117 protein-coding genes and 6 tRNA genes (2 of these 123 running past the window's edge) are annotated in these 110097 nt (G+C 59.4%); 99 read left to right on the plus strand and 24 right to left on the minus strand.

Going from position 1 to position 110097, the window contains the following annotated elements; genetic code table 11:
- Positions 1–578, minus strand: the start of a protein-coding gene (locus tag LHAB_RS05680) for a DUF3108 domain-containing protein (protein WP_228763359.1). It extends 664 nt beyond the left edge of the window; the window shows 578 of its 1242 coding nt (coding positions 1–578); its start codon is at positions 576–578; its stop codon lies off the left edge, out of view.
- 14 nt (positions 579–592) lie between these two features.
- On the minus strand, positions 593–1423 hold the full coding sequence (locus LHAB_RS05685) for an IclR family transcriptional regulator (RefSeq protein WP_090044511.1): 831 nt from the start codon (positions 1421–1423) through the stop codon (positions 593–595).
- Positions 1424–1526: 103 nt separating this feature from the next.
- Here LHAB_RS05685 and LHAB_RS05690 point away from each other — a divergent pair, with 103 nt between their 5' ends.
- A complete protein-coding gene (locus LHAB_RS05690; protein ID WP_090044514.1) occupies positions 1527–2537 on the plus strand; it encodes a fumarylacetoacetate hydrolase family protein in 1011 nt (336 codons plus the stop codon).
- Between the two features lie 111 nt (positions 2538–2648).
- On the opposite strand, the gene gatB is transcribed toward LHAB_RS05690, so the two are convergent.
- The 3 genes from gatB to gatC are packed head-to-tail and all read right to left on the minus strand — an operon-like array spanning position 2649 to position 5873.
- A complete protein-coding gene (gene gatB / locus LHAB_RS05695) occupies positions 2649–4109 on the minus strand; it encodes an Asp-tRNA(Asn)/Glu-tRNA(Gln) amidotransferase subunit GatB (protein WP_090044516.1) in 1461 nt (486 codons plus the stop codon).
- A complete protein-coding gene (gene gatA, locus LHAB_RS05700; RefSeq protein WP_090044519.1) occupies positions 4110–5570 on the minus strand; it encodes an Asp-tRNA(Asn)/Glu-tRNA(Gln) amidotransferase subunit GatA in 1461 nt (486 codons plus the stop codon).
- 3 nt (positions 5571–5573) lie between these two features.
- On the minus strand, positions 5574–5873 hold the full coding sequence (gene gatC, locus LHAB_RS05705) for an Asp-tRNA(Asn)/Glu-tRNA(Gln) amidotransferase subunit GatC (protein ID WP_090044521.1): 300 nt from the start codon (positions 5871–5873) through the stop codon (positions 5574–5576).
- A gap of 211 nt (positions 5874–6084) precedes the next feature.
- Here gatC and LHAB_RS05710 point away from each other — a divergent pair, with 211 nt between their 5' ends.
- The 4 genes from LHAB_RS05710 (at position 6085) to mrdA (ending at position 10645) form a co-directional block, all read left to right on the plus strand.
- Positions 6085–7128, plus strand: a complete 1044-nt coding sequence (locus tag LHAB_RS05710; RefSeq protein WP_090044524.1) for a rod shape-determining protein — start codon at positions 6085–6087, stop codon at positions 7126–7128.
- A 72-nt stretch (positions 7129–7200) separates the two neighbouring features.
- Complete coding sequence (gene mreC / locus LHAB_RS05715; RefSeq protein ID WP_090044526.1) at positions 7201–8142, plus strand: rod shape-determining protein MreC; 942 nt, start codon at positions 7201–7203, stop codon at positions 8140–8142.
- Positions 8139–8660, plus strand: coding sequence for a rod shape-determining protein MreD (gene mreD, locus LHAB_RS05720; protein ID WP_090044528.1), 522 nt, complete (start codon positions 8139–8141; stop codon positions 8658–8660). Before mreC ends, mreD begins: the two co-directional genes overlap by 4 nt.
- A 2-nt stretch (positions 8661–8662) precedes the next feature.
- Positions 8663–10645, plus strand: coding sequence for a penicillin-binding protein 2 (mrdA, locus tag LHAB_RS05725; protein ID WP_090044531.1), 1983 nt, complete (start codon positions 8663–8665; stop codon positions 10643–10645).
- Positions 10646–10797: 152 nt separating this feature from the next.
- Here the strand turns inward: mrdA and LHAB_RS05730 are convergent, their stop codons facing one another.
- The 4 genes from LHAB_RS05730 to LHAB_RS05745 form a co-directional block, all read right to left on the minus strand.
- Entirely contained in the window at positions 10798–11211 is a 414-nt protein-coding gene (locus LHAB_RS05730; protein ID WP_194943108.1) for a VOC family protein, read from the minus strand.
- An 88-nt stretch (positions 11212–11299) separates the two neighbouring features.
- Positions 11300–11674, minus strand: a complete 375-nt coding sequence (locus LHAB_RS05735; RefSeq protein ID WP_090044537.1) for a hypothetical protein — start codon at positions 11672–11674, stop codon at positions 11300–11302.
- Positions 11675–11694: 20 nt separating this feature from the next.
- The gene (locus LHAB_RS05740) at positions 11695–12066 is read right to left on the minus strand and encodes a TraR/DksA family transcriptional regulator (protein WP_194943109.1); all 372 of its coding nucleotides are present in this window, start codon (positions 12064–12066) and stop codon (positions 11695–11697) included.
- 115 nt (positions 12067–12181) lie between these two features.
- Complete coding sequence (locus LHAB_RS05745) at positions 12182–12832, minus strand: glutathione S-transferase (RefSeq protein WP_090044543.1); 651 nt, start codon at positions 12830–12832, stop codon at positions 12182–12184.
- 130 nt (positions 12833–12962) lie between these two features.
- On the opposite strand from LHAB_RS05745, the gene LHAB_RS05750 reads away from it, so the two are divergent.
- From LHAB_RS05750 to LHAB_RS05810, 13 genes are all read left to right on the plus strand, one after another.
- Positions 12963–13385 (plus strand): BLUF domain-containing protein, encoded by a 423-nt coding sequence (locus LHAB_RS05750; protein WP_090044546.1) that lies wholly within the window; start codon positions 12963–12965, stop codon positions 13383–13385.
- 63 nt (positions 13386–13448) lie between these two features.
- On the plus strand, positions 13449–13814 hold the full coding sequence (locus tag LHAB_RS05755) for a DUF2946 family protein (RefSeq protein WP_228763360.1): 366 nt from the start codon (positions 13449–13451) through the stop codon (positions 13812–13814).
- Positions 13815–13946: 132 nt separating this feature from the next.
- On the plus strand, positions 13947–14420 hold the full coding sequence (locus LHAB_RS05760; RefSeq protein ID WP_090044548.1) for a copper chaperone PCu(A)C: 474 nt from the start codon (positions 13947–13949) through the stop codon (positions 14418–14420).
- 26 nt (positions 14421–14446) lie between these two features.
- Positions 14447–14845: a DUF2946 family protein gene (locus LHAB_RS05765; RefSeq protein WP_090044550.1), complete on the plus strand. Its 399-nt coding sequence runs from the start codon at positions 14447–14449 to the stop codon at positions 14843–14845.
- Positions 14846–15090: 245 nt separating this feature from the next.
- Positions 15091–15528, plus strand: a complete 438-nt coding sequence (locus LHAB_RS05770) for a cyclic nucleotide-binding domain-containing protein (protein ID WP_090044553.1) — start codon at positions 15091–15093, stop codon at positions 15526–15528.
- 9 nt (positions 15529–15537) lie between these two features.
- Positions 15538–16083, plus strand: a complete 546-nt coding sequence (locus tag LHAB_RS05775; RefSeq protein WP_090044555.1) for a copper chaperone PCu(A)C — start codon at positions 15538–15540, stop codon at positions 16081–16083.
- A 20-nt stretch (positions 16084–16103) separates the two neighbouring features.
- Positions 16104–16988: an MbnP family copper-binding protein gene (locus LHAB_RS05780; RefSeq protein WP_090044558.1), complete on the plus strand. Its 885-nt coding sequence runs from the start codon at positions 16104–16106 to the stop codon at positions 16986–16988.
- A gap of 21 nt (positions 16989–17009) precedes the next feature.
- Positions 17010–18158, plus strand: a complete 1149-nt coding sequence (locus tag LHAB_RS05785) for a methanobactin export MATE transporter MbnM (RefSeq protein WP_090044560.1) — start codon at positions 17010–17012, stop codon at positions 18156–18158.
- Between the two features lie 9 nt (positions 18159–18167).
- Positions 18168–18533 carry a DUF2946 family protein gene (locus LHAB_RS05790; RefSeq protein ID WP_194943110.1) on the plus strand — a complete coding sequence of 122 codons (366 nt, stop codon included), beginning with the start codon at positions 18168–18170 and terminating at the stop codon, positions 18531–18533.
- Between the two features lie 256 nt (positions 18534–18789).
- The gene (locus LHAB_RS05795; RefSeq protein WP_090044566.1) at positions 18790–20943 is read left to right on the plus strand and encodes a TonB-dependent siderophore receptor; all 2154 of its coding nucleotides are present in this window, start codon (positions 18790–18792) and stop codon (positions 20941–20943) included.
- 8 nt (positions 20944–20951) lie between these two features.
- Complete coding sequence (locus tag LHAB_RS05800; RefSeq protein WP_228763361.1) at positions 20952–21797, plus strand: DJ-1/PfpI family protein; 846 nt, start codon at positions 20952–20954, stop codon at positions 21795–21797.
- Between the two features lie 115 nt (positions 21798–21912).
- Entirely contained in the window at positions 21913–22635 is a 723-nt protein-coding gene (locus LHAB_RS05805) for a PhaM family polyhydroxyalkanoate granule multifunctional regulatory protein (protein WP_090044569.1), read from the plus strand.
- Positions 22632–23879 carry an FIST signal transduction protein gene (locus LHAB_RS05810; protein ID WP_090044571.1) on the plus strand — a complete coding sequence of 416 codons (1248 nt, stop codon included), beginning with the start codon at positions 22632–22634 and terminating at the stop codon, positions 23877–23879. Before LHAB_RS05805 ends, LHAB_RS05810 begins: the two co-directional genes overlap by 4 nt.
- On the opposite strand, the gene tgt is transcribed toward LHAB_RS05810, so the two are convergent.
- Both tgt and LHAB_RS05820 read right to left on the minus strand, forming a co-directional pair.
- On the minus strand, positions 23880–25052 hold the full coding sequence (gene tgt, locus LHAB_RS05815; RefSeq protein WP_090044573.1) for a tRNA guanosine(34) transglycosylase Tgt: 1173 nt from the start codon (positions 25050–25052) through the stop codon (positions 23880–23882). It lies immediately after the preceding gene.
- A gap of 21 nt (positions 25053–25073) precedes the next feature.
- A complete protein-coding gene (locus LHAB_RS05820; RefSeq protein WP_090044575.1) occupies positions 25074–25988 on the minus strand; it encodes a LysR family transcriptional regulator in 915 nt (304 codons plus the stop codon).
- Positions 25989–26099: 111 nt separating this feature from the next.
- On the opposite strand from LHAB_RS05820, the gene LHAB_RS05825 reads away from it, so the two are divergent.
- Genes LHAB_RS05825 through LHAB_RS05835 form a run of 3 tightly spaced genes read left to right on the plus strand, consistent with a single transcriptional unit; the run spans position 26100 to position 28152 of the window.
- Complete coding sequence (locus tag LHAB_RS05825) at positions 26100–27365, plus strand: aromatic ring-hydroxylating dioxygenase subunit alpha (protein ID WP_090044577.1); 1266 nt, start codon at positions 26100–26102, stop codon at positions 27363–27365.
- Between the two features lie 2 nt (positions 27366–27367).
- Positions 27368–27841, plus strand: coding sequence for an aromatic-ring-hydroxylating dioxygenase subunit beta (locus LHAB_RS05830; RefSeq protein ID WP_090044579.1), 474 nt, complete (start codon positions 27368–27370; stop codon positions 27839–27841).
- Positions 27838–28152, plus strand: a complete 315-nt coding sequence (locus LHAB_RS05835) for a non-heme iron oxygenase ferredoxin subunit (protein WP_090044582.1) — start codon at positions 27838–27840, stop codon at positions 28150–28152. Before LHAB_RS05830 ends, LHAB_RS05835 begins: the two co-directional genes overlap by 4 nt.
- Here LHAB_RS05835 and LHAB_RS05840 read toward each other — a convergent pair.
- Genes LHAB_RS05840 through queA form a run of 3 tightly spaced genes read right to left on the minus strand, consistent with a single transcriptional unit; the run spans position 28149 to position 29832 of the window.
- Entirely contained in the window at positions 28149–28451 is a 303-nt protein-coding gene (locus LHAB_RS05840; RefSeq protein WP_090044584.1) for a type II toxin-antitoxin system RelE family toxin, read from the minus strand. The two genes, LHAB_RS05835 and LHAB_RS05840, sit on opposite strands and share 4 nt — an antisense overlap.
- A gap of 3 nt (positions 28452–28454) precedes the next feature.
- Complete coding sequence (locus LHAB_RS05845) at positions 28455–28706, minus strand: type II toxin-antitoxin system Phd/YefM family antitoxin (protein WP_090044586.1); 252 nt, start codon at positions 28704–28706, stop codon at positions 28455–28457.
- 37 nt (positions 28707–28743) lie between these two features.
- Complete coding sequence (gene queA / locus LHAB_RS05850) at positions 28744–29832, minus strand: tRNA preQ1(34) S-adenosylmethionine ribosyltransferase-isomerase QueA (protein WP_090044588.1); 1089 nt, start codon at positions 29830–29832, stop codon at positions 28744–28746.
- A 110-nt stretch (positions 29833–29942) separates the two neighbouring features.
- On the opposite strand from queA, the gene recG reads away from it, so the two are divergent.
- The 3 genes from recG (at position 29943) to ubiA (ending at position 33961) form a co-directional block, all read left to right on the plus strand.
- A complete protein-coding gene (gene recG / locus LHAB_RS05855) occupies positions 29943–32012 on the plus strand; it encodes an ATP-dependent DNA helicase RecG (protein WP_090044591.1) in 2070 nt (689 codons plus the stop codon).
- Between the two features lie 16 nt (positions 32013–32028).
- On the plus strand, positions 32029–32991 hold the full coding sequence (locus LHAB_RS05860) for a LysR substrate-binding domain-containing protein (protein ID WP_090044594.1): 963 nt from the start codon (positions 32029–32031) through the stop codon (positions 32989–32991).
- Positions 32992–33109: 118 nt separating this feature from the next.
- On the plus strand, positions 33110–33961 hold the full coding sequence (gene ubiA, locus LHAB_RS05865; RefSeq protein ID WP_090044597.1) for a 4-hydroxybenzoate octaprenyltransferase: 852 nt from the start codon (positions 33110–33112) through the stop codon (positions 33959–33961).
- Positions 33962–34013: 52 nt separating this feature from the next.
- On the opposite strand, the gene proC is transcribed toward ubiA, so the two are convergent.
- Positions 34014–34838: a pyrroline-5-carboxylate reductase gene (gene proC, locus LHAB_RS05870; protein ID WP_090044599.1), complete on the minus strand. Its 825-nt coding sequence runs from the start codon at positions 34836–34838 to the stop codon at positions 34014–34016.
- 88 nt (positions 34839–34926) lie between these two features.
- On the opposite strand from proC, the gene glpK reads away from it, so the two are divergent.
- From glpK to LHAB_RS05970, 20 genes are all read left to right on the plus strand, one after another.
- The gene (glpK, locus tag LHAB_RS05875) at positions 34927–36429 is read left to right on the plus strand and encodes a glycerol kinase GlpK (protein WP_090044600.1); all 1503 of its coding nucleotides are present in this window, start codon (positions 34927–34929) and stop codon (positions 36427–36429) included.
- Entirely contained in the window at positions 36353–38050 is a 1698-nt protein-coding gene (locus LHAB_RS05880) for a glycerol-3-phosphate dehydrogenase/oxidase (RefSeq protein ID WP_090044602.1), read from the plus strand. Before glpK ends, LHAB_RS05880 begins: the two co-directional genes overlap by 77 nt.
- Positions 38051–38327: 277 nt before the next feature.
- Positions 38328–38696 (plus strand): 50S ribosomal protein L14, encoded by a 369-nt coding sequence (rplN, locus tag LHAB_RS05885; protein ID WP_019427444.1) that lies wholly within the window; start codon positions 38328–38330, stop codon positions 38694–38696.
- Positions 38697–38705: 9 nt separating this feature from the next.
- The gene (gene rplX / locus LHAB_RS05890; RefSeq protein ID WP_062407194.1) at positions 38706–39026 is read left to right on the plus strand and encodes a 50S ribosomal protein L24; all 321 of its coding nucleotides are present in this window, start codon (positions 38706–38708) and stop codon (positions 39024–39026) included.
- Between the two features lie 2 nt (positions 39027–39028).
- A complete protein-coding gene (rplE, locus tag LHAB_RS05895) occupies positions 39029–39568 on the plus strand; it encodes a 50S ribosomal protein L5 (RefSeq protein WP_062408250.1) in 540 nt (179 codons plus the stop codon).
- An 8-nt stretch (positions 39569–39576) separates the two neighbouring features.
- Positions 39577–39882 (plus strand): 30S ribosomal protein S14, encoded by a 306-nt coding sequence (gene rpsN / locus LHAB_RS05900; RefSeq protein WP_090044604.1) that lies wholly within the window; start codon positions 39577–39579, stop codon positions 39880–39882.
- Between the two features lie 18 nt (positions 39883–39900).
- A complete protein-coding gene (gene rpsH, locus LHAB_RS05905) occupies positions 39901–40296 on the plus strand; it encodes a 30S ribosomal protein S8 (protein WP_090044606.1) in 396 nt (131 codons plus the stop codon).
- A 13-nt stretch (positions 40297–40309) separates the two neighbouring features.
- Positions 40310–40843, plus strand: a complete 534-nt coding sequence (gene rplF, locus LHAB_RS05910) for a 50S ribosomal protein L6 (RefSeq protein ID WP_090044608.1) — start codon at positions 40310–40312, stop codon at positions 40841–40843.
- 11 nt (positions 40844–40854) lie between these two features.
- Positions 40855–41220 (plus strand): 50S ribosomal protein L18, encoded by a 366-nt coding sequence (gene rplR / locus LHAB_RS05915; protein ID WP_062407202.1) that lies wholly within the window; start codon positions 40855–40857, stop codon positions 41218–41220.
- Positions 41221–41237: 17 nt separating this feature from the next.
- Entirely contained in the window at positions 41238–41756 is a 519-nt protein-coding gene (gene rpsE / locus LHAB_RS05920; protein WP_090044609.1) for a 30S ribosomal protein S5, read from the plus strand.
- Between the two features lie 14 nt (positions 41757–41770).
- Positions 41771–41953 carry a 50S ribosomal protein L30 gene (rpmD, locus tag LHAB_RS05925; protein WP_089951917.1) on the plus strand — a complete coding sequence of 61 codons (183 nt, stop codon included), beginning with the start codon at positions 41771–41773 and terminating at the stop codon, positions 41951–41953.
- Between the two features lie 10 nt (positions 41954–41963).
- On the plus strand, positions 41964–42395 hold the full coding sequence (gene rplO / locus LHAB_RS05930; protein ID WP_090047720.1) for a 50S ribosomal protein L15: 432 nt from the start codon (positions 41964–41966) through the stop codon (positions 42393–42395).
- Positions 42396–42417: 22 nt separating this feature from the next.
- Positions 42418–43737 (plus strand): preprotein translocase subunit SecY, encoded by a 1320-nt coding sequence (gene secY / locus LHAB_RS05935; protein WP_090044613.1) that lies wholly within the window; start codon positions 42418–42420, stop codon positions 43735–43737.
- Positions 43738–43840: 103 nt separating this feature from the next.
- The gene (gene rpmJ / locus LHAB_RS05940) at positions 43841–43954 is read left to right on the plus strand and encodes a 50S ribosomal protein L36 (protein ID WP_011481465.1); all 114 of its coding nucleotides are present in this window, start codon (positions 43841–43843) and stop codon (positions 43952–43954) included.
- 24 nt (positions 43955–43978) lie between these two features.
- Complete coding sequence (rpsM, locus tag LHAB_RS05945; RefSeq protein ID WP_019429278.1) at positions 43979–44344, plus strand: 30S ribosomal protein S13; 366 nt, start codon at positions 43979–43981, stop codon at positions 44342–44344.
- Positions 44345–44363: 19 nt separating this feature from the next.
- Complete coding sequence (rpsK, locus tag LHAB_RS05950; RefSeq protein ID WP_019429279.1) at positions 44364–44768, plus strand: 30S ribosomal protein S11; 405 nt, start codon at positions 44364–44366, stop codon at positions 44766–44768.
- Between the two features lie 85 nt (positions 44769–44853).
- Entirely contained in the window at positions 44854–45477 is a 624-nt protein-coding gene (gene rpsD / locus LHAB_RS05955; RefSeq protein WP_090044615.1) for a 30S ribosomal protein S4, read from the plus strand.
- Positions 45478–45581: 104 nt separating this feature from the next.
- On the plus strand, positions 45582–46574 hold the full coding sequence (gene rpoA, locus LHAB_RS05960; RefSeq protein WP_090044618.1) for a DNA-directed RNA polymerase subunit alpha: 993 nt from the start codon (positions 45582–45584) through the stop codon (positions 46572–46574).
- Positions 46575–46654: 80 nt separating this feature from the next.
- The gene (gene rplQ, locus LHAB_RS05965) at positions 46655–47041 is read left to right on the plus strand and encodes a 50S ribosomal protein L17 (RefSeq protein WP_090044620.1); all 387 of its coding nucleotides are present in this window, start codon (positions 46655–46657) and stop codon (positions 47039–47041) included.
- Positions 47042–47059: 18 nt separating this feature from the next.
- Positions 47060–47136: transfer RNA gene (locus LHAB_RS05970), tRNA-Met, on the plus strand.
- A 98-nt stretch (positions 47137–47234) separates the two neighbouring features.
- Here LHAB_RS05970 and LHAB_RS05975 read toward each other — a convergent pair.
- Genes LHAB_RS05975 through apaG form a run of 4 tightly spaced genes read right to left on the minus strand, consistent with a single transcriptional unit; the run spans position 47235 to position 49656 of the window.
- Entirely contained in the window at positions 47235–47726 is a 492-nt protein-coding gene (locus LHAB_RS05975) for a CinA family protein (protein ID WP_194943111.1), read from the minus strand.
- Positions 47726–48265 carry a phosphatidylglycerophosphatase A family protein gene (locus LHAB_RS05980; protein WP_090044622.1) on the minus strand — a complete coding sequence of 180 codons (540 nt, stop codon included), beginning with the start codon at positions 48263–48265 and terminating at the stop codon, positions 47726–47728. The genes LHAB_RS05975 and LHAB_RS05980 overlap by 1 nt, the downstream gene beginning before the upstream one ends.
- A gap of 2 nt (positions 48266–48267) precedes the next feature.
- On the minus strand, positions 48268–49227 hold the full coding sequence (gene thiL / locus LHAB_RS05985; protein ID WP_090044624.1) for a thiamine-phosphate kinase: 960 nt from the start codon (positions 49225–49227) through the stop codon (positions 48268–48270).
- Between the two features lie 36 nt (positions 49228–49263).
- Positions 49264–49656 carry a Co2+/Mg2+ efflux protein ApaG gene (gene apaG / locus LHAB_RS05990; protein WP_090044627.1) on the minus strand — a complete coding sequence of 131 codons (393 nt, stop codon included), beginning with the start codon at positions 49654–49656 and terminating at the stop codon, positions 49264–49266.
- Between the two features lie 29 nt (positions 49657–49685).
- Here apaG and rpe point away from each other — a divergent pair, with 29 nt between their 5' ends.
- The 28 genes from rpe (at position 49686) to LHAB_RS06135 (ending at position 78466) form a co-directional block, all read left to right on the plus strand.
- On the plus strand, positions 49686–50366 hold the full coding sequence (gene rpe / locus LHAB_RS05995) for a ribulose-phosphate 3-epimerase (RefSeq protein ID WP_090044629.1): 681 nt from the start codon (positions 49686–49688) through the stop codon (positions 50364–50366).
- A gap of 16 nt (positions 50367–50382) precedes the next feature.
- Positions 50383–51105: a phosphoglycolate phosphatase gene (gene gph, locus LHAB_RS06000; RefSeq protein WP_090044631.1), complete on the plus strand. Its 723-nt coding sequence runs from the start codon at positions 50383–50385 to the stop codon at positions 51103–51105.
- A gap of 283 nt (positions 51106–51388) precedes the next feature.
- Complete coding sequence (gene trpE / locus LHAB_RS06005) at positions 51389–52888, plus strand: anthranilate synthase component I (RefSeq protein WP_090044634.1); 1500 nt, start codon at positions 51389–51391, stop codon at positions 52886–52888.
- 2 nt (positions 52889–52890) lie between these two features.
- A complete protein-coding gene (locus LHAB_RS06010; protein WP_194943112.1) occupies positions 52891–53472 on the plus strand; it encodes an anthranilate synthase component II in 582 nt (193 codons plus the stop codon).
- Positions 53469–54536, plus strand: coding sequence for a low-specificity L-threonine aldolase (ltaE, locus tag LHAB_RS06015; RefSeq protein WP_090044639.1), 1068 nt, complete (start codon positions 53469–53471; stop codon positions 54534–54536). Before LHAB_RS06010 ends, ltaE begins: the two co-directional genes overlap by 4 nt.
- A 4-nt stretch (positions 54537–54540) precedes the next feature.
- Positions 54541–54696: a hypothetical protein gene (locus LHAB_RS14640; protein WP_194943113.1), complete on the plus strand. Its 156-nt coding sequence runs from the start codon at positions 54541–54543 to the stop codon at positions 54694–54696.
- A 39-nt stretch (positions 54697–54735) separates the two neighbouring features.
- Entirely contained in the window at positions 54736–55764 is a 1029-nt protein-coding gene (gene trpD, locus LHAB_RS06020; protein WP_090044642.1) for an anthranilate phosphoribosyltransferase, read from the plus strand.
- Between the two features lie 136 nt (positions 55765–55900).
- Positions 55901–56689 carry an indole-3-glycerol phosphate synthase TrpC gene (gene trpC, locus LHAB_RS06025; protein ID WP_090044644.1) on the plus strand — a complete coding sequence of 263 codons (789 nt, stop codon included), beginning with the start codon at positions 55901–55903 and terminating at the stop codon, positions 56687–56689.
- Positions 56689–57450 (plus strand): uracil-DNA glycosylase, encoded by a 762-nt coding sequence (locus LHAB_RS06030; protein ID WP_228763363.1) that lies wholly within the window; start codon positions 56689–56691, stop codon positions 57448–57450. Before trpC ends, LHAB_RS06030 begins: the two co-directional genes overlap by 1 nt.
- 62 nt (positions 57451–57512) lie before the next feature.
- Positions 57513–57598 (plus strand) — tRNA-Tyr (locus LHAB_RS06035).
- An 87-nt stretch (positions 57599–57685) separates the two neighbouring features.
- Positions 57686–57759: transfer RNA gene (locus tag LHAB_RS06040), tRNA-Gly, on the plus strand.
- Between the two features lie 30 nt (positions 57760–57789).
- Positions 57790–57864 (plus strand) — tRNA-Thr (locus LHAB_RS06045).
- A gap of 73 nt (positions 57865–57937) precedes the next feature.
- Positions 57938–59128: an elongation factor Tu gene (gene tuf / locus LHAB_RS06050; RefSeq protein ID WP_053172486.1), complete on the plus strand. Its 1191-nt coding sequence runs from the start codon at positions 57938–57940 to the stop codon at positions 59126–59128.
- 12 nt (positions 59129–59140) lie between these two features.
- Positions 59141–59216: transfer RNA gene (locus LHAB_RS06055), tRNA-Trp, on the plus strand.
- A gap of 98 nt (positions 59217–59314) precedes the next feature.
- Positions 59315–59698 (plus strand): preprotein translocase subunit SecE, encoded by a 384-nt coding sequence (gene secE, locus LHAB_RS06060; RefSeq protein WP_090044647.1) that lies wholly within the window; start codon positions 59315–59317, stop codon positions 59696–59698.
- A complete protein-coding gene (gene nusG / locus LHAB_RS06065) occupies positions 59698–60279 on the plus strand; it encodes a transcription termination/antitermination protein NusG (protein ID WP_090044649.1) in 582 nt (193 codons plus the stop codon). The genes secE and nusG overlap by 1 nt, the downstream gene beginning before the upstream one ends.
- Positions 60280–60403: 124 nt before the next feature.
- Positions 60404–60835: a 50S ribosomal protein L11 gene (rplK, locus tag LHAB_RS06070; RefSeq protein WP_062407242.1), complete on the plus strand. Its 432-nt coding sequence runs from the start codon at positions 60404–60406 to the stop codon at positions 60833–60835.
- Positions 60836–61531, plus strand: a complete 696-nt coding sequence (rplA, locus tag LHAB_RS06075; RefSeq protein ID WP_090044651.1) for a 50S ribosomal protein L1 — start codon at positions 60836–60838, stop codon at positions 61529–61531.
- Between the two features lie 255 nt (positions 61532–61786).
- Complete coding sequence (rplJ, locus tag LHAB_RS06085; protein WP_090044657.1) at positions 61787–62293, plus strand: 50S ribosomal protein L10; 507 nt, start codon at positions 61787–61789, stop codon at positions 62291–62293.
- Between the two features lie 40 nt (positions 62294–62333).
- Positions 62334–62711 (plus strand): 50S ribosomal protein L7/L12, encoded by a 378-nt coding sequence (gene rplL / locus LHAB_RS06090; protein ID WP_090044659.1) that lies wholly within the window; start codon positions 62334–62336, stop codon positions 62709–62711.
- 301 nt (positions 62712–63012) lie between these two features.
- The gene (gene rpoB / locus LHAB_RS06100; RefSeq protein WP_090044664.1) at positions 63013–67137 is read left to right on the plus strand and encodes a DNA-directed RNA polymerase subunit beta; all 4125 of its coding nucleotides are present in this window, start codon (positions 63013–63015) and stop codon (positions 67135–67137) included.
- A 23-nt stretch (positions 67138–67160) separates the two neighbouring features.
- Positions 67161–71375: a DNA-directed RNA polymerase subunit beta' gene (gene rpoC, locus LHAB_RS06105; RefSeq protein WP_090044667.1), complete on the plus strand. Its 4215-nt coding sequence runs from the start codon at positions 67161–67163 to the stop codon at positions 71373–71375.
- Positions 71376–71478: 103 nt separating this feature from the next.
- Complete coding sequence (locus tag LHAB_RS06110; protein ID WP_090044670.1) at positions 71479–72021, plus strand: LemA family protein; 543 nt, start codon at positions 71479–71481, stop codon at positions 72019–72021.
- Positions 72022–72040: 19 nt separating this feature from the next.
- Complete coding sequence (gene rsmB, locus LHAB_RS06115) at positions 72041–73396, plus strand: 16S rRNA (cytosine(967)-C(5))-methyltransferase RsmB (RefSeq protein ID WP_090044672.1); 1356 nt, start codon at positions 72041–72043, stop codon at positions 73394–73396.
- Between the two features lie 46 nt (positions 73397–73442).
- Positions 73443–73991, plus strand: coding sequence for a DUF4390 domain-containing protein (locus LHAB_RS06120; protein ID WP_228763364.1), 549 nt, complete (start codon positions 73443–73445; stop codon positions 73989–73991).
- 1 nt (position 73992) lies between these two features.
- Complete coding sequence (locus LHAB_RS06125) at positions 73993–76290, plus strand: sensor histidine kinase (RefSeq protein WP_090044677.1); 2298 nt, start codon at positions 73993–73995, stop codon at positions 76288–76290.
- A gap of 20 nt (positions 76291–76310) precedes the next feature.
- A complete protein-coding gene (locus LHAB_RS06130) occupies positions 76311–76970 on the plus strand; it encodes a response regulator (protein ID WP_090044679.1) in 660 nt (219 codons plus the stop codon).
- A gap of 374 nt (positions 76971–77344) precedes the next feature.
- Positions 77345–78466, plus strand: a complete 1122-nt coding sequence (locus LHAB_RS06135; protein WP_090044682.1) for a dienelactone hydrolase family protein — start codon at positions 77345–77347, stop codon at positions 78464–78466.
- A 69-nt stretch (positions 78467–78535) separates the two neighbouring features.
- On the opposite strand, the gene LHAB_RS06140 is transcribed toward LHAB_RS06135, so the two are convergent.
- Complete coding sequence (locus LHAB_RS06140) at positions 78536–79399, minus strand: dienelactone hydrolase family protein (protein ID WP_194943114.1); 864 nt, start codon at positions 79397–79399, stop codon at positions 78536–78538.
- A 522-nt stretch (positions 79400–79921) separates the two neighbouring features.
- On the opposite strand from LHAB_RS06140, the gene LHAB_RS06150 reads away from it, so the two are divergent.
- A tRNA-Phe gene (locus LHAB_RS06150) sits at positions 79922–79997 on the plus strand.
- Between the two features lie 174 nt (positions 79998–80171).
- Here the strand turns inward: LHAB_RS06150 and LHAB_RS06155 are convergent.
- The gene (locus LHAB_RS06155) at positions 80172–81095 is read right to left on the minus strand and encodes an MBL fold metallo-hydrolase (protein WP_090044689.1); all 924 of its coding nucleotides are present in this window, start codon (positions 81093–81095) and stop codon (positions 80172–80174) included.
- A gap of 19 nt (positions 81096–81114) precedes the next feature.
- On the minus strand, positions 81115–82800 hold the full coding sequence (locus LHAB_RS06160) for an AMP-binding protein (RefSeq protein WP_090044691.1): 1686 nt from the start codon (positions 82798–82800) through the stop codon (positions 81115–81117).
- A gap of 171 nt (positions 82801–82971) precedes the next feature.
- Between LHAB_RS06160 and LHAB_RS06165 the strand changes: the two genes are divergently transcribed.
- From LHAB_RS06165 to LHAB_RS06200, 8 genes are all read left to right on the plus strand, one after another.
- A complete protein-coding gene (locus tag LHAB_RS06165) occupies positions 82972–83712 on the plus strand; it encodes a GNAT family N-acetyltransferase (protein ID WP_228763365.1) in 741 nt (246 codons plus the stop codon).
- Between the two features lie 72 nt (positions 83713–83784).
- On the plus strand, positions 83785–84678 hold the full coding sequence (locus tag LHAB_RS06170; protein ID WP_090044693.1) for an HlyC/CorC family transporter: 894 nt from the start codon (positions 83785–83787) through the stop codon (positions 84676–84678).
- Positions 84675–86228, plus strand: a complete 1554-nt coding sequence (gene lnt / locus LHAB_RS06175) for an apolipoprotein N-acyltransferase (protein ID WP_090044695.1) — start codon at positions 84675–84677, stop codon at positions 86226–86228. Before LHAB_RS06170 ends, lnt begins: the two co-directional genes overlap by 4 nt.
- A gap of 71 nt (positions 86229–86299) precedes the next feature.
- Positions 86300–87205, plus strand: a complete 906-nt coding sequence (glyQ, locus tag LHAB_RS06180) for a glycine--tRNA ligase subunit alpha (protein WP_089952531.1) — start codon at positions 86300–86302, stop codon at positions 87203–87205.
- An 11-nt stretch (positions 87206–87216) separates the two neighbouring features.
- A complete protein-coding gene (gene glyS / locus LHAB_RS06185; protein ID WP_090047726.1) occupies positions 87217–89349 on the plus strand; it encodes a glycine--tRNA ligase subunit beta in 2133 nt (710 codons plus the stop codon).
- Positions 89350–89385: 36 nt separating this feature from the next.
- Positions 89386–89982: a D-glycero-beta-D-manno-heptose 1,7-bisphosphate 7-phosphatase gene (gmhB, locus tag LHAB_RS06190; protein WP_090044697.1), complete on the plus strand. Its 597-nt coding sequence runs from the start codon at positions 89386–89388 to the stop codon at positions 89980–89982.
- Positions 89979–90740: a lysophospholipid acyltransferase family protein gene (locus tag LHAB_RS06195; protein ID WP_090044699.1), complete on the plus strand. Its 762-nt coding sequence runs from the start codon at positions 89979–89981 to the stop codon at positions 90738–90740. The genes gmhB and LHAB_RS06195 overlap by 4 nt, the downstream gene beginning before the upstream one ends.
- Before the next feature lie 17 nt (positions 90741–90757).
- A complete protein-coding gene (locus tag LHAB_RS06200; RefSeq protein ID WP_090044701.1) occupies positions 90758–91699 on the plus strand; it encodes a M48 family metallopeptidase in 942 nt (313 codons plus the stop codon).
- 25 nt (positions 91700–91724) lie between these two features.
- On the opposite strand, the gene LHAB_RS06205 is transcribed toward LHAB_RS06200, so the two are convergent.
- Positions 91725–92846: an MBL fold metallo-hydrolase gene (locus LHAB_RS06205; RefSeq protein ID WP_090044705.1), complete on the minus strand. Its 1122-nt coding sequence runs from the start codon at positions 92844–92846 to the stop codon at positions 91725–91727.
- Between the two features lie 128 nt (positions 92847–92974).
- Here LHAB_RS06205 and LHAB_RS06210 point away from each other — a divergent pair, with 128 nt between their 5' ends.
- The 12 genes from LHAB_RS06210 to LHAB_RS06265 all read left to right on the plus strand — a co-directional run bounded on the left by LHAB_RS06210 (position 92975) and on the right by LHAB_RS06265 (position 103522).
- Positions 92975–93379: a MerR family transcriptional regulator gene (locus LHAB_RS06210; protein WP_090044707.1), complete on the plus strand. Its 405-nt coding sequence runs from the start codon at positions 92975–92977 to the stop codon at positions 93377–93379.
- Positions 93380–93569: 190 nt separating this feature from the next.
- Positions 93570–93947 carry a PaaI family thioesterase gene (locus LHAB_RS06215; protein ID WP_369814127.1) on the plus strand — a complete coding sequence of 126 codons (378 nt, stop codon included), beginning with the start codon at positions 93570–93572 and terminating at the stop codon, positions 93945–93947.
- A 68-nt stretch (positions 93948–94015) separates the two neighbouring features.
- The gene (locus LHAB_RS06220) at positions 94016–95197 is read left to right on the plus strand and encodes an isovaleryl-CoA dehydrogenase (RefSeq protein ID WP_090044708.1); all 1182 of its coding nucleotides are present in this window, start codon (positions 94016–94018) and stop codon (positions 95195–95197) included.
- 48 nt (positions 95198–95245) lie between these two features.
- On the plus strand, positions 95246–95902 hold the full coding sequence (gene can / locus LHAB_RS06225) for a carbonate dehydratase (protein WP_090044710.1): 657 nt from the start codon (positions 95246–95248) through the stop codon (positions 95900–95902).
- A 100-nt stretch (positions 95903–96002) separates the two neighbouring features.
- A complete protein-coding gene (locus LHAB_RS06230) occupies positions 96003–97184 on the plus strand; it encodes an acetyl-CoA C-acyltransferase (RefSeq protein WP_090044712.1) in 1182 nt (393 codons plus the stop codon).
- Positions 97185–97250: 66 nt separating this feature from the next.
- On the plus strand, positions 97251–97928 hold the full coding sequence (locus LHAB_RS06235; protein ID WP_090044715.1) for an SDR family oxidoreductase: 678 nt from the start codon (positions 97251–97253) through the stop codon (positions 97926–97928).
- Between the two features lie 20 nt (positions 97929–97948).
- A complete protein-coding gene (locus LHAB_RS06240) occupies positions 97949–99076 on the plus strand; it encodes an acyl-CoA dehydrogenase family protein (RefSeq protein WP_090044717.1) in 1128 nt (375 codons plus the stop codon).
- Between the two features lie 49 nt (positions 99077–99125).
- Positions 99126–100517 carry a Trk system potassium transporter TrkA gene (gene trkA, locus LHAB_RS06245; RefSeq protein ID WP_090044720.1) on the plus strand — a complete coding sequence of 464 codons (1392 nt, stop codon included), beginning with the start codon at positions 99126–99128 and terminating at the stop codon, positions 100515–100517.
- Positions 100517–101980, plus strand: coding sequence for a TrkH family potassium uptake protein (locus LHAB_RS06250; RefSeq protein ID WP_090044723.1), 1464 nt, complete (start codon positions 100517–100519; stop codon positions 101978–101980). The genes trkA and LHAB_RS06250 overlap by 1 nt, the downstream gene beginning before the upstream one ends.
- Positions 101981–102016: 36 nt before the next feature.
- Positions 102017–102448 (plus strand): rhodanese-like domain-containing protein, encoded by a 432-nt coding sequence (locus tag LHAB_RS06255; protein ID WP_090044725.1) that lies wholly within the window; start codon positions 102017–102019, stop codon positions 102446–102448.
- Positions 102448–102837: a YchJ family protein gene (locus LHAB_RS06260; protein ID WP_090044727.1), complete on the plus strand. Its 390-nt coding sequence runs from the start codon at positions 102448–102450 to the stop codon at positions 102835–102837. Before LHAB_RS06255 ends, LHAB_RS06260 begins: the two co-directional genes overlap by 1 nt.
- Before the next feature lie 37 nt (positions 102838–102874).
- Positions 102875–103522 carry an HAD family hydrolase gene (locus tag LHAB_RS06265; RefSeq protein WP_090047730.1) on the plus strand — a complete coding sequence of 216 codons (648 nt, stop codon included), beginning with the start codon at positions 102875–102877 and terminating at the stop codon, positions 103520–103522.
- Between the two features lie 21 nt (positions 103523–103543).
- Here the strand turns inward: LHAB_RS06265 and LHAB_RS06270 are convergent, their stop codons facing one another.
- Entirely contained in the window at positions 103544–104587 is a 1044-nt protein-coding gene (locus tag LHAB_RS06270; RefSeq protein WP_090044729.1) for an AraC family transcriptional regulator, read from the minus strand.
- Positions 104588–104719: 132 nt separating this feature from the next.
- Here LHAB_RS06270 and LHAB_RS06275 point away from each other — a divergent pair, with 132 nt between their 5' ends.
- The 6 genes in view from LHAB_RS06275 to LHAB_RS06300 are tightly spaced (at most 44 nt apart) and all read left to right on the plus strand, a layout consistent with a single transcriptional unit that may run on beyond the window.
- Positions 104720–106327, plus strand: a complete 1608-nt coding sequence (locus LHAB_RS06275; RefSeq protein WP_090044731.1) for a carboxyl transferase domain-containing protein — start codon at positions 104720–104722, stop codon at positions 106325–106327.
- Between the two features lie 44 nt (positions 106328–106371).
- Positions 106372–106698 (plus strand): type II toxin-antitoxin system VapB family antitoxin, encoded by a 327-nt coding sequence (locus LHAB_RS06280; protein ID WP_090044733.1) that lies wholly within the window; start codon positions 106372–106374, stop codon positions 106696–106698.
- Positions 106695–107096 (plus strand): type II toxin-antitoxin system VapC family toxin, encoded by a 402-nt coding sequence (locus tag LHAB_RS06285; protein ID WP_090044736.1) that lies wholly within the window; start codon positions 106695–106697, stop codon positions 107094–107096. Before LHAB_RS06280 ends, LHAB_RS06285 begins: the two co-directional genes overlap by 4 nt.
- Entirely contained in the window at positions 107084–107629 is a 546-nt protein-coding gene (locus LHAB_RS06290; RefSeq protein ID WP_090044738.1) for a DinB family protein, read from the plus strand. Before LHAB_RS06285 ends, LHAB_RS06290 begins: the two co-directional genes overlap by 13 nt.
- A complete protein-coding gene (locus LHAB_RS06295; protein WP_090044740.1) occupies positions 107626–108408 on the plus strand; it encodes an enoyl-CoA hydratase/isomerase family protein in 783 nt (260 codons plus the stop codon). Before LHAB_RS06290 ends, LHAB_RS06295 begins: the two co-directional genes overlap by 4 nt.
- A 10-nt stretch (positions 108409–108418) precedes the next feature.
- Positions 108419–110097, plus strand: partial view of an acetyl-CoA carboxylase biotin carboxylase subunit gene (locus LHAB_RS06300; protein WP_090044742.1) — the 5' portion only. It continues 334 nt past the right edge of the window; the window shows 1679 of its 2013 coding nt (coding positions 1–1679); its start codon is at positions 108419–108421; the stop codon falls past the right edge of the window.

Consider the following 110097-nt stretch of genomic DNA (forward strand, 5'->3'; position numbering starts at 1 on the left):
AAAACCGGGGGTGGCAGTGCGCCCAGCGGTATGGGCGGTAAAGCGGTGCTGGCTGTGTCGGCGGGGACTGCTGCAGATGCTGAGGATGCTTCGGGGACCAAAGGGCTGGCTGGCGCAGGACTGGCGCCGATTTCTTGTGCTTTTTCTGAAGCTGACAACGCGTCAGAGGCTGATGGCGTGGGCTCAGGTGTTGTTTGAGGTGTGGGCGCAGAGGTGGGCTCGGCCATGGCGCTGTCGTTGGCCATGGCCACATCGACGGGTGGGGCGGGCGGCGTTGCTGGTGTCGGGTCTGGTGCCGGTGCGGCTTTGGGCTCGGTCGCCACCCGGGTGCGAGCTTGGGGGGCAGCGGCTTGCACAGGCGAGAGTGTTGGCGCGGGTGTGGGCGGCACCCACCGGGTTTGCATGGGGGCGACGCGGATCGGTTCTGCCGTTTGCAGCCGCCACTCCAGCGTGCCGCTCAGGCCCAAGACCAAAGCCATGTGCACGGCCAGCACGGCAGCCACCAGCGACAGCGGTGGACGGCGCGATGGCTGCGCTGTCCCGATTGAGCTGGCTTTGGCGCTGGAATGTGCAGGCACCCGAGCCCTCCTGTTCAGCGGCTGCGCCAGCCCAGATCGGCCGACAGTTGCTGCGCGAATTGGCGCAAGCTTTGCGCAATTGGCCCGTCCCATGCGGTGTCGAGTGTGGCCGACGATCCCAGCGCCACCACGCCCAGCACCAAGTGCCCATCGGCGTCAAAGACCGGTGCACAAAACCCGGAAATGCCGGGCAGCAGCACGTTGACCACGCGGCCCAAGCCTTGTTGGCGGGTTTCTTTCACCATGGCCTGCAGTTGCGCCGGTGTGCTGGGCAAGTCACTGCGACCCAATTTGCGGGCCAATGCCAGCTCTTCTTCGATCATGGGCCCCGCTTTTTCGGCTGCGCCGCCATGGCTGTTGAAGGCGGTAAAGCAACGCCCCGTGGCCGATGACAGCAGGGGCATCACATCGCCCAAGCGCAAGCTGACCGGCATGGCCAAAGGTGTCTCTTGCCAGTGCACCAGGGTGGGCCCCCGGTTGCCCCAGACGGCCAGGGCCATGGTGTGGCCGGTGATCTCGATCAATGCGGGCAAGCGTTCGCGCGCCATCTTGACGGCGTCCAGCCGTGACAAGGTGGCCAGTCCCAAGCGCAAGGTGGCTGGGCCCAGCTCGTAGCGTGTGCTGGTGCTGTCTTGCACCACCAAACCCAGGCGCTGGAAACTGACCAGATATCGGTGGGCTTTGGCGGCGCTCATGTGGGCCGCAGCCGCCAGGTCACGCAACATCAACGGTCCGGGGGCTTGAGCCAACACATCCAGCAGCGCAAAACCCACCTCCACCGATTGGATACCGGCGCGTTCCTTGTCGCTGTCTTTGGATGGGATGGCCGTGCTCTCTGGGTTCATGTCGCCTAAAATCCGGTTTCGTTTAGTTAAATGGGTTTAACAATGCGTAACTTCTCGGTGGTGCACACTGTAGCCCATTGCGAACCGAACGGACTGATTCAAGATGAAACTGGCGACCTACAAAGACGGCTCACGCGACGGACAACTGGTGGTGGTCTCGCGCGACCTGAGCACCGCCCATTATGCGACCGGCATCGCCAGCAAAATGCAACAGCTGCTGGACGACTGGAACTTTCTGTCTCCCCAGTTGGAAGACCTGTACACCACCCTGAACCAGGGCAAAGCCCGCCACGCGTTTCCGTTTGACCCGGCGCAATGCATGGCGCCACTGCCCCGCGCCTACCAGTGGGCCGATGGTTCGGCCTACCTGAACCACGTGGAGCTCGTGCGTGCGGCGCGCAACTCCGAAGTGCCCAGCAGCTTTTACACCGACCCGCTGATGTACCAAGGCGGCAGCGATGATTTTCTGGGCCCCTGTGACCCGGTGGTGTGCGCCAGCGAAGCCTTTGGCATCGACTTCGAGGCTGAAATCGCCGTCATCACCGGCGACGTGCCCATGCAAACCAGCGCCGAAGATGCCATCGAAGGCGTGCGCCTCATCATGCTCGCCAACGACGTGAGCTTGCGCAACCTGATCCCGAACGAATTGGCCAAAGGGTTTGGATTCTTCCAGAGCAAACCCGCCACCGCCTTCAGCCCCGTGGCCATCACGCCCGACGAGTTGGGCGACGCCTGGCATGGCGGCCGCGTGCACCTGACGCTGCAATCCACTTGGAACGGCCGCAAAGTCGGCATGTGCGAAGCGGGGCCCGAAATGACCTTCCACTTTGGTCAGCTGATCGCCCACATCTGCAAGACGCGCAATGTGCGCGCCGGCTCCATCGTGGGCAGCGGCACCGTGAGCAACAAGAGCGTGGAAGTGAATGGCCAACCCGCGTGGCCCAAGGGTTACAGCTGCATCGCTGAAAAACGCGCGATTGAAACCATCCTGGATGGCCAACCCAGCACCGAATTCATGAAATACGGCGACACCATCCGCATCGAGATGAAGGGCTTGACTGGCGAGAGTGTGTTCGGGGCGATCGAGCAAGAAGTGGTGCCGCTCGAGCGCTGAAACCAGCACGGCCCGCATCCTTCGGGATCGGCGCTCACCGACACGCAGCGTGGAGCGACCGATCCGAGATGGGCGGTCCTGGGCCCGCGCCATCGTCCAAAGTGATGTGGCTTAGCCGCCCAGCTTCTTCATCAGCAGTGCGTTCACTTGCCCCGGATTGGCTTTGCCCTTGCTGGCCTTCATGATGGGGCCGACCAAACCGTTCAAGGCTTTGGCGTTGCCGGCCTTGAACTCTTCCACGTTTTTGGGGTTAGCGGCCAGCACCTCATCGATGATTTTTTCCAACTCGCTGCTGTCGTTCATCTGCTTGAGGCCTTTGGCTTCGATGAGGGCGTCAACATCGCCTTCTTGATTCCACAGGCCATCAAACACCTGACGCGCCGCGTTGTTGCTGATGGTGTTGTCGCTGATGCGGCCAATCAAAGCAGCCAGTTGTGCGGCGCTCACCGGTGCTTGCTCGATGGCCATGTCGCTGGCATTGAGCCGGCGTGAGACCTCGCCCATGATCCAGTTGCTGGCCAGTTTGGCCTGGCCGCAGGCTTTGGCCACAGCTTCAAAGTAAGCGGCGATCGCCTTGCTTTGCGTCAGTTGCGTGGCGTCGTATTCGGGCAGCGCGTAGTCACGCACAAAACGCTCGGCCATCACGCGGGGCAGCTCGGCCATCTCGCCTTTCACGCGCGCGACCCAGTCACGGCCGATCACCAGGGGCGGCAGATCCGGGTCGGGGAAATAGCGGTAGTCGGCGGCGTCTTCCTTGGTGCGCATGGCGCGGGTTTCGCCCGTGTCGGGGTTGAAAAGCACGGTGGCTTGCTGGATGGCATGGCCGTCTTCGATCTGGTCGATCTGCCAACGCACTTCGTAGTCGATGGCCTGCTGCATGAACTTGAAGCTGTTCAGGTTCTTGATTTCGCGGCGCGTGCCCAGGGGGGCCCCAGGTTTGCGCACCGACACGTTGGCGTCGCATCGGAACGAGCCTTCTTGCATGTTGCCGTCGCAAATGCCGATCCAGGTGACGATCTTGTGCAGCTCCTTGGCGTAGGCCACCGCTTCTTCGCTGCTGCGCATGTCGGGCTGGGTCACGATTTCCAAGAGCGGTGTGCCAGCGCGGTTGAGGTCGATGCCACTTTGGCCAATGAAATCCTCGTGCAGCGATTTGCCCGCGTCTTCTTCGAGGTGGGCGCGCTCCAGGCGCACGGTTTTGCGCACCGTCTCTTTGCCTTCTTCCAGGAAGAACGACACCTCGCCGCCTTGCACCACCGGGATCTCGAACTGGCTGATTTGGTAGCCCTTGGGCAGGTCGGGGTAGAAGTAGTTTTTGCGCGCAAAGACGCTGCGCTCGGCAATGTGCGCGTTGATGGCCAGGCCAAACTCAATGGCGCGTTCGACCGCGCCGATGTTCATCACCGGCAGTGTGCCGGGCAGGGCCATGTCCACCGCGCAGGCTTGCGTGTTGGGCTCGGCACCAAAGGCCACCGAGGCGCGGCTGAAAATTTTGCTTTGGGTCGAGAGTTGGGCGTGGGTTTCGAAGCCGATGACGACTTCGTAGCCTTGGACGAGTTTAGGTGCAGTCATTTAAACGCCCTCCGGCTTGCGAAGGTGGAAATCGGTGGCTTGTTGCAGGCGGTGTGCAGCGTTCAGCAGCTGGGCTTCTTTGAAGTAGTTGCCGATCAGTTGCAGGCCCACGGGCATGCCGCCCGCGCCAAAGCCGGCGGGCACGCTCATGCCGGGCAGGCCTGCCAGCGAAGCGGGCAGGGTGAAGATGTCGGCCAGGTAGTCGGCCACCGGGTCGTTGGCGTTCTCGCCAAACTTCCAAGCCACCGATGGGGCCACGGGGCCGGCGATCACATCGCATTCTTTGAACGCGTTTTGGAAGTCGTCGGCGATCATGCGCCGGATTTTTTGCGCCTGCAGGTAGTAGGCGTCGTAGTACCCGTGCGAGAGCACGTAGGCGCCGGTCATGATGCGGCGTTTGACCTCGTTGCCAAAGCCTTCGGCGCGGGACTTTTTGTACATGTCCACCAGGTCCACATAGTCGTTGGCGCGGTGACCGAACTTCACGCCATCGAAGCGGCTGAGGTTGGAGCTGGCCTCGGCGGGGGCAATGATGTAGTACACCGGAATCGACAACTCGGTGCGCGGCAGGCTGATGGGCACGAGTTTTGCGCCCAGCTTTTCGTATTCGCGCAAAGCGCCATCCACCGCAGCGCGCACATCGGCGTGCAGCCCTTCGCCAAAGAATTCTTTCGGAATGCCAATGCGCAGGCCTTCGAGCGAGTTGTTCAAGGAGGCGGTGAAATTTTCGGCAGCCACGTCCAGCGAGGTGGAATCGCGGTCGAGGTCCGGGCCGCACATGGCGCTGAGCAGCAAGGCGCAGTCTTCGGCGCTGCGGGCCATGGGACCGGCCTGGTCCAAGCTGGAGGCGTAGGCGATCATGCCGTAGCGAGAGGCGCGGCCATAGGTGGGCTTGATGCCAGTGATGCCGCAAAAGCTGGCAGGCTGGCGGATCGAGCCACCGGTGTCGGTGCCGGTCGCAGCGGGCGCCAGGCCGGCGGCCACGGCGGCGGCGCTGCCACCCGATGAGCCGCCGGGCACGCGGGCCGTGTCCCAGGGGTTTTGCACCGGGCCGAAGGCTGAGTTTTCGTTGGCCGAGCCCATGGCGAACTCGTCGCAGTTGAGCTTGCCCAATGTGACCATGCCTGCGGAGCGAAGGCGCTGTACGACGGTGGCGTCAAACGGCGAGCGGTAGCCGCTCAGGATTTTGGAGCCCGCTGTGGTGGCGAAATCCCGCGTCACGAACACGTCTTTGTGCGCCACCGGAACGCCTTCTAAGGGGCCTGCCGTGCCGCCAGCAATTTTGGCGTCGGATGCGCGGGCTTGGGCCAGCGTCACTTCGCTGTCGATGTCCAGAAAGGCGTTGTGCGGGTTGCCGCCCATGCGGGCCAAAAAGCGCGTGGCCACTTCGACGGCGCTGACTTCTTGGGTCTGTAACAGGGATGCCAACGCTTTCACGCTGAGGTTGTGCAGGTCACTCATGGCTTACTCGATGACTTTGGGGACCAAGAACAGCCCGCGCTCGACGGCAGGGGCGCTTTGCTGGTTCAGTTCGCGCTGGTTGGGCTCGCTGGCCACGTCGGGGCGCAGGCGCAGCGTGATGTCCTGGATGGCTGCAACGGGGTGGGCCATGGGGGTGATGCCGGTGGTGTCCACCGCCTGCATTGCTTTGACCATGCCGAAGAAGCCATTGATCTGTGTGAGCATGCGCTCGCTTTCGTCGGGCTTGAGCTCCAGCCGGGCCAGGTTGGCGATGCGGGCAATATCCTGCGGGGTCAGGGACATGGTTTGAAAAGAGTTGTAAAGGACGTTTTTTCCGGTCCAAACGGGGTTGCTGCGCACCTGTTTTACCGGGGGATCGGGTATTATCCTGCGTTTGGTACCGACCTCTGCGCATCCACTGCGCTCGCCTGGACGGCACCCCTGATTTGACAGCCGCGCTTACCCCAGATCTGCCACCCAGGCGCTTGGTGTATGGCGCGTCAAAGGACTTCGAATGTTTTCTTCTTTTCGCCGTTATTTTTCCAGTGACCTGGCCATTGACCTGGGCACCGCCAACACCCTGATTTTTGTGCGTGACAAGGGCATCGTGCTGGACGAGCCCTCGGTGGTGGCCATTCGCCACGAAGGTGGCCCCCAAGGCAAAAAGACCTTGCAGGCTGTGGGCCACGAGGCCAAGGCCATGCTGGGCAAGGTGCCCGGCAACATCGAAGCCATTCGCCCCATGAAGGACGGTGTGATCGCCGACTTCACCGTGACCGAGCAGATGCTCAAACAGTTCATCCGCATGGTGCACCCCCGCAGCACGTTCCGCCCCAGCCCCCGCATCATCATTTGCGTGCCTTGCGGCTCCACCCAGGTGGAGCGCCGCGCCATCCGCGAATCGGCCCTGGGTGCAGGCGCTTCGGAGGTGTACCTGATCGAAGAACCCATGGCCGCCGCCATTGGCGCGGGCTTGCCCGTGTCGGCCGCTTCGGGCTCCATGGTGGTGGACATCGGCGGCGGCACCACCGAGGTCGGCGTGATCTCGCTGGGCGGCATGGTTTACAAGGGCAGTGTGCGCGTGGGCGGCGACAAATTCGACGAAGCCATCATCAGCTACATCCGCCGCAACTACGGCATGCTGATCGGTGAGCCCACCGCCGAAGCCATCAAAAAGACCATCGGCTCGGCCTTTCCGGGCAGCGAAGTCAAAGAGATGGAAGTCAAGGGCCGCAACCTGTCTGAAGGCGTGCCGCGCAGCTTCACCATCAGTTCCAACGAAATCCTCGAAGCCCTGACCGATCCGCTCAACCAGATCGTGTCGGCTGTCAAAACCGCTCTTGAGCACACCCCGCCTGAGTTGGGGGCCGACATCGCCGAACGCGGCATGATGTTGACCGGTGGCGGCGCTTTGCTGCGCGACCTGGACCGTTTGCTGGCCGAAGAAACCGGCTTGCCGGTGCTGGTGGCCGAAGACCCGCTGACCTGCGTGGCCCGTGGTTGTGGCATGGCGCTTGAGCGCATGGACCAGTTGGGCAGCATCTTCACCAGCGAATAAGGCTTGTTTCGGGCAGTCAGCCATCGCTCAACGACCCCGCCTTTTCCCAACTGAATCCGGCGCAACACTTTCATGGCTCTGGATACCTTTGAACGCAGTGCTCCGCCGATCTTTCGGCAGGGCTTGTCTGCGACTTCCAAACTGGTGCTGCTGTCCTTGCTGTCCATTTTGTTGATGGCCTCGGACCACCGTTTTCAGATCTCGCAACCCCTGCGATCGGGCGTTGCCGTTCTGCTGGCCCCTTTGCAATGGCTCTCTCTTCAACCCGGGCGTGCACTGAGCGGTTTGGGTCAATACTTTGGCGATTTGGAAGCCGCGCAGGATGCTGCCCAAACCTTCCAGACCCGCACCATTGCCCAAGCCAAGCGCCTGCAGCAAGTCGAACAGCTGACCCAGGAAAACACCCAGTTGCGTGAGCTGCTGGATTTGCGCGAGCAAATGGCAGGACCGTCGAAGGCCGTCGAGGTGCTCTACGACTCGGCAGACCCTTACACCGACCGCATCGTGGTGGACCGAGGGCAAGTCGCGGGCATCGTGCAAGGCTCGGCGGTCATTGATGTGGGTGGCGTGGTGGGGCAAGTCACGCGTGTGTACCCCTTGGTCAGCGAGGTGACACTGCTGACCGACCGAGGCCAAAGCATTCCGGTCATGAACGCGCGCACCGGCAGTCGCCATGTGGCCGTGGGCAATCCGGCTATACCGGGTGGTGCATTGGAGCTGAAGTTCGTCCCTTCAGGAACAGATGTCAAGCCCGGTGATTTGCTCACCACCAGTGGCATTGATGGTGTGTACCCCCCGGGTTTGCATGTGGGACAAGTCAGCCAGATTGACCGCCGTGTGGACTCTTCATTTGCGCGCGTGCATGCCACCCCGTCAGCCCAACCGCGAGGGCGCCATTTGTTGGTGTTGATGCCGGTGAAAGACTGGCCCACTGTGCCCACGGCAGCGCCAGAGCCCAAGCGCAGCGGCAAAGGCCGACCCGCTGCCGCTGCCCCATCAGGAGGCAAACCATGATCATGCCCGCAGGGCGCCCCTTGCTCTTGCCCGCCAACCCCCGTTTCATCGCCTTCACGGTGGTGGTGGGCTTGCTGTTGAACATGCTGTTGGGACTGGTTGGCTGGCGTTGGCTGCCCGATGTGCTGGCCATTGTGGTGGTGTTTTGGAATGTTTACCAGCCGCGGCGTGTGGGGGTGGTGTTGGCGTTTGTACTGGGTTTGGCCCTCGATGTGCACGAGTCGGCTTTGCTGGGGCAAAACGCCTTGTCCTATGTCGTGCTCAGCAGTTTGGCGCTGGCGGTTCAGCGTCGGCTGTTGTGGTTTCCATTGCGCGAACAAACTCTGCAGATCGTGCCCTTGTTTTTGGTGGCGGCCTTGTTCGAGTGGGCCACCCGCCTGATCGTTCACGATGTCTGGCCGCACTGGAGCCAGCTGCTGGCGCCATTTCTTCAGGCCGCCTTGTGGCCCTTGGTGGGGGCCTTGTTGCTCGCGCCACAGCGGCGTGCGTTTGACCCTGACAACATCCGTCCTCTTTGACCATGTCACTGCGGCTGCCCTCCCTTACCGAGTTGCGCGACAGCCAGGCCGACCTGCAACGGTTTCGCGCTCGGGTGGCGGTGGTGCAGGTGGTGGTGTTGGTGTGCTTTTTGTTGCTGGTTGCCCGACTGTCTTATTTGCAGATCGTGCGGCACGAGGATTTGCACGAGCAAGCCGAAAGCAACCGCACGGCCGTCATCCCGACGGTGCCGCCACGCGGCACCATCCTGGACCGCAATGGCGTTGTGCTGGCCAGCAACTACTCGGCCTACACCCTGGAAATCACGCCCTCGCGGGTGTCCGACTTGGACGCCACGATCGACGCTTTGTCGGAGGTGGTCGAGATTCAGGGCAAGGATCGCCGCAGGTTCAAACGCTTGCGCGAGGACTCGCGCAGTTTTGACTCTTTGCCCATCCGCACCCGATTGAGTGACGAAGAGGTGGCGCGTTTCAGCGCTCAGAGCTACCGCTTTCCGGGTGTGGACATCAAGGCCCGCCTTTTTCGACAATACCCTTACGGCGAATTGGCCAGCCACGTGGTGGGCTACATCGGCCGCATCAACGCCAAAGAAAAAGAGCGCATCGAAGAAGACGACGATGCGGGCAATTACCGGGGCACCGAGTACATCGGCAAACTGGGTGTGGAGCAGCGCTACGAGCGTGAGTTGCATGGCATCACCGGGGTGAACCGGGTGGAGACTTCGGCCGGAGGCCGCGCCACCCGCAGCCTGTCCAGCCGCTTGGCCACACCGGGGCAAAACGTGGTGTTGTCGATCGACATTCAGTTGCAAAAAATGGTGGAGGACTTGTTCGGTGATCGGCGCGGTGCATTGGTCGCGCTGGATCCCAACTCGGGCGAGGTGCTGGCCTTTGTCAGCAAGCCCACCTTCGACCCCAATTTATTTGTCGACGGCATTGACGTCGAAAACTGGCAAAAGCTCAACGAGTCGATCGACAAACCCTTGCTCAACCGGGCCTTGCGAGGCACCTACCCGCCAGGCTCGACCTACAAACCCTTCATGGCCATGGCTGCTTTGTCCACGGGCAAGCGCAGCGCCAACACCATCATCAACGATGCAGGTTCATGGACCTATGGAGGCCACACCTTCCGCAGCCATGGCGACAGCGGCCTCGGGCCTGTGGACATGGTGCGCTCCATCGTGCTGTCCAGCAATGTGTATTACTACTCGCTGGCCAACGAAATGGGGGTGGACGCGATCCACGACTTCATGAGGCCGCTGGGCTTTGGCCAACTCACCGGCATTGATTTGCCGGGCGAAGTGCGTGGCATCTTGCCCAGCACCGAATGGAAGCGCAACTATTACAAAAAGCCCGAGCAAAAGAAATGGTACGGCGGTGAAACCATCTCCTTGGGCATTGGCCAGGGTTACAACACCTTCACCATGTTGCAGTTGGCTTCCGCTACGGCCACTCTGGCCAATGGTGGGGTGCAGTTCAAACCCCGAGTGGTCACGGCCACCCAAGATGCATTGACCCACGCACAATCTCAAGTCAATGCCGCCGAGCCTGTTGACTTGGGTTTCAAGCCCGAGCACATGGAGGTCATTCGCAACGGCTTGGTGGGTGTGGTCACCTCTGGCACTTCGGCCCGTGTGTTTGCCGGGGTCGGTTACACCAGCGCTGGCAAAACCGGCACAGCCCAGGCCGTGACCATCGGCCAAAAAGAAAAATACAACGCTGCCAATTTGTCCGAATACCAGCGCGACCATGCCCTGTACATGGCCTATGCGCCAGCCGAAAAGCCCCAAATTGCGGTCGCTGTGGTGGTCGAAAATGCCGGCTTTGGCGCAGCCTCAGCCGCCCCCATTGCCCGACGCGTGTTTGATTACTGGCTGCTCGGGCAATACCCCAGCGAAGACGACATGGCCGCCACCCAAAAAGGCCAAACTGCGAGCCCGATTGGCAAACCGCGCACCAAGCAAGACGTGCCCTTGGAAGGCCGAAAGCTCAATTCAGTCAACTGAGTTCACGCAGCAGGGTGTCGGTGTGGCCAGCTTTGCGCAAGAGATTGGCCAGGACAAGTCCGACAGGCTCATGGTCTTCAAGAACGACGGGCCCACCAACATGAAAGTCAGCAGCAAGAGGGTGGCCGAAGCCAAGGTGCGCTCCGTGCCCTTCAGCTCGCGTACACCGTGCTCAGGTCGGCAAAGCCTTTGACTTCAATCGGATTGCCAAACGGGTCCATGAAGAACATGGTCCATTGCTCGCCCGCTTGGCCTGCAAAGCGCAGATGCGGTGCAACCACAAACTGGGTATTGGCCGCTTGCAGTCTGTCGGCCAGCGCTTGCCAATCGTTTTTTTGCAAAACCAAACCAAAGTGCGGCATGGGTACCAGGTGCTCGCCGACATGGCCCGTCAGGGTGGTTTTGAAGGGTTCGCCCAGATGCAAAGAAATTTGGTGCGAGAAAAAGTCAAAATCCACCCAAGTGTCGGTGGAGCGGCCCTCTTGGCAGCCGAGAACACCGCCATAAAAGCGGCGCGCCTCGTCCAAGTCGGTGACATGAAAAGCAAAATGAAAAAGGCTGTGCATGCCCGAAAGCATATCAGCCCGTCAGGCGCAGGGACAGCCGGAAGAACCCGAATGCATCCACCCGCCTGGACTGAGCGCCAGCAAGCGCTCAGGTCTGCGAGGGGTCTGCCGCCATCGCGTCAAATTTTTTGAAGTACTGCTTGGCCATGGCCACCAGTTGCGCGTCAGAGGGGTGATCGCTGGCGATGCTGTCGACAACAGCCGCTGCAATGCTTTTTTGGTGGCGGGTGCACCAATCTCGGAATTCATTGCGCGCCAAGCCTGGTCCCGTCAACAGCACTTCCCGTGCGCCCGCCAGCGCTTTGGCCACCTCGGCATAAAAGGCCGCGGTGTCACCGGCTTTGCCTTGGTGTTTGTGGTGGCTGCGCGCTGGGATGCGCTGGGCTTCAACGTGCTCACGGTCAAACATGACCACATGGGCTTCTTGGTGGTCCATCCAGACGACCGCATGAAAAGTGCTCATCAAAATCCTTGGTGAAAAAATCAACGGCGCTGCTCGGCCTCAGTCTGGCAATCGATGCAACGTTTGGCGGTCGGGTAAGCGTTCAGGCGTTCAGTCGGGATGGTCACGCCGCAGTCGGTGCAATGGCCATAGGTGCCCACATCCATGCGCTCCAGTGCGGCTGCGATGTCTCCCAACTCTGCCGTTTCGTGTTCGTTCATGGCGAACTCGTCGTTGCGCTCGGAAATGGCCTGGGCCCGGTCGTCAAAACTGCGCACATCGTGCTCCGCCGCCATGTCTGCGCGTGAGACCACGCCACCGCGCTCTTGGGCGATGCGCTGCAACAGTTGCGTGCGCTCACGCAAGAGGCGCTCGCGGTGGGCGGAGAGGGAAGGGGTGTGGGATGAAGTCATGGCTTCATCCTAGGCGCCTGGGTGGACGCGGTATTGATGTGGGTCAACCCCCGCTGCCGCGTGGCGACTGCCACGGGCCGGGGTGGATGCGCATCAAGTGCTCAAACGAACAGACTCAGCTTTTGGCTTTCATGCGCGCCATCATCAAATCCATATTGGCTTTGCGGTCGGCGTTGACTTTTTGCATGTGGGGGCGCTCGCCCATCATCTTGAGGTAGTCACGCACCGGCAATTCGGCCAAAAAGTCTTTGCCGTAAATCAGCTTGGTGGCGCCAGACACCAAGGGAAGGTGCGTCACGGCGGCGCAGTCAGCCAGCGTCAGGCTGTCGCCCGCCACAAAGGGCGAAAACTTGGCCAGCTTGGCAAAGGCGGCGACGTTCTTTTCGAGCTGCGCGCCCACTTTTTCTTTCACCGAGTCGCTCACCTTGCCGCCAAAAAAGGCTTCGGGGTACAAATTGCGCGCGACCAGCTCCAGGTGCAGGTCCAGAAACAGCGCCAACTCACGCACCTTGGCGGCGGCAAATGGATCGGCAGGGATCAAGGGGTTTTGAGGATACTTTTGTTCGATGTATTCGAGCATCACGGCCGACTCGCACATCGCGCCATCGGGTGTCTTGAGGTAAGGCACTTTACCCAAGGGGCTGGCGGCAGCGTCGGTGGCACCGACCCAGGCCAGTTCTTCTTCAAATGGCACGCCCTTTTCGAGCAGGGCGAACTTGACTTTGTTGTGGTAGTTGCTGGCTGCAAAGCCGCAGAGTGTGAGCATGGGGGTCTCCAATTAAGTAGGTAAAACACAGATTAGCCTATGGCGCTGAACTGACGAGTCACCAATATGCCTGTAAGGTCCGTATCAAGACGCCCCTCCAAAATCTTGCTACTCTTTATTCGGAGCCCGTATGTTGGAGCGACTTGTATACCGCTCACAAGCCACCCACAAACTTGGTAGCCTGCATTTGTTCAATTTGCTGGTGCAGTGCCGCAAACGAAACCTGAGCCTGGGCATCACGGGGCATTTGCTCTACACCGAGGAAATCTTTGTTCAGTGCATCGAAGGCCCCTCTGGCTCGATCGATGCTTTGTGGAAAAGCCTCCAACGCGATGAGCGGCATCACGGTTTAGAACTGTTGGCGCGAGGCCCCATCACCCATCGGCAGTTTGCAGATTGGGCCATGGCCTTTTCGTCCTATGCGCACTACGATAAATACGACATTCCCGGTTTTTTCCCGGTGGATGCCCAAGGCATGTCCAGTGCGGCTGACCGATGCGGACAGTGGGCAACCGACCAATTTTCAGATGAAAAAGCCGAAACAACCATCTGAAGAGACGGGTGCATTGACAGTTTGTGTCCATAGGCCTCAACCTTCGATGCGATAATTATCGTTATGTTCAATCTGCAATCCCTGCGCAACGCCCACCGCCTCACCCGCCTCGTGCTGGTCTGGTTTGCGTTGTTTGTGGGGGTGGCCGTGGCTTCGCCGCTGGTCAACCCAGAGGGTGTGCAACTGGTGTGCACCACCGCGGGCAGCGTCAAGTTGCTCCAGCTCGATGCCGATGGTGAGGAAGCGCAAGGCAGCCACCACGGCTTGCACTGCCCCCTGTGTTTGCCGGTGGCCGCACCCCCGGTGGTCTCGGTTTCAGCGCCAGTCTATGTCGGGCTGTCTCATGCGCTGCGTCCTATAGAGCAGGGCCGGCTGGCTTCGCTCATCGGCCTGCCTTGGCAGGCCCGCGCTCCACCCACTTTTTCTTGATCACGGCAGCTGTTTGACGGCCAAGTGCGGCGTGCCCGCATGAGCCGCCCGCACTGTCCGCGATCCGATGGGCTGTCGTTCAAGCGGCGCCATACCCTTTCCCCTTGTGTCTTTTTTAAACTGGAGTTCGCCATGAAACGCGTTGTTGTCTCTTTTGCCGTCCTGATGTCGGCCTTGTTCAGCCAGGCCCAAGCCCAAGTCACTGTCAAAGACGCCTGGGTGCGTGCCACCGTGGCGCAGCAAAAAGCCACAGGTGCTTTCATGCAACTGCAGTCCAGCCAAGACGCCAAGTTGATCTCGGCCCAGTCGCCGGTGGCGGGTGTGGTGGAGGTGCACGAAATGGCCATGGATGGCGGCGTCATGAAAATGCGTGCCGTGCCCAGCCTGGCCTTGCCTGCCGGCAAAGCGGTGGACCTCAAGCCTGGCGGTTACCACGTCATGCTGATGGACCTGAAGGGCCAGGTCAAAGACGGTGACACCGTGCCCGTGACCCTGGTGGTTGAAGGCAAAGACGGCAAGCGCCAGAACATCGAAATCAAGGCCTCTGCACGCATGGCCGCCGCACCCGCCATGAAGCAGGGCGACGGCCACATGCACAAGCATTGATTCCTTGACTTTTTTCTGATCCATCCATGACCTGGACTTCAGCCCAACTGCGCAGGCTCAGCCTGTGGCTGCTGTGCGCGATGCTGCTGGCGGCTTTGGCCCCCACGGTCTCGCGTGCGCGGGCCTGGAGCCAGGGCAGCGCCGTGCCTTGGATGGTGGTGTGCACCAGTGACGGCAGACTACAGACAGTATTCAACCAGCAGGGCAATACACAGAGCGACGAAGGTTCTGTGCCAGACGCGTCCATGCTCGACCATTGCGCCTTGTGCGTGTTGGCCAGCGACCGCATGGCGCCGCCGCCCAACCCTGTGTCGTGGCAGGCAATGCCACAAGCGCCGCCCTTGTTGGCGCAATTGGATCCACGCATTCCTCAAGCAGTCCTGCACTGGACGGTCCACTCCCGCGCCCCACCTGTCCACGCCTGATTTCAGCCGTGGCAGGCCGGGCACATGCCCGACTGCTGTTTGCCAGATGTCCGCTTCTCATCGCGGGCACTGGCCAATTCAGTGCGGAGCATCGTGTGAAATTTTTGAATCCAATCCCAGTGGGTGAGCCCATCGAAGTTAAGCGCGGTCAATGCTTGTTGACCGCAGGTGGCGTAGGCCCAGTATGGCGGGTGACTGAGGGTGTCTTTAAATTAGAGCGCCAAGGCCAAGACGGTCCAATTCTGGTGCAGCTGGCCCAAGCCGGTGACCTGATCGGCGTGGAGGCCTTGTGTGCCGAGCCTTATGCCTTCACGTCCGTGGCCTTGGTGAATGCCCAAGCGGTACCCCACCCGGTGAGCCAAGATCTGGACCGCTACACCACCATGACGCAGGGCTTCATGCAGCAGCAACGCCAAACCTGCGACATGCACCGTTTGCGCACCGGCCCCATCGTGCAGCGCCTGGCCTATTTGTTGACGGTGTTGGGCAAGCAGGCCGATGGCCGTGTGTTGACCGTGCAGCGCAAAGAACTGCCCACACTCAAGGAAATGGCCCGCGTGGTCGACTCCACCTTCGAGACGGTGTGCCGCGAACTCAACACTTTGCTGCCCGAACGCAAGCAGCCTCGCCTGCGCGTGCCCAGTGTGTGGGCGGTGGGCCAGCCCTTTGCCATGGTGGCCTGAAAGCAAGACATGCAACAGGTGATTTTTAAACGCTGGCAAAGCGCCCCAAAAACTGGCTTCGGCTTGAACTTTACGGCAGGCGGTTTGTTCCTGGGGCTGGTCGTCCTGGCGCTGTTGGGTATGGGCTCTGCGCACGCGCACGACTTTCGCCAAGGCGATGTGGTCATGGACCACCCCTACGCCACGCCCACCTTGGCAGGCACCACCACCGGCGCGGTGTATTTCAAGTCGATCCGCAACAAAGGCAAAACGCCTGACCGCCTGCTGTCGGCCCGCACCGCTGTGGCTGCGCGGGTCGAAATCCACCACATGCAGATGGACGGCAACGTCATGCGCATGCGCCAAGTGCCCACTTTGGAGTTGCCCGCGCAAACCGAAGTGTCCTTGCGGCACGGCGGCGCAGGCACGCACCACCTGATGCTGCTGGACATGGCCAAACCCCTCAAAGACGGTGACCGCTTCGATCTGGAGCTGGTCTTTGAAAAAGCAGGCACCCGGCGTGTGAACGTCTGGGTGCAAACACCGCGAGCAGGTGCACCTGCGCACAAGCATTGATTTTTGAACTGGAGAACACGATGAAAAATCTTTTCACCCTGACGGCATTGGCCTTGACCGTGAGCGCCTGCAGCACCCTGCCCAGCCCACCCACTTCCCAAGCAGTTGAGCTGAAGTTTGCCGCCCAAATCAACGGCCAGCCCTTTGCCTGCGGCCAGCGCTACGAAGGCGTGGGCAGCACGCGTTCGACCATCACGCCCAGCGACTTTCGCATGTACGTGAGCGAGGTCAAGCTGGTGCGCCAAGACGGCAGCACCGTACCCGTGCAACTTGCGCAAGACGGCGTGTGGCAACAGCAATCGGTGGCGCTGCTGGACTTTGAAAACGGCGCAGGCCCTTGCCGCAATGGCACTGAAGCCACCAACACCAGCGTGCGTGGTCAAGTGCCTGCGGGTGAGTACACCGGGGTGGAACTCACCGTGGGCGTGCCCTTTGCACAAAACCACCAAGACCCCACGGTCGCCCCCGCGCCGCTCAACTCCACAGCCATGTTCTGGAACTGGCAAGGCGGCTACAAGTTCATCAAGTTCGACACCGCCAGCAGCGGCATCAGCACAGACAAACCCGCAGCAGCCAACGCCATGGGCCCGGTCACGCGCTACTCGGTGCATCTGGGCAGCACGGCATGCGCGGGCGAGAGCAAAACCCAAGCCCCCAGCGCTTGCCAAAACCCCAACCGCATGACGGTGCGTTTCGATGGCTTTGACCTTCGCAAAAACACCGTGGTGGCCGACATGGGCGCGGTGCTGGCACAGGCCAATGTGGACGTCAACGCCAAAGGCACATCGCCCGGCTGCATGAGCTTCCCCAAAGACGGCGACTGCTCACCTGTGATGCAGGCGCTGGGCCTGGCCTATGACGGCGTGGCCGCTGCAGGCCCTCAACGACTTTTGTCCAAGCGCTGATCTGCACCCCAGAGCTCGGCCATGAACCCTTTGCGCAAAACCCTGAGCACCTGCCTGCTGGCCTTGGCCGGCTGGGCTGTGCTCACGGGCAGCTCCACAGACGTTTTTCATTGGGACTTGCCTGCCTGGGTGCCACGCCCTGTGGTGCCCGCAGACAATCCGATGAGTGCGGCCAAGGTCGAGCTGGGGCGGCACCTGTTTTACGACCAACGCCTGTCGGCTGACAACAGCATGTCGTGCGCCACCTGCCACCACCAGGACAAAGCCTTCACCGATGGTCTGGCCGTGGCCAAAGGCGTGACCGGGCAAGCGGGTCAACGCAGTGCCATGGCGCTGGCCAATGTGGCCTATCTGCCTGTGCTGACTTGGGCCAACCCCAACCTCACGGCTTTGGAGGTGCAGGCGCTCATTCCGCTGTTTGGCGAGCACCCGGTCGAGATGGGCATGGCAGGACGAGAGAAAGAACTGTTTGAACGCCTGCAAGCCGATGCGCGTTACCGCGACTTGTTTGCCAAAGCCTTTCCGGTCGAAGCCGCAAAAGGCAGCGAAGCTTTGTATTCGCTGGGCACACTGACCAAAGCCTTGGCCAGTTTTCAGCGCAGCCTGCTCTCGTTTGACAGCCCGTATGACCGCTACAAATACGGCGGCCAGCCCACGGCCATATCCCCAGCGGCCAAGCGCGGAGAAAGCCTGTTCTTTGGCGAAAAGATGGAGTGCTACCACTGCCACGGCAGCTTCACCTTCACCGACAACATCCGCCACAGCAAGCTGCCATTGGCTGAGCGCGGCTTTCACAACACAGGCTTGCACAACCTGGATGGCCGGGGTGCTTACCCCGCAGACAACCCGGGCATCAGCGAGTTCACGGGCGACGCCGATGACATGGGTAAGTTCCGCACGCCCAGCCTGCGCAACATTGCGCTGACCGCGCCCTACATGCACGACGGCTCCATCGCCACGCTCGACCAAGTCATCCGTGCCCACTACGCGCAGGCTGGCCGCGCAGGTGGTACGACCAACGGGCCCAGCCCCTTGCGCAGTTCATTGATCGGGGGCTTCGAGGTCAGCGAGCAAGAAGTCAGCGACCTGGTCGCTTTCTTGAACACCTTGACCGACCACACCTTTGTTCACAACCCTCGCCACGCCAATCCCTGGCCTGCCAGTCGCTGAGGCATGGACATGCACCGTTCACACCCCTTCTTTCACTCGCTGAGCCGCCTCGTGTTGGTTTGGTATGTGCTGTTTGTGGGTGTGTCGGTTTTGGCCGCCACGCTGCAGCCAAAGACCATGGAGGTCGTGTGTTCCGCCATGGGCATCATGAAGGTGGTGGTGCAAGGCGAGGGTGAAGCCCCACCGCTGACCAGCAACATGGACTGCCCGCTGTGCGCCCACGCCACCCCCGCATTGCCACCGCCCACGGTGGCGGCTTTGGTCCATGTGCACGATGCACGCGCTTTCATCGTGCAGGCCTTGCCCGAGGCGCTGCTGTTGGCCCGCACTGCTCCGCCACTGCCTTCTCGCGGACCTCCGAACTCCTCTCTTTGATCTCCAAGCGGGCATAGCGCATTAGCTGCTGCCCCTTTTTGGTTGGCGACCTGCTTCTTGCAGGAACTCGCCTGCGATCTTTGAAGGAAAAACTGTGATTAATTATTTCTCTCCTCGCGGAGCAAAGCGCGGCATCGTTTTGGCTGGAGCTACGGCTTTGCTATGGGCCTGCTGGGCCATCGGCTACATACAAGGCTTTTCTGGGGGCAGTGCCCCTGAGGTCATTTGGATATTGAATTAATTTAGAAAGAATCAAATGAAAAAACTTAACTTAACCCCAATTGCGGCTGTTACCGTAGGATTCTTATCGGTTGGTGCACATGCGCAGGCAACTAAAACAGATGCAACTTTGCCTGCGATCACGGTCACAGCTGATCGCGTTGATGGATATGTTGTGCCGACCTCGAGCACGGCAACCAAGACGGACACCCCCATTGAGAACATCCCCCAGACGGTTGTCGTTGTGCCGAGGCAGGTGATTGAAGATCAGGGTGCAACAAAGCTCTCGGACGTCACCACCAACGTCAGCAATGTCCAGCATTTCGACCAGCGGGACTTTTCAACCGTCACAAGTTTCAAGATTCGTGGTTTCAATGCGGCGGTGGTGGTGGACGGCGTGGCAAGCCCTGGCTACTTCAGCAACCTTGAGCCCGTCTACAACATGGAGCAGGTGGATGTGGTGAAGGGTCCGGGTGGTGCTCTTTATGCCACGTCACAATCCACTGGTGCCGATAGTGTTGGCGGGATGATTGGCATCACTACCAAAGCACCTGGTCCAGATGCCATACGTCAAGTGGGTTTCAGGGTGGGGTCATACAACGACAGGGCGTACTTCGCTGACCTGAATCAGCCCATCAATGAAACGTTGGGGGTGCGCCTCGTCGTTCAAAAGCAATCGGCAGACAGCGAGACTGATCGTGTCAGTTCTCAGCAAACCTTCATTGCCCCCAGTTTGGCTCTCAATATTGACCGCGATCGCAAGTTTGTGCTCCGACTCAAGCACGTTGAGAACGATTGGCATGACTCGGTTGGTTTACCCACCCAGACTGCAGCCCGCAATGGAAACTTGACTGCAGAGGGCATTCCAAAGAGCACGATGAACGCTGACTCGATCAACGCGCATTACACCCAGCGCTTGAATGACACTTGGAAGTTTGACTTTGTGGTTGCAGAAACGCGCGCCAAGTTTGATCAACGGGCGATGTTTTATCTATCACCAAATTCCGCTGCTCCAAATGCCGCACCGGGAGGCGAGGCCGCGCGGCTTTGGCAGGACATGAAGACAACGGTAATTTCACCAACGTTGACTTCAAAATTTGATACGAGCTCGGCGAAACATACTCTGCTACTTGGGGCAGAGGAGGTCAAGACTCGCGATTATGGATTTGTTGCTATTGACCCATTTGGCGCACTCTTCTGCATGGGTGGCGTTGCGTGCACCTATTCCGTTTACTCTGCGCCGTATGCTGCATGGGTTGAGCCAACATCTCCAACCAACCCGTATAACAAAGTCTCAAGCACGACACATGCTCTTTACGTCCAAGATCAAATCGAAATAGGTCGCTGGCATTTTCAAGCGGGGCTCAGGTATGCACGCATGAAGATCAGTGACTACTACGCCGGTTTTCCTACCGACCCTGCTGGACTCACTGCGGGTCACGACGACAAGGATACGTTCTCAAAATTGTTGCCGCGTGTAGGGGCTGTGTTTGACATCACTGATAACGCTTCCATGTTTGCAGGTTACGGTGAGGGAATGAAGGTCCCTTTGGGGGGGCTTTACGACCCCAGTGCGAAGCGAAAACCTGAAGAATCAAACCAAACAGAAATCGGTTTTCGGTTAAAAGATTGGTACGGTCTAACTGCAACCTTGGCATGGTTCGATCTTACGAGACGCAACGTCCCGACATCCGGCCCTGCCCCGAATTACTACATCTACCAAGTAGGCGAACAGAACTCAAAGGGCATTGACCTGAACTTGGCTTGGAAAGCAAGCAAAAGCCTGACGGTCCTTGCTGGCTTGAGCGACCAGAAAGCCATCACCGTAGAGAACCAATACAGCGCAGCAAGTGTTGGGAAGACTCTACAAAACGTGCCTGCCCAAACCGCCAGATTAGCCATGCGCTACGACATTCGTGAGGGGGAGCTTGCCGGTTTGGGTTTTGGACTCGGTTTGCGCCATCACTCAAAGTTGGCTGCCGATTCCAGCAACACCAACTTCACGCCGGCAGTTACCGTTTATGACTCGCAAGTCTCCTACCGTATGAAGGGTGTGAGTTTGAATTTGGCAATCAATAACTTACTGGATAAAAAGTATGTGGTTCCAAGCAGTCAATCATCGAGTGCTGGGCCCCTGTACTTTCCAGCACTACGTCGGACAGCAATGCTGACTGCCACAATGGACTTTTAAGGACGACCATGGACCGACGAACATTTAATCTTGTAGCGCTGTTGGCTGGCATGTTTCGCGTGACATCAGCAGCAAAGGCAAGCAGTAGCGGCGAACATGATCATGCAACTGGATTCTTCATGCAGAAGTATCCCGACCTTGTAGGTGGGGATGAGGTCACCATCGGCATGGTCGTTTATCCGGGCATGTTCTTATTAGATCTCGTCGGTCCACTCGCGGTATTTGAGTCTTTGCTGAATCGCAAAATTCACTTGCTTTGGAAGGACACCCAGCCCGTTGGCGGGACATCAGGCGCCAGCACCGTGCTCATACCTGTTACGCCAACCATGACATTCGCAGACTGCCCTAAGGCTCTGGACCTTTTGTTTGTTCCAGGTGGCGTTAATGGAACCCTCCAAATGATGGAAGACCCGGTTGTACTGCAGTTCCTGGCAGATCAAGCGCCAAGATCGAAGTACGTAGCGAGTGTGTGCACTGGATCGTTGATTTTGGGAGCTGCCGGGTTATTGAAAGGCTACCGAGCAACTTCCCATTGGATGACGATCGATGCATTGAGAGAACTGGGGGCAACGCCTGTTAAGAAGCGTGTCGTTGTTGACCGCAATCGGATCACGGGTGGTGGCGTCACTGCGGGCATGGATTTTGGTTTGGCGCTGGTTGCACTGCTGCGAAACCGTACCTACGCAGAAGCGGTACAACTCTATCTTGAGTACGACCCGAAGCCTCCGTTCAATGCAGGTTCCCCAGATACCGCCCCCAAACGGGTCAAGGAGTTTCTGGATGACATGCTTGGGCAGGTCAGTTCAACTTCAATTGATGCAGCAAAACGAGCGAGGGGTAAGTGGAAGGATTAGTTTGAGCCTTCGATACCGCCAAAAAAGAGGGTAAAGCATCAGGGTGGAAGGCTGGTTAGCTGGAACTGAAAGCGTCTTCAGGTAAGCTTTGCAGACCACTTTCCAAGGAACTGCCATGAGCGAACCTTCTGCCTTCGGCTTTGGCCAATTCGTGCCAGGCTTTGACTTTTTGCAAAACCTGTCTAAAACCGCCTCGCCAGCTCAGCCTGCGGCGGCGGCTGGCATGCCCGGTATGGCCAGCTGGGTGGCACCCACGCTCAGCATCGAAGACATCGACAAACGCATTCAAGAGTTGAAGTCGGTGCTTTTTTGGCTCGAGCAAAACACCACGGCGCTCAAGGCCACCATCCAAGCGATGGAGGTGCAAAAAATGACCTTGTCCACGCTGCAGAGCATGAATGTCAGCATGACCGATCTGGCCAAGGCCTTCACGGCCAAAGCGCCTGCACCCGTGCCTGAGCCGCCAGCTGCTGCATCCCAACCTGTGACGCCACCGGCCGCGCCTGAGCCAAAACCCGTTCAACCAGAGGATGCGGCCAATAAAGCGCCTGAAGAACCTGCGAATGGGCCCGCTTCGGCCAAGCCTGCGGTGGACCCGATGCAGTGGTGGGGGGCCTTGACCCAGCAGTTTCAAAACATTGCCACCGCGGCCGTCAAAGACGTGGCCGCCGAAGCCATGAAGACGGGCATGACAGCCAAAGGGGCCAGCACGTCAGCCCCTGGTAAAAAACCAAGCCCTGCCAAAAAGGCCGTGGCCAAGAAGTCAGCCGCTGCCAAAACCAAACCGCTTGCCAAATCTGCGCCGCGCAAGCCAGCCGCCAAGCGCAAAGCGCCATGAAGTTGTTTCCGAGTGGGCACGCCACCCACCCGCAGTGGCGCATGGCCGCTGGCCTGGTGCTGGCGCAGTTGCGTGCCCAGATGGGTTTGCCCGATTACGCCAGCCAACCCCGTTTGGGCTTGCTCTACATCACCGACCATTACGCGCCCGAGGCGCAAGCGCTGCTCGACCACCTGCGCCAGGCCTTGCCCGAGGTGACTGACTGGGCGGGTACGGTGGGCATTGGCGTGGCGGTGAACAACGCCGAGTACTTCGACGAACCCGCCATGGCGCTCATGCTGTGCGACCTCACGCCCGAGCAATACCGCGTGTTTTCGGGGGTCTCGCCGCTGCCATCGGGCTGGGCCGATGCGGCCTTGGTGCACGCCGACCCCAACACACCCGACCTGGCCGAGCTGATCAAAGAGATGGCCGAGCGCACGCAGCAAGGCTATTTGTTTGGCGGTTTGAGCGCCACCCGCACGCGCAGCGTGCAGTTTGCGGTGCGGGCCGAAGATGCGGGTGGCTCAGAGGTGCACGGCGGTGTCCTCCAAGGTGGCTTGAGTGGCGTGGCCTTTTCACCCGATGTGGCGCTTTTGTCGCGCGTGACGCAAGGCTGCCAGCCTGTGGCCCCCGAACGCGAGATCACCGAATCCGAGGACCATGTGGTGCTCCAGTTGGCGGGAGAGCCTGCGCTGGACGTCATGTTGGCCGATTTGGACATCAGCCTGAAGGACCCCCAAAAAGCCATTGCCGTGGTGCGCTCCACGCTGGTCGGCCTGAGTGCGCCCGGGCAATCTGGCGTGGGCCGTGCAGGCAATCTGGGCCACGACGTTCGGGTGCGCCACATCATCGGCCTGGACCCTGGGCGCCAAGGCGTGGCGATTGCCGAGCACTTGGAGCCGGGCATGCGTTTGACGTTTTGCCGTCGCGATGTGCAAGCGGCCCGCGCCGACTTGGTGCGCGTGTGCGCTGAAATTCGCGAAGCGCTGGAGCCTGAGATGCTGTCCATCGAGGCCATCAACGCCATGAGCGATGACCCGGTGCCCACGGTGCCCCAAGCGCGCCAGCGCATGGCGGGCGCTGTGTATGTGAGCTGCACTGGGCGTGGTGGCCCGCACTTTGGCGGCCCCAACGCCGAGATGCAGATCATTCGGCATGCTTTGGGCGATGTGCCGCTGGTGGGTTTTTTTGCCGCCGGCGAGATTGCGCGCAAGCAGCTCTATGGTTACACCGGGGTGTTGACGGTGTTCACCACCGATTGATCACACACCGCGTGCCCGATCCGTCTTGAACTGGGCCCGGAAGGCGCTGAACTGACCCGCGTCCAGCGATTCGCGCACTTCGCGCATCAGGTTCAGGTAGTAGTGCAGGTTGTGGATGGTGGTCAGCATGGGGCCGAGCATTTCGCCGCAGCGGTCCAGGTGGTGCATGTAAGCACGGCTGAAACCGTCTCGGCCACCGTTGTCCCACGACACGCCAGATGTTCCCGCGCAGGCATGGCAAGTGCAGCTGGTGTCCAGCGGTTGCGGGTCGTTTTTGTGGCGGGCGTTGCGCAGTTTCAGGTCGCCAAAGCGGGTGAACACCGTGCCGTTGCGGGCGTTGCGGGTGGGCATCACGCAGTCGAACATGTCCACGCCGTCGGCCACGCCTTGCACCAGGTCTTCGGGCGTGCCGACGCCCATCAGATAGCGTGGTTTGTGGGCGGGCAGGCGGTGCGGCGTGTGCGCCATGATTTGCAGCATCAGGTCTTTGGGCTCGCCCACGCTCACGCCGCCAATCGCGTAACCCGGAAAGTCCATCTCCACCAATGCGTCCAGCGATTCCTGCCGCAGGTTTTCAAACATGCCGCCTTGCACAATGCCAAACAGCGCGTTGGGGTTTTCCAAGCGTGCAAACTCATCCTTGCTGCGCACGGCCCAGCGGCGGCTCATCTCCATGGACTTGCGGGCCTCAAGCTCGGTGGTCAGGTGCCCCTTGGTCTCGTAAGGCGTGCACTCGTCGAGTTGCATCACGATGTCGGAGTTCAGAATGGTCTGGATCTGCATGCTCACCTCGGGCGACATGAACAGTTTGTCGCCGTTCACGGGAGAAGCAAAGGTCACGCCTTCTTCGGTGATCTTGCGCATGTCGCCCAGCGACCAGACCTGAAACCCGCCTGAATCGGTCAGGATGGGTTTGTCCCATTTTTCAAACGGGTGCAGGCCGCCAAAGCCCTTCATGATGTCCAGCCCCGGGCGCATCCACAGGTGGAAGGTGTTGCCCAAAATGATCTGCGCGCCCATTTCGTGCAGGCTGCGCGGCATCACGCCCTTGACGGTGCCATAGGTTCCGACCGGCATGAAGATGGGCGTTTGCACCACGCCATGGTTGAGGGTCAGTGTGCCGCGACGGGCGTGGCTGGAGGTGTCGGTTTTGAGCAGGTCGAATTGGAGCATGTCCAAGATTGTAGGAGGGGGTCAGTCGGTGCCATCGCCAAAGCAGTGCGCCACCACGCTGCGCAGCCACTGGTGCCCAGGGTCTTTGTGCAGGCGGGCGTGCCAGAACTGGTGGATCACGCTGCCGTCTAACGTCAGGGGCAGGACCCGGGTGGTCAGGGCAAACGGGCGGGTCACGCGCTGGGCAAAGCGCTCGGGCACGGTGGCGATCAGGTCAGAGTGTCCCAGCACATCGCCTAAAGCGACATAGTGCGGCACCGTGAGGCGGATGCGCCGCTGCAGGCCTTGGCGCTCCAGCGCTTCGTCCACCCGTCCATGTCCTGTCCCCGCCGCGATCACGCGCACATGGTCGGCCCCAGAAAAGTCGGCCAACGTCAATTCAGGTGCACGGGCCAGTGGGTGGCCTTCGCGCATCAGGCACACATAAGGTTGGCGAAACAGCGCTTGCTGAAAAAAGCCCGCCTGCAACTGCGGCAGCAGGCCCAGCGCCAAGTCGGTGCGACCCGTGGCCATGTCATCGCCCAAGCTGGCACCGGTCACGGCCACCACGTTCAGCGTGACGCCGGGCGAGGCCTGTGTCAAAGCGTCCATCAGCACCGGCAGAAAGTACATCTCGCCCACGTCGGTCATGGCCAGGGTGAAGCGGCGTTCGCTGGTGGCGGGGTCGAACGAGGCGCGCACTTGCAGCGCTTGCTGCAGGCCATCGAGCGCGGTGGCCACGGGCTCGGCCAGCTGCAAGGCATAGGGCGTGGGCACCATGCCGCCTTGGGTTCGCAAAAACAATTCGTCGTCCAGACTGGCCCGCAAACGGCCCAGAGCGCTGCTGACGGCGGGCTGGCTCATGCCCAGTACCGTGGCCACAGCCGAGACGCGTTTTTCGCGCAACAGGTGATGAAACACCAGCAGCAAATTCAAGTCGAGGCGGGCGAGATCCATGAAGGCAAGGCTATGATTATTTGAAATTTAAATAAAGATTATCTTTGAATTTCGATTTACGGAATTCGATGCTTTGCGCATGATCCACATCAAGAATTTCGAGGAGACCGCATGCGCGAACACCCCATCCACTGGGAAACGGAAGGCACCAGCCGCGTCCCGTTTTCCCTGTATACCGACGAGGACCTGCACAAAAAGGAGCTGGCGCGCTTCTTTTACACAAGCCATTGGAGCTATGTCGGCTTGGAAGCCGAAGTGCCCAACGCTGGCGACTTCAAGCGCACGGTGGTGGGCGAACGCTCGGTCATCATGACCCGCGCCACCGACGGGCAGATCCATGTGGTCGAGAACGTCTGTGCCCACCGGGGCATGCAGTTTTGCCGCGAGCGCCACGGCAACAAAAAAGAGTTTGTCTGCCCCTACCACCAGTGGAGCTACACCCTCCAAGGCGATTTGCAGGGCGTGCCTTTTCGGCGCGGGGTGCGCCAAGACGGCAAGGTCAATGGCGGCATGCCCGCCGACTTTGACCCCAAAGACCACGGCCTCACGGCCTTGAAAGTGGCCACGCGCGGCGGCGTGGTGTTCGCGTCGTTTGATCATGGTGTGGAGTCGCTCGAAGACTTCATGGGCCCGACCATCCTGAAATACTTTGACCGCCTGTTCAATGGCCGCAAGCTGGTGGTGCTGGGCTACAACCGCCAGCGCATTCCGGGCAACTGGAAGCTGATGCAGGAAAACATCAAAGACCCGTACCACCCCGGCCTCTTGCACACCTGGTTTGTGACCTTTGGCCTTTGGCGTGCCGACAACAAGAGCGAGCTGCGCATGGACCCGCACCACCGCCACGCCGCCATGATCTCGACCCGGGGCAGCGCGGGCCAGGCCACCGGTGCGGCGTCGCAGGTCACGCAGGTCAGCAGCTTCAAAGAGAGCATGCAGCTGCATGACGCCAGCTTTCTCGACATCGTGCCCGAAGGTTGGTGGCAAATGGAAGACCAGATGCCCACGGCGGTGATGATGACGCTGTTCCCCAGCGTGATTTTTCAGCAGCAGGTCAACAGCGTGTCCACGCGCCACATTCAGCCCGATGGGCATGGCGCGTTTGACTTTGTCTGGACGCACTTTGGTTTTGAAGACGACACGCCCGAGATGACCGAGCGCCGCCTGCGTCAGTCCAACCTGTTTGGCCCGGCCGGTTTTGTGAGCGCAGATGACGGCGAGGTGATCGAGTTCTCGCAGCAAGCCTTTGAGACCAAACCCGAGCACCGCATGTTGGTGGAGTTGGGCGGGCGCGATGTGGGTGAGACCGACCACATGGTGACCGAGACCCTGATCCGGGGCATGTACGAATACTGGCGCAAAGTGATGGAGGCCTGATCATGGTGAGCTTTGAAATCCACATGGCCTTGAGCCGCCTGTACGCCGATTACGCCCTGGCCGTGGACAGCGGTCAGTGGGATTTGTGGCCGGAATTTTTCACCGAGCAATGCGTGTACAAACTCATCCCGCGTGAAAACCATGAGCGCGGCTTTCCGCTGTGCACCCTGTCGTTCACCAGCAAAGGCATGTTGAAAGACCGGGTGTACGGCATCCAGGAGACGCTGTACCACGACCCCTATTACCAGCGGCATGTGGTGGGCGCGCCCGTGGTGCGCCGCGTGGACGGTGAGCGCATCCACTCGGAAGCCAATTACGCGGTGTTCCGCACCAAGCTCGACAAGGCCAGCACCGTGTTCAACGTGGGCCGCTACATCGACACCATCGTGCCCACCCCCGAGGGCCTGAAGTTTGCCGAACGCCTGTGCGTGTACGACAGCGAAATGATCCCCAACGCCATCATTTACCCGATATGACCATGACAAACTGGATGGACGTGGCCGCCGAGGCCGACCTGTTTGAAGGCGCCGGCATCGCCGTGACGCCCGAAGGCCAAGACATTGCCCTGTTCAGCGTTGGGGGTGAAGTCTTGGCCATCAACAACCTGTGTACCCACGGCAACGCCAAGCTGTGCGATGGCTTTGTGGAAGGCGACCACGTGGAGTGCCCTTTTCACCAGGCGATGTTCAGCCTGCGTGACGGCTCGGTGAGCTGCGGCCCCGCCACCGAAGCCGCCAAGACCTGGCCGGTCAAGGTGGAGGGTGGGCGGGTGTTTCTTCAGCTTTAAGGTTTGGATGCCAGCAGCCGGTCCAAGGTGGATTGGTACACCTTGTTGTTTTCGCGGCGGTCAACAGCCATGACCATGACGGTCAGAACATCGTCCTCAACACCGTAAACCAGTCGGACGCCTTGCTTGAGCAGTTTGATCTTGTAGTAGCCCTGTAAGTCCCCATGCAACGCGCCGCCAGGGACGTGTGGGTTTTCGAGGCGTTTTTTCAGCAGTTTGCGCAAAGGCTCTTTGACGGAGCCATCCAGTGCCTGCCATTCTGCCAAAGCCTCAGGCAAGAATTTCAAAGCGTAAGTCACCGCTTAAACCGTGTCGATGTCCACCGAAATGGCTTGCGCCTTTTGCTCCAAGCGAGACCTGACCAGATTTTCCAGATCACGGTCTGCCATTTGATCCAGCATGGCCTCGAACAATGCAGGCTCGACCATGTAGAACGCGGCCTTGTTGTGGCTGAGCACGGCCACGGGGCGTCGGTTGGCAGAACGCAAAACCGAGGCCGGATTGCGTTTGAATTCAGACATGCTCACCGTCTGCTGGGTCATCAAGGTTTCCATAGCGAAACTCCAATGCGCGCTAAATAAAGAGCTAATTTTAGCGCCGAATCAGCAACATCGCATCCCCGTAGCTGAAAAACCGGTACTTCTGCGCCATCGCGTGGCGGTACAAGCCCATGATGTGTTCGTAACCCGCAAAGGCGCTGACCAGCATCATCAGCGTGCTTTTGGGCAGGTGGAAGTTGGTGATCAGGCGGTCCACCACTTGGAAGTCAAACCCCGGCGTGATGAAAATTTGCGTGTCGCCGCTGGCCTGGCCGAACTTGGCCCAAGACTCCAGCGTGCGCACCGTGGTCGTGCCCACCGCCACCACTTGGCCGCCGCGTGCCTTGCAGGCCGCAATGGCTTGCTGCGTGGCTGCGGGCACCTCGTACCACTCGCTGTGCATGGTGTGATCGGCGATGTTCTCGGTTTTGACGGGTTGGAAAGTGCCCGCGCCCACGTGCAAGGTGACGCTGGCGCGTTGCACGCCTTTGGCCGCCAAAGCGGCCAACAAGGCCTCGTCAAAGTGCAGCGCAGCCGTCGGGGCGGCCACCGCGCCCGGTGCCCGCGCAAACACGGTCTGGTAACGCCTCGCGTCTTCTTCGGTGTCGGCGTGTTCCGCAGTGCCCGTTGGGCGCTCAATGTAGGGGGGCAGTGGCACCACGCCGTGCTTTTCCATCAAAGCGTGTGGCTCGTCGCTCAGCTGCAGGTGAAACAGCTGGCCGTTTTCATCGGGCCAGCGGCCGAGCAGCACGGCATCAAAACCACCATGGCGTGCACCGCCTGCCAAATGCATCTTGCCGCCCAACAAAGGTTTTTTGCTCACCTTCATGTGGGCCACCACCTGGTGGCCGGGCAGCACGCGCTCGATCAGCAGCTCCAGCTTGCCGCCTGAGGCCTTCTCGCCAAAGATGCGGGCCTTGACCACCTTGGTGTCGTTGAACACCAGCAGATCACCCGGGTTGAGCAAGCTGGGCAGGTCGCGAAAAATTCGGTCGGTGACCGCCCCGGGTGCGCCGTCAAGCAAGCGCGAGCCGCTGCGTTCGGCGGCAGGGTGCTGGGCAATCAGTTCGGGGGGGAGCTCAAAGTCGAAATCGCTGAGCGTGAAGGCGCGGGGGGCGCTGAGGGAGGAAGTGACAGACATGATGCAGAGCTGGACAGGCCCATACCAATAAGACAAGCCCGCGATTGTGCCCGAAGGTTCAACACGCACTTCGGCTGAGGCGCAACCGGGTCTCGCGGCACAATCGCCCCATGCCCTCCACGTCAGCCGCCCCAACTGCCAAAACGCTCAGCGCCCCCCAAAAGGCCCTGATCAAGCTCGGCCTGAAGCGCGACATTGATCTGGCGCTGCACCTGCCGCTGCGCTACGAGGACGAGACGCGCATCGTCAAATTGCGCGATGCCCGCGAGGGAGATACCGCGCAGATCGAGGCGACGGTCACGGCTTGCGAGATCACGATGCGGCCGCGCCGCCAGTTGCTGGTGACTGTGGATGATGGTTCAGACACCTGCGTGATGCGGTTTTTCAGCTTCTACCCCTCGCACCAAAAGGCGCTGGCGGTGGGCAACCGTATCCGGGCGCGGGGCGAGGTCAAGGGCGGCTTCATGGGGCTGACCATGATGCACCCCAGCTTCAAGGCGGCGGGCGGGCATTTGGCCGAGGCTTTGACGCCGGTGTATCCCACCGTGGCGGGGTTGGCGCAGGCGTATTTGCGCCGGGCGGTCATCACGGGGCTGAACCATGCCGACCTGAGCGAGACCCTGCCCCCCGGCATCGCCTGGCCGGACCCGCGTGGTGCTTGGTCGCTGCGCGATGCGCTGCAGTTTTTGCACCACCCCACCCCCGATGTGTCGCTGGCCGCTTTGGAAGACCGGAGCCACCCGGCCTGGATTCGCCTCAAATGCGAGGAGTTGCTGGCGCAACAGTTGTCGCAGCTGACCGCCAAGCGCGAGCGCGATTTGCTGCGAGCCCCAGGCCTGAAGTTCAAGACCGACGGTTTGTATGGCCAGTTGCTGGCCGCGTTGCCCTTTGGCCTGACGAATGCCCAACAGCGTGTGGGCCAAGAAATTGCCCAAGACCTGACGCGCCATGTGCCGATGCACCGCCTGCTGCAAGGCGATGTGGGGGCGGGCAAAACGGTGGTGGCCGCGCTGGCGGCCATGGTGGCTGTGGATGCCGGCTGGCAATGTGCCCTGATGGCGCCCACCGAAATTTTGGCCACCCAGCACTTTGCCAAACTGGTCGGGTGGCTGGAGCCTTTGGGCGTGAAAGTGGCCTGGTTGATTGGCAGCCAAAAGAAAAAAGAACGCGCCGCCATGCTGGCGCTGATCGAGTCGGGCGAGGCCGCCTTGGTGGTGGGCACGCATGCGGTGATTCAGGAACACGTCAAGTTCAAGAACCTGGGGCTGGCCGTGATCGATGAGCAGCACCGCTTTGGCGTGGCCCAGCGCTTGGCCCTGCGCGGCAAGATGCAAGCCCCTGGCATGGAGCCGCACATGCTGATGATGACGGCCACGCCCATTCCGCGCACGCTGGCCATGAGCTATTACGCCGATCTGGACGTCTCCGTTATCGACGAGTTGCCCCCTGGGCGCACCCCCATCGTGACCCGTGTGGTGTCAGACCACCGCCGGGGCGAAGTGGTCTCGCGCATCGGCGCACAGTTGCAGGAAGGGCGGCAGGTGTACTGGGTCTGCCCGCTGATTGAAGAAAGCGAAGCCCTGGACCTGACCAATGCCACCCAAACCCATGCCGACCTGAGCGAGGCGCTGCCGGGCGTGATGGTGGGCCTGCTGCATTCGCGCATGCCAGTGGCCGAGAAAAAGGCGGTGATGGAACTCTTCACCGCAGGCGTGATGGGCGTGCTCGTCAGCACCACGGTGATCGAAGTCGGGGTGGATGTGCCCAACGCGTCGCTGATGGTGATCGAGCATGCCGAGCGCTTTGGTCTGTCTCAGTTGCACCAACTGCGTGGCCGGGTCGGGCGCGGCGCAGCGGCGTCGGCCTGTGTGCTGCTCTATGGCACACCCGAAGGAGGCCGCCTGAGCGAGACGGCCCGAGAGCGTTTGCGGGCGATGGTCGAGACCAACGACGGTTTCGAGATCGCCCGGCGCGACCTCGAAATTCGGGGGCCGGGCGAGTTTTTAGGCGCTCGCCAGTCGGGGGCGCCCTTGCTGCGCTTTGCCGATCTGGCGACCGACACGCCGCTGCTGGAGTGGGCGCGCGCGCTGGCGCCGCAGATGCTGGACCAGCACGCGTCTTTGGCCGAGCGCCACATTCACCGCTGGCTGGGTGGGAAATCCGAGTACCTCAAGGCTTGATGTTCAAATAACGCCCATGACCCTGACCGAACTCAAATACATCGTGGCCGTGGCCCGCGAAAAGCATTTTGGCAAAGCCGCCGAAGCCTGCTTTGTGTCGCAACCCACGCTGTCGCTGGCCATCAAGAAGCTCGAGGAAGAGCTGGAGGTCAAGCTGTTTGAGCGCAGCGCCAGCGAGGTGTCGGTGACGCTTTTGGGCGAAGAGATCGTGCGCCAAGCCCAAAGCGTGCTGGAGCAAGCGGCCGAGATCAAGGAGATTGCCAAACGCGGCAAAGACCCGTTGTCGGGCACCATGCGCCTGGGCGTGATCTACACCATCGGGCCGTATTTGCTGCCCGATCTGGTGCGCCAGATCATCACCGACATCCCGCAAATGCCGCTGATGCTGCAAGAAAACTTCACCGTCCGCTTGCTGGAGATGCTGCGCACGGGCGAGATCGACTGCGCCATACTGGCCGAGCCGTTTCCCGAGTCAGGCTTGGCGGTGGCCCCTTTGTACGACGAGACCTTCATGGCGGCCCTGCCACTGAACCACCCGCTGGCCAAAGAGGCGTTCATCACCCCCGAGCAGCTGAAAAACGAGACCATGCTGCTGCTGGGCACGGGGCATTGCTTTCGCGACCATGTGCTGGAGGTGTGCCCCGAATTTGCCCGCTATGCGAGCCAGACCGACGGCATTCGCAAGACTTTTGAGGGCTCGTCGCTGGAGACCATCAAACACATGGTGGCTGCAGGGATGGGCGTGACTTTGGTGCCGCGCATGTCGGTGCCTGACCTCAAGCCCGTGCACAAGCGCTCGGGCGGGCGGCATGAATCGCCTGTGCGCTACCTGCCCATTGTCGACCCAGCAGGCGGCAAGCCGCCCACGCGCCGCGTGGTGCTGGCCTGGCGGCGCAGTTACACCCGCTACGAAGCGATTGCCGCCATGCGCAATGCCATTTATGCCTGCCCCTTGCCGGGAGTGACGCGCCTGTCCTGAGGGCGCTCTGAGTGCGTCTTTGGGCGAGAGCCGCAGCCCATTTGCGGTCTGGCTTCACCGATTGCTTGGGCCGCCGGGGTGGCCTCTCACACACCTGCCGCGCACAGATAATCGCCTTATGACCGACAAACTCAAGCTGTATCTGGATTTGATCCGATGGAATAGGCCCGCCGGCTGGCTGCTGTTGCTCTGGCCCTCATTGGCGGCCTTATGGGTGGCGGAAGGTGGATTTCCAGGCTGGCATCTGGTGGGGGTGTTCACTCTGGGCACCATCCTCATGCGCAGCGCCGGGTGTTGCATCAACGACGTGGCCGACCGCGACTTTGACAAACACGTCAAGCGCACGGCCAACCGCCCGGTGACGAGCGGGCGCATCGGCACCCGAGAGGCTTTGGCGGTGGGGGCCGTGCTGGCGCTGGGGGCGTTTGGCTTGGTGCTGACCACCAACCCGGCCACCATCGCTTGGTCATTCGCGGCGCTGGCCGTGACCTTGATCTATCCCTATGCCAAGCGGTTTGTCTCCATGCCACAGGCGGTGCTGGGTGTGGCCTTCAGCTTAGGCATCCCGATGGCGTTTGCGGCGGTGCAGGGACAAGTGCCGCTGTTGGCCTGGGGTTTGCTGTTGGGCAACCTGTTTTGGGTGCTGGCCTACGACACCGAATACGCCATGGTGGACCGCGATGACGACCTGCGCATTGGCATGAAGACCTCTGCCATCACCCTGGGCCCTTGGGATGTGCCCGCCATCATGGGTTTTTATGCGGCTTATTTGTGGATCTGGGCGTGGCTGCTGGATGCGGCGCAGCAAGGGCTTTGGTTCTGGCTGGCCTGGCTGGCCTCGGTGGGCCAGGTGGCTTGGCATTTTTTACTGATCCGCCACCGCACACGCGAAGGCTGCTTCAAAGCCTTCCGGCTGAACCATTGGCTGGGCTTCAGCGTGTTTGTGGGTGTGGTTTTGTCTTACCAGTGAGGCCCAACCACCCGCTTGGACCTGAAGGCGTCCATCCAGCGCTGCGGCCGGTTCAGGCCTTGCCGAATTCGTCGCCCAATTCACGCGCCCGCTGCTCGGCCGCTTGCATGGCTTTGACAAAAGCGGGTTTGATCCCGGCCGCATCCATTGCGGTGAGTGCTGCATAAGTGGTGCCGCCTTTGGAGGTGACGCGCTGGCGCAGCACTTCGGGCGATTCTGTTGATGCAGCCGCCAAGGAGGATGCGCCTGCAAACGTGGCCACGGCCAGTTGGTAGGCCTGCTCGGGCGACAAGCCCATGCCGGTGCCGGCCTCGGTCATGGCTTCGAGGAAATAAAAGACATAGGCCGGACCAGAACCCGACAAGGCGGTCACGGCGTCCAGCTGCGACTCTTGCTGCACCCAAATGAATTGTCCCGTGGTGGCAATGACTTGTTCCACCAGCGCCTGGTCTGCCGCGCTGACCGATGGGCAGGCAAACAAGCCGGTGATGCCCTGGCCCACCAAGGCGGGGGTGTTGGGCATGCAACGCACCACCCGATCGCTGCCGACCCAGCGGCCAATGCTGTCGGTGCGGATGCCGGCGGCCACAGACAGGTGCAGCGCGGCGCGGGTGTGCGGCATGACCGGGGCGGCCGCTTCGCTGAAGACTTGCGGCTTGACCGCCCAGACCACCAAATCCGCCTTGGCCAAATCGGGGCCAGCGGCGGGCAAAGCGCTGATGCCAAAGTCCTTGAGCAGTTTGGCGGCGGTGTCGGCAAAGGGTTCGACCACGGTGAATTGATCGGGCCTCATGCCCTGGCGGATCAGGCCGCCGATGATGGCGCTGGCCATGTTGCCGCCGCCAATGAAGGCCATGTGTTGCTGTGTTGAGGTCATGTCGGGTGTCTCAGGGGTGTCTGCAAGCTAGGGTCTATCGGGGAATTGTCGCTGTTTGTGAACCGCTGTTTGCGTTAGTCTCGGCGGCATGGACTACATCCTATCTTTGGATCAGGGCACGACCAGCTCGCGGGCGGTGGTGTTTGACCGCCGCGGGCAAGCCGTGGCCATGGCGCAGCGCGAGTTTGGCCAGTCTTTTCCTCGGCCCGGCTGGGTCGAGCATGACGCCCGGGAAATTTGGCAAACCCAGTACCGCGTGATGCAGGACGCCATGGCGCAGGCGGGCATAGGGGGCGGCCAGTTGCGTGCGGTGGGCATCACCAACCAGCGCGAAACCACGGTGTTGTGGGACCGCCGCACGGGCGAACCCGTGGCGCCCGCCATCGTCTGGCAAGACCGCCGAACTGCGGCCCAGTGCGATGCCTTGCGAGCAGCTGGGCATGCGGACGCGATTGCACGCAAAACCGGGCTGGTGCTGGATGCTTATTTTTCAGGTACCAAGCTGGCCTGGTTGCTCGACCATGTGCCCGGTGCCCGGGCCCGGGCTGAACGGGGTGAGTTGGCCTTCGGCACTGTAGACAGCTGGCTGGTTTGGCAGCTCACGGGAGGCCGTGTGCATGCCACCGATGCGAGCAACGCCTCGCGCACCCTGCTTTTGAATCTGAGCACAGGGGCTTGGGACGCGGACTTGCTGGCCTTGTTCAACATCCCCGCTTCTGTGTTGCCCCAGGTGCTGCCTTCGTGCGGCATCGTGGCCGAAACCGAGCCCCATTGGCTCGGGCGCCCGGTCCCGATTGCCGGCTGGGCCGGTGATCAGCAAGCCGCTTTGTTCGGGCAGGCCTGCTTTCAACCGGGCATGGCCAAAAACACCTATGGCACAGGCTGCTTCATGCTCATGAACACGGGTGATCGCCCTGTGGCGAGCCACCACCAGTTGCTCAGCACGGTGGCCTGGCAAGGCCCCGCTGGCGCTGAGCGTTCCTTGGCCTATGCACTGGAGGGCTCTGTTTTCATGGCCGGCGCGACGGTGCAGTGGTTGAGGGATGGTTTGCAGATCATTCAAAGTGCCCAGGAGGTGGAGGCCTTGGCGGCCAGCGTGTCGGACACAGGTGATGTGTTTCTGGTGCCGGCTTTTGCGGGGCTGGGCACCCCGGATTGGGACGGTCATGCCCGAGGCACCTTGGTGGGCATGACCCGGGGCACGGGTCGAGCCCACATCGCCCGGGCGGCTATAGAAGCCATTGCCTTGCAAACCGCCGATGTGTTTCAGGCCATGGCCAGTGACAGTGGGTTGGCCTTGACCGAGTTGCGCGTGGATGGCGGCGCTTGTCAAAACAACTTGCTGATGCAAATCCAGGCCAACGTGCTGGGTGTGCCTGTGGTGCGAAGCCGTGTGACCGAGACCACGGCCTTGGGCGCCGCCTATTTGGCAGGATTGGCCACGAATTTTTGGTCAGGCGCCGATGAAATATCGGCCCAATGGCAAGAGGCGCGCCGTTTTGAACCCGAATGGGATGCGGCGCAGCGACAACAGCACCTTGGGCGTTGGCGTGAGGCTGTCGATCGGTCCCGGGCCTGGGCAAGGGCTTGACGAGGTGTTGAGCCCCGCATTGGCGGCATCTGCCGCGCCTTTGCTGACCCGGCGAGAGGCGCTGCTGGACCGTTTGACCGCGCCCCGGGTTTGGGATTTGGTGGTCGTCGGAGGCGGTGCAACGGGTTTGGGGGTCGCTTTGCAGGCTGCACGTGAAGGCTTGAAGGTGGCATTGCTGGAAGCCCAAGACTTTGCACAAGGCACATCCTCGAGATCGACCAAGCTGGTGCATGGTGGCGTGCGCTATTTGGCCCAAGGCCATTGGCCATTGGTGAGGGAGGCGCTGCACGAAAGGCGTGGTTTGCTGGAGCGGGCGCCCCATCTGGCTCAACCACTGGCCTTTGTCATGCCCACTTACCGCCGCGGTGATCAGGCGTTTTACGGGGTGGGGCTCAAACTGTACGAATGGTTGGCTGCCTCGGCCAGCTTGGGCAAAACCCGTTTTCTGAATGCGCAGGTGACGCAGGCGTCCATACCGGGTGTTCGCTCTGAAGGTTTGCGTGGGGGGGTGGAGTATTGGGATGGCCAATTTGACGATGCTCGCCTGGCCTTGGCTTTGGCCCGTTCAGCGGCCCGCGAAGGGGCGTGCGTGGTCAACCATGTTGCTGTCGGCGGACTTCTTTATGAAAACGGTCGTGTGGCGGGTGTACAGGCGAAAGACGCCGAGCAGGGCTTGGCATTTGATTTGAAGGCGGCCTGTGTGATCAACGCCACGGGTGTCTGGGTGGATGGGCTGCGGCTGGCCGATGGGCGTCAACGCGATCAGCCAATGACCCGCTTGGTGACGCCCAGCCAAGGTGTTCACTTGGTCGTTGACGCCTCCTTTTGGCCGGGCGACAAAGCCTTGCTGGTCCCCAAAACGGCGGATGGGCGTGTGCTTTTTGCAGTGCCTTGGCTTGGCAAGGTTTTGCTGGGCACCACGGATACCGCCCGACTTGATGCGCCCAGCGAACCCCGTCCAGCCAGCGAAGAGGTCGATTGGATCTTGAAAGAGGCGGGTCGGTACTTGCGAAAGGCGCCCGGTCGACAGGATGTTTTGAGCGCGTGGGCAGGTCTTCGCCCCCTGGTGCAGGTGGACTCGCCGTCATCTTCACCGAGTGCGAAGACCCAAAAAATCAGTCGCGAACACCATGTCGAGGTGACCGGTTCCGGTTTGGTGACTGTCACGGGTGGCAAATGGACCACTTACAGCGTCATGGCGCACGACGTGTTGAAGCAGGCCCGGCGCTTGGTGGGGCTCAAGGCCCCTTTGAAGACCTTGGCAAAAGAGTACCCGTTGATAGGTGCACCAAACCAGGATGCGGGGGCGCACCCACTCACGGGGCCTGGGGGCGCGCATTTGTACGGCTCAGAGCAATGCTGGCTGGGGTCTTTGCCGGGTGCCCAAGTGGTCCTTGCTCCAGGTCTGACCGAGGCCATGGTGAGGTTTGCGGCGCGTTTTGAATATGCGCGCAGCGTGGAAGATGTCCTGGCCAGAAGGTCCCGCTGCCTGTTCCTGGATGCGGCATTGGCCAAAGCGGTCGCCCCCAAAGTGGCGTACATCCTGCGCCAAGAACTGGCCATCGACCCGAACCTGGAGGCATTTCAGGCGCTTGCCGACGCCTATGGCCGTTGCCCATGAGCCGGCCGCATCATCGGCGAGTGGCCAGCCAAGACCCACAGGGCAAAAGCGGAACTTTTGACCATCGATCAGCCGATTGGATGGATTTTTTTCAAAAGGTATTGCGCAGCCCTGGCAATTCAGGCATAATCGTGGGCTTCGCCTTGAAAAAGGCGTAGGTATCTGCCCAAACTGAAGCACAGCGAGTGGTTTGCTGTGTGAATGACGGGTCCAAGACTGATTCCTGCAGGTTGGCTTATCGGCCAATTGGCAAGGAGTACAAGTTGGGAACAAAGAAATGATCCAGACAGAATCTCGGTTGGATGTGGCCGACAACACCGGCGCCAAGTCCGTGCTGTGCATCAAGGTGCTCGGCGGGTCCAAGCGTCGCTATGCAAGTGTTGGCGACATCATCAAAGTGAGCATCAAAGAAGCCGCTCCACGTGGTCGCGTCAAAAAAGGCGAGATTTACAGTGCTGTGGTGGTTCGCACTGCCAAGGGCATCCGCCGTGGCGATGGTTCGCTCATCAAATTCGATGGCAACGCCGCTGTGTTGCTGAACGCCAAGTTGGAGCCCATCGGCACCCGCATCTTCGGCCCGGTCACGCGTGAACTGCGTACCGAGAAGTTCATGAAGATCGTGTCCCTGGCTCCTGAAGTACTGTAAGGACGCGCCATGAACAAGATTCGCACAGGCGACGAAGTCATCGTCATCACAGGTCGTGACAAGGGCAAGCGCGGCAAAGTGTCGTCGCGCGCCAGCGACTCTCACCTGCTGATTGATGGTATCAACATCGTCAAAAAACACGCCAAGCCAAACCCTATGAAGGGCACAACTGGCGGCATCATCGAAAAGGCCATGCCGATTCACCAATCCAATGTGGCGATTTTCAACGCTGCAACAGGCAAGGCTGATCGCGTGGGCATCAAGTTGCAGGCTGACGGCAAGCGCGTTCGCGTTTACAAGTCCAGCGGCGAAGAAATCAAGGTGGCATGAGCATGGCACGTTTGCAACAACTCTTCCGCGAGAAAATCGCTGCTGACCTGACAGCCAAATTTGGCTACACGTCACCCATGCAGGTGCCTCGCATCACCAAGATCACCCTGAACATGGGTGTGTCTGAGGCGGTGGCTGACAAAAAAGTCATGGACCACGCTGTGAGTGACCTGACCAAGATTGCGGGCCAAAAGCCTGTGGTCACCAAGGCCAAGAAAGCCATTGCCGGTTTCAAAATCCGTGAACAACAGCCCATCGGCTGCATGGTGACACTGCGTGGCGTTCAGATGTATGAATTCCTGGACCGTTTCGTGACCGTGGCATTGCCCCGCGTTCGTGACTTCCGTGGAATTTCTGGCCGTGCCTTTGATGGCCGCGGCAACTACAACATCGGCGTGAAAGAGCAGATCATTTTCCCTGAGATTGAGTACGACAAGGTGGATGCCTTGCGCGGTCTCAATATCAGCATCACCACAACGGCCAAGTCTGACGAAGAGTGCAAAGCTCTTTTGGCAGCTTTCCGCTTCCCCTTCAAGAACTGAGGTGTCACGTGGCTAAAGTAGCTTTGATCGAGCGCGAGCTCAAGCGTGAAAAACTGGCGGCCAAGTACGCGAAAAAATACGCGGAATTGAAAGCCATCGCCAACGATGCCAAGCGCAGCGATGAAGAGCGTGCAGCTGCCCGTCTGGGTCTGCAAAAGCTCCCGCGCAACGCCAACCCGACCCGCCAACGCAACCGCTGTGAAATCACCGGTCGCCCACGCGGTACGTTCCGTCAATTTGGTCTGGGTCGCGCCAAGATCCGTGAATTAGCCTTTGCAGGCAACATTCCGGGCGTGACCAAGGCCAGCTGGTAATCGGCAGGAGATAACAACATGAGCATGAGTGATCCTATTGCCGATCTGTTGACCCGCATCCGCAACGCACAAATGGTGTCAAAAGCCAATGTGTTGGTTCCATCTTCCAAGGTGAAGGTGGCCATCGCCCAAGTGCTGAAAGATGAAGGCTACATTGACGGCTTCCAAGTCAAAACCGAAGATGGCAAGGCCACCCTCGAAATCGCCCTGAAGTATTACGCTGGCCGCCCGGTCATCGAGCGTATCGAGCGCGTGAGCCGCCCTGGCCTGCGCGTGTACAAAGGCCGTGATGCTATTCCTCAAGTCCAAAACGGCTTGGGCGTGGCCATCGTCACCACACCCCAAGGTGTGATGACCGATCGCAAAGCGCGTGCAGTCGGTGTCGGCGGCGAAGTGCTGTGCTACGTCGCTTAAAGGGAGAAAAAGAATGTCCCGCGTAGGAAAAATGCCTGTGACCATCCCCGCTGGTGTGGATGTGTCGATCAATGCAACACAAATCAGTGTGAAGGGCGCTGGTGGTCAATTGGCCATCGCTGCCAACACACTGGTGACCGTGAACAACGAAGGAGGCAAACTGAGTTTTGCGCCTGCCAATGATTCACGTGAAGCCAACGCCATGAGCGGCACCTTGCGTCAGCTGGTGAGCAACATGGTGACTGGCGTGACCAAAGGTTTCGAAAAGAAGCTGAACCTGATCGGCGTGGGTTACAAAGCGGCGGCCTCTGGCGCCAAATTGAACCTGGCTGTGGGTTACTCACACCCCGTCAACATCGACATGCCAGCTGGCATCACGGTGGCCACTCCCAGCGCGACTGAAATCGTGATCAAGGGTGCTGACCGTCAACGTGTTGGCCAAATTGCTGCTGAGATCCGTGCTGTTCGTCCACCCGAGCCTTACAAAGGCAAGGGCATCCGTTATTCGGATGAGAAGATCACGATCAAAGAGACCAAGAAGAAATAAGGAGCTGCATCATGTTGACCAAGAAAGAGCAGCGTCTGCGTCGTGCACGCCAAACACGCATCCGCATTGCACAGCAAGGCGTGGCCCGTTTGACTGTGAGCCGCACCAACTTGCACATCTACGCCAGCGTCATTTCTGGCTGTGGAACCAAAGTGTTGGCCAGTGCCTCCACTGCCGAAGCCGAAGTGCGCACGGCATTGGGTGCAGCGGGCAAAGGCGGCAATGCCGCAGCAGCCACCGTCATCGGCAAGCGCATCGCTGAAAAAGCAAAAGCTGCTGGTGTTGAGAAGGTCGCCTTCGACCGCGCAGGTTTCGCTTACCACGGTCGTGTCAAGGCTTTGGCCGAAGCAGCCCGTGAAGCAGGTCTGCAGTTCTAAACGGATCGGAGTTACAAATGGCTAAATTTACAGCAAAACCGCAGAGCGACGGTCCTGAAGACGGTCTGCGCGAAAAGATGATCGCGGTCAACCGCGTGACCAAGGTGGTCAAGGGTGGCCGTATCCTGGGTTTCGCCGCATTGACTGTGGTCGGTGATGGCGATGGCAAAGTGGGCATGGGCAAGGGCAAATCGAAAGAAGTGCCGGCAGCTGTGCAAAAAGCGATGGAAGAAGCCCGTCGCAACCTGGCCAAAGTTCACCTCAAGAACGGCACCATTCACCACGCGGTGAACGGTCACCACGGCGCTGCACGCGTCATGATGGCGCCTGCACCCAAGGGTACCGGCATCATCGCGGGTGGTCCTATGCGTGCGGTGTTCGAAGTGGTGGGTATCACCGACATCGTGGCCAAGAGCCATGGCTCGTCCAACCCTTACAACATGGTTCGTGCCACTTTGGACGCTTTGTCCAATTGCACAACAGCATCCAACGTGGCTGCCAAGCGTGGCAAGTCGGTTGAAGAGTTGTTTGGCTGAACCGGAGATCGAACATGACGACACAATCCACCGTGAAAGTCCAACTGGTTCGCAGCCCGATTGGTACCAAAGAGTCTCACCGCGCCACCGTGCGTGGCCTGGGCTTGCGCAAGCTGAACTCTGTGAGCGAGTTGCAAGACACGCCCGCAGTGCGCGGCATGATCAACAAGATCAGCTACCTGGTCAAAGTTCTCTAAGAGGCGAATGATGGAACTCAATAGCATCAAGCCCGCAGAAGGCTCCAAGCACGCGCCACGTCGCGTGGGCCGTGGTATCGGTTCGGGTCTGGGTAAAACCGCCGGACGCGGTCACAAAGGTCAAAAATCCCGTTCGGGTGGCTACCACAAGGTGGGCTTTGAAGGCGGTCAAATGCCTTTGCAGCGCCGCTTGCCCAAGCGTGGTTTCAAATCACATTTGCTGAAGTACAACGCAGAAATCACACTGACCACCTTGTCTCGTTTGGACTTGGCAGAAGTGGACGTCTTGGCATTGAAACAAGCCGGTCTGGTTTCTCAAATGGCCAAAGTGGTCAAAGTGATCAACACAGGTGAGTTGACCAAAGCCGTCAAGTTGACCGGTATTGGCGCGACTGCTGGTGCCAAAGTGGCCATTGAGGCTGCTGGCGGCTCTGTTGCCTGAATGTTCATAAGCGAGAAACACTGTGGCAACCAGCGCTAATTCAACAGCCAAAACAGACAAGTTCGGTGACCTGCGTCGCCGGCTGCTGTTCTTGCTGCTCGCGCTGGTGGTTTACCGTGCGGGTGCTCACATTCCGGTCCCTGGCATTGACCCTGATCAGCTCAAGCAGTTGTTCAATGGCCAGCAAGGCGGCATCCTGAACCTGTTCAACATGTTCTCGGGTGGCGCTTTGTCGCGGTTTACCGTGTTTGCGCTGGGGATCATGCCTTACATCTCTGCGTCCATTGTGATGCAGCTGTTGACTTATGTATTGCCTACCTTCGAGCAATTGAAGAAAGAAGGCGAAGCGGGACGTCGAAAAATCACCCAATACACCCGTTTTGGTGCCTTGGGTTTGGCGATCTTTCAGTCTTTCGGAATTGCTGTAGCACTTGAGGCTTCTGCCGGTTTGGTGATCAACCCAGGCATGGGTTTCCGGATGACGGCTGTTGTGAGTTTGACTGCAGGCGCCATGTTCTTGATGTGGTTGGGTGAGCAGATCACCGAACGCGGTTTGGGCAACGGTATCTCGATCCTCATCTTTGCTGGCATTGCCGCTGGATTGCCCAGTGCATTGGGTGGCTTGTTTGAATTGGTGCGCACAGGGGCCATGAACCCATTGGTCTCGATGATGATCATTGTGGTGGTCGCGCTGGTCACTTACTTTGTGGTCTTCGTTGAACGCGGTCAGCGCAAAATTTTGGTCAATTACGCACGCCGTCAGGTAGGCAACAAAGTGTATGGCGGGCAGTCATCCCACTTGCCACTCAAACTGAACATGGCGGGTGTGATTCCTCCAATTTTTGCTTCGTCGATCATTCTGCTCCCAGCGACCTTGATGGGCTGGTTCACCTCCGGCTCTTCCGAAAGTGTCGTCGTTCGCTTCTTTAAAGATGTGGCGAGTGCTTTGGCACCAGGACAGCCCGTGTATGTGATGTTCTACGCCGCTGCGATCATTTTCTTCTGTTTCTTTTACACAGCGTTGGTGTTCAACAGCCGTGAAACAGCTGACAACTTGAAGAAAAGCGGGGCTTTCATCCCTGGCATTCGCCCTGGTGATCAGACTGCCAAGTACATCGACAAGATTTTGCTGCGTTTGACTGCAGTGGGTGCGGCTTACATCACGTTTGTGTGTTTGCTGCCAGAGTTTTTGATTCTGAAATACAATGTTCCGTTTTACTTTGGCGGTACCTCTTTGCTGATCATCGTGGTCGTGACCATGGATTTCATGGCACAAGTACAAAACTACTTGATGTCTCAACAATACGATTCGCTTTTGAAAAAGGCGAGTTTCAAGTCCTGAGTGGCTTGGTTCGGGTTTGGTAAAGAACCCTGCGTTTTACGCAGGGACACAATTTTCACCTGGTCTGCGAAGTCTGGGTATCGATGAGTTTTAGGAGAGAACCATGAGAGTTTCGGCTTCGGTGAAAAAAATTTGCCGCAACTGCAAGATCATTCGCCGTAAAGGCGTTGTTCGTGTGATCTGCACAGATCCACGTCACAAGCAGCGTCAAGGCTGATTGAATTAGTTTTAGAGGACGAAAATGGCACGTATCGCTGGCATCAACATTCCGCCGCACAAACATGCTGAAATTGGCTTGACAGCCATCTTCGGTATTGGTCGCACCCGCGCTCGACAAATTTGCGAAGCCTCTGGCATCGCTTATTCCAAAAAGATCAAAGATCTGACGGACGCTGATCTCGAAAAAATTCGCGATCAAATCGCAGTTTTCACCATCGAAGGTGATCTGCGTCGCGAAACAACCATGAACATCAAGCGTTTGATGGACATCGGTTGCTACCGCGGTTTCCGTCATCGTCGTGGCTTGCCCATGCGCGGTCAGCGTACACGCACCAATGCACGCACTCGCAAGGGTCCGCGCAAAGGCGCAGCGGCTCTGAAGAAATAAGCAGGACTGAGAGACCACCATGGCTAAAGCACAATCCAACAGCGCATCGCAACGTGTTCGCAAAAAAGTCCGCAAGAACATTGCGGACGGCATTGCACACGTGCACGCGTCTTTCAACAACACCATCATCACGATCACCGACCGTCAGGGTAATGCCTTGTCGTGGGCTTCTTCGGGTGGCCAAGGTTTCAAGGGTTCACGCAAGTCGACACCTTTTGCAGCCCAAGTCGCTTCTGAGGTCGCAGGTCGTGCTGCGCAAGAACAAGGCATCAAAAACTTGGACGTCGAAATCAAGGGTCCTGGCCCTGGTCGCGAGTCTTCGGTTCGTGCCCTGGGTGCATTGGGTATCCGCATCACTTCGATCGCCGACGTGACACCGGTGCCGCACAACGGTTGCCGCCCTCAGAAGCGTCGTCGTATCTAATCTCAAACCAAGCCCACCGCCAGGCCATGCTTGCATCGCCTGGCTCCCGCATTTCTGATGCGGCAGTTGCATAAAGGAAAATCAAGTGGCACGCTACCTCGGCCCCAAGGCCAAACTCTCCCGCCGTGAAGGCACTGACTTGTTCCTCAAGAGCGCCCGTCGCTCGATTGCGGACAAGTCTAAATTTGATTCGAAGCCTGGCCAACACGGCCGCACTTCTGGTCAGCGCACATCAGATTACGGTCTGCAATTGCGCGAAAAGCAAAAAGTCAAGCGCATGTACGGTGTGCTGGAGAAGCAGTTCCGCCGTTATTTCGCAGAAGCCGATCGCCGCAAGGGCAACACAGGTTCCAACTTGTTGGGATTGTTGGAGTGCCGTCTCGACAACGTCGTCTACCGCATGGGCTTTGGCTCCACACGTGCTGAAGCACGTCAGATGGTGTCACACAAGGCCATCACGGTGAATGGTCAGTCAGTGAACATCCCTTCATACTTGGTCAAGGCCGGTGATGTGATCGCTGTTCGCGAAAAATCCAAGAAGCAAAACCGTGTGGTTGAAGCTTTGCAACTGGCTTTGCAAGTGGGCATGCCTGCTTGGGTTGAAGTCAATGCCGACAAGGCAGAAGGCACCTTCAAAAAGGTTCCTGATCGTGATGAATTCGCTGCAGACATCAACGAATCGCTGATCGTCGAACTGTACTCGCGTTAATTCTGAGTCGTTTCAATCGTTCCCGGGTGGCCTTGACAGGCTGCACCGGGTGCTTCATCAGCCTTACCGGTGTAACGGACCGGGGGTATTGAGAGGAAGTCTGAATGCAAACCAATCTGTTGAAACCCAAAGCCATCCAAGTCGAGCAATTGGCTGCCAACCGTGCAAAAGTCACGCTGGAGCCTTTCGAGCGCGGCTATGGCCACACGCTTGGCAACGCGCTGCGTCGCGTTTTGTTGTCCTCTATGGTGGGTTACTCCGCCACTGAAGTCACCATCGCTGGCGTGGTGCACGAATATTCTTCCATTGATGGTGTCCAAGAGGATGTGGTCAACATTTTGTTGAACCTCAAGGGCGTGGTGTTCAAACTCCACAACCGCGATGAAGTGACGCTGAGCTTGCGCAAGGATGGCGAAGGCGCCGTGACTGCCGCAGATATCCAGACGCCCCATGACGTGGAAATCATCAATCCTGAGCACGTGATCGCCAATTTGTCGCACGGCGGCAAACTGGACATGCAGATCAAGGTTGAAAAAGGTCGTGGTTACGTGCCAGGCACCATGCGTCGTTTTGCTGACGAGCCCACAAAGGCCTTGGGCCGTATTGTTCTGGATGCGTCATTTTCGCCCGTCAAGCGCGTGAGCTACACCGTCGAAAGCGCCCGTGTTGAGCAGCGTACCGATCTGGACAAACTGGTCATCGAGATTGAAACCAACGGCGCGATCACGGCAGAAGATGCAGTGCGTTCCTCGGCCAAGATCTTGGTCGAGCAATTGGCTGTTTTCGCGCAACTTGAAGGCAGCGAATTGTCTGCGTTCAATGAGCCAGCGCAGCGCGGTGGCGCAGGCAGCTTCGATCCGATTTTGTTGCGTCCCGTGGACGAGCTCGAACTCACCGTTCGTTCGGCCAACTGCCTCAAAGCAGAAAACATTTACTACATTGGCGATTTGATCCAACGTACCGAGAATGAATTGCTCAAGACCCCTAACCTGGGTCGCAAGTCACTCAACGAAATCAAAGAAGTCCTGGCTTCCCGCGGTCTGACTTTGGGCATGAAGCTCGAAGCCTGGCCTCCAGCAGGTCTGGAAAAGCGTTAATTCAAAGTTCCCGGAAATTCCGGGGTGTGCACGGGCAGTACCTGATACGGCTGCCTGTTTAATAAAGAAAGGTAAGCACCATGCGTCACGGACACGGCCTCCGCAAATTGAACCGCACCAGCGAGCACCGCCTCGCCATGCTGCGCAACATGATGAACTCGCTCATCGAGCACGAAGTCATCAAGACCACACTCCCCAAAGCCAAAGAGCTGCGTCGCGTCATTGAGCCGATGATCACTTTGGCCAAAGAAGACAGCTTGTCCAACAAGCGTTTGGCTTTCAACCGTCTGCGCGACCGTGACAGCGTTGTCAAGTTGTTTGCCGATCTGGGCCCACGTTTTGCCAAGCGTCCTGGTGGTTACACACGCATCCTGAAAATGGGTTTCCGCGTGGGTGACAACGCGCCGATGGCCTTGGTTGAATTGGTCGATCGTGCTGAAACTCCTGCAGCGACAGCAGCAGAGTAAGGTATAATTCAAGCATACCGCGGGGTGGAGCAGTCTGGTAGCTCGTTGGGCTCATAACCCAAAGGTCGTTGGTTCAAATCCGGCCCCCGCAACCAAGTTTCAACTGAGATTGAATACCCTAAAAACCCTCTTCGGAGGGTTTTTTCGTTTCTGCTTGGGCAAGCGCCTGTACAACGCTGTGAGACAAAAACAATCAATGCCCTGATGTGGGCAAGCTGGGCAACCGATTGCTCAATCCCTCAAGCGCGTGCATGCAACTGGCCTGTCGCACCTGGTGTCGATCACCGGTAAACAGTTGGCACTCTGTAAAAACCCAGCCATCAATACACCAGCCAAACCACACGATGCCCACTGGTTTGGCAGCGCTGCCGCCATCAGGTCCTGCAATGCCCGTGACCGAAACAGACACCCGCGCGCGTGACCTGTACACCGCACCCAACGCCATGGCGCGAGCCACCGCCTCGCTCACTGCGCCGTGTGTCTCAATCATGGACGCTTCGACGCCCAATAAATCGGTTTTGGCCGCATTGGAATAGGTCACCAAACCACGATCAAACCAGCGACTAGAGCCGGGAAAATCGGTGCAGTGCGCTGCAATCAAGCCACCGGTACAGCTTTCTGCAGTCGACATCATCCAGCCCACGGCATTGAGTCTTGCTGCCAAGGTCATTGCAATCTCAGACATCAAAACCACCTCCACAAAGCCAGCACCAGCAGCGTACAAAAAGCGGCCACCAGATCGTCAAACAAAATGCCCAAGCCGCCCCGCCAGCCAAATCCCTTGAACAAACGATCGGCCCAAGCCACAGGGCCGGGTTTGACAGCATCAAAAAAACGGAACAACAAAAAAGCCGACAGTTGGCCTGCGAAACCTGCAGGCATGATCAAAAACAAGATCAACCACATGGCCACTATTTCATCCCAAACGATGGCGCCGGGATCGCTCACCCCCATGTTGCTGGCCGTCAAGGTGCATGCCCACCAACCCAACAAGAAGGAAGCCGAAATCAAGGCCGCCTGTGCGGGAAGGGACCAGCTGTTTTGAATCAACAACCAAGATGCCCATCCCCACAGGCTGCCCACCGTACCCGGGGCTTTGGGCGACAAACCAGACCCAAAGCCCAATGCAATGGCATGGGCGGGATGTTGCAACATGAATGAAGCGGTAGGTCGCACGGGGTGGCGTGGCAGCCCGACAACGGGGAGATTGGAGGGCGAGGACATCTTCACGCGAAATGATCGAACGAGGCGAAGGTGTTGGGCAAAACACCACCATCTTCGGTCAGTAACTTCAAGCGGGGTTCAGGCGTGATGCGGCCAATGCGCGTGACAGGGATCCCACAAGCTTGACTCAAGGACAGGACCTGATGGCGTTGCTTCGGCGAGCATGTGAAGACCAGCTCGTAATCATCGCCACCCGACAAAACGCAGCGATGCATCAAGTCTTGCGGACAAGACCAAGCTTCGCGGGTGAGCATCAAATTCTGGATCGCCGAGAGGTGAATATCAGCCCCCACACGACTGGCTTTGAGGACGTGTCCCAGATCACCCAAGAGGCCATCGCTGATGTCGGCCATGGCATTGGCCACACCACGCAAGGAAACACCCAACGCCGTGCGTGGCTCAGGCCGCTCCATGCGAGCACGGGCCAAATCAAAGACCGATTGCGGCAGGCTGACCGTGCCACGAAATCCCTCCAGAGCCAAACGGGCATCACCCAGGTGGCCACTCACATACAGGTCGTCACCGGCTTGCGCGCCCGAGCGCAAAATGGCCTGATGGGTAGGCACCTCGCCCATCACCGTGATGGACACATTCAAGGGGCCTTGGGTGGTGTCGCCACCGATCAATTCACAGCCGTGAGCATCCGCCAATTCGAATAATCCGTCGGAAAAGCCTGACAACCAGCCCTCGTCCACCCGGGGCAAGGACAAGGACAACAAAAAAGCCCGTGGCGTCGCACCGCAAGCTGCCAGGTCACTCAGGTTGACGGCCAAAGACTTGTGGCCCAAATCACGGGGGTTGACCGTCGAGAGGAAGTGTCGTCCTTCGACCAACATGTCGGCGGAAAAAGCCAACTGTTGTCCGGGGGTGGGCGTCCAAATGGCGCAGTCGTCACCAATGCCCACATCCGCGTGCCGGGCAGTACGCTTGAAAAACCGTTCGATCAGCTCAAATTCACCCATAAACCAGAGCTTAACCGAGACTCAAACCATGGGTTCTCAATGCAAAGTGCGACCGCCGGGCAGGCTGCTGGAGGCGTCGAGCACGAAAGTGCCAATGGGGGCATCAAATCGGTGGCCATCCTCGGCCACGAAAAAGTAGCTGCCGTGCATGGTTCCGCTGGGCGCGCGCAATCGGCAGCCGCTGGTGTATTGAAAGGATTCGCCGGGGCGAAGCAGGGGTTGTTGACCGACCACGCCCAGGCCCTTGACTTCCTCGGTGTGACCGCGCTCGTCCTGGATCACCCAATGGCGAGAAATCAACTGCACGGGCACCCGACCTGTGTTCGTGACCGTGACGGTGTAGGCGAATGCAAAGACATCCTGCAAGGGATTGCTCTGGTCTGTCACGTAATGGGGCAGCACATCAATTTGAACGGTGTATGCGGACATGGCCACATGTTAACTGCGACAATTCAGGGATGACGACGACCTACCGCATTGCCCCTTCCATCCTCTCGGCTGATTTCGCCCGCTTGGGCGAGGAAGTCACAAGCGTCATTGACGCTGGTGCCGACTGGATCCACTTTGACGTGATGGACAACCATTACGTGCCCAACTTGACCTTCGGCCCCATGGTTTGCCAGGCCCTCAAGCCCCATGCCAAAACGGCATCCGGCGTGGCCGTGCCGATTGATGTGCATTTGATGATCTCACCAGTCGATGCGTTGGCAGCATCTTTTGCCGAGGCGGGTGCTGATCTCATCAGCTTTCACCCGGACGCCAGCGCCCATGTGCACCGCAGCATTCAGGCCATCAAAAGCAAAGGGGTCAAGGCAGGTCTGGTGTTCAATCCGGCAGAACCGCTGGACGTGTTGGAATGGACCATCGACGAGATTGACCTGATCCTCATCATGAGCGTGAACCCGGGTTTTGGGGGCCAAAGCTTCATCGATTCGGCCTTGCGCAAGGTCGAGTTGGCCCGCCAGTGGATCGAGCGCAGCGGCCGTGACATTCGCTTGGAGGTGGATGGGGGCATCAAGGCCGACAACATCCGCCGCGTGGCCGATGCAGGGGCTGACACCTTCGTGGCGGGCAGTGCCATTTTTGGCAAACCCGATTACAAAGCCGTGATCGACCAGATGCGCGTGGCCTTGTCCTGAAGCGATAAACGGCACCATGCAGGCTATGAAACAGATCGAGGCGGTCATTTTTGACCTGGACGGGACCCTGGTGCACACCTTGGGTGATTTTCAGGTGGCTTTGCACCGCACCATGGCCGATCTGGACTTGCCAGCAGTGTCCGACGCGCTCATCGAGCAAACCATTGGCAAAGGCTCCGAACATCTGATCCGCACCTTGCTGGCGCATCAAATCAACCGGCCTGAAGTCAAGGGAGTGGGCCAGGCTTGCCCGGCCCTGTCGGTGGACGCCCTTTTCAGCCGCGCATGGCAGCGGTACCAGCACCACTATCTGGCGATCAATGGGCAGTTTGCCGATGTCTACCCCGGCGCTCTGGAGGCGCTCGAGAGCTTGGCCGCCCAGGGCATGCCCATGGCCTGCCTGACCAACAAGCCACTGGCCTTTGCCCAGGCCTTGCTGAAAGAGAAATCACTGGCGCACTTCTTTGGCCCCGTGTTTGGTGGGGACAGTTTCGAGCGCAAAAAGCCTGACCCCTTGCCTTTGCTGAAAACCTGTGAGGCGCTGGGCACCAACGCCGCACGCACCTTGATGGTGGGCGATTCCAGCAACGATGCCCAAGCTGCCCATGCCGCCGGCTGTCCAGTGGTGTTGGTCACGTATGGGTACAACCATGGTCAAAGGGTGCAAGACACGCCTGCCGCCGCTTGGTTGGACACGCTGGCCGACTTGCCAGAGCGGTTGAACGGCATGCACAAATGATGTGCGCAAAGCTGGCTGGCGCGCTGTCCAAACCGGCAGGCCGCCTTTGCTACACTTGACTCACCATGTTCACGATCTTCATTCACGCCAGCGCAGCCTGCCTGCCGAGCCATTCCCCTGCGGAAGGCCGGGGAGCCTGGCCCTGGCGTCGGCCAGCCTGACCCCATCGACTGTGCGGTTTGCCCGCCACCCTCGCCCGGCTTCATAGACACCATGACCGGGCACCTGGATGAATGAAATGCACCTCGACCGAGGTCGCTGAGCGCTTTGGAGGCTCTAGCCTGTGATCACCGAACTTGAATTTAAAAGCCTGGCCAGCCAAGGCTACAACCGCATTCCCCTCATGTTGGAGGCCTTTGCGGACCTGGAAACCCCCCTCTCGCTTTATCTGAAGCTGGCCCACACCAAGGACAATGGCCAATACAGCTTCTTGCTCGAATCGGTGGTGGGTGGCGAACGTTTTGGGCGTTACAGCTTCATCGGCCTGCCTGCGCGCACGCTGCTGCGCGCCAGTGGGTTTGGCGCTGAGTCCAAAACCGAAGTGGTGCGCGATGGGGTGGTGATCGAAACCGCGACGGGTAACCCACTGGATTTCATCGCGCAATACCAAACGCGTTTCAAGGTGGCTTTGCGCCCGGGCTTGCCGCGTTTTTGTGGTGGCTTGGCAGGCTATTTTGGTTATGACGCGGTGCGCTACATCGAGAAAAAACTCGAAAAATCCTGCCCCCCCGATACCTTGGGAACGCCCGATATCTTGTTGCTGCAGTGCGAGGAACTGGCTGTGATCGACAACTTGTCCGGCAAGCTCTACCTCATCGTCTATGCCGACCCGGCCACGCCCGAGGCCTATGTGGGCGCAAAAAAACGCCTGCGCGATCTGAAAGAGCAGCTCAAGTACTCGGTCAGCGCTCCGGTGGTCAAACCCACTCAGTCTTACCCGGCTGAACGTGACTTTGCCAAGCCCGATTACATCGCCGCCGTCGAAAAAGCCAAGGAGCTGATCGCTGGAGGTGATTTCATGCAGGTGCAGGTCGGCCAGCGCATCAAAAAGCGCTTCACCGAAAGTCCGCTGTCCTTGTACCGGGCGTTGCGCTCGCTCAACCCCAGCCCTTACATGTATTTCTACAACTTCGGTGACTTCCATGTGGTCGGGGCCAGCCCCGAGATTTTGGTGCGCCAAGAGCAGACCACAGAGGGGGCCAAAGTCATCATCCGGCCTTTGGCGGGTACACGGCCCCGTGGCGCGACACCTGAAAAAGACAAGGCCGCCGAGCTCGAACTGATCAACGACCCCAAGGAGCGTGCCGAGCATGTGATGCTGATCGATCTGGCGCGCAACGACATTGGCCGCATTGCCCAGACCGGATCGGTCAAGGTGACCGAGGCCTTTGTGGTCGAACGGTATAGCCACGTCATGCACATCGTGAGCAACGTCGAAGGCATTCTCAACGAAGGCATGAGCAACATGGACGTGCTCAAAGCCACCTTTCCGGCGGGCACCTTGACGGGTGCTCCCAAGGTCCACGCCATGGAGCTGATTGACCAGTTTGAACCAGTCAAGCGCGGCATTTACGGCGGCGCCTGTGGCTATATCAGTTATGCGGGTGACATGGACGTGGCCATCGCGATCCGCACCGCCGTCATCAAGGACCAGATGCTGTATGTGCAGGCTGCCGCCGGTGTGGTGGCCGATTCGGTGCCCGAGATGGAATGGCGTGAAACCGAGCACAAGGCACGTGCCTTGTTGCGGGCCAGCGAATTGGTGGAAGAAGGTTTGGAGTGACCATGGCAAAAAAAATAAAACTCCTCATGGTCGACAACTACGATTCCTTCACCTTCAATATCGTTCAGTACTTCGGCGAACTGGGTGCGGAGGTTGAAGTCTTTCGCAACGATGAAATCACGCTCGAGGGCATTGCAGCCCGCCAGCCTGATCGTCTGGTGATCTCGCCCGGCCCCTGTTCGCCTGCCGAGGCGGGCATTTCGGTGGCGGCCATCCAGCACTTTGCAGGCCAACTGCCTATATTGGGCGTATGTCTGGGGCACCAAAGCATTGGTGCTGCTTTTGGCGGCAAGATTGTTCGAGCGCAAGCGTTGATGCATGGCAAGACCAGTGTCATCACCACCACGCAAGAAGGCGTGTTTGCGGGCTTGCCCCAGCAATTCACCGTCAACCGTTACCACTCATTGGCCATTGAGCGGGCCACTTGCCCGTCCTGCCTCAAAGTCACGGCTTGGACCGATGACGGCGAAATCATGGGCGTGCGCCACACCGAGCTGGACATCGAAGGTGTTCAGTTCCACCCCGAATCCATCCTGACCGAGCATGGCCACGCCATGCTCAAAAACTTTTTGGTGCGACCATGATCGACCTGCGCAGCGACACCGTGACCCAGCCGACCGCAGCCATGCGCGAGGTCATGCTGGCTGCATCCGTCGGCGACGATGTGTTTGGCGACGACCCCACGGTCAACGCCTTGCAACAACGCATTGGGCAGATCACCGGCAAAGAAGCTGCGCTGTTCATGCCCTCGGGCACTCAAAGCAACCTGTGCGCCCTGATGGCGCACTGCGAGCGGGGTGACGAGTACATCGTCGGTCAAAACGCACACACCTACCGGTATGAAGGCGGCGGCGCGGCAGTGCTGGGCAGCATCCAGCCCCAGCCGCTGGCGCAAAACCCTTTGGGAGAAATGGCGCTGGCCGACATCGCCTCAGCCATCAAGCCCATCGATTGCCACTTTGCCCGGACCCGTCTGCTGGCGCTGGAAAACACTTGGAACGGCCACCCCATGTCGCAGGCCTATCTGGCGCAAGCCACGGGCCTGGCCCGCCAGCACGGTTTGGCCGTGCATCTGGATGGTGCCCGCTTGTTCAATGCGGCCGTGGCGCAAGCCGAGGGCGAGCCGGTCTTGGCCAGCGTGCGGCGCATTGTGGACCACTTTGACAGTGTGTCTGTGTGCTTCAGCAAGGGCTTGGGTGCGCCCGTGGGCTCGGCCTTGTGCGGCTCGCGTGAACTGATCGACAAGGCGCTGCGTTGGCGCAAGGTGTTGGGCGGTGGTATGCGCCAGTCCGGTATTTTGGCCGCTGCGGCTTTGCATGCGCTGGAGCACCATGTGGACCGCCTGGCCGATGACCATGCCCTGGCACAGCGGTTGGCCATGGGCCTGCAAGGTGTACCCGGTCTGAGCGTGCGCTCGGCGCAAACCAACATTGTGTTTGTGGAGGTGGCCGATGGGCGTGGTCCGGCGCTGCTTGATGATTTGAAGGCCCATGGTGTGTTGGCCACGGGTTTGATCGGCCTGCGCTTTGTGACGCACCTGGGGGTAGATGCTTTAGGCATCGACCACGCCATCGACTGCATCCGGCGCCTCATGCTGAAGGCCTCTGTTGATGCCAGCTCAGGTTCAGCCCGAACAGGTGTTTACTGACGCCATGCCTGAAACTCAGCAAGTCCTGATGCTCATGCTGTCCGGTGCGCGGCGCAAACTCACGCCCGGTCCGCAGGTGGCCTACGTCGGCCACCAGTTCTGGCGTGGCGTGGTGCGGCGGGGTCTGAAGCGCGCCTTGACCGATGTGCCTTTGCACTGAATTATTCAACGTATCCCTTTATCCGAGAGGAAACTCACCATGCCCATCACCCCTCAGGAAGCGCTGCAACGCACCATCGAGCACCGCGAGATATTTCATGACGAGATGCTCAAAATCATGCGCATGATCATGAATGGCGAACTCTCGCCTGTCATGACAGCGGCGCTCATCACAGGTTTGCGCGTGAAAAAGGAAACCATTGGTGAGATCACGGCCGCCGCCCAAGTGATGCGCGAGTTTTCGACCAAAGTGCATGTGGCCGACCCCACTCATCTGGTGGACATCGTGGGTACGGGGGGCGATGGGGCCCACACTTTCAATATCTCGACTTGCGCCATGTTTGTGGCCGCTGCAGCGGGGGCGAAAACCGCCAAACATGGCGGGCGCAGCGTCAGCAGCAAATCGGGCAGTGCCGATGTGGTCGAAGCCCTGGGCGGCAACATCCACCTGCCTCCTGAGCAGATAGCCCGTTCGATCGAAGAAGTGGGTATCGGCTTCATGTTTGCACCCAACCACCACCCGGCCATGAAAAACGTAGCACCGGTGCGCAAGGAGCTGGGTGTGCGCACGATTTTCAACATCCTCGGGCCCTTGACCAACCCGGCCAGCGCGCCCAACATATTGATGGGTGTGTTCCACTCTGACCTGGTGGGGATTCAGGTTCGCGCTCTGCAACGCTTGGGTGCCGAGCATGCGGTGGTGGTGTACGGGCGCGATGGCATGGACGAGATCAGCCTGGGCGCGGCCACCTTGGTGGGCGAGCTGAAAAACGGGCAGATCACAGAATACGAAATCCACCCGGAAGACTTTGGTCTGACCATGGCCAGCAACCGGGCCCTGAAAGTGGACACCCCCGAGCAGTCCATGGCCATGTTGCGTGGCGTACTGGACAATGAGCCCGGCGCGGCGCGAGACATCGTCATGATCAATGCGGGCGCTGCCTTGTATGCCGCCAACGTGGCCAGCAGCATCGCCGATGGCCTGGCGCGTGCACGTGTAGCCATTGAGTCTGGTGCGGCCAAAGCCAAGCTGGCCCAGTTTGTGGCCTTTGGTCAGAAGGCGGCTTGAGCCATGTGGTGAGGCGAGGGCGCCTGGATCGCTTTGGGCATGACGTCCTTGTTTCTGGTCGTGGCCGGGGTGATGTACAGCGCCTTTGTTCGCATTTTGAAAAGCGGTGCCGCCGAGCCCGTACAGAAAGAAAATCATGAGTGACATCTTGGACAAAATCGTTGCGGTCAAACGCGAAGAAGTGGCAGCAGCCTTGAAGCAAAAATCGCTCGCCGTGGTGCGCGCCGATGCCGAAAGTCGCGTGTTGACCCGTGACTTTGAAGGCGCGATGCGCGCCAAGATGGCTGCAGGCCAAGCGGCGGTGATCGCCGAAATCAAGAAGGCCAGCCCGTCCAAAGGTGTGTTGCGGGCTGACTTCATCCCTGCCGACATTGCCCAAAGTTACGCCGAGTACGGCGCCGCTTGCTTGTCGGTGTTGACGGACAAGCAGTTCTTCCAAGGCAGTGTGGATTACCTCAAACAAGCGCGCGCCAGTTGTGATCTGCCAGTTTTGCGCAAGGATTTCATGATCGATGTCTACCAGGTGTACGAGGCACGCGCCATGGGGGCTGACGCCATCTTGCTCATCGCGGCCTGCTTGGACGATGCCCACATGGCCGAAATGGAGGCGGTGGCCCGCAGCCTGGACATGGCCGTGCTGGTGGAGGTGCACGACAAAGCCGAACTTGAACGTGCCCTGAAGCTGAAAACCCGATTGGTGGGCATCAACAACCGCAACTTGAAAACCTTCGAGGTGTCGCTGCAGACCACCTTGGACATGTTGCCGGATGTACCGGCTGACCGCTTGCTGGTCACCGAAAGCGGCATTCAAACCCCGGAAGATGTTCGCCTCATGCGTGAGGCCCAGGTCAACGCCTTCTTGGTGGGCGAGGCTTTCATGCGCGCCAGCGAGCCGGGCGAAGCCCTGGCCAAACTCTTTGCCTGATGTCCCACATGACGGGGCAGCAAAGTCTGGGGTTTGAAGAGGGGTTGGGGTTAGCCCATCAAGGGCTGAGTTGGCCTTTGCAGCTGGATGGCCTGGACGCCCGGTGGCGCCCCGTGGTGGATGCCTTTGTGCGTTCCGAGGCGGGGCTTGCCTTGACCCGGCGCTTGAACGATGCGCTCTTGGCGGGGCACATCATGTATCCGCCAGAGCCCTTTCGAGCACTGAGCTTGACCCCTTTGAGTCAGGTGCGCGTGGTGATTTTGGGGCAAGACCCTTACCACGGACCGGGCCAGGCGGAAGGTCTGGCCTTTTCGGTGGCGCCGGGTGTGCGCTTGCCGCCCAGTTTGCGCAACATCTTCAAGGAGCTGCAGCAAAGCCTGGGTGTTTCCGTGCCCACTGACGGTTCACTGGTGCGCTGGGCAAAGCAAGGGGTCTTGCTGCTCAACACCTGTTTGACAGTCAAAGCCGGGCAAGCGGCCAGCCACGCCGGCTGGGGCTGGGAGGTTTTGAGCGATGAGTTGGTCATAACGGTTGCTCAAAGTGTTAAACCTGTGGTGTTCATGCTGTGGGGTGCGCAAGCTCAGGCCAAAAAAGCCTTGATTGAACAAACCAAGAACTCAAGCCGACATTTGGTGCTGATGGCCAACCACCCCTCACCTTTGTCGGCCCTGCGCCCCCCCATTCCCTTTGTGGGCTGCGGTCATTTCGTTCAAGCCAATGCCTTTTTGGCGCAATGCGGCGACAAACCCATCGCGTGGTGAAAATTTTGTGAGCCGTCTTGCAGGGGTTCACAAAAAGATGGCATAATCTAAGACTCGCTTCTGGAGGGGTGCCCGAGTGGCTAAAGGGGGCAGACTGTAAATCTGTTGGCTTACGCCTACACTGGTTCGAATCCAGTCTCCTCCACCAGCAAACTGGCTTTGGCCGGTATGAATTGAGCAATTGGAAATGGTTTCCAAGCATTGTCGTTGCATCCACTCGTGCGGCGCGATCAGTGCGGGAGTAGTTTAATGGTAGAACCTTAGCCTTCCAAGCTAATGACACGGGTTCGATTCCCGTTTCCCGCTCCAGTCAACCGGTTGAAATTGTCAGAAGTTTTCGCCCTTGTGGCTCAGTGGTAGAGCACTCCCTTGGTAAGGGAGAGGTCGCGGGTCCGATTCCCGCCAAGGGCACCAGTTTTGGGGCGCGCAATGCGAGTTGTGCGCCCTCTGTCTTGGTTGTTGACCACTGCTTTTCGGAGTCGAAGATATGGCAAAAGAGAAATTCGAACGGACCAAACCCCACGTCAACGTGGGCACCATCGGTCACGTTGACCACGGCAAAACCACCCTGACTGCCGCCATCACCACCGTGTTGGCTGCCAAGTTCGGCGGTGCTGCCAAAGCGTACGACCAGATCGACGCGGCGCCCGAAGAAAAAGCCCGTGGTATCACGATCAACACCGCGCACGTCGAGTACGAGACCGAAAACCGTCACTACGCGCACGTGGACTGCCCAGGCCACGCTGACTATGTGAAGAACATGATCACTGGTGCGGCCCAGATGGACGGCGCTATTTTGGTTTGCTCCGCTGCTGACGGCCCTATGCCTCAGACCCGTGAGCACATCTTGTTGGCCCGCCAGGTGGGCGTGCCTTACATCATCGTGTTCTTGAACAAGTGCGACATGGTGGACGACGCTGAGTTGTTGGAACTGGTCGAGATGGAAGTGCGCGAGTTGTTGTCCAAGTACGACTTCCCAGGCGACGACACACCGATCGTGCAAGGCTCTGCCAAGTTGGCGCTGGAAGGCGACAAGGGTCCTTTGGGCGAGCAAGCCATCATGAAGCTGGCCGAAGCGCTGGACACTTACATCCCTACGCCTGACCGCGCAGTGGACGGCGCATTCCTGATGCCCGTGGAAGACGTGTTCTCCATCTCCGGTCGCGGCACTGTGGTGACTGGCCGTATCGAGCGCGGTATCGTCAAAGTCGGCGAAGAAATCGAAATCGTGGGCATCAAAGACACGGTCAAGACCACTTGCACAGGCGTTGAGATGTTCCGCAAGCTGCTGGACCAAGGTCAAGCCGGCGACAACGTTGGTATCTTGTTGCGCGGCACCAAGCGCGAAGACGTCGAGCGCGGCCAAGTGCTGTGCAAGCCCGGCTCGATCAAGCCCCACACCCACTTCACGGGCGAGATCTATGTCTTGTCCAAAGACGAAGGTGGCCGTCACACGCCTTTCTTCAACAACTACCGTCCTCAGTTCTACTTCCGTACGACGGACGTGACAGGCGCGATCGAATTGCCAGAAGGCAAAGAGATGGTGATGCCGGGTGACAACGTGTCGATCACTGTGAAGTTGATCAACCCCATTGCGATGGAAGAGGGCTTGCGCTTCGCCATCCGCGAAGGCGGCCGAACGGTTGGTGCTGGCGTTGTTGCCAAGATCATTGCTTAAAGAGGTTCAAGTAGGGGTATAGCTCAATTGGCAGAGCGTCGGTCTCCAAAACCGAAGGTTGTAGGTTCGATTCCTACTGCCCCTGCCACCTGAAAAGGTGGATTTTCAAGCCCACTAGACCCTAGTGGGCTTCCTTGTCTGATACGAGTCCTCTTGAAAGAGGGCTCAACAAAGGTTTCAAGCCGTATGGCAACGTCCGAAGTTCAAACTGTGAGTGCTGCTGGTGACAAGATGCGTCTGGCTTTGGCGGGCGCATTGGTCATTGCTGCGTTGGTCGCCTTCTACATGTTGGCCGGCAAAGGCGGTTTGGCGCAGTGGGCGGGCCTGCTCGTAGGTTTGGCAGCCAGCATGGTGGTGTTCTTCACTTCCGAGTCGGGGCGTCAATTGGTGGCTTTTGGCCGTGACGCTGTTCGTGAAGTCAAAAAAGTGGTTTGGCCCGAACGCAAAGAAGCCTTGCAGATCACGGCTTATGTCTTTGCCTTTGTGGTGGTGATGGCCTTGTTCCTGTGGCTCACCGACAAAACTCTGGAATGGGTTTTTTACGATCTGATTCTTGGGTGGAAAAAGTAATGAACGATGCTGTAGTCAACGCGCCGATGGCGGGCTCTTCGACCAACCCAGACCTCAAGTGGTATGTGGTCCACGCCTATTCCGGCATGGAAAAGGCGGTCGAACGCAACATCATTGAGCGCATTGCGCGCTCAGGCATGGAAACCAAATTTGGCCGCATTCTTGTTCCCACCGAAGAGGTTGTGGAAGTCAAAAACGGTCAAAAGCGCACCACCGAACGTAAATTTTTTCCTGGCTATGTGCTGGTGGAAATGGTGATGGACGACGAAACTTGGCATTTGGTGAAACACACCAACAAAGTGACCGGTTTCGTGGGCGGCGCCAAAAACCGTCCGGCCCCGATTTCTGAAGCAGATGTTCAGAAAATCGTGAACCAGATGCAAGAAGGCACAGACAAGCCGCGTCACAAGGTCGAGTTCGAAGTGGGTGAATACATCCGCGTCAAGGAAGGCCCATTCACCGATTTCAACGGCACCGTCGAAGAAGTCAATTACGAGCGCAACAAAATGCGTGTTTCCGTCACGATTTTTGGTCGTGCCACACCGGTTGAGCTGGAATTCGGTCAAGTCGAAAAAACCTGAACGGATTGTTCAAATTTCTGTCAAGCGCTTCCCGACTCGGCGCTTGTCAATATCTCAGAGTCGTTAACCCCGGGGAGCAGAGGGCCTGAAGGTCCGAAGCGTTACAACCCGCAAGGAGAAAAGCATGGCGAAAAAAATCGTCGGCTTCATCAAGCTGCAAGTGCCAGCTGGTAAAGCCAATCCATCACCACCCATTGGTCCTGCACTGGGCCAGCGTGGTTTGAACATCATGGAATTCTGCAAGGCGTTCAACGCACAGACCCAAGGCGTCGAGCCGGGCCTGCCATTGCCTGTGGTCATCACAGCGTTTGCAGACAAATCCTTCACCTTCATCATCAAGACGCCGCCTGCAGCGACCTTGATCAAGAAGTCCATCAAGATCGACAAGGCTTCAACCAAGCCAGGTCTGGAAAAGGTTGGCAAGATCACCCGCGCTCAGCTGGAAGAAATCGCCAAGACCAAGATGAAAGACCTGACTGCTGCCGACCTGGACGCAGCTGTTCGCACCATCGCTGGTACTGCCCGTTCCATGGGCGTGAATGTGGAGGGCGTGTAAATGTCCAAGCTCACTAAAAAACAAAAAGCCTTGGTTGGCAAAGTTGACAGCCTGAAGCTGTACGCGCTGTCTGACGCTTTGACCATGGTCAAAGAGTGCGCGACCGCCAAGTTCGATGAGTCCATCGACGTGGCCGTTCAACTCGGCATCGATGCCAAGAAGTCGGACCAAGTGGTTCGTGGCGCTGTCGTACTGCCCAACGGCACCGGCAAAACCGCACGTGTGGCTGTGTTCGCCCAAGGCGCCAAGGCTGATGAAGCCCGCGCAGCTGGCGCAGACGTGGTGGGCATGGACGACCTGGCCGCCCGCGTGAAAGCTGGTGACATGCCCTTCGACGTGGTGATTGCGGCCCCTGACGCGATGCGCGTGGTCGGTACTTTGGGTCAGATCCTGGGCCCACGTGGCCTGATGCCCAACCCCAAAGTCGGCACCGTCACCCCTGATGTGGCCACCGCCGTGAAAAACGCCAAGGCCGGTCAGGTCCAGTTCCGTGTGGACAAAGCCGGTATCGTGCATGGCACGATCGGTCGCCGTTCATTCGACACCGACAAGTTGCAGGGCAACTTGGCTGCTTTGATCGAAGCTTTGGTGAAAGCCAAGCCCGCTACCAGCAAAGGTGTTTACCTGCGCAAAGTGGCTGTGTCTTCGACCATGGGTGTGGGCGTTCGCGTCGACACACAATCCATCTCGGCGTGATGGCAAAGATTTGAGGCGTTCATTTGAGCGCCTCAATGTGGTGGGCCGTTGATCTTGCAAAAGATCGGCGGGCCATCCAAGACCGTTGGTGCACACAGGCGTGTGCTTAATCAACAAACCGAAAAGTTCGCTTGTAGGTTTGGGCCAACGCAGATGGCGATCCCGCTGCAGATGGATGAATATCCACAACAGTTGGTCGCTGCAAATAGGCGTGTTCAAGGGGCAACCCAGACAACACATATAAAGGAGTAGACCTTGAGTCTGAATCGCAGTGAGAAAGAAGCGGTCATTTCCGAAGTGACCGACCTCGCCGCTAAAGCTCAAACGCTGGTGATGGCGGAATACCGTGGCATCACGGTCGCTGACATGACAAACCTGCGCGTCAAAGCTCGCAGCCTGGGCGTTTCGCTGAGCGTGTTGAAAAACACCCTGGCCCGCCGTGCTGTGACAGGTACGCAGTTTGAAGTTGTCGCCGACCAGATGACCGGTCCGCTGATCTATGGCTTCTCTGAAGATGCAGTCGCCGCCGCGAAAGTGGTGGCCGACTTCGCGAAAGCCAACGACAAGTTGGTCATTCGCGCAGGTGCATTTGCAGGCAAGGCCTTGGACGTCAACGGCGTGAAGCAATTGGCAAGCATCCCTTCGAAAGAAGTTTTGTTGGCTCAGTTGTGTGGCTTGCTGATGTCGCCAATGTCCCGCACCGCTGTGGTGTTGGGCGCTCTGGCGGCCAAAAAAGGCGAAGGCGAAGCTGTTGCCGCTTAAGGCCAGCATTCGTGTTTTAACCAATTGTTAGGAAATAAAAATGGCATTCGATAAAGACGCATTTTTGACCGCGCTGGACAGCATGACGGTCATGGAACTCAACGACCTGGTGAAAGCCATCGAAGAGAAGTTTGGTGTGAGCGCTGCCGCCATGGCCGCTCCTGCTGCTGGTGGTGCTGCTGCTGGTGGTGCTGCCGCTGAAGAGAAGACTGACTTCAACGTCATGCTGCTCGAAGCTGGCGCCAACAAAGTGTCCGTGATCAAGGCCGTGCGCGAAATCACCGGTCTGGGCTTGAAAGAAGCCAAAGACCTGGTCGACGGCGCACCCAAGGCTGTGAAAGAAGGCCTGCCAAAAGCTGACGCTGAAGCTGCCAAGAAGAAGCTGGAAGAAGCCGGCGCCAAGGCCGAACTCAAGTAATTCGGTTTTGTTCCAAGGCTGGAGTGCCCGTCAGGGCCTCCAGCCTTTGGTGCTTGAAGAGCACACCGAAAAGCGGCTCCTGCAGAGCTGTTATTCAGTGTTTTAGCGAAACACCGGAAAGTGGATTTGAATAAGTCTACTTTCCAGTGTTTTCTGACCCGACTGCAGAAGACCCTTGGTTCGGGTTGCGTGCAATGCGCAATCGTCCGCCAACGCTGGTAGAGGCCAGCCGCCAAGACCGTTGAACGAGTGCAAAAGCTCGGTCAACACACAGTTCTGAAAGATCAAGCCCGGAGATCTCATGGCCTATTCATACACCGAACGCAAGCGAATTCGCAAAAGTTTCGGAAGCCGCGAAAGCGTGCTCGAAGTTCCTTACCTGCTGCAAATGCAAAAAGACGCTTACACGTCCTTCTTGCAAGCTGGGGTAGTTTCATCCAAACGAACACACGAAGGCTTGCAAGCCGCATTCAAGTCGGCTTTCCCGATCGTGTCCCACAATGGTTTTGTGGAGATGAAATTCGTCGAGTACAACCTGGCCAAACCAGCGTTTGATGTGCGCGAATGTCAGACCCGAGGCTTGACGTTTTCGTCGGCCGTGCGTGCTCGCGTGCAACTCATCATTTACGACCGCGACTCCTCCACCTCGCAGAACAAAGTCGTCAAGGAAGTCAAAGAGCAAGAGGTCTACATGGGCGAAGTGCCCCTGATGACCGACAAAGGCTCCTTCATCATCAACGGCACCGAGCGCGTGATCGTGTCCCAGTTGCACCGCTCGCCTGGCGTGTTCTTTGAGCACGACAAGGGCAAGACCCACAGTTCGGGAAAATTGCTGTTTTCCGCCCGCATCATCCCTTACCGCGGTTCATGGCTTGACTTCGAGTTTGACCCGAAAGACATTTTGTATTTCCGCGTCGACCGTCGTCGCAAGATGCCCGTCTCGATTTTGCTCAAGGCCATTGGCCTGAACCCAGAGTCGATCCTGGCGAACTTCTTCGTCAACGACAACTTCCGCCTGATGGACAGCGGTGCCCAAATGGAATTTGTGGCGGAACGTCTGCGCGGCGAAGTGGCCCGTTTTGACATCACCGACAAGTCCGGCAAAGTGGTGGTCGCCAAAGACAAGCGCATCACCGTGCGTCACACCCGCGAGCTCGAGCAATCGGGCACCACGCACATCAGCGTGCCTGAAGACTATTTGCTCGGTCGCGTGGTCGCGCGCAGCATTGTCGAAGCCGATACCGGCGAAATCATCGCCAAGGCCAACGAAGAGTTGACCGAGGCCTTGCTGAAAAAGCTGCGCACATCGGGCATCCAAGACCTGCCTTGCATTTACACGAACGAATTGGACCAGGGCGCGTACATTTCGCAAACTCTGCGCATCGACGAGACCGTGGACGAGTTTGCTGCACGCGTGGCCATCTACCGCATGATGCGTCCTGGCGAGCCGCCCACAGAAGATGCTGTGCAAGCCCTGTTCCAGCGCTTGTTCTACAACCCCGACACCTACGACTTGTCGCGCGTCGGTCGCATGAAGTTCAACGCCCGCGTGGGTCGCCCTGACTCCACAGGCCCCATGGTCTTGACCAACGAAGACATCTTGGCTGTGGTCAAGATTTTGGTGGACTTGCGCAACGGCAATGGCGAAGTCGATGACATCGACCACTTGGGCAACCGCCGCGTGCGTTGCGTGGGTGAATTGGCCGAAAACCAATACCGCACCGGTCTGGCCCGCATCGAGAAAGCCGTGAAAGAGCGTTTGGGTCAAGCCGAACAAGAGCCGCTGATGCCCCATGATTTGATCAACTCCAAGCCGATCTCGGCCGCGTTGAAAGAGTTCTTCGGTGCCTCGCAGTTGTCCCAGTTCATGGACCAGACCAATCCCTTGGCCGAGATCACCCACAAGCGCCGTGTTTCGGCCCTTGGCCCGGGCGGTTTGACCCGCGAGCGTGCAGGCTTTGAAGTGCGTGACGTGCACGTGACCCACTATGGTCGTGTTTGCCCGATTGAAACGCCAGAAGGCCCGAACATCGGTTTGATCAACTCGCTGGCTTTGTACGCCCGCTTGAACGAGTACGGTTTCATCGAAACCCCTTACCGTCGTGTGGTCGATGGCAAGGTCACAATGGACATCGACTACCTGTCGGCCATCGAAGAAGGCAAGTACGTCATCGCCCAGGCCAATGCGGCCTTGGACAAAGACGGCAAGCTGACCGGTGACCTCGTGTCTGCCCGTGAAAAAGGCGAATCGATTTTGTGTGGCGCCGAGCGCATCCAGTACATGGATGTGTCGCCAGCGCAGATCGTTTCGGTGGCGGCCTCTTTGGTGCCGTTCCTCGAGCACGATGACGCCAACCGCGCTTTGATGGGTGCCAACATGTCGCGCCAGGCCGTGCCTGTGTTGCGCCCTGAAAAGCCCATGGTCGGCACCGGCATCGAGCGCGTTGCAGCGGTCGACTCCGGCACCGTGGTCACCGCCACCCGTGGCGGTATCGTGGACTACGTGGACGCGACCCGCATCGTGATCCGCGTGAACGATGCGGAAGCTTTGGCCGGTGAAGTGGGTGTGGACATCTACAACCTGATCAAGTACCAGCGTTCCAACCAGAACACCAACATCCACCAGCGTCCCATCGTCAAGCGTGGCGATAAACTGGCCAAAGGTGATGTGATTGCGGATGGCGCATCGACCGACCTGGGCGAAATCGCCATTGGTCAGAACATGCTGATCGCCTTCATGCCTTGGAACGGCTACAACTTCGAAGACTCGATCTTGATTTCTGAGCGTGTGGTGTCGGAAGACCGCTACACCTCGATCCACATCGAAGAGCTCGTGGTCATGGCCCGTGACACCAAGTTGGGCGCCGAAGAAATTTCGCGCGACATCCCCAACCTGTCCGAGCAGCAGCTGGGTCGTCTGGACGACTCCGGCATCATCTACGTGGGTGCGGAAGTACAGCCCGGCGATGTGTTGGTCGGCAAGGTCACACCCAAGGGCGAGACCACACTCACGCCTGAAGAAAAACTGCTGCGCGCCATCTTCGGCGAAAAGGCCAGCGATGTGAAAGACACCTCGCTGCGTGTGGACCAGGGCTCGCAAGGCACTGTGATCGATGTGCAGGTCTTTACCCGTGAAGGCATCGTGCGCGACAAGCGTGCCCAGCAGATCATCGATGACGAACTCAAGCGTTTCCGCTTGGATCTGAACGACCAGCTGCGCATCGTGGAAGCCGACGCGTTTGACCGTATCGAAAAGCTGTTGGTGGGCCGTGTGGCCAACGGCGGCCCACAAAAGCTGGCCAAAGGCACCAAGATCGACAAGGCCTACATGGCGTCTGTCGAGAAATTCCACTGGTTCGACATTCGCCCAGCCGAAGACGATGTGGCCATGCAACTCGAGTCGATCAAGAACTCGCTGGAGCAAACCCGTCACAGCTTCGACTTGTCGTTTGAAGAAAAGCGCAAAAAGCTCACCCAAGGCGACGAGTTGCCCGCAGGCGTGCTCAAAATGGTCAAGGTGTATTTGGCCGTCAAGCGCCGCTTGCAGCCCGGTGACAAGATGGCCGGTCGTCACGGCAACAAGGGTGTGGTGTCCAAGATCGTTCCGGTCGAAGACATGCCTTATATGGCCGACGGCACCCCTGCCGACATCGTGTTGAACCCCCTGGGTGTTCCTTCACGTATGAACGTGGGTCAGGTGCTCGAAGTTCACCTGGGCTGGGCCGGTAAAGGCATTGGCCAGCGCATTGGCAACATGCTCCAGGCCGAAACCCAGCGCTTGGAAAAGATTGCCGAATTGCGCAAGTTGTTCGAGCAGTTGTACAACAGCATGGGCCGCAAAGAAGACCTGTCGCAACTGAGCGACGACGAAATCTTGTCTATGGCTGGCAACCTCAAAGAAGGTTTCCCATTTGCAACGCCCGTGTTCGACGGTGCCGCCGAAGAAGAAATCCGGGCCATGTTGCACCTGGCATACCCCGATGACTTGGCCAAGGCCAAGGGCCTCACTGCCACGCGCACCCAAGCCAATTTGTTTGACGGCCGAACAGGCGATGCCTTTGACCGCCCGACCACGATTGGCTACATGCACTTCTTGAAACTGCACCACTTGGTGGACGACAAGATGCACGCCCGTTCGACCGGTCCTTACAGCTTGGTCACGCAGCAGCCGCTGGGTGGTAAGGCGCAGTTCGGTGGTCAGCGTTTCGGCGAGATGGAGGTTTGGGCGCTGGAAGCGTATGGCGCCTCTTACGTTCTGCAAGAGATGCTCACCGTCAAGTCGGACGACGTGCAAGGCCGTACCAAGGTGTACGAGAGCATTGTCAAAGGGGAACACTCCATCGAAGCGGGCATGCCCGAGTCGTTCAACGTGCTGGTCAAGGAAATCCGTTCGCTGGGCCTTGACATCGAGCTCGAGCGTTCTTAATTCACAGGCAAAGGATTTAAACCATGAAATCACTACTCGACCTGTTCAAGCAGTTCACGCCCGATGACCATTTCGATGCGATCCGCATCGGTCTGGCATCGCCTGAGAAGATCCGTTCGTGGTCTTTCGGCGAAGTGAAAAAGCCGGAAACCATCAACTACCGGACCTTCAAGCCCGAGCGCGATGGTCTGTTTTGTGCCAAGATTTTTGGTCCCATCAAAGACTACGAATGCCTGTGCGGCAAGTACAAACGCCTCAAGCACCGCGGCGTGATCTGCGAGAAGTGCGGCGTTGAAGTCACACAGACCAAGGTTCGTCGCGAGCGCATGGGTCACATCGATCTGGCCGCACCGTGCGCCCACATCTGGTTCTTGAAGTCATTGCCGTCGCGTTTGGGCCTGGTGCTCGACATGACACTGCGTGACATCGAGCGGGTGCTGTACTTTGAAGCGTATGTCGTGACCGATCCCGGCATGACCCCGCTCAAAAAATTCGGCATCATGTCCGAAGACGACTACGATGCCAAAGTCAAGGAATACGGCGATGAATTCGTCGCCAAGATGGGTGCCGAGGGCATCAAGGAACTGCTGCAAGGCATCGACATTGAGAGCGAAATCGAGCGTTTGCGTGGTGACTTGACCGGCTCCGAACTCAAGGTCAAGAAGAACTCCAAGCGCCTGAAAGTGCTCGAGGCCTTCAAGAAATCGGGCATCAAGCCCGAGTGGATGGTGCTCGAAGTGCTGCCTGTGTTGCCACCGGACCTGCGTCCCTTGGTGCCGCTGGACGGTGGCCGTTTCGCCACCTCCGACTTGAACGACCTCTACCGCCGCGTCATCAACCGCAACAGCCGTCTGCGCCGTTTGCTGGAGCTGAAGGCGCCTGAGATCATTGCGCGCAACGAAAAGCGCATGTTGCAAGAAGCCGTGGACAGCTTGCTGGACAACGGCCGTCGCGGCAAAGCCATGACGGGTGCCAACAAGCGTGCCCTGAAGTCTTTGGCCGACATGATCAAAGGCAAGAGCGGTCGTTTCCGTCAGAACTTGCTGGGCAAGCGCGTCGACTACTCGGGTCGTTCCGTCATCACCGTGGGCCCTACGCTCAAGCTGCACCAGTGCGGTTTGCCCAAGTTGATGGCCATTGAGTTGTTCAAGCCCTTCATCTTTGCGCGTCTCGAAGCCATGGGCATCGCGACCACCATCAAGGCCGCCAAGAAAGAAGTCGAAGCCGGCACCCCGGTGGTGTGGGACATTCTCGAAGAGGTCATCAAAGAGCACCCCGTGATGCTCAACCGTGCGCCTACTTTGCACCGTTTGGGTATCCAGGCGTTCGAGCCTTTGTTGATCGAAGGCAAAGCCATCCAACTGCACCCCCTCGTTTGCGCGGCCTTCAACGCCGACTTCGACGGTGACCAGATGGCCGTTCACGTGCCCTTGTCTGTGGAAGCCCAGATGGAAGCCCGCACCTTGATGCTGGCCTCGAACAACATCTTGTTCCCTGCCTCTGGTGAGCCGTCGATCGTGCCGTCGCAAGACGTGGTGCTGGGTTTGTACTACGCCACCCGCGACCGCATCAACGCCAAGGGCGAAGGCCTGATCTTCTCCGACATCGGAGAAGTTCAGCGCGCCCTGGATGCCAATGCTGTGGAGTTGACCGCCAAGATCAACGTGCGCATGACCGAGTGGACCAAGGACAAAGTCACAGGTGAATTCTCTTCATCGGTGTCGATGGTCGAAACCACTGTGGGTCGTGCCTTGCTGTCTGAGATCCTGCCCAAGGGCCTGCCCTTCAGCAACCTCAACAAGGCCCTGAAGAAGAAGGAAATCTCCAAGCTGATCAACACGGCTTTCCGCAAGTGCGGCTTGAAAGAGACCGTGGTGTTTGCCGACAAGCTGTTGCAAAACGGTTTCCGTCTGGCCACGCGCGCAGGCATTTCGATCGGCATCGACGACATGCTGGTGCCGCCTGAGAAGCCCGCCATCATTGAAGCGGCTGAAAAAGAAGTCAAAGACATCGAGCAGCAATACGTCTCCGGTCTCGTGACCGCTGGCGAGCGCTACAACAAGGTGGTGGACATCTGGGGCAAAGCCGGTGATGTCGTCTCCAAGGTGATGATGGACCAACTCCGCAAAGAGAAGACCATCGACCGCCATGGCAAGGAAGTCGACCAAGAATCGTTCAACTCGATTTACATGATGGCCGACTCTGGCGCGCGTGGCTCTGCAGCCCAGATTCGCCAGTTGGCCGGTATGCGTGGTTTGATGGCCAAGCCTGACGGCTCGATCATTGAGACCCCCATCACGGCGAACTTCCGTGAAGGTCTGAACGTGTTGCAGTACTTCATCTCGACACACGGTGCGCGTAAAGGTCTGGCCGATACGGCTTTGAAGACCGCCAACTCGGGTTACCTGACCCGCCGTTTGGTGGATGTGACCCAAGACTTGGTCGTGACCGAGCTCGATTGCGGCACCGCCGACGGCTCGCTCATGCGTGCCATCGTCGAAGGTGGTGAGGTGATCGAATCGCTGCGTGACCGTATCCTGGGCCGCACCGTGGCCGAAGACGTGTTGCACCCTGAAAGCCGCGCTGTGCTGGCCGAAGCGGGTGTCATGCTGGACGAAGACCTGATCGACGAACTCGAAGCCGCAGGTGTCGACGAAGTCAAGGTGCGCACCGCGCTGACCTGCGAAACACGCTTTGGTTTGTGTGCCAAGTGCTATGGCCGCGATTTGGGCCGTGGTGGTTTGGTCAACAACGGCGAAGCGGTCGGCGTGATTGCTGCCCAGTCGATTGGCGAGCCCGGCACACAGCTGACCATGCGGACGTTCCACATCGGTGGTGCGGCGTCACGCGCCGCTGTGGCCTCCAGCGTGGAAGCCAAGTCCAACGGCAGCATTGGTTTCAACGCCACCATGCGTTACGTGACCAACAGCAAAGGCGAGTTGGTGGTGATTTCCCGTTCCGGAGAGATCGTGATCGCCGAACATGGCCGTGAGCGTGAGCGCCACAAAGTGCCCTACGGTGCCATCTTGTCGGTCAAGGCCGACCAGAGCATCAAGGCCGGTGCTATTTTGGCCAACTGGGACCCGCTGACCCGCCCGATCATCACCGAGTACGCCGGCACTGTGAAGTTCGAAAACGTCGAAGAAGGCTTGACCGTGGCCAAGCAGCTTGACGAAGTAACCGGCTTGTCGACCCTGGTGGTCATTGACCCCAAGCGCCGTGGCGCTGCCAAGGTCATTCGCCCGCAGGTCAAGCTGATCGATGCGGCTGGCAAAGAAGTCAAGATCCCTGGCACCGACCACTCGGTGACCATCGGTTTCCAGATCGGCTCGCTGATTCAGGTGCGCGATGGCATGGATGTGGGCCCTGGCGAAGTGTTGGCCCGTATCCCCGTGGAAGGTCAAAAGACCCGAGACATCACCGGCGGTTTGCCCCGTGTGGCCGAACTGTTCGAAGCCCGCACGCCCAAAGACAAAGGCATGCTGGCCGAGATCACCGGTACGGTGTCGTTCGGTAAAGAGACCAAAGGCAAGGTCCGCTTGCAAATCACCGATCCTGAAGGCAAGGTCTGGGATGAACTGATCCCCAAAGAGAAGAACATCCTGGTGCACGAAGGCCAAGTGGTCAACAAGGGCGAGAGCATTGTGGACGGCCCGGCCGACCCTCAAGACATCTTGCGCTTGCTGGGCATCGAAGAGCTGGCCCGCTACATCGTCGACGAAGTGCAGGACGTTTACCGTTTGCAGGGCGTGAAGATCAACGACAAGCACATCGAAGTGATTGTTCGTCAGATGTTGCGCCGCGTGGTGGTGGAGAACATTGGTGACTCCAACTACATCTCCGGCGAGCAGGTGGAGCGTTCCGAAATGCTCAACACCAACGACGCTTTGCAGAGCGATGGCAAGATTCCTGCGACCTTCAGCAACCTGTTGCTGGGTATCACGAAAGCCTCCTTGTCGACCGATTCGTTCATCTCGGCCGCTTCCTTCCAGGAAACGACCCGCGTGTTGACCGAAGCGGCCATCATGGGCAAGCGCGACGAGTTGCGCGGCCTGAAGGAAAACGTGATTGTGGGTCGCTTGATTCCTGCCGGCACCGGCTTGGCTTACCACCAGGCCCGCAAGGTCAAGGACGCCATGGACGATGCAGAGCGTCGCGCCATTGCGGACGCCGAAGCGGCTGACCTGGCAGGCTCTGCGACCGAAGACGCTGTCACCGATGCAGGCGAAGCGGCCTGAGTGAAGCGTTCACCCTTGACCCGGTGAACAATCGTGAACAGCCCCTGCACCGTTGGACGGTCAGGGGCTGTTTTTATGGCAGAGAGTCGAGAAAGGTGAAAGCATGGGGGCTTTGATTTTGGGGCTGCTGCTGGCCATCGCGGTTTTTTGGGCCGTTGGCGCACACAACCGGCTGGTGCGTTTGCGTGCCGAAGTGGTACGGCAATGGAGCAGTGTCGATGCGGTTTGGCTGCGATTGGTGGTGCGCATGCAAGGCGGTATTGCTGCACGTCAGTCCTTGGCTGTGGCGCAGGGAGCAGATGACCTCCAACCGCTCCAATCGGCTTGCGATGAATTGCTCGAAGCCTTGTCCCAGGCACGTTTGCAATCACTCGATGCAGAAACTCACAAGCAGGTGCAGGTGCAACACCAGAAGGTGGTGGCCGAGATTCGCCGCATGTTGCAAACCGAAAACGATGCGGTCAAGCCAGATCTGGAAATTGCATTGAACCGCATGCGGCAAACACTGCCCGCTGCGCTCATCCCCTACCATGTGGCTGTGGCCGCTTACAACGAGGCATTGGCCATGCGCCCTGCGTCATGGCTGGCCAGCCGTTTGAAACTCCAGCCTGCGATGCGAATGGATTTGTCCATGGGCGCCGCCTGAGCGCTGTTTGAAATCAACGATGACACCCAACGTTCCGTCCCAGGTTACGCGCGCTCCCGCGCAGTCAGCGCCTTTGTGGCGTCTGTTGCAGGCCACAGCCGCTGCAGTGCAGGCGACCCGCCAGGGACGCTCCCTCACGGCACAGATTGAAAGTGTCTCGCAAGAGCTGCGACCTGGGGTGCAAGCCTTGAGCTTTCAGGTCCTCAGGCAGCTCGGTCGTGCCACGGCACTGCGTGAACAGTTGGCCGGCAAAGCACCTCCCCCAGCGGTGGATGCTTTGCTCTGCACGGCGCTGGCTTTGTGCTGGCGCGATGAAGAAGCGCCTTATCCTGTTCACACCTTGGTGAATCAAGCGGTCGAAGCCGCGCGAAAGCAGAGAAATACCCAAGCCCAGAGCGGCTTCATCAACGCCTGTTTGCGACGCTTTATGCGTGAACGCGAAGCCTTGGTCCTGAAAACCGACAGCGACCTGCAAGCGCAATGGAACCATTCGCGCTGGTGGGTGGAACGATTGCAAGCAGATCACCCCTTGCACTGGCAGCAGATCTTGACGCAGGCACAACAAGCCGCGCCCATGACGCTGCGGGTGAATGCCCGACACCACACCGTGGCGGGCTATCAGCAGCAACTTCAGGCGATAGGGCTGCAGGCCAAGGCGGTGGGCTCACAGGGCTTGCAATTGAACAAGGCGGTGCCCGTGAACCAGTTGCCGGGCTTTGCGGCCGGGCATGTCTCGGTGCAGGACGCAGCCGCTCAGGTGGCTGCGCCATTGTTGCTGCAGGGTTTGGATGCTGAAATGCCATGGCGCATCTTGGACGCCTGTGCGGCGCCGGGCGGCAAAACGGGCCATTTGCTGGAAATTTACCCTCAAGCTCAAGTCTTGGCGCTGGACGTGGATGAGGCCCGTTGCGAACGGATACATCAAAATTTGCAGCGTTTGGGGCTGACCGCGCAAGTCTTGGCGGCCGATGCCGGACAGCCTGCGTCTTGGTGGGATGGCATCCTGTTTGACGCGGTTTTGCTAGATGCGCCATGTACGGCTTCGGGCATTGTGCGCAGGCATCCGGATGTGCGTTGGCTTCGCCGTCCCACCGACAGCGCGCAATTGGCGCGCACACAGGCAGCGCTGCTCAAGGCACTTTGGCCCTTGGTCAAGCCCGGGGGGCGCTTGCTGTATTGCACGTGCTCGATTTTCAAATCAGAGGGCGACGAAACGGTGCAGGCGTTCCTTCAACACAACACAGACGCCTTAATGCAGCCCTCTCCAGGGCATTTGATACCCGGGCAGCCCCCGTTTGGCCTGCCATTCGAGGACAATCCACTGGGTGAACATGACGGGTTTTATTACGCATTGCTGGAAAAGCGTCTGGGTTGAGCTCTGGCGCCGGGGTGGCTGGGTCCTGGGGGCCTGGCTGTTTGTCGTGTCCTCAGTCTGGGCTCAAACGGCCACGGCTGAGCTGACGGAGTTGCGTGCCGAGCGACGAGATGCGGGGCTTTACTTGACCGCCCAGCTCAAACTCGAACTGGGGCCGGTGGTTGAGGATGCTCTGGTCAAAGGCCTGGCCGTGCACTTTGTCGCCGAGGCCGAGGTCTTGCGAGACCGCTGGTATTGGTATGACCGCAAAGTGGGGGCTGCCACCCGTTATTACCGGCTTGCTTTTCAGCCACTGACACGCCGCTGGCGGCTGAATGTCTCCAATGAGCCGATTTCCGGCGCAGGCTTGGCAGGCAGCATTTCACAAAATTTTGAAACCCTGTCCGAAGCATTGGATGTGATTCGTCGCCAATCCGGCTGGAAAGTGGCGGACATCACCGACCTGGATGTGGATGCACGCCAATACATGACTTACCGCTTCAAGCTGGACATTTCCCAGTTGCCACGCCCCTTCCAGATTGCTGCAGGCAATCAGAGTGAATGGAGTTTGTCTGTGGCGCGGCAGATGCGCCTGACAGCAGACATGGTGCGCTGAGATGGGGATCTCGATCAACCGGTCGGAAAAACAAGCTCTGCGGGCATCGCGTGCCAGTCGATGGCTGCTGGGCTTGGGCGCAGTGGCGATGGTGGTGATCGGTTTGGGCTTGTTGGTGTTGATGACCCAGGCCACCGGTAACCGTGAAAGTTACAACCAGAGTTACGAATGGTTGACGCTGGTCAATGCCGTGGTGGCCGGTGGCTTGTTGATCACCATAGTTTGGGGTGCGGTCAAACTTCTTTTGCGACTCCGTCGTGGCCAATTCGGCTCTCGTTTGCTGGTCAAGCTCGCTGGAATTTTTGCACTGGTGGGTGTGATTCCCGGCGTGCTGATCTACGTGGTGTCCTATCAGTTTGTCTCGCGTTCGATAGAAAGTTGGTTTGATGTGAAAGTGGAGGCGGCCTTGGTCGCTGGCCTGAATCTGGGCCGAGCAACACTCGACACATTGAGCACCGACTTGTCCAAGCAAGCGCGTGCTGCTGCAGCGCAATTGAGTGACGTCGCCGATGTGAGCGCCGGAATCGCCCTCGAGAAAATGCGGGAACAAATGGGCGTCAGTGATGCAGTTCTCTGGACGGCCAGCGGGCGCATGGTGGCCAGCGCAGGGCAATCCCGATTCCAGATGCGGCCTGAACGCCCCCCCCTGCAGCAACTCAAGGATGCACGCCAAAAGGGCAGCGTCGAATGGGTTGAAGGTTTTGATGAGGCCATCCCCGGAGGTGACAAAGGCCGCATCAAGGTGTTGGTCTTGTTGCCCCAATCGGGCTTGGCATTTGACGAAGACAAGCGCCTACTGCAGGTGACGCAAGACCTGCCCCCGACGTTGGTGAACAACGCGCTGGAAGTGCAGTCGGCTTACCGTGAGTACCAAGAGCGCGCCCTGGCACGTGAAGGCTTGCGACGCATGTACATCGGCACGCTGACCCTGAGCTTGTTTTTGGCCGTGCTCGGGGCCATCTTGTTGGCCGTCGTTTTGGGTAACCAGTTGGCGCGACCGCTGCTCTTGCTGGCGCATGGCATGCGTCAGGTGGCCTCTGGCGATCTGACGCCCAAGATGGCTTTGCAAGGCAAGGATGAACTCGGAGGCTTGACCCGATCTTTCGCCGACATGACGCAACAGCTGCTGGATGCCCGAACGCATGAGCAACGGAGCCTGCTGCAGCTGGAGACGGCGCGGGGCAATTTGCAAACCATCCTCGACAACTTGACGGCCGGTGTCATGGTGCTGGATGCGCAAGGGGTGATCCAATCGGCCAATCCGGGTGCGACGCGCATTTTGCGGGTGCCCGTTGCAGCTCACCAAGGCTTGCCTTTGCCCAAGCTGCCTGGGCTGGAAAGTTTTGCGCAGGGCGTGGCTGAGCAGTTCGCCATGCTGCGCTTGGACAAAGAAGCACATGAGCTGGACCATTGGCAAAAATCCTTTGAGATCCACGCCACAGGCCAGGGCCTGAGCGAGACCGCAGTGACCTTGCTGGCCCGCGGCGCAGTCTTGCCCGACGGCATGCGTCTTTTGGTGTTTGACGACATATCCGAGATCGTGTCTGCAGAGCGCGCGCAAGCGTGGGGGGAGGTGGCCAGGCGCTTGGCCCATGAAATCAAGAATCCGCTCACCCCGATACAACTGTCTGCCGAGAGGCTCCAGCGCAAACTGATGGGCAAGCTCGATGCTTTAGACGATGCGGTGCTCCACAAATCGGTCAAAACCATCGTGGACCAGGTGGACGCCATGAAGCGGCTGGTCAATGAGTTTCGCGACTACGCTCGCTTGCCCTCGGCGGATCTGAAGCCTGTACAGCTCAACGCGCTGATTTCTGATTTGATGGTGCTGTATGCCAATGAGCCCAGCGACCAAGTTCCCCGTGCGCCCGTGATCACGGCGCTGGACCCGTCATGCCCACCGATCTTGGGTGACGAGCAGCAACTCAGACAAGTGATTCACAACCTGCTTCAAAACGCACAAGACGCATGCGAGGTCAAAGGCGTGGTCCAGCAGGGCGCTCGTGTGGGTTTGCGCACCGAGTGGCATGCCTCGCGCAGTCGGGTCCGTTTGACCGTGACCGATACAGGCCCTGGTTTCGAGCCCAATATTCTCAAGCGTGCGTTTGAGCCCTATGTCACCACCAAGGCCAAAGGCACAGGTTTGGGCTTGGCGGTCGTGAAGAAAATTGCCGATGAGCACGCCGCCAAAATAGAGCTTAGCAATGTCATGCAGGATGGCGACATCAAAGGCGCGCAAGTCTCGCTATCATTCGCATTGGATTCCAAAGTGGGCAATACGCATCAGCCCTCTCATTGAACAGAGACAAGACAGACACTATGGCAAATATTTTGGTGGTTGACGACGAGCTGGGCATCCGTGACCTGCTCTCAGAAATCTTGTTTGATGAGGGTCACCAAGTTGAACTTGCTGAAAATGCAGCCATGGCCCGTCAAGCGCGTTTGCAAATGCGTCCTGATCTGGTGCTGCTGGACATCTGGATGCCCGATACGGATGGCGTCAGCCTCTTGAAGGAGTGGGCCACAGCGGGCTTGTTGAACATGCCCGTCATCATGATGAGCGGACATGCCACCATCGATACGGCAGTCGATGCCGTCAAAATTGGCGCACATGCTTTTTTGGAGAAGCCCATCACCTTGCAAAAACTGCTGACCGCAGTGGAGCAAGGGCTGACCCGTGACCAAGTCAAACAGGCGGTCGCTTCTGCGGCGGCCTCGCTGTCTGCCGGGTTGGGTTCTGCGGTCACACATGACGACGTCACCAGCGCTGTGCTGGCGGTGCAGCAAACCTTTGACCTTGACCGCCCATTGCGCGAGGCGCGCGATGCATTTGAGAAAGCTTACTTCGAGTTCCACCTTGCCCATGAAGCAGGCTCGATGACCAAAGTGGCCGAAAAGACCGGTCTTGAGCGTACACACCTGTACAGGAAGCTCAAACAGCTGGGCGTTGACCTGTCCCGAAGCAAGCGGCCCATCTGATGGGTCGTATCCGAGTCTAAAAACCCTTGTTAGCTCTGCTAAAACTTACGCTTTGGGCTGGTAGCTCAGTTGGTAGAGCAGCGGATTGAAAAAGTTCGCCCGGCGCTAGAACTTCAGCATTAATGGCGCCTGCAAGTTGGGTGCAAAACGGTGCGGCACACTCTGTGCTGACAGTGCAAAATCCCCCCATCTAAAGTTATTCAAAGAAGTTCAAAACTGCTCTGCAGGCAGCTGCTTGGCTGTTCCTTGGCGTAGGGCTTCAGCTAGCGCAGCCCCCAGCTTTCCCCAACGCCCTGCAAAGCTTTTCAAGCCCTACGGCACGCTTCTAGCCCAGCGGGTAGCATTGAGTGCTGTGCGGAGGAAACAGCGCTCGCATGGCTTATTTTTCCTCTTCAGATAACCTGTCATCAAAAGAGTCTCCAAAAAAGTTACGCTCAAGAAATAGTTGCGTGAAAAATCTCGATTCAAATAAAAAGGAAAAGGCGGCGATGAACATGACCATCTGCAAAAAAAAACTGTTTGAACTTTGCCGATCGTTGTTGCTTTTTACCGCATTCGCTCCTTTGATGGCGTTAGCGCAGACTCCCGAAAAAATCATCATCAAGAGCCATACACCTCAAGACTATGCAGACATTCTGAGTGGGCGCTACAAACAGGCACCAGTTGAGATTTCAGGGTTTTTGGCATTGCCGGTTGGTCAGGGCAAGTTTCCCGCAGTTGTCATTGTTCCGGGCAGTGGCGGTTATCAGCAATGGATGCAAGACGGTGTTGCTAAAAGATTAAACGAAGCAGGTATTGCCACACTCATCATTGATAGTTTCAGTGCTAGGGGCATCGGCGAAACAGCGACAAATCAAGCAACAGTCCCGATGGCGGCTTCAGTGATAGACGGATTTGCAGCATTGCAAGCGCTGTCTAAACGACCTGAAATCGATGCCAGTAAAGTTGGAGTCACCGGTTTTTCACGAGGCGGTGTTGTCGCGATGTTCACTCAGGATCGAAGACTGGTCCAAGCAATGGAACAGCCAGAACTAGAGTTTGCGGCGCATTTGCCCTTTTATCCTGGTTGTGCAACAACATTTGACAAGCCTATCCCCACATCAGCGCCATCTTTGTTTTTCATGGGAGAAAAGGATGACTACACTCCGGCCGCTCAGTGCATTACCTACGTTGAGCGCCTTAAGTCGGGAGGGGCCAAAGTGGATTTAAAAATCTACCCCGGGGCTTATCACGGTTGGATATCGGATGCAAAACAGGTTGTCTATTTGCCGCGTGTTCAAGTCTTTTCCAAATGTGACATGAGAATCGACGATGCGGGCGTCATTCGTGAGTTGGGCTCAGGTGCCAATACGCTACAGGGCTGGAGTGCATTCGTTGCCAAAGTATGGAAGGCTTGTGGAAAATCTGGTGCCAACTATGGTGCAAATGAGAATGCAAAACAAACATCACTTTTCGACATGGTGAGTTTTTTCAGTTTGACACTTTTGCGACGCTGAAATTTGTATTTGAAAGCTAATAAAAGTTCTCCACATATAAATACAAAACTACCCGGTTGAAATGAGGAGTTATTTTTCTAGAATTTCTAGAATTTTTAGCTTAACTGAGTTGGTAACTTCTTTGTTGTATTCAATTGTGACGTTGCAGCGAGTCATTTTGCAACCTAATGGTTCAATTCGAGTTTGAGCGTCTCTAATTTCCGATCTATCCCATCCGTGAGTCGCCTTCGGATAACTGATTTCACTAGTTACCTTCCTTTGTTCTGCGTCTAAAATTGAAGCTATAAAACCTTTGCAAGGCTCCTGCATACGATTATCATAGTCATCCAAGCCACCCGTAAATATAGTAATTGGAATTTTGGCCCACGTTTCATGGAACCCATCTACAAAGCCAAATCCTCGCATTCTTTCAATAAGGGCCGGTCTTCTCTTAATCAAATCCTCGTGAAAGAAGCAGGTGGGATAAAGAGGAATGATGTTTTTAATTGGTGGAGCTTCCTTTCCATACTGTTCCTGTGCCCAGCGTGTGCCAGCATAAATTGAGAGCGATGCCCCCCAAGATAATCCAATAACGGAAATTTTTGTTGCGTCAACATCCTCTCTTTTACCCAAATATTTTAATGTTGAGAATAATTGAGATAAGTGGACAAGGGGGTTGTCTGGGGTTGTGTCAAACATGCGAGGTTCGACGCTAATGATGTTGTTTTTTTCGAAAAGTTCAGCATATTGATTGGTTGTACCCACCTTCCAACCACCTCTGTGGTGAAGTAATATAACCGCACCTTTTTTGCCTGGGCTCTTTGGCGTGGTAATAATCGACTCGAATTGACGTTCAATATTCTTTGTATCAAGATACTTTAAATTTATCAAATCTTGAGCGTAAGCGGTCGATGTTAGTAAATGGGCTAGAAAAAACACAAACATGAATTTCATAAAATTTCTTTCTATTTTCCAAGCTGTTTTACGTCTTATTAAAAAATAGCGAACACATCTACTTGCTTTTTAACTTACCGCCAACACCCTGTGGTTAGTTATATTGGCAGCATTTGAAATGTTAAGTGTTGGTCTACAGTTCAGCAAGCTTCTTACCTGCTCGGTTACTCTTAGGCGAGTCGCTCAGCAGCCATCGGTGCGGTGAGCTTGCTGTAATGCCGCACAAACATGAGCACACTCGTTCCTATCTGACGAGCTAAGGTATGAATATCTGTACCAGCCAGCTGCTCTATAGTTTCGCATTTTTGATGTGGCCGTTCACTATCGCAGCTGCACCCACCCCGTACAACCTCAAGCCGTGCGCACATCCGCACCCTCGCACAGTGCTCAAAAGTTTGCAATGCCTGTACAAAGACTCTGACAGAGCAAAAACCCAGCCCAGTTAGGGTAACCCGGTGACGCGCTTTTTGGGACGCAGCAGGAATACTCACGGAAAAGTACTGTTACAATCATTGGCTTACCGGCCCGGTAGCTCAGTTGGTAGAGCAGCGGATTGAAAATCCGCGTGTCGGCAGTTCGATTCTGCCCCAGGCCACCAGTTCACACCGCAAGTACGCAAGTGCTTGCGGTGTTTTACTTTGTGGCGAGTGGGCGAGCACAGGGGAGTAAATGCCCAATGGGTTTCGCCGTCCCAAGGGATCCACAACCGCAACCGCAGGTCTTCTGAGCGCAGGGCCTCAAATTATCTTTGCGTGTGGTTTGAAGTTTGGACTCATGCGTCATGCAGCATGCCGTCATGCACTTCCAAGGCTCCGCTGCGCTCCAGCTCGGCCAGCATCATGTCCAGCCAAGTCTGCACGTCGAGGTCGAGGCCAAATCGGCGGTGCAGATCGATCATGTAGGGCACCTGAAGGGCCCATTCACAGAACTCGGCTTTGGAAATGCGCCCCCATTCGAGCAGTTTGAACTTGAGCAGGACTTTGGTGCCATAACGGGCATGGCGTTCGGGATTTTGCGCAAAGCTTTCAAGCTTGCTGCGGGCCAGTGCCAAGGCAGGCGCGACTTCGGTGAAGACGGCGCCATGCCCTGGGATGACGATGGCTGGCTGGAGTCGCTCGATCAGGTCCAGGGTTTGGCCGACTTCGTCAAAAGCATCCACGCCTTCCAACTCGGGAAATACCACGCCAAAACCGTTTTGCCAAAGGGCGTCGGCCGACATCAGCAAACGGTGTTCCGGCGCGAACAAAATGACCGAGTGGGGGTCGTGTCCGGGGGCAGCGTGGACTTCCCATGCCATGTTCGCCCAGCGGTGGCTGCTGCCAGGCACGAGCAGGCCGTTGAACTTGAAGGGCGGGCAGTTCTGTCCCGTGGGCTTGTAACTGAGCGCGTCTTCGCGCCAGGCTTGAACATCAGGTGCCAAGCCGGGCGGTATCCAGGTGTGCAAGGCTGGATAGCGTGCCTGCAGGGCCTGGTTACCACCGCAGTGGTCGCTGTGCAGGTGTGTGTTGGCCAGTTGGTCCAGCGCACGGCCCTGAAGGGCGTTTTCAAGCAAGGTCAGCGTTTGGGCATGGTGGGTGACGTAGCCGCTGTCGACCAGTGTGGCGTTGGCTGCATCGCACAGCAGGACGTTGTTGGCCGACAGCCAGCCGCGCTCAAATACGGTCACGCCCGCAGGCAAGTTGATGGAAGGGGTCATGCGATCTGGCGTGGACAGTTCATTTGTGGCTGCGCAATTCTCGCCGCAGGATCTTGCCAACGTTGGATTTGGGCAGCTCATCGCGGAATTCGATGTACTTGGGGCGCTTGTACCCGGTGAGGTTCTCTTGGCAAAAGCGCGACACGGACTCTTCGGTCAACATGGGGTCGTTGCGCACCACAAACACCTTGATGGTTTCACCTTGCAGGGTGTCTGCAATGCCAATCACAGCGCACTCGACCACGCCGGGACAGGTCGAAATGACATTTTCCAGCTCGCTCGGGAACACGTTGAAACCGCTCACGATGATCATGTCTTTCTTGCGGTCGACGATCCGTGTAAAGCCTTCGTCGTCCATGATGCCAACGTCGCCCGTGCGCATGAAGCCATCTGCGGTGAAGGTCTTGGCATTTTCTTCGGGCTGGTTGAAATAGCCCGTCATCACATTGGGTCCGCGGATGCAAATTTCGCCAGAACTGCCCACGGGCAGGTTGTTGCCCGCATCGTCTTTGATGGCAATGTCGATGCCCGGCAAGGGCAGGCCGATGTTGCCGCTGAAATGCGTTTGCGTGACCGGGTTGTTGGTGCCGATGGCGCAGGTCTCGCTCATGCCCCAGCCTTCGATCATGGCACTGCCTGTGGCCGCTTGCCAATGCTTGGCGGTGCCTTCAGAAGCCGCCATGCCCCCGGCTTGGGTGAGCTTGAGCGATGAAAAGTCGATCGTCTTGAACATCGGGTGCTGCATCAGCGCATTGAACAGGGTGTTCACGCCCGGCAACATGTGGAAAGGACGTTGCTTGAGCACTTCGATGAATTTGCCAAAGTCACGCGGGTTGGGGACCAGCGTCAAGTGCGAACCTTGGCGGATGGCCAGCAGGCACAAGGTCAGCGCGAAGATGTGGTACAGCGGCAAAGCGGCGATGCTGTTGACTTTGCGCAGGTCGCCAATGCCGGCCAAGGCCGGCTTGAACCAGCCCTCAGCTTGCAGGATGGCTGCGACGATATTGCGGTGGGTCAGCACAGCACCTTTGGACAAACCTGTCGTCCCGCCGGTGTACTGCAAAAACGCCGTGTCATCCAGGGTTTGGGGTGTGGGCTTCAAGTTCAGCTGGCGGCCTTGCGCGATGGCTTTTTTGAACGGTGTGACGCTTCGCCCATCTGTCAGAGGCAGCTCGAACTCGGGCACCATCTTGGCCAAGTGGCGAACGGCAAAAGTCATCCAGCGACCATACCAAGGGCCCAGCAAGTCGCCAATGGAGGCCAACACCACATGCTGAACGTTCGTGTGCTCGATCACATCCTGCAAGGTGGCGGCAAAGTTCTCCAAAATGACAATGCTGGTGGCGCCGGAATCTTTGAGTTGGTGCTGCAGCTCGCGAGCGGTGTACAAGGGGTTCACGTTCACACACGCATAGCCTGCACGTAGAACGGCAGCCATGGTGACGGCAAACTGGGGCAAATTCGGCAGCATGATGGCCACACGGCTGCCAGCGGGCAGGCCCTTGGCTTGCAGCCAGGCCCCGAGGGCTTTGGAGAGTTCGTCCAGTTCCTTGTAGCTCATCCAGCGGTCCATGCAGACCGAAAAGGGGCTGTTGCCGTGCTCCCGAAATGCCCGCTCCAGCAAGTCTGTCAAGCTGCTGTACTGTTGTGGATCGATGTCGTGCGGGACGCCGGGGGGGTAGTTCTTCAGCCAAATACGTTCCATCGCTGGGTCTCCTTGATGCCTCGATTGTGGCCAACTGTCTGAGCCAGTGTGAGCGGGCAACTCCCCGGTGGCGTCTGTGCGGGTCTCTCACGCGACAAAAGGCAGGCCAAATCACTGCGGCTGACAACGTCGGGGTATTGGGTGCAGAATAAGGGCAAACCCTTAATTCAAATGAACTCACAACCCCACTCCTCTTTGGGATTCTGGCGCCAACTTTGGCGGCGCTGGGTGTCGGCTGTGACCTTGGGGGCACCAGCCCATGCGGTTGACCAGCCTGCATTTGGCGGGTGGATCCCGATTCGCTCTCTTTCTGCGCGCCACAAGCCGCGCATCCTGAAGCATTTGGTGGCTTTGAAGCCAGAGGACCGCTATTTGCGTTTCGGGTACCCGGCCACAGACGAGCAGATCGCGCGTTATGTGAGCGGTTTGAACTTTGAGCGGGATGAGATTTTTGGGGTGTTCAACCGTCGGCTCGATTTGGTCGCCATGGCCCATTTGGCCTTTTCGATCGATCCCCAATGGGCCACTTGCGCCGAGTTCGGCGTGTCGGTCGCGTCCCATCAGCGGGGCAAAGGTTTGGGCGTGCGCCTTTTTAACCATGCCGTGATGCACGCCCGAAACGAGGGGGTGAGCATGATCTTCATTCACGCTTTGAGTGAGAACGTGGCCATGCTCAAGATCGCCCGCCATGCCGGTGCCACGGTGCAGCGAGATGGCAGCGAAAGCGAAGCGTATCTGTCATTGCCCTTGGCTACGCTGGACAGCCAAATCAGCGGACTGATGCAAGAGCAGATGGCTGAGCTGGACTACCAACTCAAAATGCAGGCGCATCAATTTCGCGCGTGGCTGGCCACAGTGCAAGAGATCCGTCAGGGCGTGCGCGATGCTCGTCACACTTCACACAAGCCTTGATTTGGCGGTTTGTCATCTGAATCCGCTATCCTAGAGGCTTGCCCACAACCGCATGTCCTGCACTTCCCGACTGTGTCCGACCCTTACCCTGCGCGTTCTGTTGAACGTGAAGACAAGCGCAGTTTTCTGCAAAAGCTCGCCGAATTCATCCATCCCGGCCCCGACTCGACCGACGAGTTGATCGAAACCTTGGCCGAGGCCGAGGACAACCACATCATCAATGCCGAGAGCCGCCTCATGCTTGAAGGCGTCATCCGCATGGCCGACATGACCGCTGGCGATGTGATGGTGGCCGCACCGCGGATGGATTTGCTCAACATCGAAGACCCGTTTGACCGCTTGTTGTACCAAGTGATCGAGACCGCACACTCGCGCTTTCCGGTTTATGAAGGGGAGACCGAAAACATCATTGGTATCTTGTTGGCCAAGGACCTGCTCAAGTTGCAACGGGCGCCCGAGTTGAACATCCGTGCCCTGTTGCGCCCCGCAGTTTTTGTGCCCGAAAGCAAGGGACTGAACGATTTGTTGCGCCAATTCCGTGACAACCGCAACCACCTGGCCATCGTCATCGATGAGTTTGGGCGCACCGCAGGTTTGATCACCATTGAAGACGTGCTCGAGCAGATCGTGGGCGAGATCGAGGACGAATTCGACATCGCCGACGACGAGGGGGATATTTTTGGCTTGCCCGACCGCAGCTTCCGCGTCAGTGGTGACACGTCATTGGAGCGTGTTGGTGAAGCCTTTGGTGTGGACCTTCAAGAGGCGCGTGAGGATGCCGAAGGCCCAGACTTTGACACCATTGGGGGGCTGATTGCCCACGAAATGGGTCACGTGCCTCGGCGAGGCGAAAAATACATTTTGGCGGGCCTGCAATTTGTGGTCTTGCACACCCGCGCTGGCGCTGTGCGCTGGTTCAAGGTGTCGCCAGTTGCTACTGTGGCCGACCCAGAGTCCAAGGCATGAGTCTCACCCCTGAGCGAGCACGCGGCCTGCCCGTCGTGTGGCCCGCTTTGGCCGGTGCAGCGCAGGCAGCGTCTATCGCCATGCCCGGCAGTGGCCAGGCACAAGGCTGGCTGCAGGTTCTGAGCTTGACCGTGCTGGCCGCAGGCTTGGCCCGTCACACCACTTCTCCACGTTCCACTCACCGACAAGCCGCTTGGTCGGGTGGGGTGTTTGCCACAACCTGGCTGGCTGGCAGCTTTTGGTGGCTGTATGTGTCCATGCACGATGTCGGGGGCCTGCCGGCACCTTTGGCTGCGTTTGCGGTGCTGGCTTTGGCGGCCGCACTGGCCTTGTATTACGCGGCCGCTTGTGCCGCCTGGGTGGGCCTGGCGAGAGGTTCACTGGTGCACAGTCCGAGCATTTCCAGTGCCTTGTTTGCAGCCCTTTGGACCTTGGCCGAACTCATGCGCGGGCGTTGGCTGACCGGATTTCCCTGGGGTGCGGGCGGTTATGCACATGTCGACGGCATGCTCTCGGTTTGGGCGCCTTGGGTGGGGGTGTATGGCATGGGGGCTTTGGCCGCCTGGTTGGCCATGCGCTTGGCGCTGTCGGGTTGGCGGCTGCGCGCCCTCAAACCCTTGGTGGGATTGGGTGTGGTGTCGTGGGGGCTGCAGCTTTGGGGGCCGAGTTTCACCACCTCCGCTGGGGTGGGACAAGTGGCCTTGCTTCAGGCCAATATTTCACAAAATGCCAAATTTGATGCGGCCAGCGGCATCCGGGAAGCGCTGCAATGGTACGACGCGCAGCTGCGCGCCAACCTGCAGCCCTTGGTGGTGGCCCCCGAAACCGCGATCCCCTTGTTGCCGCAACATTTGCCCGAGGGGTATGAGGCAGGCTTGCGGCAGCATTTCGCGCAGTCGGGTCGTTCGATGGCGTTGGTGGGCCTGCCTTTGGGCAGTTTGGCCGAGGGGTACACCAACTCGGTGGTGGCCTTGCAGCCTGCCGGTTTGCTGGGTTATCGCTATGACAAGTCGCATCTGGTGCCCTTCGGTGAGTTCGTGCCCCCTGGTTTTGTCTGGTTTGTCCGCATGATGAACATCCCTTTGGGCGATTTCCGATCAGGCGGCTGGGACCAGCCTTCAGTGGCTTGGCAGGGGCAGCGTTTGGCCCCCAATGTTTGTTACGAAGACCTGTTTGGTGAGGAGTTGGCCATTCGCTTCAAGGACCCTGCCACCGCGCCGACGGCCTTGGTGAATGTGAGCAATATCGCCTGGTTTGGTGACACGCTGGCGGTAGACCAGCACCTGAACATCTCCCGGCTGCGGGCCATGGAGCTGGGTCGCCCCATGCTGCGAGCCACCAACACCGGCGCCACGGCCATCATTGACCACCAAGGGCGCGTCACGCACCAGCTGCCACGCTTTACCCAGGGCAGCCTGACGGGCACTTTTGAAGGGCGCCATGGCCTCACACCCTTTGCCCGTTGGGCCGGGTCCTGGGGTTTGGCCCCTCTGTGGGCGCTGTGCTGTGCGGTGGTGGTTGGGGCGTTTTGGCGGCGGCAAAGGCCGTAAAATCAAGGGTTCGCGCAAAACCTGCGCCCATCCCTAACCCCGGCCAGCTCGCTGCTGGCTTTGCTCCGGCCATGTTGACCTTCCAGCAAATCATTCTCAAATTGCAGCAGTACTGGGACGCCCAGGGCTGTGCACTGCTCCAGCCCTACGACATGGAAGTGGGCGCCGGCACCAGCCACACCGCCACTTTTTTGCGCGCCATCGGCCCTGAGCCCTGGAAAGCCGCTTACGTTCAGCCCAGCCGCCGCCCCAAGGACGGCCGCTATGGCGAAAACCCCAACCGCCTGCAGCACTACTACCAATTTCAGGTGGTTTTGAAGCCAGCGCCCAGCAACATCTTGGAGCTCTATTTGGGCAGCCTCGAGGCGCTGGGTTTTGACCTGAAGAAAAACGACATCCGCTTTGTGGAAGACGACTGGGAAAACCCCACACTCGGCGCTTGGGGTTTGGGCTGGGAAGTCTGGCTCAACGGCATGGAAGTCACGCAGTTCACGTACTTCCAGCAAGTCGGGGGCATCGACTGCAAGCCGATCACGGGTGAAATCACCTATGGTCTGGAACGACTGGCGATGTACTTGCAAGGCGTGGACAACGTCTACAACCTGCAATGGACCGATGGCCTGACCTACGGTGATGTGTACAAGCAAAACGAGGTCGAGCAATCGACCTACAACTTCGAGCACAGCGATGCCGAGTTTTTGTTCACCGCCTTTGGCGCCCACGAAAAGCAGGCCCAGCACCTGATGGGCGCGCAACTGGCCTTGCCCGCCTATGAGCAGGTGCTCAAGGCCGCGCACACCTTCAACTTGCTGGATGCGCGTGGCGCCATCAGCGTGACCGAGCGTGCCGCCTACATCGGCCGCATCCGCAATCTGGCCCGCAGCGTGGCCCAGAGCTATTACGAGAGCCGCGAACGTCTGGATTTCCCGATGGCCCCGCGTGAATGGGTCGCCCAAATGCCCAAGAAAGCCGCGTGAGGGAGAACAACATGACGACACAAAATTTGCTGGTAGAACTGTTTGTGGAAGAGCTGCCGCCCAAGGCGCTCAACAAACTCGGCGCTGCTTTCTCGGGCGTGCTGGCCGAACAACTCAAGGCTCAGGGCTTGGCAGCCGCCGATGCGGTGGTCACCGCTTTTGCCTCTCCCCGCCGCTTGGCAGCGCATGTGACGGGCGTGGCCGCACAAGCCGCCGACAAGGCCGTTCAGCAAAAGTTGATGCCGGTGGCCGTGGGTCTGGACGCTACGGGCAACGCCACCCCTGCCTTGCTGAAAAAACTGCAAGCCCTTGGGGCCGACGTGAGCGACCCGGCGGCCGCTGTGGCGGCGCTCAAGCGGGCACCCGACGGCAAGGCCGAAGCCTTGTTTTATGACAGCGTGGTCCAAGGTGCATCGCTGCAAGCCGGTTTGCAAAAAGCACTGGAAGAAGCGCTGGCCAAGCTGCCGATCCCGAAGGTCATGCAGTACCAGCTGGAGACCGATTGCGAATTGCCGGGTTGGAGCAGCGTGAACTTTGTACGCCCCGCGCACAGTCTGATCGCCCTGCACGGCAGTGCCGTGGTGCCCGTGAAGGCGCTGGGCCTGACGGCCAGCAACAGCACGCAAGGCCACCGCTTTGAAGGCAAAGTCTCCCCCGTGGTGCTGCAGCACGCCGACCAGTACGACGACGTGCTCAAGCGCGATGGCGCGGTCATTGCCAGCTTTGCCGAGCGCCGCGCCGAGATCGTGCGCCAGCTGCAAGCGGCCGCCGCCCAAGTGGGCCACGGTGCCCGCCCGATCGAAGACGAGGCGCTGCTCGACGAAGTGACCGCACTGGTCGAGCGTCCGAACGTGCTGACCTGCCAGTTTGAGACCGAGTTCTTGGGCGTGCCGCAGGAATGCCTGATCCTCACGATGAAGGCCAATCAGAAGTACTTCCCTTTGGTCGATGCGTCCGGCAAGCTGACGAACCGGTTTTTGGTGGTGAGCAACATCACACCCGACGATGCTTCGTTGGTGATTGGCGGCAACGAGCGCGTGGTGCGCCCGCGCCTGGCCGATGCCAAATTCTTCTTTGATCAGGACCGTAAGAAGACGCTCGAATCGCGCGTCGATGGCCTGTCCAAAGTGGTGTACCACAACAAGCTGGGCACGCAAGGCGAGCGCATGGCGCGTGTTTGCGCCATCGCCAAAGCCATCGGCCAGCAACTGGGCGGTGATCTGCTGGCCAAACAAGCCGAGCAGGCGGCACGCCTGGCCAAGACCGATTTGCTGACCGACATGGTGGGCGAGTTCCCCGAGTTGCAAGGCATCATGGGGGGCTACTACGCCCGTCACGATGGTTTGAGCAGCGATGTGGCCGAAGCGATTGAAGACCACTACAAACCGCGCTTTGCGGGCGACGAGTTGCCACGCAGCATGGTGGGCGTGGTGGTGGCGTTGGCCGACAAGCTCGAAACGCTGGTGGGCATGTTCGGCATCGGCAATGTGCCCACAGGCGACAAAGATCCGTTTGCGCTGCGCCGCCACGCTTTGGGCGTGATCCGCATGCTGATCGACAAAGACGTGGCCATGGGCTTGCCCGAACTGTTGGCGCTGTCGATGCCGGTTTTCGGCAACAAGATTTCGGGCAGCGCGGATGCGCTGATTGACTTCATTTATGACCGCCTGTCTGGCAGCTTGCGCGAGCAAGGCTTCAGCGCGCAAGAGGTCGATGCCGTCATGGCCCTGCGTCCGGCCCGATTGGGTCAGGTGGGACAGTTCCTGTCGGCCGTGCGTGCTTTTGCCGCCCTGCCCGAAAGCCCAGCGCTTGCAGCCGCCAACAAGCGCATTGGCAACATCCTGAAAAAAGCCGGCGAGGTGGACGCCCACGTCAACCCCGCCTTGCTGCAGGAAGAGGCCGAGAAGAACTTGTACGCCGTCATGCAAAAGTTTGTCCCAGAGTCAGAAGCGCAGTTCCAGGCCGGGGATTACACCGCCAGCTTGCAAACCTTGGCCGCCTTGCGTGCCCCGGTGGACGCTTTTTTTGACGACGTGATGGTCAATGCCGAAGAAATGGACTTGCGCCTGAACCGTCAGGGCCTGCTCAAGTCGCTGCATGTGGCCATGAACCGCGTGGCCGACTTGTCGCGTCTGGCGGCTTGATCGGCCGAACCGAATCTGGCCCCCAGCCGCGCACGCATGAACACCCATCTGAAACTCGTCATCCTCGACCGTGATGGCACCATCAACCGCACGGGTGACGAGTTCGTCAAATCGCCGGATGAGTGGCAGCCCTTGCCCGGCGCGCTGGAGGCGATCAGCCGCCTGAACCACGCGGGCTTTCATGTGGTGCTGGCGACCAACGAGTCGGGTTTGGGGCGGGGCCTGTTTGACATGGCCGCCTTCAACGCCGTGCACAGCCACTTGGTTAAAAAATTGGCGGCCGTGGGCGGGCGCATCGATGCCTTCTTCTATTGCCCGCATGCGGCCGATGAAGGTTGCGGTTGCCGCAAACCCTGGCCGGGCCTTTTTTTGCAAATTGCCGAGCGGTATGGCGTGGACCTCGTTGGCGTGCCCTGCATTGGCAACAGCCTGAGTGACATGCAGGTGGCCGAGGTGGTGGGGTGCGTGCCCCACATGGTGCTGAGTGGTCGACATCCCGAATGGTTAGGGCAGGCCTTGCCGCCGGGTTTTCCGGCCGCTACGCAGGTGCATGCCGATTTGGCCGCCTGTGTCGACCATTTGTTGGGCTCTGAATCGGGCTCGCGCTTACCTTTGACGACGACACCCCCATGAACTTCATCCGCTCTCTGGTCCATGTGTTGTGGATGGCCATCACCGTCATCCCTTGGGCCCTGTTTGTGGTGCTGATTTCTTATGTCGTCAGCAGCACGCGCCTGTACTGGATTTGTGTGGGCTGGCTGCGTCTGGCGGTGAACAGTGGTACCTGGATTTTGGGCATCGAAAACCGCATCCAGGGCATGGAGAACCTGCCCTTGGGCACCAAGGACCCGGCCGTTTTGTTGGTCAAGCACCAGTCGACCTGGGAGACCTTTGTGATGCCCGCGATCATGCCGCACCCGCTGGCCTATGTGTTCAAAAAAGAGTTGCTGCATGTGCCGTTTTTCGGTTGGGCCATGGCGCGCATGGACATGATCCACATCGACCGCAAGCAGCGCTCCCGTGCCTTTGCCAAGGTGGTGCAGCAAGGCCGCCGACTCATGCAAGAAGGGGTCTGGGTCATCATGTTTCCTGAAGGCACGCGCATCCCGCGTGGCCAAAAGGGCGAGTACAAAAGCGGTGGCGCGCGTCTGGCGATTGCAGCCGGTGTACCGGTCATCCCGATTGCCGTGACCTCGGCGCGTTGCTGGCCCACCCGGGCTTTCGTCAAAAAGCCTGGTGTGGTCGATATCTCGATTGGCCACGCCATTCCGAGCGAAGGCCGCAGTGCCGACGAATTGATGCAAGAGGTCGAGGCCTGGATCGAGGCGGAAATGCACCGCTTGGACCCCGAGGCTTATCCCAAGACCTCCTGCGCTGCCTCCGGGCATTGAACCAGGCCGGGCGAAGCATGCGCGCGCCTTTGCAGTTTGTGCTGGACTTTTTCACCGGTGGTGATCCGGTGCAACCCACGCGCACACCCAAAATCACAGCTGGGCCGACGAACGCAGCGGATGCGCGCTCTTCAGCGTCCCCCCCGCACGCCACGCTGACTCCGAGCACCGGCGATAACGACGCGTCTTTGCCCCAGCCAGAACCCAGCCCTTGGGGCTTCACCCACCCCACCGCCAACCGCCATGTCCAGCTGCAGGGCGTCACCGTGTCTTACCGTTTTGAACGCTCGCGGCGCAAAAGTATCGGTTTTTTGGTGGGGGCTGATGGTCTGGTGGTGCGCGCGCCCAACTGGGTGCCGCTGCGCGAGGTGGATGCGGCTGTGCAGGAAAAAGGCGGCTGGATTGTGGCCAAGCTGCAGCAGTTCAAGGAGCGACAGACCGAGCAGTTTCAAAAAGCCATCGAGTGGCGGCACGGGGCCGAAGTGCCGTTTTTGGGGCGCACGGTCCAGCTGTGCGTGCTCGAGCGCGGTGTGGGGCGTGTGCATGGACAAGACCTGTCACCCGAACAGGTGCTGCCTGTGACGGTGCCCCCCGGTGCCTCGGTGACGCAGGTGCGCGACGCGGCCCAAGTTTGGCTCAAAAAACAGGCTCGGGCGCTGTTTGAAGCGCGCTTGCACCAGTTTGCGCCACTCTTGGGCGTGCGCTGGCAAAAGCTCAGCCTCTCGAGCGCCAGCACGCGTTGGGGCAGTGCGCGCACCGATGGGCACATCCGCCTGAACTGGCGATTGGTCCATTTGCCCATCAGCCAGATCGACTACGTGGTGGTGCACGAGCTGGCCCACTTGCGCGAAATGAACCACAGCCCCCGCTTCTGGGAAACCGTGGGCGAGGTCATGCCCGACTACGCCGAGCGCCGCAAAGCCTTGCGCCAGGCACCGGTGGGCCTGCAAGAAGATTGAGGCAGGCCTTGCGCAAGACGCGGGTCTAAGGGGTGGTGCTGAATCGCACCACCCCATCGGCGCCGCGTTCGCGGCGCATCTGCCCGGACAAGCACAACAGGTTCAGGTGCGCCACGGCCTCGCCCATGGCAAAGGTGGTCTGGTGAACATCGAGGGGACGTTTGAACAGCACGGGCAAGAGCTCGTGGGCGCAGCACGCTTGTGCACGACAGGCCTGCAGCAGCTCGGTCAGGCGCTCGGCGTGGTGCGACTTCAGTTGTGCAATGCGCGTGGCCGCACCCCGAAACGGTCGCCCGTGCGAGGGCAGTACCAAAGTGGTATCGGGCAGCTGCGCCATGTGGTCCAGTGAGTCGAGGAACCACTGCAGCGGATTGCCATCGGGCTCCATGGCGTAAACACTGACGTTGGTGGAAATGGCGGGCAGCAGCATGTCGCCGCTGATCAGCACCTGCTTCTGGGCATCCAGCAAAGCCATGTGTTCGGGCGAGTGGCCATAACCGCTGATGCACTGCCAGAGGCGGTCGCCGATGCGCACCTGCATGCCCGCCATCAAGCGCACATAAGCGCCGGGGATCTGGGGCACCATGCTGGGGTAATAACCCACCCGTGCCTGCACCTGGGCCAGCTCTTCGGGCTGTTGCCAGCCATGCGCATTGAAAAAAGCCACCGTGGGGGCGCCCCCAAAATTGGACAGCCCGCTGCAAGCGAGCAGGGCGGACTGGTACTCGCTGGTGCTCATCCACAGCGGCGCTTGCCAGCGCTCGCACAACCAGTGCGCCAGGCCCATGTGGTCCGGGTGCATGTGGGTGACCAGCACGCGCAAGATGGGCAAGCCCTGCAGCACCTGCTGCTCCACCTGTTGCCAAGCTTGTCGGGTTGCGGGGTTGTCGATCCCGCAATCCACCGCGGTCCAGCCTTCACGCAGCACGCTCGGCTGTGCCGGGTCGGGCAGGCGGTCGCGCAGCAGCCACAGGTTGATGTGGTTGAGTGCAAAGGGCAGACCCATGCGCAGCCAGAAAATACCGGGGGCCACCTCGATGGCCCCGCCTGTGGGGGGCAGCTGCTCGTCCAAGGGGTACTGCATGGGCGTGCCGTCGACGCGGGCGTCTGGTGTTTGCATCACGCGTTCTGTGGGCGAGGTGGACATGCGTCAGGGGCTTTGAGTTAGCATTCGGACATTTGACGTTGACGTTAACGTCAAAGATGAATTTTCATTGTAGGGGGCGGCTTTTTGCGGGCCTGTCCCCCTTGCGCAAGCTCAGGGGACCCCACGCCATGGCGAACACCTTCACGATCAGCGATCTGGCCCAGGAATTTGACCTGACCACCCGTGCGATCCGCTTTTACGAAGACATGGGCCTGCTCGAGCCCGAGCGGTCCGGCCCGGGCGGGCGCAACCGCGTGTACTCCTCGCGTGACCGCACCCGCCTGAAGCTCACCTTGCGGGCCAAGCGCCTGGGCTTGTCCCTCAACGAGGCCAAAGACCTGATCGACATGTACGACAGCCCCCGTGACACGGTGCCACAGCTCAAAAAATTCCTCGTGGTGCTGGCCGAACACCGTCAGCAATTGGAGTCGCAGCTGGCCGACCTGGAAGCCACGCTGGACGAGGTCAAAACCCACGAAAAGGAAACCCGCAGCCTGCTGACCAAAGCCAACAAGGCCAGCGCTGCAGCCTGAACACGTGGAGAAATGGTCGCCGGTTTTGATTGACGTTGACGTAAACGTCAATTAAAGTCCGGAGTTGTTGTCAAGCACTGGATGCGATGTGAGCACTGCCCCCTCTTCAGACCCGTCAAGCCTTGCAGGAACTGCGGCCCAAGACCGTGCTGCCCATGATCGGGTGGCCCTCAGCCTGGCCCGTCAGGGCATGATGCAGCACTTGGGAGTTCGCCTTATGTCGGCCACTGTCGGACAGGTTGAACTGGCTTTGCCCTACTCCGACAAAGTGACCCAGCAACAAGGCGGCTTTCATGGCGGCGCCATGGGCGCACTGGCCGACATTGCGGGCGGGTATGCGGCCTTGACCGTGGCGCCCGAAGGCATGGAGGTCACCACGGTGGAATACAAAATCAACTTTCTCGCCAGTTTTCAAGGTGGAGAAATTCGCGCCATCGGTCGTGTCACCAAAGCAGGAAAACGCATCATCGTGACCACGGCCGAGGTGGCGCACATCGACGAGACGGGCAAACGCACGGACTGCGCCGTGATGCAACAAACCTTGGTGCCTGTTGCCAAAACATACTGATGCGTTCGGCGTGAAAACCAAGCGCCACCGCACCCCCTACCAACGCTTTACCTTTATCAGGAATCCCCATGAACAACCTGCCCGGCCTCAACTTCCAACTCGGTGAAGACATCGACGCCCTGCGCGACGCGGTGCGCGACTTTGCCCAAGCCGAAATCGCGCCCCGTGCGGCCGACATCGACCGCAGTGACCAATTCCCGATGGACCTGTGGCGCAAGATGGGTGATCTGGGTGTGTTGGGCATCACCGTGGGCGAGGAATACGGTGGGGCGAACATGGGCTACCTGGCCCACATGATCGCCATGGAAGAAATCTCTCGCGCTTCGGCCAGTGTGGGCTTGTCCTATGGTGCGCACTCCAACCTGTGCGTCAACCAGATCAAGCGCAATGGCACGCCCGAGCAGCGGGCCAAGTACCTGCCCCGGCTGATCAGTGGCGAGCACGTTGGCGCCTTGGCCATGTCTGAGCCCGGCGCGGGTTCGGACGTGTTGAGCATGAAGCTCAAGGCCGAGGACAAAGGCGGCTACTACCTGCTCAACGGCTCCAAAATGTGGATCACCAACGGTCCCGACGCCGACACCTTGGTGGTCTATGCCAAAAGCGAGCCCGAACTGGGCGCGCGCGGTGTGACGGCCTTTTTGATTGAAAAGGGCATGAAGGGTTTTTCGATCGCGCAAAAGCTCGACAAGCTGGGCATGCGCGGCAGCCACACGGGCGAGTTGGTGTTCAACAACGTCGAAGTGCCCGAGGCCAATATTCTGGGCGGCTTGAACAACGGCGCCAAGGTGCTGATGAGTGGCTTGGACTACGAACGCGCTGTGCTCACGGGCGGGCCTCTGGGCATCATGCAGGCGGTCATGGACAACGTCATTCCCTACATCCACGACCGCAAGCAGTTTGGCCAAAGCATTGGCGAATTCCAGCTGATCCAGGGCAAAGTGGCCGACATGTACACCGTGCTGCAGGCGGGCCGGTCTTTTGCCTACACGGTGGCGAAAAACCTCGATTTGCTGGGCGCCGAGCATGTCCGCCAAGTGCGCAAGGACTGCGCCAGCGTCATTTTGTGGACGGCCGAAAAAGCCACCTGGATGGCGGGCGAGGGGGTGCAGATTTTTGGTGGCAATGGCTACATCAACGAATACCCGCTGGGCCGTTTGTGGCGCGATGCCAAGCTGTACGAAATTGGTGCCGGCACCAGCGAGATTCGACGCATGCTGATCGGCCGCGAACTGTTTGCCGAAACGTGCTGAGAACCGTCACGACCGCCTATTTTTGCCAATGCCGGTGACAATCACACCATGACCACTTCACTGCAACACCTTCTGGACAACAACCGCCAATGGTCAGCGCGCATGGTGCGCGATGACCCGGCGTTTTTCACCCGTCTGGCCAACCAGCAATCACCCAAATACCTGTGGATCGGATGTTCTGACAGCCGCGTGCCCGCCAACCAGATCACGGGGCTGGATCCGGGCGAGGTGTTCGTCCACCGCAACGTGGCCAACGTGGTGGTGCACTCGGACCTGAACGCCTTGTCGGTCATCCAGTATGCGGTCGACGCCCTCAAGGTCGAGCACATCATGGTGGTGGGTCATTACGGTTGTGGCGGGGTCCTGGCCACGCTGCGGGGCATGCGCGTGGGGCTGGCCGACAACTGGCTGCGCCACGTGCACGACGTCAAGGTGCGCCACCGCCGCCGCCTTGACCACCTGCCAGTGCTGGCACAGGAAGACGCCCTGTGCGAGATGAATGTGATCGAGCAGGTGGGCAATGTGGCCCTGACCAATGTGGTGCAGGACGCCTGGGCACGTGGCCAAAAGCTCAGCGTGCACGGTTGGTGCTATGGCATCAAAGACGGCCTGGCCAAGGATCTGGGTGTGAGCATGAGCGGCGCGCACGAGGTGGTGGACGTGTTCCGCAGCGCCTTCAAGCGTTACCCGCGCGGGGGGCTGTGAAGTCCGGCACGCCCCAAAGCTGCACAGACCCTCTGGTTTATTTTTTTCGCTGAGTCCGAGGCTCACAGCAGAGTACCTTTTCAATTTTTTGGAGAAAACCATGTCCGACCCCATCGTCATCGTCAGCGCTGCCCGCACCCCCATGGGCAGCTTCCAGGGTGATTTTTCCGCGCTGGCCGCCCACGACCTGGGCGGCGCCGCCATCCGCGCGGCCGTCGAGCGCGCCGGCATCCGCCCCGAGCTCGTGACCGAAGTGCTGTTTGGCAACTGCCTGATGGCGGGCCAAGGCCAGGCTCCGGCCCGTCAGGCGGGCTTCAAGGGCGGCTTGCCCAAGAGCGCAGGCGCGGTCACCCTGTCCAAAATGTGTGGCTCGGGCATGCGTGCGGCCATGTTCGCGCACGACATGTTGGTGGCGGGCACGCACGATGTGCTGGTAGCAGGCGGCATGGAAAGCATGACCAACGCGCCTTACCTCATGCTCAAGGGCCGTGGTGGCTACCGCATGGGCCACGACCGCATCTTTGACCACATGATGCTCGACGGCCTGGAAGACGCTTATGAGCCCGGCCGCAGCATGGGCACCTTTGGCGAAGACTGCGCCGCTAAATACAGCTTCACCCGCGCCGAGCAAGACCACTTTGCCACCACCAGCGTGCAGCGCGCCAAGGCCGCCACCGAGTCGGGTGCCTTTGCCAGCGAGATCACGCCCGTGACGGTGAAAGACCGCAGCGGGGAACGCGTGGTGTCCATCGACGAAGGCCCCGGCAAAGTCAAACTCGACAAGATCACCAGCCTCAAGCCCGCCTTCAAGAAAGACGGCACCATCACCGCCGCCAGCAGTTCGTCCATCAACGATGGCGCAGCCGCCATGGTGCTGATGCGCGAAAGCACCGCTGCCAAACTGGGCTGCAAACCGCTGGCCCGCATCGTGAGCCATGCCACCCATGCGCAAGAGCCCGAGTGGTTTGCCACCGCGCCCGTGGGTGCCACCCAAAAAGCATTGGCCAAAGCGGGTTGGAAAGTCGAAGACGTCGATTTGTGGGAAGTCAACGAGGCCTTTGCCGTGGTGCCCATGGCGCTCATGAAAGAGCTGAATGTGCCGCACGACAAGGTCAATGTGAACGGCGGCGCGTGTGCGCTGGGTCACCCCATTGGCGCCTCTGGGGCCCGCATCATGGTCACGCTGATCCACGCGCTCAAGGCCCGTGGCCTCAAGAAGGGTCTTGCCACGCTGTGCATTGGCGGCGGCGAAGGCACGGCGGTGGCGCTGGAATTGGTGTGATCCAAGCTGTGACAGGTCGCGGCCCAAGTCGCTGACCTGCAAGCACCGAACGGAACCCCCATCGTCATGACCACTGTCCTCCTCATCGGCGCATCCCGCGGCATTGGCTGGGAGCTGGCCCGTCAATACATCGACAACGGTGTGCGCGTGATTGCCACCGCCCGCTCAGACGAAGGGCTGGACCGGCTCAAGGCGCTGGGCGCCCAAACCCTGCGCCTGGATGTGGCCAACCCGGCCAGCAACTCCGGCCTGTCATGGCAGCTGGATGGTGAAAAAATCGACCTGGCCATTTATGTGGCGGGCGCCATGGACCGTGCCAGCGCGAACACGCCGCCCACCCTCGACAGCTTCGACGCGGTGATGCACACCAACGTGCTGGGCGCGATGCAGGTCATCCCCCAGATCGTGCCCATGGTGCAAGAGTCGCAAGGCGTCATCGCCTGCATCAGCTCCATCATGGGCAGCCTGCAAGAGACCAGCAGCGGCAACGCCGCGCTTTACCGCGTGAGCAAGGCCGCACTCAACATGGTGGTGCGCTGCACACAGGCCGAGCAGCCGGGCATCACTGTCCTGGCCATCCACCCCGGTTGGGTGCAAACCGACATGGGCGGTGCGGCGGCACCGCTGACGCCTGAGCAAAGTGCGCGCAGTTTGCGCCAGACACTGAACCACGTCCTTGAACAACGCGACCCGAAACACCGAGGCGCATTTTTGAACCATGATGGCAGTACGCTGCCCTGGTGAATCGACCCTGAAAGACCGACATGCTGCTGACCCCCGACCAGGAAATGATCCGTGAAGCCGTGCGTGACTTTGCCCAGCGCGAGCTGTGGCCCCATGCCGCCGAATGGGACAAGAAGCACCACTTCCCCAAAGACGCGCACAAGGGTTTGGCTGAGCTGGGTGCGTATGGCATTTGTGTGCCTGAGGCGTTGGGCGGCGCGGGTCTGGACTATGTGACGCTGGCGCTGGTGCTCGAAGAAATTGCAGCCGGTGATGGCGGCGTCAGCACCACCATCAGCGTGACCAACTGCCCCGTGAATGCCATCTTGATGATGTACGGCAACGCCGCGCAAAAAGCGCAGTGGCTCACGCCGCTGGCCCAAGGCCAGATGCTAGGCGCGTTTTGCCTGACCGAGCCGCATGTGGGCTCGGACGCCTCGGCCTTGCGCACCACGGCTGTGAAAGACGGCGACGAATACGTGATCAATGGCGTCAAGCAGTTCATCACCAGCGGCCAGCACGGCGATGTGGCGGTGGTGATTGCCGTGACCGACAAGGGCGCGGGCAAGAAGGGCATGAGCGCCTTCTTGGTGCCCACCAGCGCCCCGGGTTATGTGGTGGCGCGCCTGGAAGATAAGCTGGGCCAGCACAGCAGTGACACCGCACAGATCAATTTCGACAACTGCCGCATCCCCGCCGAGAACCTGATCGGTCAAGAGGGCGAGGGTTACAAGATTGCCCTGTCGTCCTTGGAGGGCGGGCGCATCGGCATTGCCGCGCAAAGCCTGGGCATGGCCCGCAGCGCGCTGGACGTGGCCATTGATTACGCCAAGCAGCGTGAGAGCTTTGGCACCCCCATCTTCAACCACCAAGCGGTGGGCTTTCGCTTGGCCGATTGCGCCACGCAACTCGAAGCCGCGCGCCAGCTGATTTGGCACGCGGCCAGCCTGCGCGATGCCGGTCGGCCTTGCTTGAAAGAGGCGGCCATGGCCAAGCTGTTCGCCAGTGAAGTGGCTGAGAAAATCTGCTCTGCCGCCATCCAGACCCTGGGCGGCTACGGCTATGTGAGCGACTTTCCGGTCGAGCGAATTTACCGCGATGTGCGGGTGTGCCAGATTTACGAAGGCACCAGCGACGTGCAAAAAATCATCATCCAGCGCGCACTCTGAGCGTCTGAATGGCCGGCTGGCGCTGGACATTCACGTATGATTTCGGCCTATGAACATCATCATCCTGGGCGCAGGCCGTGTGGGCGAAAGCGTCGCTGAAAGCCTGGTTTCCGAGCAAAACGACATCACCGTCATCGACCAGGACCCGGCACGCCTGCGGCTGCTCGAAGAGCGTCTGGATTTGCGCGGCGTGGTGGGCAACGGCATTCAGCCTTCGGTGCTGCGCGAGGCCGGGGCCCAGGACGCTGACATGTTGATTGCCTGTGCGGCGGCTGACGAGTCCAATTTGGTCGTCTGCAAGATCGCCCACGATGTGTTCAACGTGCCCACCACCATCGCCCGCCTGCGTTCGCCCGAGTTCAACGAAGGCGACGAGTTGCTCGGCAAGTCCGGCTTTGCGGTCGACCATGTGATCTGCCCCGAAGAGTCGGTGATGCGCTACATCCAGCAGCTCATCCAGTACCCTGAGGCCTTGCAGGTGCTCGAATTTGCCGAGGGCCGCGTCAGTCTGATTGTGGTGCGTGCAGCGGCTGACAGTTTGCTGGTGAACCACACCATCGCCGAATTTCGCGAGCGATTGCCGGACGCCGAGATGCGCGTGGTGGCCTTGTACCGGCAAGACACACAAATCGACGCCTTGCCCGAGACCCGTATCCTGCCTGGCGACGAGGTTTTTGTGCTGGCCGATACGCGCAAGATCCCCATCGTTTTGAGCGGTATCCACAAAACCGACCAACCTGTGCAGCGCCTGATGCTGGCCGGTGGCGGCAAAGTGGGCTTGCGCCTGGCGCGCATTCTGGTCGGCCAGTACCACGTGAAGTTGATCGAGCGCGACAAAAAACGTTGCGAATACCTGGCCAGCCAGTTGCCCTCGAGCATGCTGATCCTGAATGGCGATGGTGCGGACGAAGACCTGCTGCACGAAGAAAACGTGGGTGAGATGGATTTGTTCCTGGCGTTGACCAGCGATGACGAGGACAACATCATGTCCGCCATGCTGGCCAAGCGCATGGGCGCACGCCGTGTCATGGCCCTGATCAACCGCCGCGCTTATGCCGACATGATGCAAGGCAGCACGATTGACATCGCGATCTCGCCTGCGCAAACCGTGATCGGCGAGTTGCTGGCTCATTTGCGCCGGGGTGATGTGGCGGCGGTGCACAGCTTGCGTCGTGGCGCGGCGGAGGCACTGGAGGGCATCGCGCGCGGCGACCTCAAGACATCGAAATTGGTCGGGCGCCGTGTCGAAGAAATCAAGCTGCCCCAGGGCGTGAGCATGGGGGCGATTGTGCGAGGCGAGGGTAAAAAATCCGAAGTGCTCATGCCGCACCATGACACCCTGATCGAAGCCGACGACCACATCATCTTGTTCATCCCCAACAAACGCGATGTCCGTGCTGTGGAAAAACTCTTCCAGGTCAGCGCGACCTTTTTTGGCTGATGTTCACGTTCTTCGCTCCCGTGTTGTCCTTGATGGCGCGCATTTTGCTCGCGTTCTCGGTCACATTTCTGGTGCCCGGCATCTGGGCCTGGTTTGAAGACCACCGTGATTTGCAGTGGATCTGGTTGGCAGGTTTTGGTTTGACAGCCTGCAGTGGCTTGGTGCTGGCGGCAATCACTCAGCAGCATCGGCGCGAATTGAAGACCAAGGACGGCTTCTTGTTGGTCAACATGGTGTGGTTGGTTTTGCCTGCTTACTCGGCCCTGCCCCTCCTGTTTTTGGTGCCCGAGATCACCTGGTTCAAGGCCTATTTTGAAGCCATGAGCGCCCTCACGGCCACAGGAGCCACGGCCTTGTCGGGGCTCGACCATTTGCCGGTTTCGGTCAACATCTGGCGCTGCTTTTTGCAGTTGATCGGTGGTCTGGGCATCATGCTGCTGGTGGTGGCGGTGTTGCCCATGTTGGGCCTGGGTGGCATGCAGCTCTACAAGACCGAAACGCCCGGCCCCATGAAAGACACCAAATTCACCCCTCGCATTGCCGAGACGGCGCGGGGCTTATGGGGCGTGTACTTTTTATTTTCAGGCGCGTGCCTGCTGGCTTACCGATGGGCTGGCATGAGCTGGGCCGATGCCTTCATGCACATGTGCACCACCATGGGCTTGGGTGGCTTTTCTTCTTATGACGCCAGTTTTGGGCACTTCAACTCGCCCACGATCGAGTGGGTCGCCATCGTGTTCATGACCTTGGCCGGCATCAGCTTCGTGCGCTATTTTGTGGTTCTGCGCAGCCGCTCCCTCTTGCCCATCAGCAACGATCGCGAGATCCGCACTTACTTGGGTGTCTTGTTGGCTTCCACCTTGTTGGTGATGGCCTTGCTGCTGGCCCATGGTGTTTATGAAGACGGCCTGGAGGCCTTGCGCATCAGTGCTTTCCATGTGGTGTCTTTGGCCACCACCACGGGGTATGCGGCCACCGATTACGCGCAGTGGCCAGTGTTTGCCCCCATCTTGTTGATGTTTTTGGGCTGTTTTGCTTCGTGCGCGGGCTCTACGGGGGGGGGCATCAAGATGGTGCGCATGGTCTTGCTGATCAAGCAAGCCCGGCGTGAGCTTGTACGCATCATCCACCCCCGTGTCATCAACCCCGTCACACTGGGCGGTGCTGTGATTCCCATGTCGGTCATGACGGCGGTTTTGGGCTTCATGCTCATTTATGGTGGCGCCACCATGGGCCTGAGCATGCTGCTTTTGCTCAGCGGCATGGACATCGTGACCGCATTCTCGGCAGTCATCGCCACGGTCAACAACATCGGCCCTGGCTTGGGCGAAGTCGGTCCGTCCGGCAACTTCGGTGGCCTGAACCCTTTTCAGTTGAGCGTTTTGACTTTTGCCATGCTGCTGGGCCGATTGGAGTTGCTGTCGGTGCTGGTGCTGTTCAGCTCGCACTTTTGGCGCAAATGAATTCGGCCGTTTTGCCGTTGAAACAAGGAGACACACATGCCGATCACCAAAGGATTTCAAGCCCTCGTCGATGAGGCCATGGCCCAGGTCACCACGCACAGCGTGGCCGACGTGCAAGCGCGCCTGGCTGACCCTGCCGTGCAAATTGTGGACATTCGCGACCCGCGTGAGCTGGAGCGCGAAGGCACCGTGCCCGGCGCTTTGCTTGCGCCCCGGGGCATGCTCGAATTCTGGGTCGACCCAGCCTCGCCTTACTTCAAGCCCGTGTTCGCGGACGAGCGCAAACAGTTCATCTTGTTTTGCGGCGCAGGCTGGCGCAGCGCCTTGGCCACCAAAACCCTGCAAGACATGGGCATGACGAATGTGGCCCACATCGATGGCGGCTTTGCCGCTTGGAAAAAAGCGGCCGCCCCCATGGTCACGATGGCGCAGCACCAAGCCGAAAGCGCGGCGCGCAAAGGCGCTTGATGGCCGCGCCTTGCCCCTGCGGCCGCACAAGCGCCAAAGGCCAACCGCTCGACTTGCATGACTGTTGCGGCCCGCTGCACGCAGGCCAGGCCGCACCCGATGCCGAACGCCTCATGCGCTCGCGCTACAGCGCCTTTGTGTGCGGCGACGTGCCTTATCTGTTGGCCACTTGGCACCCCACCCAACGCCCTGCCGAGCTGACGCTCGAACAAGGTGGCAAATGGTTGGGCTTGGAGATCAAGCAACACCGGGTCACCGGTGCGGACGCCGCCGAGGTGGAATTTGTGGCGCGATTTCGGGTGGGCGGCAAAGCGGTGCGCCAGCACGAACGCAGCCGCTTTGTGCGCGAAGGCGATCGTTGGTTTTATCTGGATGGCATTGAGCTGTGAAGGCCGTGCTCCAAGACCACCGCGTATGATGGTTGCCATGAATTTTGAAGCCATTTTGTTTGACTGCGACGGCGTGCTGGTGGACAGCGAAGCCATCACCTGCGGCGTCTTGCGTGACATGTTTGAAGAGCAGGGCTGGCGCATGTCGCTGGCCGAGTGCATGCAGCGCTTTGTGGGGCATACGGTCAAAAGCCAGCGCACCACCATCGAGGCGCACACCGGCCAGCCGCTCACCGATGCCTGGCTGGAACAGTTTTTTGCCCGCCGCAACGAGCGCTTGACGCAAAGCATCACCGCCATCGAAGGTGTGCACGAAGCGGTGGCGCACCTGCACGATCACTGCGAAGGCCGCATCGCGGTGGCTTCGGGTGCTGACCGTTTCAAGGTCGAGATGATGCTCAAGCAAGTGGGCTTGATCGACTTTTTTGCAGGCCGCATTTTCAGCGGCCATGAAATGCCGCGCAGCAAGCCGCACCCCGACGTGTACCTGGCCGCTGCGGCCCACCTGCAGGTCGACCCGGCGCGCTGCCTGGTGGTGGAAGACACCACCGTGGGCATCACGGCGGGTGTGGCCGCGGGCGCCACGGTGTGGGCCTATGCCGCGCCGCCGGCCGAGCATGCGCCGCTCTTGCAGGCTGGCGCACAACAGGTGTTCACCAGCATGCACGCGCTGCGCTTGGCTTGAATCCGGCATGGGCCGGCCCCTTCACGGGGCCTTGGCCAGCCTGAACTCTTCGGGCGTTTGTCCTGTCCACCCCTTGAACGCCCGCATGAAACTCTTCTCGTTCTGAAAGCCCACTTCGGCTGCGACCTGTTTGATGGGGCGCTGTGTGCGCAGCAGCAAATCGGCGGCCATGTCACGGCGTACCGCGTCTTTGAGTTGCTGAAGACTCGCGCCTTCTTCCTTGAGTTGCCGGTGCAAGGTCCGGGCAGACAAATTCAGCCAGGCCGCCAGGTCGTCGGCGTTGCGGCAGTGCTCGGGCTGTTCGGCCAGGGTCTGGCGCACCTTTTCCACCAGCAAGCGGTCGCGCCGGTAGGGCCGCACCGTGAGCAGCAAGGCGCGTTGCAGCATGCGCTGCAGGGCCGCTTCGTCGCGGCGCAACGGCAGGCTCAGGTAGCCCGCGTCGAACTGCAGGCTGTGCGTGGGCGCGTTGAATTGGGTGGGCCCGTCAAACAGCACCCGGTAACTGTCGGCGTGGGGCGGCGGTGCAAAGTGCAAGGTGGTTTGCACCAAAGGGATGCGCGAATCGGTCAGCCAGCACGCCACGCCCAGCGCATTGCGCAGCACCGAGACCACCGCAAATTCTTGCAAAGCACCCAGCTCGCGTTGCTCGGTCAATTGCAGGCTGGCCATGCCCTGCGTCTGGTTGACTTGCAGGTGGATGTCGTCGGTCAGCAAGCCGTGGTGACGGCACCAACGGGCCAGGGCCACGCCTAAGGTCGGCGCCGTCAATGAGGCGCGCACCAGCATGCCGTAGCTGCCCCAAGGCAAGCGCCGGCTGAACCAACCGAGGGCTTCATCGTCGAGTGCGCGCATGGCGCTGGCCGACAGCCACTCCATTTGCAAGGCGGTGATGCGCGCACCGGTCTGGTTCAGCAGTTCTGGCGCGATTTGTGCCTCGGACAGCGCAGGCAAAGGGTCCAACCCGCGCTGGGTGTACGCCGAAACAATGGCTTTCGCATAAGCCATGGGGGTTTCTCTGCGACCAGGGGTTGCGGGGCTGTCGTGGGGGCTGGCGGTGCGGATCATGGTTTTGCAAATTGTGGCACGATTTGCAACCCATTTGACAGCCCAAATCGGCTTTCCAAGATTAAGCTGGCGGGCATTGCACGATCGATGCGCTGCGGGCTGGTTCCGGTGGCGCCCTCCCTAGGAAGCACCATGACCGTTTTGCACTCCCAACTGAACCCGCGTTCCGCCGATTTCCAGTCCAACGCCGCCGCGATGCGTGGCTTGGTCGAAGATTTGCGCGCCCACCTGGAGCGCGTGGCTTTGGGTGGTGGCGAGGCCCCCCGCGCCAAGCACACCGCCCGGGGCAAGCTGCTGCCGCGTGACCGCGTGCAGATGCTGCTCGACCCCGGCACGCCTTTCCTCGAATTGGCACCGCTGGCGGCGCTCAACATGTACAACAACGATGCGCCCAGCTCAGGTGTGATCGTGGGCATCGGCCGCGTGAGTGGCGTGGAATGCATGATCGTGTGCAACGACGCCACGGTGAAGGGCGGCACCTATTACCCGATGACCGTGAAAAAGCACTTGCGGGCGCAAGAAATCGCGCAGCAAAACCGCTTGCCCTGCATTTATCTGGTCGACTCTGGCGGGGCCAACTTGCCCAACCAGGACGAAGTCTTTCCGGACCGCGACCACTTTGGCCGCATCTTCTTCAACCAGGCCAATATGAGCGCGCAGGGCATCGCACAAATTGCGGTGGTCATGGGCTCTTGCACGGCAGGCGGCGCATACGTGCCCGCCATGAGCGACGAGACCATCATTGTCAAAAACCAGGGCACCATCTTTTTGGGCGGCCCGCCCTTGGTCAAAGCCGCCACGGGCGAGGTGGTGAGCGCCGAAGACTTAGGGGGAGGCGATGTGCACACGCGCCTGTCGGGCGTGGCCGATCACTTGGCGCAAAACGATGTGCATGCGCTGGCGCTGGCGCGCCAGGCCGTGAAAAACCTGAATGCCCAAAAGGCCCCGAACATCGCCACCCACGCGCCCGTGCCGCCGAAGTTCGACGCACAGGAGCTGTATGGTGTGATCCCCACGGACACGCGCAAGCCGTTTGATGTGCGCGAGATCATCGCCCGCATCGTCGACGGTTCGGAGTTCGACGAATTCAAATCGCGCTTTGGCACCACCTTGATTTGCGGCTTTGCCCGCATCGAAGGCATGCCCGTGGGCATCATTGCCAACAACGGCATTTTGTTCAGCGAGTCGGCCTTGAAGGGCGCGCACTTCATCGAGTTGTGCTGCCAGCGCAAGACGCCGCTGGTGTTTTTGCAGAACATCACCGGCTTCATGGTCGGACGCAAATACGAAAACGAAGGCATCGCCCGCAACGGCGCCAAGATGGTCACGGCCGTGGCCACCGCCGCTGTGCCCAAGTTCACCATCATCATTGGCGGCAGCTTTGGCGCGGGCAACTACGGCATGTGCGGCCGCGCCTACAGCCCGCGCTTTTTGTGGATGTGGCCCAACGCCCGCATCTCGGTCATGGGTGGCGAGCAAGCGGCCAGCGTGTTGGCCACCGTCAAGCGTGACGGCATTGAAGGCAAGGGCGGCCAGTGGAGCATGGAAGAAGAAGAGGCCTTCAAGGCCCCGATCAAGCAGCAGTACGAGGACCAGGGCCACCCCTACTACGCCACTGCCCGTCTCTGGGACGACGGCATCATCGACCCGGCCGACACCCGGCGCGTGCTGGCGCTGGGCCTGAGCGCCTCGCTGAACGCCCCGATTCCCGAGACGAAATTTGGACTTTTCCGCATGTGATGTGTATGATTTTGAAAATTCATACACATTAAGAGGCTGAGAACATGCGAACCAACATTGAAATCGACGACGACTTGATGGCTGCCGCCATGGCGGCGGGTGGTTTCAAGACCAAAAAGGAAGCGGTTGAAGAGGGCTTACGCCTGGTGCGTCGTCGTCAGGTCTACAACGGTTTGTTGGCCTTGCGCGGCAAGTTGCAATGGGACGACTCAGACGCCGCTTGGGCGCAAGCCCGCACGCCAGAGGCATCCGCCATGGCCGTGCAAGAGCCACAGGGCGCGTACAACGTGAAGCCCAAGCCCGCAGCCACGACCGGGCGGTCGGCAAAAGCCAAAAAACCAGCCGCTGCAGCACGGAGCAAGGCCCCATGATCTTGGTGGACTCCAGTGTCTGGATCGACTTCTTCCGTGAAGGGCGGAGCACCCCAAGCCAGACCTTGGCCCGTTGCCTGGGTGATTCCAGTGTGGAGGTCGGCATGGCCGATCTGGTGTTGTTCGAGGTCATGCGTGGTTTTCGCGAAGGGGCCTTGATGCGCGAAGCCCAAATTCTCATGAGCGCATTGCCGCAGGTGGACATCGGCGGCACAGCCCCTGTGTTGAAGGCAGCAGAGCGTTACAGGCAATTGCGCAGCCGAGGCCGCACCGTGCGCAGCCCCATCGACGTGCTGCTGGCCAGCTACTGCATGACGCACGGCCATGCGCTGCTGCACCGCGACGCCGACTTTGAATCGCTCAAAACTTTGGGAGGGCTGGACACATGGCCACACTGAACACTCTGAAACCTTTGTCCACTTGGCATACCCACTTCAGCGGTCAAGCGCGCTACCACGTTTGGGCCACACACCGCCTGCTGGAAGCGGTCTCGGGCGTCTCCGATTCAGACTATCGGCGCGACGCAGGCCTGTTCTTCAAAAGCATCCACGGCACGCTGAACCACATGCTGGTGGCCGAGCACCTGCTGTGGTTTGCCCGTTTTGCCAAAGGCGCATCGCCGGTGCTGGCGCTGAACAGTGAAATTGAACCTGATCGAGAACGCTTGGCGCAGGCGCTCAAGGGTGGATCGGCCAACTGGACGCCCCTGATCGCCAGCTGGAGCGCCGAGCGCTTTGACGGGCATCTGGACTACCGGACCAGCCAAGGCGACGCTCTGTCTTTGCCCTTTGCGCCCACTTTGTCGCATGTGTTCAACCACGCCACCCACCACCGTGGCCAGATCACGGCGGCACTGACCGCCATGGGTCAGCCTTGCCCGGAGCTGGACATGGTTTATTTCCTTTTGGCAGAGCAGGTCTCCAAAGAATGAGCACAGCCCTGAACATTTCCACCCAAGGTGGCGTGCACACGATCACGCTGTCGCGCCCCGATGTGCGCAACGCCTTCAACGACGAAGTCATTGCCGAGCTGAAAAACGCATTTTTGGCGGTCGCCCAAGACGCTGCCGTGCGCTGCGTGGTGCTGGCCGCCGAGGGGCCCGCCTTTTGCGCAGGCGCAGACCTGAACTGGATGCGCCGCATGGCCGACTACACCCGCGCTGAAAACCTGGCCGATGCCGGCGAGTTGGCTGCCATGCTGCGTGCCATTTACGCATGCCCCCAGCCGACCATTGCCCGCGTGCAAGGCGATGTGTATGCCGGCGGCATGGGCCTGGTGGCGGCGTGCGATATGGCGGTGAGCGTGGACAGCGCCAACTACTGCTTGAGTGAGGTGAAACTGGGCCTGATACCCGCCACCATCAGCCCCTATGTGATCCGCGCCATGGGTGCGCGTGCGGCGCACCGCTACTTTTTGACGGCCGAGCGCTTTGGCGCCGCCGAGGCCCACCGCATCGGCCTGGTGCACGAGGTGGTGCCGGCCGAGGCGCTGGACGCCCAAGTGGCCGAGCTGACGCAGGCGCTGGTGAATGCCAGCCCGCATGCCGTGCGCGCTTGCAAAAAGCTGGTGCAGGACGTGGCCGAGCGCGAGATCAACGACGCGCTGGTGGCGCAAACGGTGGCGGGCATCGCCGACATCCGCGCCAGCGCAGAGGGCAAGGAAGGTGTGCAGTCCTTCTTGCAAAAACGCAAACCCCATTGGATGGCTTGAGGAAGCAAACATGTTCAAAAAAATACTGATTGCCAACCGTGGCGAAATCGCTTGCCGCGTTGCGGCCACTGCCCGCCGTTTGGGCATCCAGACCGTGGCCGTTTATTCAGACGCCGACGCCGGTGCCAAGCATGTGCAGGCTTGCGACCAAGCGGTGCATGTCGGCGGCTCCGCGCCCCGGGACAGTTACCTGCAGTGGCAACGCATTCTGGAAGCCGCCAAGGCCACAGGCGCCGAGGCCGTGCACCCTGGCTACGGGTTTTTGAGCGAGAACGAAGACTTTGCCAAGGCCTGCGCCGCGGCCGGTTTGGTGTTCATCGGTCCGCCTGCGTCGGCCATTTTGGCCATGGGCCTGAAAGCCGAATCCAAGCGTTTGATGGAATCGGCCGGTGTGCCGCTGGTGCCCGGCTACCACGGGGCTGACCAAGACCCGGCTTTGTTGCAACGCGAAGCCGACCGCATCGGTTACCCCGCCCTGATCAAAGCCAGCGCCGGCGGTGGCGGCAAGGGTATGCGGGTGGTGGAAAAGTCCGAAGACTTTGCCGCCGCACTGGCTTCTTGCCAGCGCGAAGCCATCAACAGTTTTGGCAGCGATGCGGTGCTGATTGAAAAATATGTGCAGCGCCCGCGTCACATCGAGATCCAGGTGTTTGGCGACACGCAGGGCAACTGTGTGTATCTGTTTGAGCGCGACTGCTCGGTGCAGCGCCGCCACCAAAAGGTGCTCGAAGAGGCCCCGGCCCCCGGCATGACCGAAGCACTGCGTGCGCAAATGGGCGCCGCAGCCGTGGCGGCGGCCAAGGCGGTGAACTATGTGGGCGCGGGCACGGTGGAATTCATCGTCGAGCAGACCGCCTACGACCAGCCCGACACCATGAAGTTTTTCTTCATGGAAATGAACACCCGCTTGCAGGTGGAGCACCCCGTGACCGAAGCCATCACGGGCCTGGATTTGGTGGAATGGCAGCTGCGTGTGGCCAGTGGCGAGCCACTGCCTTTGCGCCAAGACGAGTTGCGCATTCAGGGCCACGCCATCGAGGCGCGCATTTGTGCCGAGAACCCTGACAACAACTTTTTGCCCGCCACCGGCACCTTGCAGGTGTACCGCAAGCCCCAAGCCACCAGCTTCGACAGAGGCACGGTGCGCATCGACGACGGCGTGCGCGAGGGTGACACCATCAGCCCCTATTACGACTCGATGGTCGCCAAGCTCATCGTGTATGGCGACACCCGCGAGCAGGCGCTGGCTCGGCTGGACACCGCCTTGGCACAAACCCACATCGTGGGTTTGAACACCAATGTGCAGTTTTTGCGCCATGTGGTGCGCAGCGAGGCCTTTGCCACCGCCAAGCTCGACACGGCGCTGATCCAGCGCGAAGCCGCTGTGCTGTTCCAGCAAGAGGCGGTGGGCTTGCCTGCGGCGGTGGCCGCGGTCGTGGCCCACACCCTGCATGCCGAAAAAGCCCTGCAGGGCGCAGACCCCTTCAGCCGCCGCGATGGTTGGCAGTCGCACGGCGTGGCGCAGCGCCGCTTCGAGTTCATTTGGCAAGAACAACCCCGCTCGGCCCGTCTGAATTATTTGCACGACGGCGCTTTGAGCCTGTCGCTGGAGGGCGACGACGCCATCTCTGGCGTGTTGACATATGCCGCCCATGGCGAAGGCCTGTGGGTGCAATGGGGCAATGCCCC

It is taken from the genome of Limnohabitans sp. 2KL-27, from assembly GCF_001269345.1.
In the GTDB taxonomy this organism is placed as follows: domain Bacteria; phylum Pseudomonadota; class Gammaproteobacteria; order Burkholderiales; family Burkholderiaceae_C; genus Limnohabitans_A.

What these genes read in the sequence shown, in the direction of transcription:
- rplF (WP_090044608.1), top strand. Translation starts at nt 40,310, where the DNA reads ATGTCCCGCGTAGGAAAAATGCCTGTGACCATCCCCGCTGGTGTGGAT.
- LHAB_RS05835 (WP_090044582.1), top strand. Translation starts at nt 27,838, where the DNA reads ATGACCATGACAAACTGGATGGACGTGGCCGCCGAGGCCGACCTGTTT.
- LHAB_RS05765 (WP_090044550.1), top strand. Translation starts at nt 14,447, where the DNA reads ATGACCTGGACTTCAGCCCAACTGCGCAGGCTCAGCCTGTGGCTGCTG.
- LHAB_RS05795 (WP_090044566.1), top strand. Translation starts at nt 18,790, where the DNA reads ATGAAAAAACTTAACTTAACCCCAATTGCGGCTGTTACCGTAGGATTC.
- LHAB_RS06250 (WP_090044723.1), top strand. Translation starts at nt 100,517, where the DNA reads ATGTTCACGTTCTTCGCTCCCGTGTTGTCCTTGATGGCGCGCATTTTG.
- trpC (WP_090044644.1), top strand. Translation starts at nt 55,901, where the DNA reads ATGAGTGACATCTTGGACAAAATCGTTGCGGTCAAACGCGAAGAAGTG.
- rplK (WP_062407242.1), top strand. Translation starts at nt 60,404, where the DNA reads ATGGCGAAAAAAATCGTCGGCTTCATCAAGCTGCAAGTGCCAGCTGGT.
- LHAB_RS06030 (WP_228763363.1), top strand. Translation starts at nt 56,689, where the DNA reads ATGTCCCACATGACGGGGCAGCAAAGTCTGGGGTTTGAAGAGGGGTTG.
- LHAB_RS06125 (WP_090044677.1), top strand. Translation starts at nt 73,993, where the DNA reads ATGGGGATCTCGATCAACCGGTCGGAAAAACAAGCTCTGCGGGCATCG.
- rpsE (WP_090044609.1), top strand. Translation starts at nt 41,238, where the DNA reads ATGGCTAAATTTACAGCAAAACCGCAGAGCGACGGTCCTGAAGACGGT.
- LHAB_RS06110 (WP_090044670.1), top strand. Translation starts at nt 71,479, where the DNA reads ATGGGGGCTTTGATTTTGGGGCTGCTGCTGGCCATCGCGGTTTTTTGG.
- LHAB_RS05825 (WP_090044577.1), top strand. Translation starts at nt 26,100, where the DNA reads ATGCGCGAACACCCCATCCACTGGGAAACGGAAGGCACCAGCCGCGTC.
- queA (WP_090044588.1), bottom strand. Translation starts at nt 29,832, where the DNA reads ATGTCTGTCACTTCCTCCCTCAGCGCCCCCCGCGCCTTCACGCTCAGC.
- rpsK (WP_019429279.1), top strand. Translation starts at nt 44,364, where the DNA reads ATGGCTAAAGCACAATCCAACAGCGCATCGCAACGTGTTCGCAAAAAA.
- LHAB_RS06265 (WP_090047730.1), top strand. Translation starts at nt 102,875, where the DNA reads ATGAATTTTGAAGCCATTTTGTTTGACTGCGACGGCGTGCTGGTGGAC.
- rpsH (WP_090044606.1), top strand. Translation starts at nt 39,901, where the DNA reads ATGAGCATGAGTGATCCTATTGCCGATCTGTTGACCCGCATCCGCAAC.
- LHAB_RS06130 (WP_090044679.1), top strand. Translation starts at nt 76,311, where the DNA reads ATGGCAAATATTTTGGTGGTTGACGACGAGCTGGGCATCCGTGACCTG.
- LHAB_RS05690 (WP_090044514.1), top strand. Translation starts at nt 1,527, where the DNA reads ATGAAACTGGCGACCTACAAAGACGGCTCACGCGACGGACAACTGGTG.
- rplE (WP_062408250.1), top strand. Translation starts at nt 39,029, where the DNA reads ATGGCACGTTTGCAACAACTCTTCCGCGAGAAAATCGCTGCTGACCTG.
- trpD (WP_090044642.1), top strand. Translation starts at nt 54,736, where the DNA reads ATGCCCATCACCCCTCAGGAAGCGCTGCAACGCACCATCGAGCACCGC.
- rplN (WP_019427444.1), top strand. Translation starts at nt 38,328, where the DNA reads ATGATCCAGACAGAATCTCGGTTGGATGTGGCCGACAACACCGGCGCC.
- LHAB_RS06270 (WP_090044729.1), bottom strand. Translation starts at nt 104,587, where the DNA reads ATGATCCGCACCGCCAGCCCCCACGACAGCCCCGCAACCCCTGGTCGC.
- LHAB_RS14640 (WP_194943113.1), top strand. Translation starts at nt 54,541, where the DNA reads ATGCCTGAAACTCAGCAAGTCCTGATGCTCATGCTGTCCGGTGCGCGG.
- LHAB_RS05740 (WP_194943109.1), bottom strand. Translation starts at nt 12,066, where the DNA reads ATGACTTCATCCCACACCCCTTCCCTCTCCGCCCACCGCGAGCGCCTC.
- LHAB_RS05805 (WP_090044569.1), top strand. Translation starts at nt 21,913, where the DNA reads ATGAGCGAACCTTCTGCCTTCGGCTTTGGCCAATTCGTGCCAGGCTTT.
- gatC (WP_090044521.1), bottom strand. Translation starts at nt 5,873, where the DNA reads ATGTCCCTGACCCCGCAGGATATTGCCCGCATCGCCAACCTGGCCCGG.
- rpoC (WP_090044667.1), top strand. Translation starts at nt 67,161, where the DNA reads ATGAAATCACTACTCGACCTGTTCAAGCAGTTCACGCCCGATGACCAT.
- tgt (WP_090044573.1), bottom strand. Translation starts at nt 25,052, where the DNA reads ATGCTCCAATTCGACCTGCTCAAAACCGACACCTCCAGCCACGCCCGT.
- LHAB_RS06135 (WP_090044682.1), top strand. Translation starts at nt 77,345, where the DNA reads ATGGCTTATTTTTCCTCTTCAGATAACCTGTCATCAAAAGAGTCTCCA.
- LHAB_RS06220 (WP_090044708.1), top strand. Translation starts at nt 94,016, where the DNA reads ATGAACAACCTGCCCGGCCTCAACTTCCAACTCGGTGAAGACATCGAC.
- LHAB_RS06165 (WP_228763365.1), top strand. Translation starts at nt 82,972, where the DNA reads ATGAACTCACAACCCCACTCCTCTTTGGGATTCTGGCGCCAACTTTGG.
- rplR (WP_062407202.1), top strand. Translation starts at nt 40,855, where the DNA reads ATGTTGACCAAGAAAGAGCAGCGTCTGCGTCGTGCACGCCAAACACGC.
- LHAB_RS06140 (WP_194943114.1), bottom strand. Translation starts at nt 79,399, where the DNA reads ATGAAATTCATGTTTGTGTTTTTTCTAGCCCATTTACTAACATCGACC.
- LHAB_RS06210 (WP_090044707.1), top strand. Translation starts at nt 92,975, where the DNA reads ATGGCGAACACCTTCACGATCAGCGATCTGGCCCAGGAATTTGACCTG.
- LHAB_RS06240 (WP_090044717.1), top strand. Translation starts at nt 97,949, where the DNA reads ATGCTGCTGACCCCCGACCAGGAAATGATCCGTGAAGCCGTGCGTGAC.
- thiL (WP_090044624.1), bottom strand. Translation starts at nt 49,227, where the DNA reads ATGGGTGAATTTGAGCTGATCGAACGGTTTTTCAAGCGTACTGCCCGG.
- gatA (WP_090044519.1), bottom strand. Translation starts at nt 5,570, where the DNA reads ATGAGTGACCTGCACAACCTCAGCGTGAAAGCGTTGGCATCCCTGTTA.
- rsmB (WP_090044672.1), top strand. Translation starts at nt 72,041, where the DNA reads ATGACACCCAACGTTCCGTCCCAGGTTACGCGCGCTCCCGCGCAGTCA.
- LHAB_RS06295 (WP_090044740.1), top strand. Translation starts at nt 107,626, where the DNA reads ATGAGCACAGCCCTGAACATTTCCACCCAAGGTGGCGTGCACACGATC.
- LHAB_RS05685 (WP_090044511.1), bottom strand. Translation starts at nt 1,423, where the DNA reads ATGAACCCAGAGAGCACGGCCATCCCATCCAAAGACAGCGACAAGGAA.
- LHAB_RS06160 (WP_090044691.1), bottom strand. Translation starts at nt 82,800, where the DNA reads ATGGAACGTATTTGGCTGAAGAACTACCCCCCCGGCGTCCCGCACGAC.
- LHAB_RS06200 (WP_090044701.1), top strand. Translation starts at nt 90,758, where the DNA reads ATGCGCGCGCCTTTGCAGTTTGTGCTGGACTTTTTCACCGGTGGTGAT.
- ubiA (WP_090044597.1), top strand. Translation starts at nt 33,110, where the DNA reads ATGACCGACAAACTCAAGCTGTATCTGGATTTGATCCGATGGAATAGG.
- LHAB_RS06285 (WP_090044736.1), top strand. Translation starts at nt 106,695, where the DNA reads ATGATCTTGGTGGACTCCAGTGTCTGGATCGACTTCTTCCGTGAAGGG.
- tuf (WP_053172486.1), top strand. Translation starts at nt 57,938, where the DNA reads ATGGCAAAAGAGAAATTCGAACGGACCAAACCCCACGTCAACGTGGGC.
- LHAB_RS05820 (WP_090044575.1), bottom strand. Translation starts at nt 25,988, where the DNA reads ATGGATCTCGCCCGCCTCGACTTGAATTTGCTGCTGGTGTTTCATCAC.
- LHAB_RS06260 (WP_090044727.1), top strand. Translation starts at nt 102,448, where the DNA reads ATGGCCGCGCCTTGCCCCTGCGGCCGCACAAGCGCCAAAGGCCAACCG.
- mreC (WP_090044526.1), top strand. Translation starts at nt 7,201, where the DNA reads ATGGCTCTGGATACCTTTGAACGCAGTGCTCCGCCGATCTTTCGGCAG.
- LHAB_RS05750 (WP_090044546.1), top strand. Translation starts at nt 12,963, where the DNA reads ATGTTGGAGCGACTTGTATACCGCTCACAAGCCACCCACAAACTTGGT.
- can (WP_090044710.1), top strand. Translation starts at nt 95,246, where the DNA reads ATGACCACTTCACTGCAACACCTTCTGGACAACAACCGCCAATGGTCA.
- LHAB_RS05760 (WP_090044548.1), top strand. Translation starts at nt 13,947, where the DNA reads ATGAAACGCGTTGTTGTCTCTTTTGCCGTCCTGATGTCGGCCTTGTTC.
- LHAB_RS05975 (WP_194943111.1), bottom strand. Translation starts at nt 47,726, where the DNA reads ATGTCTGAGATTGCAATGACCTTGGCAGCAAGACTCAATGCCGTGGGC.
- LHAB_RS06275 (WP_090044731.1), top strand. Translation starts at nt 104,720, where the DNA reads ATGACCGTTTTGCACTCCCAACTGAACCCGCGTTCCGCCGATTTCCAG.
- LHAB_RS05880 (WP_090044602.1), top strand. Translation starts at nt 36,353, where the DNA reads ATGCGGCGCAGCGACAACAGCACCTTGGGCGTTGGCGTGAGGCTGTCG.
- rpe (WP_090044629.1), top strand. Translation starts at nt 49,686, where the DNA reads ATGACGACGACCTACCGCATTGCCCCTTCCATCCTCTCGGCTGATTTC.
- mreD (WP_090044528.1), top strand. Translation starts at nt 8,139, where the DNA reads ATGATCATGCCCGCAGGGCGCCCCTTGCTCTTGCCCGCCAACCCCCGT.
- LHAB_RS06235 (WP_090044715.1), top strand. Translation starts at nt 97,251, where the DNA reads ATGACCACTGTCCTCCTCATCGGCGCATCCCGCGGCATTGGCTGGGAG.
- LHAB_RS06205 (WP_090044705.1), bottom strand. Translation starts at nt 92,846, where the DNA reads ATGTCCACCTCGCCCACAGAACGCGTGATGCAAACACCAGACGCCCGC.
- LHAB_RS05860 (WP_090044594.1), top strand. Translation starts at nt 32,029, where the DNA reads ATGACCCTGACCGAACTCAAATACATCGTGGCCGTGGCCCGCGAAAAG.
- gph (WP_090044631.1), top strand. Translation starts at nt 50,383, where the DNA reads ATGCAGGCTATGAAACAGATCGAGGCGGTCATTTTTGACCTGGACGGG.
- rpoA (WP_090044618.1), top strand. Translation starts at nt 45,582, where the DNA reads ATGCAAACCAATCTGTTGAAACCCAAAGCCATCCAAGTCGAGCAATTG.
- LHAB_RS06010 (WP_194943112.1), top strand. Translation starts at nt 52,891, where the DNA reads ATGGCAAAAAAAATAAAACTCCTCATGGTCGACAACTACGATTCCTTC.
- rplA (WP_090044651.1), top strand. Translation starts at nt 60,836, where the DNA reads ATGTCCAAGCTCACTAAAAAACAAAAAGCCTTGGTTGGCAAAGTTGAC.
- LHAB_RS06195 (WP_090044699.1), top strand. Translation starts at nt 89,979, where the DNA reads ATGAACTTCATCCGCTCTCTGGTCCATGTGTTGTGGATGGCCATCACC.
- rpoB (WP_090044664.1), top strand. Translation starts at nt 63,013, where the DNA reads ATGGCCTATTCATACACCGAACGCAAGCGAATTCGCAAAAGTTTCGGA.
- LHAB_RS06155 (WP_090044689.1), bottom strand. Translation starts at nt 81,095, where the DNA reads ATGACCCCTTCCATCAACTTGCCTGCGGGCGTGACCGTATTTGAGCGC.
- proC (WP_090044599.1), bottom strand. Translation starts at nt 34,838, where the DNA reads ATGACCTCAACACAGCAACACATGGCCTTCATTGGCGGCGGCAACATG.
- glpK (WP_090044600.1), top strand. Translation starts at nt 34,927, where the DNA reads ATGGACTACATCCTATCTTTGGATCAGGGCACGACCAGCTCGCGGGCG.
- apaG (WP_090044627.1), bottom strand. Translation starts at nt 49,656, where the DNA reads ATGTCCGCATACACCGTTCAAATTGATGTGCTGCCCCATTACGTGACA.
- secE (WP_090044647.1), top strand. Translation starts at nt 59,315, where the DNA reads ATGGCAACGTCCGAAGTTCAAACTGTGAGTGCTGCTGGTGACAAGATG.
- LHAB_RS05745 (WP_090044543.1), bottom strand. Translation starts at nt 12,832, where the DNA reads ATGCTCACACTCTGCGGCTTTGCAGCCAGCAACTACCACAACAAAGTC.
- ltaE (WP_090044639.1), top strand. Translation starts at nt 53,469, where the DNA reads ATGATCGACCTGCGCAGCGACACCGTGACCCAGCCGACCGCAGCCATG.
- rpmD (WP_089951917.1), top strand. Translation starts at nt 41,771, where the DNA reads ATGACGACACAATCCACCGTGAAAGTCCAACTGGTTCGCAGCCCGATT.
- mrdA (WP_090044531.1), top strand. Translation starts at nt 8,663, where the DNA reads ATGTCACTGCGGCTGCCCTCCCTTACCGAGTTGCGCGACAGCCAGGCC.
- recG (WP_090044591.1), top strand. Translation starts at nt 29,943, where the DNA reads ATGCCCTCCACGTCAGCCGCCCCAACTGCCAAAACGCTCAGCGCCCCC.
- trkA (WP_090044720.1), top strand. Translation starts at nt 99,126, where the DNA reads ATGAACATCATCATCCTGGGCGCAGGCCGTGTGGGCGAAAGCGTCGCT.
- glyS (WP_090047726.1), top strand. Translation starts at nt 87,217, where the DNA reads ATGACGACACAAAATTTGCTGGTAGAACTGTTTGTGGAAGAGCTGCCG.
- LHAB_RS05730 (WP_194943108.1), bottom strand. Translation starts at nt 11,211, where the DNA reads ATGCACAGCCTTTTTCATTTTGCTTTTCATGTCACCGACTTGGACGAG.
- rplX (WP_062407194.1), top strand. Translation starts at nt 38,706, where the DNA reads ATGAACAAGATTCGCACAGGCGACGAAGTCATCGTCATCACAGGTCGT.
- LHAB_RS06280 (WP_090044733.1), top strand. Translation starts at nt 106,372, where the DNA reads ATGCGAACCAACATTGAAATCGACGACGACTTGATGGCTGCCGCCATG.
- LHAB_RS05755 (WP_228763360.1), top strand. Translation starts at nt 13,449, where the DNA reads ATGTTCAATCTGCAATCCCTGCGCAACGCCCACCGCCTCACCCGCCTC.
- LHAB_RS05780 (WP_090044558.1), top strand. Translation starts at nt 16,104, where the DNA reads ATGAAAAATCTTTTCACCCTGACGGCATTGGCCTTGACCGTGAGCGCC.
- LHAB_RS05710 (WP_090044524.1), top strand. Translation starts at nt 6,085, where the DNA reads ATGTTTTCTTCTTTTCGCCGTTATTTTTCCAGTGACCTGGCCATTGAC.
- LHAB_RS06230 (WP_090044712.1), top strand. Translation starts at nt 96,003, where the DNA reads ATGTCCGACCCCATCGTCATCGTCAGCGCTGCCCGCACCCCCATGGGC.
- rplL (WP_090044659.1), top strand. Translation starts at nt 62,334, where the DNA reads ATGGCATTCGATAAAGACGCATTTTTGACCGCGCTGGACAGCATGACG.
- lnt (WP_090044695.1), top strand. Translation starts at nt 84,675, where the DNA reads ATGAGTCTCACCCCTGAGCGAGCACGCGGCCTGCCCGTCGTGTGGCCC.
- LHAB_RS05845 (WP_090044586.1), bottom strand. Translation starts at nt 28,706, where the DNA reads ATGGAAACCTTGATGACCCAGCAGACGGTGAGCATGTCTGAATTCAAA.
- glyQ (WP_089952531.1), top strand. Translation starts at nt 86,300, where the DNA reads ATGTTGACCTTCCAGCAAATCATTCTCAAATTGCAGCAGTACTGGGAC.
- rplO (WP_090047720.1), top strand. Translation starts at nt 41,964, where the DNA reads ATGGAACTCAATAGCATCAAGCCCGCAGAAGGCTCCAAGCACGCGCCA.
- LHAB_RS05775 (WP_090044555.1), top strand. Translation starts at nt 15,538, where the DNA reads ATGCAACAGGTGATTTTTAAACGCTGGCAAAGCGCCCCAAAAACTGGC.
- rpmJ (WP_011481465.1), top strand. Translation starts at nt 43,841, where the DNA reads ATGAGAGTTTCGGCTTCGGTGAAAAAAATTTGCCGCAACTGCAAGATC.
- rpsM (WP_019429278.1), top strand. Translation starts at nt 43,979, where the DNA reads ATGGCACGTATCGCTGGCATCAACATTCCGCCGCACAAACATGCTGAA.
- LHAB_RS05735 (WP_090044537.1), bottom strand. Translation starts at nt 11,674, where the DNA reads ATGAGCACTTTTCATGCGGTCGTCTGGATGGACCACCAAGAAGCCCAT.
- LHAB_RS05800 (WP_228763361.1), top strand. Translation starts at nt 20,952, where the DNA reads ATGGACCGACGAACATTTAATCTTGTAGCGCTGTTGGCTGGCATGTTT.
- LHAB_RS05785 (WP_090044560.1), top strand. Translation starts at nt 17,010, where the DNA reads ATGAACCCTTTGCGCAAAACCCTGAGCACCTGCCTGCTGGCCTTGGCC.
- rplQ (WP_090044620.1), top strand. Translation starts at nt 46,655, where the DNA reads ATGCGTCACGGACACGGCCTCCGCAAATTGAACCGCACCAGCGAGCAC.
- nusG (WP_090044649.1), top strand. Translation starts at nt 59,698, where the DNA reads ATGAACGATGCTGTAGTCAACGCGCCGATGGCGGGCTCTTCGACCAAC.
- LHAB_RS05830 (WP_090044579.1), top strand. Translation starts at nt 27,368, where the DNA reads ATGGTGAGCTTTGAAATCCACATGGCCTTGAGCCGCCTGTACGCCGAT.
- LHAB_RS06290 (WP_090044738.1), top strand. Translation starts at nt 107,084, where the DNA reads ATGGCCACACTGAACACTCTGAAACCTTTGTCCACTTGGCATACCCAC.
- LHAB_RS06255 (WP_090044725.1), top strand. Translation starts at nt 102,017, where the DNA reads ATGCCGATCACCAAAGGATTTCAAGCCCTCGTCGATGAGGCCATGGCC.
- LHAB_RS05980 (WP_090044622.1), bottom strand. Translation starts at nt 48,265, where the DNA reads ATGTCCTCGCCCTCCAATCTCCCCGTTGTCGGGCTGCCACGCCACCCC.
- gmhB (WP_090044697.1), top strand. Translation starts at nt 89,386, where the DNA reads ATGAACACCCATCTGAAACTCGTCATCCTCGACCGTGATGGCACCATC.
- LHAB_RS06215 (WP_369814127.1), top strand. Translation starts at nt 93,570, where the DNA reads ATGATGCAGCACTTGGGAGTTCGCCTTATGTCGGCCACTGTCGGACAG.
- gatB (WP_090044516.1), bottom strand. Translation starts at nt 4,109, where the DNA reads ATGACTGCACCTAAACTCGTCCAAGGCTACGAAGTCGTCATCGGCTTC.
- LHAB_RS05810 (WP_090044571.1), top strand. Translation starts at nt 22,632, where the DNA reads ATGAAGTTGTTTCCGAGTGGGCACGCCACCCACCCGCAGTGGCGCATG.
- LHAB_RS05790 (WP_194943110.1), top strand. Translation starts at nt 18,168, where the DNA reads ATGCACCGTTCACACCCCTTCTTTCACTCGCTGAGCCGCCTCGTGTTG.